Annotated in this window: 107 protein-coding genes, 2 tRNA genes and 5 pseudogenes (2 of these 114 cut by a window edge); 53 read left to right on the top strand and 61 right to left on the bottom strand. The window is 61.0% G+C overall.

From position 1 onward, the window contains the following. The 4 genes from EFB14_RS12050 to EFB14_RS12035 all read right to left on the bottom strand — a co-directional run. Positions 1-646 carry the 5' portion of a thermonuclease family protein gene (locus EFB14_RS12050; protein ID WP_126825554.1) on the bottom strand. It extends 107 nt beyond the left edge of the window, so 646 of the gene's 753 nt are visible here — the first part of the coding sequence; the start codon lies at positions 644-646; its stop codon lies off the left edge, out of view. Between the two features lie 11 nt (positions 647-657). Beyond that, complete coding sequence (locus EFB14_RS12045; protein ID WP_126825551.1) at positions 658-1,323, bottom strand: S24 family peptidase; 666 nt, start codon at positions 1,321-1,323, stop codon at positions 658-660. A 120-nt stretch (positions 1,324-1,443) separates the two neighbouring features. Further along, positions 1,444-2,091, bottom strand: a complete 648-nt coding sequence (locus EFB14_RS12040) for a response regulator (RefSeq protein WP_125842249.1) — start codon at positions 2,089-2,091, stop codon at positions 1,444-1,446. 90 nt (positions 2,092-2,181) lie between these two features. Beyond that, on the bottom strand, positions 2,182-2,577 hold the full coding sequence (locus EFB14_RS12035) for a hypothetical protein (RefSeq protein WP_125842251.1): 396 nt from the start codon (positions 2,575-2,577) through the stop codon (positions 2,182-2,184). Between the two features lie 118 nt (positions 2,578-2,695). Between EFB14_RS12035 and EFB14_RS12030 the strand changes: the two genes are divergently transcribed. After that, positions 2,696-3,049 (top strand): DUF952 domain-containing protein, encoded by a 354-nt coding sequence (locus tag EFB14_RS12030; RefSeq protein ID WP_125842253.1) that lies wholly within the window; start codon positions 2,696-2,698, stop codon positions 3,047-3,049. Further along, entirely contained in the window at positions 3,046-4,134 is a 1,089-nt protein-coding gene (locus tag EFB14_RS12025; RefSeq protein ID WP_126825549.1) for a quinone-dependent dihydroorotate dehydrogenase, read from the top strand. The genes EFB14_RS12030 and EFB14_RS12025 overlap by 4 nt, the downstream gene beginning before the upstream one ends. Here EFB14_RS12025 and EFB14_RS12020 read toward each other — a convergent pair. The 3 genes from EFB14_RS12020 to EFB14_RS12010 are packed head-to-tail and all read right to left on the bottom strand — an operon-like array spanning position 4,110 to position 6,250. Beyond that, positions 4,110-5,456: an MATE family efflux transporter gene (locus tag EFB14_RS12020; RefSeq protein ID WP_126825546.1), complete on the bottom strand. Its 1,347-nt coding sequence runs from the start codon at positions 5,454-5,456 to the stop codon at positions 4,110-4,112. The genes EFB14_RS12025 and EFB14_RS12020 overlap by 25 nt on opposite strands. Positions 5,457-5,463: 7 nt before the next feature. Further along, entirely contained in the window at positions 5,464-5,982 is a 519-nt protein-coding gene (locus tag EFB14_RS12015) for a CAP domain-containing protein (RefSeq protein ID WP_126825543.1), read from the bottom strand. 1 nt (position 5,983) lies between these two features. Then, the gene (locus tag EFB14_RS12010) at positions 5,984-6,250 is read right to left on the bottom strand and encodes a DUF6460 domain-containing protein (protein ID WP_125842259.1); all 267 of its coding nucleotides are present in this window, start codon (positions 6,248-6,250) and stop codon (positions 5,984-5,986) included. Positions 6,251-6,391: 141 nt separating this feature from the next. Between EFB14_RS12010 and EFB14_RS12005 the strand changes: the two genes are divergently transcribed. Beyond that, a complete protein-coding gene (locus EFB14_RS12005; RefSeq protein ID WP_126825540.1) occupies positions 6,392-7,324 on the top strand; it encodes a class I SAM-dependent DNA methyltransferase in 933 nt (310 codons plus the stop codon). 205 nt (positions 7,325-7,529) lie between these two features. Further along, on the top strand, positions 7,530-8,165 hold the full coding sequence (locus EFB14_RS12000; protein WP_126825537.1) for a YitT family protein: 636 nt from the start codon (positions 7,530-7,532) through the stop codon (positions 8,163-8,165). Between the two features lie 341 nt (positions 8,166-8,506). Here the strand turns inward: EFB14_RS12000 and EFB14_RS11995 are convergent, their stop codons facing one another. Both EFB14_RS11995 and EFB14_RS11990 read right to left on the bottom strand, forming a co-directional pair. After that, positions 8,507-8,968, bottom strand: a complete 462-nt coding sequence (locus EFB14_RS11995) for a carboxymuconolactone decarboxylase family protein (protein WP_126825534.1) — start codon at positions 8,966-8,968, stop codon at positions 8,507-8,509. A 22-nt stretch (positions 8,969-8,990) separates the two neighbouring features. Further along, on the bottom strand, positions 8,991-9,491 hold the full coding sequence (locus EFB14_RS11990) for an RrF2 family transcriptional regulator (protein ID WP_125842267.1): 501 nt from the start codon (positions 9,489-9,491) through the stop codon (positions 8,991-8,993). Between the two features lie 134 nt (positions 9,492-9,625). On the opposite strand from EFB14_RS11990, the gene EFB14_RS11985 reads away from it, so the two are divergent. From EFB14_RS11985 to pdeM, 3 genes are read left to right on the top strand one after another with little or no spacing between them, the layout of a single operon-like run. Next, positions 9,626-10,258, top strand: a complete 633-nt coding sequence (locus tag EFB14_RS11985) for a YitT family protein (protein WP_125842269.1) — start codon at positions 9,626-9,628, stop codon at positions 10,256-10,258. A gap of 48 nt (positions 10,259-10,306) precedes the next feature. Further along, a complete protein-coding gene (locus EFB14_RS11980) occupies positions 10,307-12,817 on the top strand; it encodes a ligase-associated DNA damage response DEXH box helicase (protein ID WP_126825531.1) in 2,511 nt (836 codons plus the stop codon). Between the two features lie 25 nt (positions 12,818-12,842). Continuing rightward, the gene (pdeM, locus tag EFB14_RS11975) at positions 12,843-13,568 is read left to right on the top strand and encodes a ligase-associated DNA damage response endonuclease PdeM (protein ID WP_126825931.1); all 726 of its coding nucleotides are present in this window, start codon (positions 12,843-12,845) and stop codon (positions 13,566-13,568) included. A gap of 46 nt (positions 13,569-13,614) precedes the next feature. Here pdeM and EFB14_RS11970 read toward each other — a convergent pair whose 3' ends face one another. From EFB14_RS11970 to EFB14_RS11940, 7 genes are all read right to left on the bottom strand, one after another. Next, positions 13,615-14,196: a transglycosylase SLT domain-containing protein gene (locus EFB14_RS11970; protein WP_125842274.1), complete on the bottom strand. Its 582-nt coding sequence runs from the start codon at positions 14,194-14,196 to the stop codon at positions 13,615-13,617. 221 nt (positions 14,197-14,417) lie between these two features. Continuing rightward, entirely contained in the window at positions 14,418-15,218 is an 801-nt protein-coding gene (locus tag EFB14_RS11965; protein WP_125842276.1) for a TIGR02186 family protein, read from the bottom strand. Further along, positions 15,218-16,141: a sulfite exporter TauE/SafE family protein gene (locus tag EFB14_RS11960; RefSeq protein ID WP_125842278.1), complete on the bottom strand. Its 924-nt coding sequence runs from the start codon at positions 16,139-16,141 to the stop codon at positions 15,218-15,220. Before EFB14_RS11960 ends, EFB14_RS11965 begins: the two co-directional genes overlap by 1 nt. Positions 16,142-16,387: 246 nt before the next feature. Next, positions 16,388-20,173, bottom strand: a complete 3,786-nt coding sequence (locus EFB14_RS11955) for a peptidoglycan-binding protein (protein ID WP_126825528.1) — start codon at positions 20,171-20,173, stop codon at positions 16,388-16,390. Positions 20,174-20,483: 310 nt separating this feature from the next. Continuing rightward, positions 20,484-20,849 carry a VOC family protein gene (locus tag EFB14_RS11950; protein ID WP_125842282.1) on the bottom strand — a complete coding sequence of 122 codons (366 nt, stop codon included), beginning with the start codon at positions 20,847-20,849 and terminating at the stop codon, positions 20,484-20,486. A gap of 78 nt (positions 20,850-20,927) precedes the next feature. Further along, positions 20,928-21,629 (bottom strand): SDR family NAD(P)-dependent oxidoreductase, encoded by a 702-nt coding sequence (locus tag EFB14_RS11945; protein WP_125842284.1) that lies wholly within the window; start codon positions 21,627-21,629, stop codon positions 20,928-20,930. A 72-nt stretch (positions 21,630-21,701) separates the two neighbouring features. Beyond that, positions 21,702-22,385, bottom strand: a complete 684-nt coding sequence (locus tag EFB14_RS11940) for a DNA-3-methyladenine glycosylase I (protein ID WP_126825525.1) — start codon at positions 22,383-22,385, stop codon at positions 21,702-21,704. Between the two features lie 251 nt (positions 22,386-22,636). On the opposite strand from EFB14_RS11940, the gene EFB14_RS11935 reads away from it, so the two are divergent. From EFB14_RS11935 to EFB14_RS11915, 5 genes are all read left to right on the top strand, one after another. Further along, positions 22,637-24,433 carry an acyl-CoA dehydrogenase C-terminal domain-containing protein gene (locus EFB14_RS11935; protein ID WP_125842288.1) on the top strand — a complete coding sequence of 599 codons (1,797 nt, stop codon included), beginning with the start codon at positions 22,637-22,639 and terminating at the stop codon, positions 24,431-24,433. Between the two features lie 205 nt (positions 24,434-24,638). Beyond that, entirely contained in the window at positions 24,639-25,847 is a 1,209-nt protein-coding gene (locus EFB14_RS11930; protein WP_126825521.1) for an acetyl-CoA C-acetyltransferase, read from the top strand. Positions 25,848-25,849: 2 nt separating this feature from the next. Beyond that, the gene (locus EFB14_RS11925) at positions 25,850-26,233 is read left to right on the top strand and encodes a cupin domain-containing protein (protein ID WP_125842292.1); all 384 of its coding nucleotides are present in this window, start codon (positions 25,850-25,852) and stop codon (positions 26,231-26,233) included. A 16-nt stretch (positions 26,234-26,249) separates the two neighbouring features. Continuing rightward, entirely contained in the window at positions 26,250-28,460 is a 2,211-nt protein-coding gene (locus EFB14_RS11920) for a 3-hydroxyacyl-CoA dehydrogenase NAD-binding domain-containing protein (protein ID WP_126825518.1), read from the top strand. 281 nt (positions 28,461-28,741) lie between these two features. Beyond that, entirely contained in the window at positions 28,742-28,951 is a 210-nt protein-coding gene (locus EFB14_RS11915; RefSeq protein WP_003545273.1) for a cold-shock protein, read from the top strand. Positions 28,952-29,104: 153 nt separating this feature from the next. On the opposite strand, the gene EFB14_RS11910 is transcribed toward EFB14_RS11915, so the two are convergent. Then, positions 29,105-29,605, bottom strand: a complete 501-nt coding sequence (locus EFB14_RS11910) for a MarR family winged helix-turn-helix transcriptional regulator (protein ID WP_125842296.1) — start codon at positions 29,603-29,605, stop codon at positions 29,105-29,107. Between the two features lie 58 nt (positions 29,606-29,663). Here EFB14_RS11910 and EFB14_RS11905 point away from each other — a divergent pair, with 58 nt between their 5' ends. Next, positions 29,664-30,068, top strand: a complete 405-nt coding sequence (locus EFB14_RS11905; protein WP_126825515.1) for a GFA family protein — start codon at positions 29,664-29,666, stop codon at positions 30,066-30,068. A 121-nt stretch (positions 30,069-30,189) separates the two neighbouring features. Then, complete coding sequence (locus EFB14_RS11900; RefSeq protein ID WP_126825513.1) at positions 30,190-30,633, top strand: YybH family protein; 444 nt, start codon at positions 30,190-30,192, stop codon at positions 30,631-30,633. A 13-nt stretch (positions 30,634-30,646) separates the two neighbouring features. Here the strand turns inward: EFB14_RS11900 and EFB14_RS11895 are convergent, their stop codons facing one another. Then, complete coding sequence (locus EFB14_RS11895) at positions 30,647-31,849, bottom strand: MFS transporter (protein ID WP_126825510.1); 1,203 nt, start codon at positions 31,847-31,849, stop codon at positions 30,647-30,649. Between the two features lie 252 nt (positions 31,850-32,101). Here EFB14_RS11895 and EFB14_RS11890 point away from each other — a divergent pair, with 252 nt between their 5' ends. After that, the gene (locus EFB14_RS11890; RefSeq protein ID WP_125842304.1) at positions 32,102-32,659 is read left to right on the top strand and encodes a TetR/AcrR family transcriptional regulator; all 558 of its coding nucleotides are present in this window, start codon (positions 32,102-32,104) and stop codon (positions 32,657-32,659) included. A 9-nt stretch (positions 32,660-32,668) separates the two neighbouring features. Here EFB14_RS11890 and EFB14_RS11885 read toward each other — a convergent pair whose 3' ends face one another. Next, positions 32,669-36,187 carry a PAS domain-containing hybrid sensor histidine kinase/response regulator gene (locus tag EFB14_RS11885; RefSeq protein WP_126825507.1) on the bottom strand — a complete coding sequence of 1,173 codons (3,519 nt, stop codon included), beginning with the start codon at positions 36,185-36,187 and terminating at the stop codon, positions 32,669-32,671. A 218-nt stretch (positions 36,188-36,405) separates the two neighbouring features. On the opposite strand from EFB14_RS11885, the gene mscL reads away from it, so the two are divergent. The 5 genes from mscL (at position 36,406) to EFB14_RS11860 (ending at position 42,589) form a co-directional block, all read left to right on the top strand. After that, the gene (mscL, locus tag EFB14_RS11880; RefSeq protein ID WP_125842309.1) at positions 36,406-36,843 is read left to right on the top strand and encodes a large conductance mechanosensitive channel protein MscL; all 438 of its coding nucleotides are present in this window, start codon (positions 36,406-36,408) and stop codon (positions 36,841-36,843) included. A gap of 97 nt (positions 36,844-36,940) precedes the next feature. Next, the gene (locus EFB14_RS11875) at positions 36,941-38,107 is read left to right on the top strand and encodes a pyridoxal phosphate-dependent aminotransferase (RefSeq protein WP_126825504.1); all 1,167 of its coding nucleotides are present in this window, start codon (positions 36,941-36,943) and stop codon (positions 38,105-38,107) included. Positions 38,108-38,326: 219 nt separating this feature from the next. After that, positions 38,327-39,361 (top strand): UDP-glucose 4-epimerase GalE, encoded by a 1,035-nt coding sequence (galE, locus tag EFB14_RS11870; RefSeq protein WP_126825501.1) that lies wholly within the window; start codon positions 38,327-38,329, stop codon positions 39,359-39,361. A gap of 119 nt (positions 39,362-39,480) precedes the next feature. Next, positions 39,481-41,442, top strand: coding sequence for a putative bifunctional diguanylate cyclase/phosphodiesterase (locus tag EFB14_RS11865; protein WP_126825498.1), 1,962 nt, complete (start codon positions 39,481-39,483; stop codon positions 41,440-41,442). A gap of 82 nt (positions 41,443-41,524) precedes the next feature. Continuing rightward, positions 41,525-42,589 carry an enoyl-CoA hydratase/isomerase family protein gene (locus tag EFB14_RS11860; protein WP_126825495.1) on the top strand — a complete coding sequence of 355 codons (1,065 nt, stop codon included), beginning with the start codon at positions 41,525-41,527 and terminating at the stop codon, positions 42,587-42,589. Positions 42,590-42,600: 11 nt separating this feature from the next. Here the strand turns inward: EFB14_RS11860 and EFB14_RS11855 are convergent, their stop codons facing one another. Together EFB14_RS11855 and EFB14_RS11850 are read right to left on the bottom strand one after the other, a co-directional pair. Further along, the gene (locus EFB14_RS11855) at positions 42,601-44,661 is read right to left on the bottom strand and encodes an ATP-dependent helicase (RefSeq protein ID WP_125842319.1); all 2,061 of its coding nucleotides are present in this window, start codon (positions 44,659-44,661) and stop codon (positions 42,601-42,603) included. Between the two features lie 97 nt (positions 44,662-44,758). Continuing rightward, positions 44,759-45,025, bottom strand: a complete 267-nt coding sequence (locus EFB14_RS11850) for a hypothetical protein (RefSeq protein ID WP_125842321.1) — start codon at positions 45,023-45,025, stop codon at positions 44,759-44,761. 133 nt (positions 45,026-45,158) lie between these two features. Between EFB14_RS11850 and EFB14_RS11845 the strand changes: the two genes are divergently transcribed. Next, a complete protein-coding gene (locus EFB14_RS11845; RefSeq protein WP_126825928.1) occupies positions 45,159-45,419 on the top strand; it encodes a BON domain-containing protein in 261 nt (86 codons plus the stop codon). Between the two features lie 113 nt (positions 45,420-45,532). Continuing rightward, positions 45,533-45,796: a hypothetical protein gene (locus EFB14_RS11840; protein WP_125842323.1), complete on the top strand. Its 264-nt coding sequence runs from the start codon at positions 45,533-45,535 to the stop codon at positions 45,794-45,796. A 240-nt stretch (positions 45,797-46,036) separates the two neighbouring features. Here the strand turns inward: EFB14_RS11840 and EFB14_RS11835 are convergent, their stop codons facing one another. The 3 genes from EFB14_RS11835 to EFB14_RS11825 form a co-directional block, all read right to left on the bottom strand. Then, positions 46,037-46,279, bottom strand: a complete 243-nt coding sequence (locus EFB14_RS11835) for a DUF982 domain-containing protein (RefSeq protein ID WP_125842325.1) — start codon at positions 46,277-46,279, stop codon at positions 46,037-46,039. A 243-nt stretch (positions 46,280-46,522) separates the two neighbouring features. Further along, positions 46,523-47,620, bottom strand: a complete 1,098-nt coding sequence (locus EFB14_RS11830; protein WP_125842327.1) for an acyltransferase family protein — start codon at positions 47,618-47,620, stop codon at positions 46,523-46,525. A gap of 229 nt (positions 47,621-47,849) precedes the next feature. Then, positions 47,850-47,924, bottom strand: a tRNA-Thr gene (locus EFB14_RS11825). Positions 47,925-48,079: 155 nt separating this feature from the next. Here EFB14_RS11825 and EFB14_RS11820 point away from each other — a divergent pair. The 13 genes from EFB14_RS11820 to EFB14_RS11760 all read left to right on the top strand — a co-directional run bounded on the left by EFB14_RS11820 (position 48,080) and on the right by EFB14_RS11760 (position 56,955). After that, positions 48,080-48,274, top strand: a complete 195-nt coding sequence (locus EFB14_RS11820; RefSeq protein ID WP_125842329.1) for a hypothetical protein — start codon at positions 48,080-48,082, stop codon at positions 48,272-48,274. Positions 48,275-48,381: 107 nt separating this feature from the next. Then, entirely contained in the window at positions 48,382-49,674 is a 1,293-nt protein-coding gene (gene murA / locus EFB14_RS11815) for a UDP-N-acetylglucosamine 1-carboxyvinyltransferase (protein WP_125842331.1), read from the top strand. Positions 49,675-49,783: 109 nt separating this feature from the next. After that, positions 49,784-50,215: a DUF2948 family protein gene (locus EFB14_RS11810; RefSeq protein WP_125842333.1), complete on the top strand. Its 432-nt coding sequence runs from the start codon at positions 49,784-49,786 to the stop codon at positions 50,213-50,215. A gap of 59 nt (positions 50,216-50,274) precedes the next feature. Next, positions 50,275-51,573, top strand: coding sequence for a histidinol dehydrogenase (gene hisD, locus EFB14_RS11805; protein WP_126825492.1), 1,299 nt, complete (start codon positions 50,275-50,277; stop codon positions 51,571-51,573). A gap of 4 nt (positions 51,574-51,577) precedes the next feature. Continuing rightward, positions 51,578-52,051: a UPF0262 family protein gene (locus tag EFB14_RS11800; protein WP_125842337.1), complete on the top strand. Its 474-nt coding sequence runs from the start codon at positions 51,578-51,580 to the stop codon at positions 52,049-52,051. 5 nt (positions 52,052-52,056) lie between these two features. After that, a complete protein-coding gene (locus EFB14_RS11795) occupies positions 52,057-52,533 on the top strand; it encodes an arsenate-mycothiol transferase ArsC (protein WP_125842339.1) in 477 nt (158 codons plus the stop codon). Between the two features lie 124 nt (positions 52,534-52,657). Next, the gene (gene infA / locus EFB14_RS11790; protein ID WP_003545338.1) at positions 52,658-52,876 is read left to right on the top strand and encodes a translation initiation factor IF-1; all 219 of its coding nucleotides are present in this window, start codon (positions 52,658-52,660) and stop codon (positions 52,874-52,876) included. A gap of 55 nt (positions 52,877-52,931) precedes the next feature. Then, positions 52,932-53,552, top strand: a complete 621-nt coding sequence (locus EFB14_RS11785; RefSeq protein WP_125842341.1) for a Maf-like protein — start codon at positions 52,932-52,934, stop codon at positions 53,550-53,552. 31 nt (positions 53,553-53,583) lie between these two features. Then, positions 53,584-53,796 carry a DNA gyrase inhibitor YacG gene (yacG, locus tag EFB14_RS11780; protein WP_125842343.1) on the top strand — a complete coding sequence of 71 codons (213 nt, stop codon included), beginning with the start codon at positions 53,584-53,586 and terminating at the stop codon, positions 53,794-53,796. Between the two features lie 281 nt (positions 53,797-54,077). Then, a tRNA-Phe gene (locus EFB14_RS11775) sits at positions 54,078-54,153 on the top strand. A gap of 737 nt (positions 54,154-54,890) precedes the next feature. After that, entirely contained in the window at positions 54,891-55,892 is a 1,002-nt protein-coding gene (nuoH, locus tag EFB14_RS11770) for an NADH-quinone oxidoreductase subunit NuoH (RefSeq protein WP_126825489.1), read from the top strand. A gap of 10 nt (positions 55,893-55,902) precedes the next feature. Continuing rightward, on the top strand, positions 55,903-56,469 hold the full coding sequence (locus EFB14_RS11765; RefSeq protein WP_125842347.1) for an NADH-quinone oxidoreductase subunit I: 567 nt from the start codon (positions 55,903-55,905) through the stop codon (positions 56,467-56,469). 45 nt (positions 56,470-56,514) lie between these two features. Continuing rightward, entirely contained in the window at positions 56,515-56,955 is a 441-nt protein-coding gene (locus EFB14_RS11760) for a CBS domain-containing protein (RefSeq protein WP_125842349.1), read from the top strand. A 72-nt stretch (positions 56,956-57,027) separates the two neighbouring features. On the opposite strand, the gene nuoG is transcribed toward EFB14_RS11760, so the two are convergent. The 15 genes and pseudogenes from nuoG to EFB14_RS11685 all read right to left on the bottom strand — a co-directional run. Continuing rightward, positions 57,028-59,607 carry an NADH-quinone oxidoreductase subunit NuoG gene (nuoG, locus tag EFB14_RS11755; protein ID WP_125842351.1) on the bottom strand — a complete coding sequence of 860 codons (2,580 nt, stop codon included), beginning with the start codon at positions 59,605-59,607 and terminating at the stop codon, positions 57,028-57,030. Between the two features lie 32 nt (positions 59,608-59,639). Then, positions 59,640-60,905 (bottom strand): NADH-quinone oxidoreductase subunit NuoF, encoded by a 1,266-nt coding sequence (gene nuoF / locus EFB14_RS11750; protein WP_125842353.1) that lies wholly within the window; start codon positions 60,903-60,905, stop codon positions 59,640-59,642. A 4-nt stretch (positions 60,906-60,909) separates the two neighbouring features. Continuing rightward, positions 60,910-61,419: an NADH-quinone oxidoreductase subunit NuoE gene (nuoE, locus tag EFB14_RS11745; protein ID WP_125842355.1), complete on the bottom strand. Its 510-nt coding sequence runs from the start codon at positions 61,417-61,419 to the stop codon at positions 60,910-60,912. Between the two features lie 16 nt (positions 61,420-61,435). After that, positions 61,436-62,650: an NADH dehydrogenase (quinone) subunit D gene (gene nuoD, locus EFB14_RS11740; protein ID WP_126825486.1), complete on the bottom strand. Its 1,215-nt coding sequence runs from the start codon at positions 62,648-62,650 to the stop codon at positions 61,436-61,438. Between the two features lie 29 nt (positions 62,651-62,679). Continuing rightward, positions 62,680-63,216, bottom strand: coding sequence for an NADH-quinone oxidoreductase subunit C (locus EFB14_RS11735; RefSeq protein ID WP_126825482.1), 537 nt, complete (start codon positions 63,214-63,216; stop codon positions 62,680-62,682). Next, on the bottom strand, positions 63,213-63,716 hold the full coding sequence (gene nuoB, locus EFB14_RS11730) for an NADH-quinone oxidoreductase subunit NuoB (protein WP_125842361.1): 504 nt from the start codon (positions 63,714-63,716) through the stop codon (positions 63,213-63,215). The genes EFB14_RS11735 and nuoB overlap by 4 nt, the downstream gene beginning before the upstream one ends. Continuing rightward, a complete protein-coding gene (locus EFB14_RS11725; RefSeq protein ID WP_125842694.1) occupies positions 63,704-64,069 on the bottom strand; it encodes an NADH-quinone oxidoreductase subunit A in 366 nt (121 codons plus the stop codon). The genes nuoB and EFB14_RS11725 overlap by 13 nt, the downstream gene beginning before the upstream one ends. Before the next feature lie 128 nt (positions 64,070-64,197). Then, positions 64,198-65,637 (bottom strand): NADH-quinone oxidoreductase subunit N, encoded by a 1,440-nt coding sequence (locus tag EFB14_RS11720; protein ID WP_126825479.1) that lies wholly within the window; start codon positions 65,635-65,637, stop codon positions 64,198-64,200. Next, entirely contained in the window at positions 65,634-67,109 is a 1,476-nt protein-coding gene (locus tag EFB14_RS11715) for an NADH-quinone oxidoreductase subunit M (RefSeq protein ID WP_126825476.1), read from the bottom strand. The genes EFB14_RS11720 and EFB14_RS11715 overlap by 4 nt, the downstream gene beginning before the upstream one ends. A gap of 9 nt (positions 67,110-67,118) precedes the next feature. Next, complete coding sequence (locus tag EFB14_RS11710) at positions 67,119-68,894, bottom strand: Na(+)/H(+) antiporter subunit D (protein ID WP_126825474.1); 1,776 nt, start codon at positions 68,892-68,894, stop codon at positions 67,119-67,121. Beyond that, positions 68,887-69,141, bottom strand: a complete 255-nt coding sequence (locus EFB14_RS11705; protein ID WP_126825471.1) for a hypothetical protein — start codon at positions 69,139-69,141, stop codon at positions 68,887-68,889. The genes EFB14_RS11710 and EFB14_RS11705 overlap by 8 nt, the downstream gene beginning before the upstream one ends. Beyond that, positions 69,138-70,601, bottom strand: coding sequence for a monovalent cation/H+ antiporter subunit D family protein (locus EFB14_RS11700; RefSeq protein WP_126825468.1), 1,464 nt, complete (start codon positions 70,599-70,601; stop codon positions 69,138-69,140). The genes EFB14_RS11705 and EFB14_RS11700 overlap by 4 nt, the downstream gene beginning before the upstream one ends. A gap of 5 nt (positions 70,602-70,606) precedes the next feature. After that, positions 70,607-70,909, bottom strand: coding sequence for an NADH-quinone oxidoreductase subunit NuoK (gene nuoK, locus EFB14_RS11695; protein ID WP_007819572.1), 303 nt, complete (start codon positions 70,907-70,909; stop codon positions 70,607-70,609). After that, positions 70,909-71,409, bottom strand: a complete 501-nt coding sequence (locus EFB14_RS11690) for an NADH-quinone oxidoreductase subunit J (RefSeq protein WP_125842373.1) — start codon at positions 71,407-71,409, stop codon at positions 70,909-70,911. The genes nuoK and EFB14_RS11690 overlap by 1 nt, the downstream gene beginning before the upstream one ends. Positions 71,410-71,594: 185 nt before the next feature. Further along, positions 71,595-71,843 (bottom strand): annotated as a pseudogene (locus EFB14_RS11685) (nucleotidyltransferase domain-containing protein); the annotation flags it as partial. Here EFB14_RS11685 and EFB14_RS11680 point away from each other — a divergent pair. Next, positions 71,844-72,405 (top strand): annotated as a pseudogene (locus EFB14_RS11680) (ATP-binding cassette domain-containing protein); the annotation flags it as partial. 51 nt (positions 72,406-72,456) lie between these two features. On the opposite strand, the gene EFB14_RS11675 reads toward EFB14_RS11680, so the two are convergent. Genes EFB14_RS11675 through EFB14_RS11640 form a run of 8 tightly spaced genes read right to left on the bottom strand, consistent with a single transcriptional unit; the run spans position 72,457 to position 79,964 of the window. After that, positions 72,457-72,810, bottom strand: coding sequence for a cupin domain-containing protein (locus EFB14_RS11675; RefSeq protein WP_126825465.1), 354 nt, complete (start codon positions 72,808-72,810; stop codon positions 72,457-72,459). Continuing rightward, entirely contained in the window at positions 72,803-73,471 is a 669-nt protein-coding gene (locus EFB14_RS11670; RefSeq protein WP_126825462.1) for a cysteine hydrolase family protein, read from the bottom strand. The genes EFB14_RS11675 and EFB14_RS11670 overlap by 8 nt, the downstream gene beginning before the upstream one ends. Next, positions 73,471-75,021 carry an ABC transporter ATP-binding protein gene (locus EFB14_RS11665; RefSeq protein WP_126825459.1) on the bottom strand — a complete coding sequence of 517 codons (1,551 nt, stop codon included), beginning with the start codon at positions 75,019-75,021 and terminating at the stop codon, positions 73,471-73,473. Before EFB14_RS11665 ends, EFB14_RS11670 begins: the two co-directional genes overlap by 1 nt. Further along, a complete protein-coding gene (biuH, locus tag EFB14_RS11660; protein ID WP_125842697.1) occupies positions 75,018-75,719 on the bottom strand; it encodes a biuret amidohydrolase in 702 nt (233 codons plus the stop codon). The genes EFB14_RS11665 and biuH overlap by 4 nt, the downstream gene beginning before the upstream one ends. Before the next feature lie 11 nt (positions 75,720-75,730). Then, entirely contained in the window at positions 75,731-76,747 is a 1,017-nt protein-coding gene (locus EFB14_RS11655; RefSeq protein WP_126825456.1) for a formamidase, read from the bottom strand. A 12-nt stretch (positions 76,748-76,759) separates the two neighbouring features. Continuing rightward, entirely contained in the window at positions 76,760-77,686 is a 927-nt protein-coding gene (locus EFB14_RS11650) for an ABC transporter permease (protein ID WP_125842384.1), read from the bottom strand. Further along, positions 77,686-78,816: an ABC transporter permease gene (locus EFB14_RS11645; RefSeq protein WP_126825453.1), complete on the bottom strand. Its 1,131-nt coding sequence runs from the start codon at positions 78,814-78,816 to the stop codon at positions 77,686-77,688. The genes EFB14_RS11650 and EFB14_RS11645 overlap by 1 nt, the downstream gene beginning before the upstream one ends. Before the next feature lie 20 nt (positions 78,817-78,836). Next, complete coding sequence (locus EFB14_RS11640) at positions 78,837-79,964, bottom strand: BMP family ABC transporter substrate-binding protein (protein WP_126825450.1); 1,128 nt, start codon at positions 79,962-79,964, stop codon at positions 78,837-78,839. 339 nt (positions 79,965-80,303) lie between these two features. Here EFB14_RS11640 and EFB14_RS11630 point away from each other — a divergent pair, with 339 nt between their 5' ends. Further along, entirely contained in the window at positions 80,304-80,978 is a 675-nt protein-coding gene (locus EFB14_RS11630; protein ID WP_125842390.1) for a GntR family transcriptional regulator, read from the top strand. A gap of 423 nt (positions 80,979-81,401) precedes the next feature. Here the strand turns inward: EFB14_RS11630 and EFB14_RS33390 are convergent, their stop codons facing one another. Next, a complete protein-coding gene (locus EFB14_RS33390; RefSeq protein WP_245438241.1) occupies positions 81,402-81,725 on the bottom strand; it encodes a hypothetical protein in 324 nt (107 codons plus the stop codon). On the opposite strand from EFB14_RS33390, the pseudogene EFB14_RS11625 reads away from it, so the two are divergent. Beyond that, positions 81,607-82,143, top strand: a pseudogene (locus EFB14_RS11625) (hypothetical protein). The gene EFB14_RS33390 and the pseudogene EFB14_RS11625 overlap by 119 nt on opposite strands. Before the next feature lie 83 nt (positions 82,144-82,226). Here the strand turns inward: EFB14_RS11625 and EFB14_RS11620 are convergent. From EFB14_RS11620 to EFB14_RS11590, 6 genes are all read right to left on the bottom strand, one after another. Then, entirely contained in the window at positions 82,227-83,000 is a 774-nt protein-coding gene (locus EFB14_RS11620; RefSeq protein ID WP_125842392.1) for a slipin family protein, read from the bottom strand. Then, positions 82,997-84,415: an NfeD family protein gene (locus tag EFB14_RS11615; protein ID WP_126825447.1), complete on the bottom strand. Its 1,419-nt coding sequence runs from the start codon at positions 84,413-84,415 to the stop codon at positions 82,997-82,999. The genes EFB14_RS11620 and EFB14_RS11615 overlap by 4 nt, the downstream gene beginning before the upstream one ends. A 251-nt stretch (positions 84,416-84,666) precedes the next feature. After that, positions 84,667-85,866, bottom strand: a complete 1,200-nt coding sequence (locus EFB14_RS11605; RefSeq protein ID WP_126825441.1) for a mandelate racemase/muconate lactonizing enzyme family protein — start codon at positions 85,864-85,866, stop codon at positions 84,667-84,669. A 17-nt stretch (positions 85,867-85,883) separates the two neighbouring features. Then, entirely contained in the window at positions 85,884-87,245 is a 1,362-nt protein-coding gene (locus EFB14_RS11600) for a mandelate racemase/muconate lactonizing enzyme family protein (RefSeq protein WP_126825438.1), read from the bottom strand. Between the two features lie 64 nt (positions 87,246-87,309). Beyond that, positions 87,310-88,476 carry a mandelate racemase/muconate lactonizing enzyme family protein gene (locus EFB14_RS11595; protein ID WP_125842397.1) on the bottom strand — a complete coding sequence of 389 codons (1,167 nt, stop codon included), beginning with the start codon at positions 88,474-88,476 and terminating at the stop codon, positions 87,310-87,312. Positions 88,477-88,529: 53 nt separating this feature from the next. Further along, complete coding sequence (locus EFB14_RS11590) at positions 88,530-89,240, bottom strand: GntR family transcriptional regulator (protein WP_125842399.1); 711 nt, start codon at positions 89,238-89,240, stop codon at positions 88,530-88,532. Positions 89,241-89,448: 208 nt separating this feature from the next. On the opposite strand from EFB14_RS11590, the gene EFB14_RS11585 reads away from it, so the two are divergent. The 6 genes from EFB14_RS11585 (at position 89,449) to EFB14_RS11560 (ending at position 95,923) form a co-directional block, all read left to right on the top strand. After that, the gene (locus EFB14_RS11585) at positions 89,449-90,927 is read left to right on the top strand and encodes an ABC transporter substrate-binding protein (RefSeq protein ID WP_125842401.1); all 1,479 of its coding nucleotides are present in this window, start codon (positions 89,449-89,451) and stop codon (positions 90,925-90,927) included. A 73-nt stretch (positions 90,928-91,000) separates the two neighbouring features. Further along, the gene (locus EFB14_RS11580) at positions 91,001-91,960 is read left to right on the top strand and encodes a carbohydrate ABC transporter permease (protein ID WP_126825435.1); all 960 of its coding nucleotides are present in this window, start codon (positions 91,001-91,003) and stop codon (positions 91,958-91,960) included. After that, a complete protein-coding gene (locus tag EFB14_RS11575; protein ID WP_125842405.1) occupies positions 91,957-92,847 on the top strand; it encodes a carbohydrate ABC transporter permease in 891 nt (296 codons plus the stop codon). Before EFB14_RS11580 ends, EFB14_RS11575 begins: the two co-directional genes overlap by 4 nt. 10 nt (positions 92,848-92,857) lie before the next feature. After that, on the top strand, positions 92,858-93,955 hold the full coding sequence (locus EFB14_RS11570) for an ABC transporter ATP-binding protein (RefSeq protein WP_125842406.1): 1,098 nt from the start codon (positions 92,858-92,860) through the stop codon (positions 93,953-93,955). 33 nt (positions 93,956-93,988) lie between these two features. Beyond that, positions 93,989-95,152 (top strand): mandelate racemase/muconate lactonizing enzyme family protein, encoded by a 1,164-nt coding sequence (locus EFB14_RS11565; protein WP_126825432.1) that lies wholly within the window; start codon positions 93,989-93,991, stop codon positions 95,150-95,152. 21 nt (positions 95,153-95,173) lie between these two features. Further along, positions 95,174-95,923 (top strand): ribonuclease activity regulator RraA, encoded by a 750-nt coding sequence (locus EFB14_RS11560; protein ID WP_125842410.1) that lies wholly within the window; start codon positions 95,174-95,176, stop codon positions 95,921-95,923. Positions 95,924-95,941: 18 nt separating this feature from the next. On the opposite strand, the gene EFB14_RS11555 is transcribed toward EFB14_RS11560, so the two are convergent. The 3 genes from EFB14_RS11555 to EFB14_RS11545 form a co-directional block, all read right to left on the bottom strand. Next, a complete protein-coding gene (locus tag EFB14_RS11555; RefSeq protein ID WP_126825429.1) occupies positions 95,942-97,936 on the bottom strand; it encodes a glycosyltransferase in 1,995 nt (664 codons plus the stop codon). After that, positions 97,918-99,150 carry an HlyD family secretion protein gene (locus EFB14_RS11550; protein WP_126825426.1) on the bottom strand — a complete coding sequence of 411 codons (1,233 nt, stop codon included), beginning with the start codon at positions 99,148-99,150 and terminating at the stop codon, positions 97,918-97,920. Before EFB14_RS11550 ends, EFB14_RS11555 begins: the two co-directional genes overlap by 19 nt. A 359-nt stretch (positions 99,151-99,509) precedes the next feature. Next, the gene (locus tag EFB14_RS11545; protein WP_245438236.1) at positions 99,510-99,878 is read right to left on the bottom strand and encodes a hypothetical protein; all 369 of its coding nucleotides are present in this window, start codon (positions 99,876-99,878) and stop codon (positions 99,510-99,512) included. 404 nt (positions 99,879-100,282) lie between these two features. Between EFB14_RS11545 and EFB14_RS11540 the strand changes: the two genes are divergently transcribed. Continuing rightward, on the top strand, positions 100,283-101,305 hold the full coding sequence (locus EFB14_RS11540; RefSeq protein ID WP_126825423.1) for a class I SAM-dependent methyltransferase: 1,023 nt from the start codon (positions 100,283-100,285) through the stop codon (positions 101,303-101,305). 58 nt (positions 101,306-101,363) lie between these two features. On the opposite strand, the gene EFB14_RS11535 is transcribed toward EFB14_RS11540, so the two are convergent. Next, positions 101,364-102,548 (bottom strand): MFS transporter, encoded by a 1,185-nt coding sequence (locus EFB14_RS11535; protein WP_126825420.1) that lies wholly within the window; start codon positions 102,546-102,548, stop codon positions 101,364-101,366. Between the two features lie 421 nt (positions 102,549-102,969). Here EFB14_RS11535 and EFB14_RS11530 point away from each other — a divergent pair, with 421 nt between their 5' ends. After that, positions 102,970-103,806 (top strand): alpha/beta fold hydrolase, encoded by an 837-nt coding sequence (locus EFB14_RS11530; protein WP_126825417.1) that lies wholly within the window; start codon positions 102,970-102,972, stop codon positions 103,804-103,806. 77 nt (positions 103,807-103,883) lie between these two features. Next, positions 103,884-104,600 (top strand): gamma-glutamylcyclotransferase, encoded by a 717-nt coding sequence (locus EFB14_RS11525; RefSeq protein ID WP_126825925.1) that lies wholly within the window; start codon positions 103,884-103,886, stop codon positions 104,598-104,600. 9 nt (positions 104,601-104,609) lie between these two features. Here EFB14_RS11525 and EFB14_RS11520 read toward each other — a convergent pair whose 3' ends face one another. Next, entirely contained in the window at positions 104,610-105,509 is a 900-nt protein-coding gene (locus tag EFB14_RS11520) for a LysR family transcriptional regulator (RefSeq protein ID WP_126825414.1), read from the bottom strand. A 114-nt stretch (positions 105,510-105,623) separates the two neighbouring features. Between EFB14_RS11520 and EFB14_RS11515 the strand changes: the two genes are divergently transcribed. Continuing rightward, on the top strand, positions 105,624-106,556 hold the full coding sequence (locus EFB14_RS11515; RefSeq protein WP_125842426.1) for a VOC family protein: 933 nt from the start codon (positions 105,624-105,626) through the stop codon (positions 106,554-106,556). Between the two features lie 95 nt (positions 106,557-106,651). Then, a pseudogene (locus tag EFB14_RS33385) lies at positions 106,652-106,810 on the top strand (4-aminobutyrate--2-oxoglutarate transaminase); the annotation flags it as partial. 28 nt (positions 106,811-106,838) lie between these two features. Here EFB14_RS33385 and EFB14_RS11505 read toward each other — a convergent pair. Beyond that, positions 106,839-107,735, bottom strand: a complete 897-nt coding sequence (locus tag EFB14_RS11505) for a LysR family transcriptional regulator (RefSeq protein ID WP_164737519.1) — start codon at positions 107,733-107,735, stop codon at positions 106,839-106,841. A 108-nt stretch (positions 107,736-107,843) separates the two neighbouring features. Between EFB14_RS11505 and EFB14_RS11500 the strand changes: the two genes are divergently transcribed. The 3 genes and pseudogenes from EFB14_RS11500 (at position 107,844) to EFB14_RS11490 (ending at position 111,297) form a co-directional block, all read left to right on the top strand. Continuing rightward, the gene (locus EFB14_RS11500) at positions 107,844-109,067 is read left to right on the top strand and encodes an acyl-CoA dehydrogenase (RefSeq protein ID WP_126825408.1); all 1,224 of its coding nucleotides are present in this window, start codon (positions 107,844-107,846) and stop codon (positions 109,065-109,067) included. Continuing rightward, positions 109,067-110,223: pseudogene (locus tag EFB14_RS11495) on the top strand (CaiB/BaiF CoA transferase family protein). Before EFB14_RS11500 ends, EFB14_RS11495 begins: the two are co-directional and overlap by 1 nt. Positions 110,224-110,319: 96 nt before the next feature. Further along, the gene (locus EFB14_RS11490; RefSeq protein WP_125842434.1) at positions 110,320-111,297 is read left to right on the top strand and encodes a phosphodiester glycosidase family protein; all 978 of its coding nucleotides are present in this window, start codon (positions 110,320-110,322) and stop codon (positions 111,295-111,297) included. 140 nt (positions 111,298-111,437) lie between these two features. Here EFB14_RS11490 and EFB14_RS11485 read toward each other — a convergent pair whose 3' ends face one another. Next, on the bottom strand, positions 111,438-112,712 hold the full coding sequence (locus tag EFB14_RS11485) for an epoxide hydrolase family protein (protein ID WP_245438237.1): 1,275 nt from the start codon (positions 112,710-112,712) through the stop codon (positions 111,438-111,440). Between the two features lie 463 nt (positions 112,713-113,175). Here EFB14_RS11485 and msuE point away from each other — a divergent pair, with 463 nt between their 5' ends. After that, positions 113,176-113,481, top strand: the 5' portion of a protein-coding gene (gene msuE, locus EFB14_RS11480) for an FMN reductase (RefSeq protein WP_125842436.1). The gene runs 279 nt beyond the window's last position; only the first 306 of its 585 coding nucleotides appear in the window; the start codon lies at positions 113,176-113,178; its stop codon lies beyond the right edge, outside the window.

Here is a 113,481-nt window from a genome sequence, read left to right as displayed (position 1 = left end):
CTGCAAGCGGCGAACCCGGTGCTGCTTCCGCCCAGCCGTTTTCGGCGAGCCATGAGCCGAGATCCTCTGTGCCGAGGCGGCAGGTAGCGATCGCCGTTCCCTGCCATTCCGCCGTCTCGAGATCGCAAGTGACGCTGCGATTGCGCAATAGCAGGCGCAACGCCGTTTTCGCCATCATGCCGCAGGGCCATTGCCGGCTTGCCGGTCCGCATATCTTGTCGACCGGTGTCGAGACGATGCCGGCAAGCTGAAGCCTGCGTTCGCCGAAGGAAAGAATGCCTGCATTTTCAACCACCGGCCGCAACAACTCCATCGCCTTCTTCGTGCCGGGACCGGCCGTGTCGTGCTGCATCGTCTGCGCTTGTTGTTTGACACCGGCGGCTTTGGGCGCAGCGCCGCCAGATGCGGCCGGGGAGGGCGGAACCGCCGGTTCGGCCGAGCGGGCGATCATTTCGGCGTGTTCGTCCGATATCGCCGCCGGCTGCCCGGCGGTCTCAGGAGCAGCATCCGCCGTTGCGGTCGTCATCTCTTCTGCAGGCGCGATTTCTTCTTGGCCCACGCCGCCGAGCTTTGCTTCGCCCGCCATCAGCAGGCCGGCCACCACCGCAATCCCTGTGATACCTGTGAACAAGGCTGCAGGGCGCATGGAATATCTTCCTATTGGCTGGCCCAGATGATGCGAGCGATCCAGTCGACGTCGGAAAGATCGAGGGTGCGGTTGGGATGTTCGGGATTGAGCGACATGAGCTCGATCGACCGCGGGCTCTGACGCAGCAGCACCTTGGCCATCACTTCGCCCTCGCGTGTCCGCACAACGACGCGGTCGTTGCGGCGCACCTGCGCCCCCGGCTCGACGATCAGCACGTCGCCGTCGCGGTAGAGCGGCATCATGCTCTCGCCCTGCACCTCCAGCGCATAGACGCCGGCCTTCTGTGATGGCGCTGCTGGAAATTCCACCACGTCCCAGCCCTGGCCGGCCGGAAAACCGCCATCGTCGAAAAAGCCGCCAGCGCCCGCCTGCGCAAAGCCGAGCAGGGGGATCGAGCTGCCCGGAGGCGCAAACGTCGCGTCCGGTAGCCCGGAAGGGTTGCCGCCCGGTCGCATGAAGGCGAGAAACTGCTCCATGCTCGCCCCCGTCGCATCGAGCACCTTGGCGATCGATTCCGTCGAGGGCCAGCGCAGCCGCCCGTCTGCGGAAAGCCGTTTCGATTTATTGAAGGATGTCGGGTCGAGCCCTGCGCGCCGCGCAAGACCAGACGGCGTCAGGTCGTGCCGTTCGGCAAGCCTGTCGATCGCTCCCCAGATCTGCTCGTGTGACAGCATGATGCGCCCGATCCCGTGCGGCTCATCCAATGCCGCGCTTCAACCGAGCGGAATATTAACCGACCGTTCCGCCCGAGTAAAGACAGGAAAGGAATAAAATCCTGTTTCGGACGGTTTGCTTCAGGCCACCATCGCCATATTGATCTTGCCGAGCTGGATGACCGCCTGTGTCCGGCTGTCGACATCGAGTTTCAGCAGGATCGCCGAGACATGCGCCTTAATCGTCGCCTCGGAGACGCCGAGTTCGTAAGCGATCTGCTTGTTCAGCAGCCCTTCGGCAAGCATGGTCAGCACCCGGCTCTGCTGCGGCGTCAGCGTATGGAGACGGTGGATCAGGTCGGCGACGTCGGGATCCTGTTCCTGTCCATCGCGGTAGCTCTCCGGCGTGGCGATATCGCCGGCAAGCACCGTCTGTATGCTGCGGCGAATGTCCTCGATGCCGGAGGATTTGGAGATGAAGCCGGAAGCGCCGAGTTCCAGCGCCCGACGGATCGTCGTTGCATCGTCTGTTGCCGAGACGATGATGATCGGCAGGCTAGCGAACTCGGAGCGCAATGCCATCAGGCCGGAAAAGCCGCTGACACCAGGCATCGCGAGGTCGAGAAGCATCAGGTCGGCGTCCGCATGGGCGCCTGCCGCCTTGCGCGCGGCGGCGAAATCACCGGCTTCGACGATCGACTGCCGGCCTTCCATGCCTATCACCGCCTGGCGCAGCGCATCCCGGAAAAGCGGATGATCGTCCGCAATGATGATGGTCTGTTCGTGCATCGAAAACTCCCTCCCAAGAGTCCGATCATGCCGCATGCGCCGCCATCCCCTCAGCGGTGCATGCATGCTCGCTGACGTGACTATATCAGATCACGTCTTCTGCGGAAGGGGATTGGCGTTTTCCTCGGCCTGGAACTCCTTCACCATCCCCATGAAACTCTTCATCATCCGCTCCATGATGCTGATCGAGCGGTCGACCTCTGCATCGCTCGGCAGTGCGCGCTGGGCGGTGTTTTGCTCCAGCGCCGTCACCCGTTTTGAAAGCCGGTCGAGCTCGTCTTCATAGGCCGCCCTCTCGTCGGCCGCCATGCGGCAGACGAGAGCGCCGTCCTTGTCCTGGCAGATCGACATCGCGCCGGTCTGCCGGTCGAGCCGGACGAAATGATCGCCGCTCCTTTCCAGCTGGAAGCGGCTGGCATCGGGTTCGGCCGCCATGGCCGCAAATGGCAGGAGACTAACGCCAAGCGTGAGAACCAATATTTTCATCGTCTCATCCTCCGGATTTTGCTTGTGGCGGCCCCGTTTTAAGCGCCGGGGCGTGGACATCGCCGCCTCTTTCCGGCAAAGCGCTCATGACTGAGGACCAGCGTATCGTGAGACCATGATGACCGTGACACCGACCCTTTACAAGATCGTGACGGAAGCGCTCTGGCAGGAAGCCAGACAAACCGGCATTTTTCATGGCGCCGGCATCGATCTCAAGGATGGCTTCATCCATTTCTCGACGGCAGGCCAGGTGAAGCAGACCGCGGCCCTGCATTTTGCCGGCCAGTCCGGCCTGCTGCTCATTGCGGTCAATGGCGAGGGTTTCGGCGATAAGCTCATTTTCGAGCCCTCGCGCGGTGGCGATCTCTTCCCGCATCTTTACGCCGATCTGCCGCTTGCGGCCGTGCTCTGGGAGGCGCCGCTGCCGCTCGATGAAGCAGGAGCCCACATCTTTCCGGAGCTGCAGCCATGATCGATCCTTTCAAGCGTTTCGCCCGCAAGGGTCTTTTCCTGTTCGATCCGGAAACGGCGCACGGCATGTCGATCGCCGCGCTGAAATCCGGTCTCGTGCCAGCCTGCCATGTCGCCCCCGATCCGCGCCTGCGCCAAACCGTCGCCGGGCTTGTCTTCGAAAACCCGATCGGCATGGCTGCAGGCTACGACAAGAATGCCGAAGTGCCGGAAGCGCTGCTGAAACTCGGTTTCGGTTTTACCGAAATCGGCACGGTGACGCCGAAACCGCAATCCGGCAATCCGCGTCCGCGCATCTTCCGCCTGGTGGAAGATGAAGGCGTCATCAATCGCCTCGGCTTCAACAATGAAGGCCATGATGCCGCATTCGGGCGCCTCGCCGCGCTGAAGGGCAATGGCATCATCGGCGTCAATATCGGCGCCAACAAGGACAGCGAGGATCGCATCGCCGACTACGTTGCCGGCATCCGCCGCTTCTATTCCGTCGCGCGCTATTTCACCGCCAACATCTCCTCGCCGAACACGCCTGGCCTGCGGGATCTGCAGGCGCGCGAAAGCCTTGCGGCGCTACTATCAGCCGTGCTGGCAGCCCGCGACGAGATGGCGGAGAAATCCGGCCGGAAGATCCCGGTCTTTCTGAAGATCGCCCCTGATTTGACTGAGGAAGGCATGGACGATATCGCCGCCGAGGCGCTGTCGCATGCGCTGGATGGCCTGATCGTCTCCAACACCACGCTGTCGCGCGATGGTCTCAAGGATGAGCGCCAGGCGAAGGAAGCGGGCGGCCTCTCCGGCGTGCCGCTTTTCGAAAGGTCGACTTCCGTGCTCGCCAGGATGCGCAAGCGCGTCGGCCCTGGTCTGCCGATCATCGGCGTCGGCGGCGTCTCCTCGGCCGAGACCGCGCTGGAAAAGATCAGGGCGGGCGCCGATCTCGTCCAGCTCTATTCCTGCATGGTCTATGAGGGCCCGGGCCTGCCCGGCGATATTGTCCGCGCCCTCTCCGCGCTCCTGGACCGTGAAAAGGCCGGCTCGATCCGCGAACTGCGCGACACCAGGCTGGATTACTGGGCGGCGCGGAAGGTCTGATCGGCTCGCGGCTGCACCAGCATGGCCAAGAAAAAGCCGCGGAAGAGCAGGAAGGCGTTCATCGCCAGCCAAAGGCCGTGATTGCCGAAGAGCGGCACGAAAACGGCGAGCATCAGGAGATAGCCGGCAAAGGACATGAGCATGCGGTTGCGCATATCGACCGACCATGTCGCGCCGATGAAAACTCCGTCCATCAAAAAGGCAAGCGCGCCCGTCAACCCCGTCACCGCTGCCCAGGGCAGATAGGTTTCGGCCGCGTGCTGCACCTCGGGCGATGTCGTCAGCACTGAGATCAGCCAGGGTCCGGCGAAAAAGAAGAAGGCGGAAGCAAGCGCCGCCAGTCCGAAGGACCAAACGATCGTAAGCTTCAGCCCTCGGTCGAAGGCCGGCCGGTATCGTGCGCCGACCGCCCGGCCGGTGATCTGCTCGGCGGCGTTGGCAAGCCCGTCGAGATAATAACCTGACAGCAGGAAGAAATTCATCAGCACGGCATTGGCGGCAAGCGTCACCGCACCGAAGCTGGTGCCGATCCGCGTCATGATCGTGAAGGCGCCGATCAGCACGAAAGTGCGGATAAGGATGTCGCGGTTGAGGGCAAAAAGCTCGGCCAGCCGATGCCTGGAAAAGATCTCCGCCCGTGCCGGCCGCTCTGCCTTGCCGAAGCCGCGCAGCACGATGAAGAGTCCGGCCAGTGCGCCGGCCGTTTCGCCGGCCATCGTTCCCCAGGCAACCCCTGCGACACCCCAGCCGAGCGACAGGCCGAGATAGATGGAAAGCAGGATGTTGATGCCGTTGATGATCGCCTGCAGCAGGAGGCCCACATTGCCCTGTCCGCGCCCGAGCACGAAGCCTAGGACGGCATAGTTCGCCAGCGCCGCCGGTGCGGCGAGAATGCGGATGGAGAAATAGGTGCTGGTCGCCTCGGCGATTGCTCCTTCCGCGCCCATCAGCCTCAACCCCGCTGCAATCAGCAGCGGTGAGAGAAAGAGTAGCGCCAGCCCGCAGCCGAGCGCTGATATGAGCGCCCGCCAGAAGACCGCCTGCTGTTCGTGCTGGTCCCGCCGGCCATAGGCCTGCGCCGTCAATCCTGTCGTCGAGGCGCGCAGGAAGTTGAAGCTCCCCATGATGAGATCGAAGAGCATCGCGCCGATCGCAAGCCCTGCGAGTGCTTCGGGATCGCCCATATGGCCGACGACGGCGGTGTTCGTCAGCCCAAGCAGCGGCGTCGTCATGAAGCCGAGCGTCATCGGAATGGCGATTGAGAGCACCAGCCGGTGCGTTACGTCGAATGCCAGCGTGTGGTTATTGCTGCGCGTGTCCATGCCTGCCTCATATCGAGGCGGAATCGCCTCGGCTGGAAAGCACCATGGCCCAATAGGGCAGGTTCCGGGAAGATGTATTATGAGCGACGGCGACGCCGAGGCCGTCATAACGTCCGAGCATATTCTCCAGGTGATGGGGCGAGTTGATCCAGGCCGTCACCACCGCATCGACGCTCTGCTGGCCGGAGGCGATATTCTCTGCCGCCGGCAGTCGGACACCACTTGCTTTCACACGTGCGCCAAAACTGTCGGATATGCCCATCAGATGCGCCATCTTACCGGCGCTCGCCATGCGTTTCGCCTGGAAGAGGGCGGCGGTCTGCGCCGCCGGATCGGCGGCAAGCGGCGGCAGGCCGTTCTTCGCCCTCAACTGGTTGACGAGCGGCAATACGCTCGACGTTTCGTCCTCGCCGTCAGACGGCGTGCCGGCGATCCGCGGGGTTGTCGTGCAGCCGGCAATGCCGGCGGCGAACGCGAGTCCGGAAAGACGCAACAGGCTGCGCCTGGAAAAAGCGATGGATGTCATATTACCTGTGATAGCTGAAAAGGCGAAGGATGACGAAGAGCGGGATGACGATCGTTGCGCCGAGGATGAGATAGTCGCCGACGCGTCCGAGTGCGGAGAAGCCCCGATGCCAGATCTCCAGGATGAAGTCGCGGACCCCATCGATGATGCTCCACGGCGTCAGGCCGAAAACGGTCATGACGAAACCGACGATCAGCGACACCACGATAAGTTTTACCAATGTGCGGCCGAGTGAATCGCCGAGGAACTTGTTCACCTGATCGGACATGCGCCATCTCCTGTTTGCCCTTGGAATAAGGTTGCGGCGCGCCGCCCGCAAGCCCTTTCCGGGATTGGCTGCTTCGCCACTGAAATAGGACTTGAGTTTTTTTGTGGCCGCAGCCAAATGCGGGCGAACCAAGGTCAACTTATGCAGCCCCACCAGCTTTCCTCAGGCGACGTCATCGCCGACCGCCGCGCCGATTATGCCAGGATGCTCGAAGAAGGCGGCGAGCCGGAAGCGGCCGCCGAGCTGATGGAGCAGGCGCTCGAACTCGCGCCCGCCTGGGCCGCCGGCTGGTTTCGCCTGGCCACCTATCGCGAAAAGGCGGGCGGGGGTGAAGCCGCAATCGAGGCCTATCGCAGGACGCTTGCCCTCGACCCCGACGACATTTTCGGCGCCGCCCTCAAGCTCGCGCTTCTCGGCGACGGTGCGATACCCGACCGGCCGCCGAGCCGCTATGTCGAGCGTCTTTTCGACGACTATGCCGATCGTTTCGAATCAGCCCTTGTCGAAAAACTCGACTACAGCGTCCCGCAGAAGCTCGCAGCGCTCGTCGCCTCCACCGGCAGACATTACGAATGCGCCGTCGATCTCGGCTGCGGCACCGGCCTGCTCGGCCCGGAAATCCGCGCCGATGTCGGTCGTCTCGAAGGCTTCGACCTCTCGCAGAACATGCTGGCGAAGGCCGCCGAGAAACAGGTCTATGACAGTCTCGCCCAGGCCGATCTTTCGCTTACGCCCGATCTCTCCGGCGTCTTTGCCGATGCGGCGCGGCATCGCGCCGATCTCGTGACGGCAGCTGACGTGCTGATGTATCTCGGCAATCTCGAGAGCGTCTTTGCCATCCTCGGAGAACTCGCTGCATCAGGCGCCGACATCGCCTTTTCCGTCGAGGATGCAGGGGAGAGCGAAGGCTTCCATCTCGCTCCTTCGCTGCGTTATGCCCATTCGGAGGCCTATGTGAGGATGCTGCTCGCCCGGCACGGCCTGGAAGTCCTCAAGATCGTCAAGACGATCATTCGCAAAGATGGCGGAAAACCGGTTTCCGGTATTCTGTTCCTTGCGCGCAAGCCGGCATGAGCGAATATTTCTTGCGTTTTTTGAATAGGTCAACATTGCTTACCTATTCCGCTTGATCGAAATACGAAAAGACTGATATTGCACAGATATCTGCAGCGAGCGCGGCGATACGCCGGTGCTCCAACTCATTTCATGATGAAAATTTCCATCGCGCCGGACCTTCGCCGGACGCTCCCGAATTCGTCTGCCGTTGGAGACTGGCGACATGACACAGCTCATCAATGCCCTTGGCGTCTGGAACACAAGCGCGACGCGCCACTCCACCGTTGAGGATGTGCAGGGGATATTTTCCGGCAGCCTCGTCGCAGCCCTCGGCCTCTACGTGCTTGCCAGCGCCGGTCTGCTGACCGGCAGCACGGCCGGTGTGGCCTTCCTCCTGCATTATGCCTTCGGCGTCAATTTCGGCCTCGCTTTCTTCCTGCTCAACCTGCCGTTCTTCTATCTCTCGTGGAAGCGTCTCGGCATGGCCTTCACGGTCAAGACCTTCATTGCGATCGGCCTGACGTCGGTGATTGCCGATGTGCAGTCACGCTTCTTTTCCATTTCGAGCATCCATCCGGCCTGGGCGGCCCTTCTTGGCGGCTTGCTGCTCGGCTTCGGCCTGCTGGCGCTCTATCGCCACCGCGCGAGCCTCGGCGGCGTCGGCATTCTCGGCATCTACCTGCAGGAACGTTTCGGCATCCGCGCCGGCCTCGTCCAGCTCATCATCGATTTATGCGTGCTTGCCGTGGCCGTCTTTGTCGCCACGCCGCCTGTCGTCTTCTATTCGGTGCTCGGCGCCGTCGTTCTCAACCTCTTCGTCGCCATCAACCATCGCGCCGACCGCTACATCGCGCTTTAGCCCTAACCTTACAGAACGGTAAGCCATTCTAAACAAAACGTAACTTGCCTGTGACGCTTCTCGGCGCGACACTTCCTCTCGCGCCGGATTTGATGAGGTGAGTTATGTCAGATTTGGAAAAGCTTGTGAGACGCCGCATGCAGGAAGAATACGCCAAAGGCGCTTCCGCGGAGGAAGTCGCGAAAGTCGTCCGCGACCTATTCAACAGCATCGACCTCTCAAGCAATAGGTTTGACGCCGTCGCCGTGCGAGCCACGACCGATCGCGAATGACCAAATATCAACCGACCCGAGATTTTTCGGGTCGGTCTTCGGGATGAATTCTCTGCAAGCAGATATCTATCACGCAGCCTTCGTGACCTTGTCGATGGGATGCTGCGAGCGGAAGCCGACCGCGAGCCGGTTCCAGACATTGATCGCACCGATTGCCACCGTGATCTTGGTCATCTCCTCCTCGGAGAAATGCGCCTTCAACTCCTCGTAGTCGGCATCCGGCGCGCCTGTCTTGGCGATGTTCGTGACAGCGTCGACCCAGGCGAGCAGCGCGCGTTCGCGGGCATCATAGATCGGCGATTCCCGCCAGACGCACATCAGGTTGATCCATTGCTCGCTGAGCCCATCATGGCGGGCTTCCTTCACATGCATATCGACGCAATAGGCGCAGCCGTTGATCTGCGAGGCGCGCAGCTTGATCAGGTGGATGAAGCGGCGCTCCAGTCCGGAAGACTGGACATATTGCTCGAGCGCGGCAACGGCCTTGTAGGCGTCGGGAGCGGCTTTTGCGAAGTTGAAACGCGGTTGCATGGTCTTTCTCCTTGGTTAGGGCTCAGCGAGCCGTCTTGCGTTCGTGGATTTCAAGGAAGGCGCAGCCTCGGGCTGCGATCGATCCGTCGTCGAGAGCATTCAATTCGATGCCAAGATCGGCAATGCTCGTCTTGGCAAGTTCCGCCCGGTAGACCCGTTCGGCTCGCAGCATCGCCGCACTGATGTTGCAGGGCTTGGCGAAGAAGCGATCGGAGACCGGGTGCGGTCCACGCTGGCGGATTTCGGCGCAGCGGAAGGCCGGTGCCGGCCCTTCGACTGCGAGCAGGATGTCGAGCAGCGAAATCTCCTCCGGCGCCTTGCCCAGCCGATATCCGCCCTTTGGCCCCGGCACGGTATCGAGGATGCCGGCGCCCGACAGCGCCTGCAGATGCTTCAAGAGATAACTTGTCGAAACGCCGTGGAATTCTGCCAGCGCAGCCGCCGAAAGCACCCCGCCTTCGGAAAGGCCGGAAAGCATTGCAACGCTGTGAATGGCTTGCTCGACGCCATCGCTCATCTTCATGAAAGCGGCTCCTCAGTTCGTGGATAAAAAATATCCACGATTATCCCGGATGTCAAGAGGGGCATCCTCCATGCTTACCGCTTGCCTTTATTCCCGCGCGGGATAGAAGGCGGAAAAGCCGACAGGGGAACATCATGGCATCCACCATCTTCGCAGATCTTCTGAATTCCAGCGCCGATCGTCACTCGCCCTTGGACGACGCCCAGGGCATTGTCGCCGGAAGCATGCTCGCCGTGCTCGGCGTATCGCTTCTCTCCGGCGCCGGGCTGCTAGCCGGCGGCACGGCGGGCCTTGCCTTCCTCGCCCATTATGCGACGGGCTTCAGCTTCGGCCTCTGCTTCTTCGCCGTGAACCTGCCCTTCTATTATTTTGCTTTCCGCCGTTTAGGCCTTGCCTTCACCATCAAGACCTTTGCGGCAATCGCGCTTACGTCGGCCCTGTCCGAATTTGTCTCCGGCTTCATCACCATTGCGCATGTCGATCCGGTCGCCGGTGCGCTGTTCGGTGGCCTCGTTATCGCCGCCGGCATGTTGGCGCTCTTCCGTCACCGCGCCAGCCTCGGCGGTATCGGCATCCTTGCCCTCTATCTGCAGGATCGCTTCGGCTGGCGCGCCGGCCTCGTCCAGCTCGGCTTCGACGGCATCGTCCTGGCGCTCTCCTTTTTCGTCGCCAGCCCTTTCATCATTGCCTGCTCTGTGCTCGGCGCGCTGGTTCTCAACCTCACGCTCGCGATCAACCACCGCAAGGACCGCTATATCGCTATGTGAACGGCAGGACGCTCTTCTTTTTCCCCGGCTTTTCACTACCTTCAGGGCGTGGACCAGATCGATTCCGAAGCCCGCGCCTCACTTCCTGCCGCCTTTACCCGCTGGTTTGCGGAAAAGGGCTGGCGTCCGCGCGCCCATCAGCTGGAACTGCTTGCCCGCGCCGAGGCCGGCGAAAGCACCTTGCTGATTGCCCCGACCGGCGCCGGCAAGACGCTCGCCGGTTTTCTGCCCTCGCTCACCGATCTCACCCGCCGCGGCAGGATCCCGCCCGGCTCCGCCTTTACCGGCATCCATACGCTTTATGTCTCGCCGCTGAAGGCGCTTGCCATCGATATCGAGCGCAACCTGATGAAGCCGGTCGAGGAGATGGGTCTGCCCGTCACCGTCGAAAACCGCACCGGCGACACACCGAATGCCAAGCGCCAGCGCCAGAAGCTCAACCCTCCTGATATTCTGCTGACGACGCCGGAACAGGTCGCCCTGCTTCTGGCGAACAGGGAGGCCGAACGTTTCTTCAAGGACCTGAAATATGTCGTCCTCGACGAGCTGCATTCGCTAGTCACCTCCAAGCGCGGCCACATGCTTTCGCTCGGCCTCGCCCGCCTGCGCCGCCTTGCTCCCGGCCTGAAGACCATCGGCCTGTCAGCAACCGTCGCCGAACCGATGGACCTGCAGAAATGGCTGGTCGGACAGGAGGAGGGGAGCGAGCATCACGCTGGCCTCGTCGTCGTCGAAGGGGGCGCCAAGCCCGATATCTCGATCCTTTCGACCGAGGAGCATATCCCCTGGTCCGGCCATTCCGCCCGATACGCCATCCCCGATGTCTACAAGCAGCTTGTCGAACACCAAACGACGCTGCTCTTCGTCAATACCCGCAGCCAGGCTGAAATGCTCTTCCAGGCGCTCTGGACGATCAATGACGACAACCTGCCGATCGCGCTTCACCACGGCTCGCTCGATGTCGCTCAGCGCCGCAAGGTCGAGGCGGCCATGGCGGAAAACCGACTGCGCGCCGTTGTCGCCACCTCCACCCTCGATCTCGGCATCGACTGGGGCGATGTCGATCTCGTCATTCATGTCGGCGCCCCGAAAGGCGCCTCGCGTCTCGCCCAGCGCATCGGCCGTGCCAATCACCGCATGGACGAGCCCTCGAAGGCGATCCTCGTGCCTGCCAACCGTTTCGAGGTCATGGAGTGTCAGGCCGCACTCGACGCCAATTATATCGGCGCACAGGATACCCCGCCCGTCGGCCGCGGCGCGCTCGACGTGCTCGCCCAGCACGTGCTCGGCATGGCCTGCGCCGAGCCCTTCGACATGCTGGAACTCTATGATGAGGTCACCAGTGCCTCGCCCTATGCCGATCTGACGTGGGAAACCTTCGAGCGCATCGTCGATTTCGTCGCGACCGGCGGCTACGCGCTCAGAACCTACGAGCGATACGCCCGCATCCGCAAGACCAAGGAGGGGCGCTGGCGCGTCTCCAATCCTGCCGTCGCCCAGCAATATCGCCTCAACCTCGGCACCATCGTCGAAAGCCCGATGCTGAACATCCGCATGGTCAAGCGCGGGGAGGGCGGCAGGATCGGCCGCGGCGGAGCTACCCTCGGCAAGGTCGAGGAATATTTCCTCGAGCAGATGTCGCAGGGCGATACCTTCATCTTCTCAGGCAAGGTGCTGCGCTTCGAGGGGATTCGCGAAAACGAATGCCTGGCGTCGCAGGCCTTCTCGCTCGATCCGAAGATCCCGTCCTACAATGGCGGCAAGTTTCCGCTGTCGACCTATCTCGCCGAGCAGGTCCGGGCGATGATCGCCGATCCCGACCGCTGGAGGCGCCTGCCGGATCAGGTGCGCGACTGGCTGTCGCTGCAAAAGGACAAGTCGATGCTGCCGAAGCGCGACGAGTTCCTGATCGAGACGTTCCCGCGCGGCAGCCGCGGCTATATGGTCGCCTATCCCTTCGAAGGCCGTCTCGCCCACCAGACGCTCGGCATGCTGCTGACCCGCCGGCTGGAGCGGGCCGGCGCCAAGCCGCTCGGCTTCGTCGCCACCGATTATTCCCTTGCGATCTGGGGTCTCGAGGATATGGGGCTGATGATCCGCAATGGCCGGCTCAGCCTCTCCGACCTCTTCGACGAGGATATGCTCGGCGATGATCTGGAGGCCTGGCTCGACGAATCCTTCCTACTGAAGCGCACCTTCCGCAATTGCGCCGTGATTGCAGGCTTGATCGAGCGCCGTCATCCGGGCAAGGAAAAGAGCGGCCGCCAGATCACCGTCTCCGCCGATCTGATCTACGATGTGCTGCGCAGCCACGAGCCGGATCATATCCTGCTGCAGGCAACGCGCCAGGATGCGGCGACGGGACTTTTGGATATTGGCCGTCTTGGCGATATGCTGAGACGAATCAGGGGCCACATCACCCACCGCGCCCTCGACCATATTTCCCCGCTCGCCGTGCCGGTGATGCTGGAGATCGGACGAGAAGCGGTGCCGGGCGAGGCCCACGACGCGCTGCTGGCCGAAGCGGCGGACGATCTGATCGCCGAAGCTCTGGCCTGACGATGATTTGGAAACGACGAGAGTGATGAACCGCCTGGCGCTGGCGCGCGACATATCGGGACTGGCCGCGATACCGGGCGTCGAGACATCGGTGAACGGCACCGCCGCGGTCTGCGATCCACTCGGCGCCCTCTATCTGCCGGATGCCGGCCTGCTCGTCGTCTCCGACCTGCATCTCGAAAAAGGGGCGGCCTTCGCGCGCCGCGGCATGATGCTGCCGCCTTACGATACGCTGGCGACGCTGACCGTGCTTGCCGCCGTTATCTCGCGTTATGATCCGAAGCTCGTGGTCTCGCTCGGCGACAATTTCCACGACCGCATCGGCTCAAGGCATCTGCCCGAAAATTTCCGCGCGTCGATCGTCGAGATGGCGCGCGGTCGTGAATGGATCTGGATCAATGGCAATCATGATCCTGACGGCATCGTCGATCTGCCGGGCGTTTCCTCCGACGAGATCCATTATGCCGGCCTGACTTTCCGGCATGAGCCGAAGAACGGCCTGCAAAAGGGCGAAATATCAGGACACCTGCACCCGTCGGCGACCGTGCGCCGGCGCGAAAGATCCATCCGTCGCCCCTGCTTTGCCACCGACGGCGCCCGCCTCCTCATGCCGGCCTTCGGTGTCATGAGCGGCGGTCTCGACCTTCGCCACAAGGCGATGCACGGCCTGTTCGACAAAGGCGCGCTGATAGCCCATCTGCTCGGCAGGGACCGGATCTACTCGGTGAGATTCTCAAGCCTGCTCGGCTGATCGCACCGCCTTGCCCTTCAAGGCCTTTCGGGCACGTTAGGAAGCGTCAATTGCACCCTTGCAACTGCTGCTGATAGGTCCCGGCCATCCGCGCGAACCGTTGCGCCGTCTGCTGCAATTGCCCGTTCGAGCGCCAGTCGCCGCGCTTGTAGCCTGTCGGTCCGGAATAATAGGCGAGATAGAGATTATAGGCATCGTTCAGCGGAATGCCGGTATCGACGCTGTTCTGGTAGTGATACCAGCCGATGAAATCGATCGCGTCGGAAAAGTTCGTTCGCCGCGCCGCCCAGTTCCCCGTTTGTGACTGATAATGATCCCATGTCCCGTCAAGCGCTTGTGAATAGCCGTAGGCGGTCGATGGCCGGGTCCAGGGAATGAAGCCGAACAGTCTGGTGCGCGGCGGCCGCGCATAGGGCTGGAAGCCGGATTCGGTGTACATCGTCGCCATCAGGATCGGCACGGGTACGCCATATTTCTTCTCCGTCCGCTCGGCCGCACTCTGCCAGCTGGAAAAGAGCCCCTCACGCTGGTCGAAGACCGCACAGATGTTTCTCGTCTGCTTCGGCGCCGTCGCGCAGCCGGCAAGGAGCGCAAGGCACACGGCCGTCAGAACGATACGAGTACGCATGACAAAACCTCTCGTTTCCGAGAGATTACTAACTCGTAAATGTTAAAAACCGGTTTTTAGTCGAATTCGAACTTCTCAGGATGTTTCTTGGCCGGATCCGAGGCGAAGATGCGGGGGCGGCCGTGGACGCGACCGCCGATCATCCCATGATCTCAGACGTTATGTCCCGCTCGGGACTGTTGTCGGAAAGAAAATCCGCCCAGGCCGCCCTTGCGGGCGGATCAGTCCTTGCGGAAAATCAGGCTGGCGCCCCAGCCGGTGATGACGGCGAGAGCCACGGCGGCGCAGCCGTAAAGGATCGGCTGCCCGTGAGCCGCATCGGTGATCGTCTGTTCGATGCCGGTTTTGATAACGCGTAGCGGCAGCGATTTTTCGGTGACGAAATTGCCGCTTTTGAAGAGATAGGCGCGCACCGTGTGTACGCCGTTCGGAATGTTCGCCGGCAGGCGCAGGCTCGCCTTGAAGAGGTTGGAGGAAACGAACCGCACTCCGCTCGTGTTGCGGTCGTAAAGCGCGCCTGCCTGCTGCAGCCGCAGGAAAGCCTGGCGGAATTCGCTGAGATTGCTGCCGTCGCCGACGAAGCCGACAGGCGTCAGCGGAATGTGATCAATGCCGATCCCCCGATCGGTCAGGTCAAGCGGGGTCGTCAGGTCTTCGATCCCGCGCGAACTCGACATCGAATAGGAATGCGGCACCGCTTCGAAGGTCATCGAGCGCCTGTTCACCCAGATGCCGAAGACGCGTTCCTTCTTGCGCACCGTCGCATCCTCGCGCGGCCCTTCCAGCACCACGACTACATCATATTGGCCGATGGCGAGCAGCAGCTGGTCGGTATTCGACAAGGCCCCGAAGATCGTCAGGTCCGCGCCGCGGAAATCGGATGTAATGGCGATTTCGCTGGTCGACGTGCCGATCTCCAATCCTTCGCGCACCGTTTCCGTCGCCTGTCCGGGCAGCCACTGCGCTCCGGCAGCGACCGGCAGCAGGCAAAGGAATGCAATGACGGCGGCGAGCAGGCGCATCAGTTGCCCGCTCCCATCACCACCGAATAGACGTCGGCCGGCGTCACCACCAGCGCGATGGCAAGGCGCAGGCCGACGGCAAGCACCAGCAGCCCGAGCAGCGCGCGCAGCTGTTCGCCGCGCAGCTTCTGCCCGACGCGCACGCCGTATTGTGCCCCGATCACGCCCGCCACCATCAGGATGAAGGCGAGCACGATATCGACGGAAAAATTCGTCGCCGCCTGCACGATCGTCGTATAGGCGGTCACGAAGATGATCTGGAACAGCGAGGTGCCGACGACGACATTGGTCGGTATGCGCAGGAGGTAGATCATCGCCGGCACCATGATGAAGCCGCCGCCCACGCCCATGATCGAGGTGAGGATGCCGATTGCAAAGCCCAGCGCGACGATCGGGATGACGCTGAGATAGATCTTCGATTTCTTGAAGCGCACCTTGAGCGGCAGCTTGTGCACCCAGTGCTGGTGGCCCGGCTTGCGCGGCGCCGGCGGTTCGTTGCGCGCCGCCCGCCGCATGGCGTTGATGCTTTCGAGCAGCATCAGCCCGCCGACGGTGCCGAGGAAAATGACATACATCAGCGAGATGATGAGATCGAGCTGACCGACCCGGCGCAAAAGCGAGAAGATCCAGATACCGACCGTGGCGCCGGAGAGACCGCCGACGAGCAGCACGGTCCCGAGCTTGACGTCGAGCGTGCCGCGCCGGAAATGGGTGATCGCGCCCGATATCGACGACGCCACAACCTGGTTGGCGCCGGTCGCGACCGCGACGACGGGCGGGATGTTGTAGAAGATCAGCAGGGGGGTGATGAGAAAGCCGCCGCCAACGCCGAACATTCCAGACAGGAATCCGACGGCCGCTCCCATGCCGAGAATGATGAAGATGTTCACCGACAATTCTGCGATGGGCAGATAGATTGTCACAACCGACCCCGAATGATGACCGCGCCTGTCGGCCGGTTTCCGTCACGTCCCCGTTCGAATGCGCACCATACCGTGAAATCGTTGCCAGAGGCTTTCGATCGGCCCCTGATGAGCGATGGAGATTCCGGCAGAGGATTCGCCGGATGCGCGGATCGATATGTCCCGCATAATCCGGCTTTTTTCAGGTATTGTGACAGGCGGCGGCAAAATTGAAAAAAGGCCGCAGCATAGCCGCTGCGGTGCTTCCTAGATTGCCTTGGTGCCCTGTTTATTGCGTTCGAGCAATGCCTTCACGGTCGCGTCGGTCACCTTGCCGTCCGGATCCTGGCCGACCGATTTCTGGAAGCTCTTGATCGCGGCAACGGTCTTCGCGCCCATCTCGCCGTCCGGCACTCCGGCGTCGAAGCCGTTGTTGTTGAGGATCGCCTGGATGTTGCGGATCGCCTTCTTCATGTCGACGGTCGCCGTCTTTGCGCCCGTGCCCGCCCATTCGTCGGGAATGTCGATACCGTTCGTGCGGTTGTCGAGCGGTTCCGGCTTCCAGAGATCGGCCTTGGCGCGCGCCCGTTCGAGCTGGTCGGGTTTCATGGCGTTGGCCACTTCGTCGCGCTTCTGCGCTGCGTCCTTGTCGCCGGCCTTGGCGGCGATCGCGAACCACTTGTAGGATTCTTCGAGATCTGCCGGAACCCCGTTGCCGCGCGCGCAGAGGATCGCCAGGTTGAACTGGCTGTCGGTGATGCCGAGGTTCGCGGCTTTTGTGAACCACGAGGCAGCGGTTGCATAATCCTGCTGACCGAGGGCACCGGAGGCGTAGAGAACGGCGAGATTGTGCATCGCGCTGGCATTGCCCTGGTTCGCCGCCTGTTCGTAGAAGCCCTTCGCCTTGTTGATGTCGCGTTCGACGCCGTTGCCCTTCTCGTACATGCTGCCGAGCCGGTATTGGGCCGGTGCAAAGCCCTTGTCAGCCGAAAGCTGATACCAGCTTGCCGCCTGCTTCTGGTCGACCGCCACGCCGTTTCGGCCGTCCGAATAGCGCGCACCGATCTCGAACAGCGCCAGCGCATCGCCGCTGCGCGCAGCATCGGCGAGCGATTTCGGCTGCACAGCATCGGGAATGGTGATTGCGGCCTGGGGCTGAGGTGCGTCCGTGGCCGGGGCGTTCGGAACGAAGCCCGATGTCTCCTGCGTTGCGCCAGCCGAACCGGACGGGGCAAATGTCGCGGCACCCTCACCGTCGAGCGGGATCGCATCGGTCAGGTGATCGCCGGCGACCGGCGAGGCTGCGCCCGGCTGCCCCTGCTCGGCGGCGGGAGGTGTTGCCTCTGCTGCGGGCGCAGTCGTCTTCGCAGCGCCAGCGTCCGGCTGCGCGGGCGCTGCTTCAGGCACGGCCGGTGCAGGGTTTTCCGTCGCTCCCGTCAGCGCCGAGATTTCCGCCGGCGGTTGCGGCGCGCGCTCGCCCCTCGTCAGCGTGCGGGCGAGCGGAAAGGCCATGATGGCGAGCAGCACGGCGCCGACCGCCAGAAGGATGGGCCGGCGGTAGCGCGAAAAGGCGCTGGTCTTGCCCGTCTTGTCAGAAGCCCTGCCAGCCTTGTCGATGTTGACGTTCTTCTTCTCAGGCTTGACAGTCGCCTGCTTCGGATTGGCGTCCACCTCCATGGCGGCCGCCTGTGCCGCGCGGCGGGCGGCGGCGATGTAGTCGGCGCGATCGGTTTCACCGGCAGGTTTGCCCCGCGCCGCGCTCTGACTTGCGCGTACCCGCTCGAGGATCTTCTTCACGTCAGGCGTGCCGGAACCCGGCTCGAGCAGTTCGTTTGCTGCATCCGTCGGCACCACGTCTGTGGGATCGATCGACGGCGCCGGGTCGATGACCGCGCGTTCGGTCGCCTTGGCTTCTGCTTTCTTGCCGGGCAGCAGCCGTTTGCCGAGGCTGACGAGCAGACCGGCCTTTGCCGGCGCCTGCACTGCGGCCTCCGGTGACCGGGTTGCGGCTTCGATGGCGATCGCGCTCGCTCCGCTCATGGCCGTGGCCTGCGTCGGGACGGCGGGGTCCGCAGCGACCTCAGCCGTGCGAATGACGGGAGAGGCCTTTGCGGCTGGGGCAGCGGCGGGTGCCCGGCCCGCTTCGGCTTCGGTCACCATCAGCGCGTAGGGATCGACATCGAAATCGACGTCGGCCACCGGCATCTGGGTGATCGGCCGCCCGCGCTCTTCCATGCCGTCGAGGCGGTCGGCAATATGCACCAGCGTCTCGTGCAGCGCCTTGAAGGTCTTGTGCGTGCGCTCCTCGCTGTCGCGGCTGATATCTTCGAGATGGCGCAGATCTTCGGCCAGTGCCGTCAGCGCCGACATGTCGGCGGCGGGCACGGCGCCCTGCAGGCTGCCATGGCGCGAATAGGCTTCGACGACGGCTTCCGCCGCCTGGCGAGCCGCCTCGATGATATATTCGTCGCTCGTCGCCATGTAATCTTCGATCGCGCCCATGCGACGGTCGAATTCGGAGGGTATCGCGGCGCTTTCGCGCGGCTCGTTCATCAGCGCCGAAAGATTGGCGATCTGGTCTTCGAGGTTCTTCAGGGCGCGGGCATCGGTCGGCGGCGCCGATGTGCTCTCTTCCAGCCGGGCGGCGATGTCGCTCAGCCGTCCTTCGAGACGCCGGAAGGCGCCGTCGTCGACCACGGCGGCGGGCGCCGGCACTTGCTGCTGATGCGCCATCTCGTCGATGCGCCGGGCGAGATAGTCGAGCCGCTGTGCCAGCACGTCGTTGACGGCGCCATTCTCAAGCGCGTCGATCTTGCGGGAAATGTCGGAAAGCGCGCCGGTGAGGTCGGGCTGGGGTGCTGCCTTCTGCGTGCGCTCCAACAGGAAGGAAAGATGCTCCAGCCGTTCGTCGAGCCGCGACGTCGCTTCCGCCTTGGTCAGTTCCTCGACGCGTCCCGTCAGCGCCTCCAGGCGTATCGCCAGCTCGTCGGCTGGGTTCACGCGGTTCGCCGCGTCATGGCTCATCAGGTCGATCTGGTCGGCAAGCGCCGAAAGCCGGTTTTCCAGCCGCTGCATCAGCGCCGGATCACTGGTGGCAGCGGCGCGTCCACTGGCCGCGATCGCCCGGCTGATCTCGTCGAGCCGCATGTCCATGGCGGCGAACTGTTCGGACATGACGCGGTCGTGCGGCTGGATCATGTTGCCGAAATGCTCCATCGCCGTGGCAATGGAGATGAGCTTGTCTTCCAGCGCCCGAACGGCCGGGCTTTCGCCCATGCCGCCGATATGGCGCTTGATGTCGTCGAGCCGGTAGGCGAGCGAAACGAGCTCTTCCTGCAGCCCCTCGGTATCGAGCGCCGCAAGCCGGTTCTCGAATCCGTCCCAGCGGTTTTCCATATGGCGCAGCGAATCCTCGCGCGCCAGTCCATCCATCAGCGAGCGCAGTTCCTCGAAGTCCTCGCGCAGGCCTGCGGCCTCCGGCGCGGCGGAGCGGCCGGTCAGCTGTGTGATGCTCTGGGCAAGGCGGCCCATGTCGGCGCGCATGTCGTCGGCGAAACGGCCGTCTCCGGCATTGGCCTTGATCTCGCGCAGTTCGGCGCGCAGTGCGTTCATCTCGCGGGTGACGCCCTCGGAAATGTCGCGCTTCAGGTCCTGGCGCAGGTTGACCAGCGCCTGGGCAATTTCCGTCATCGTGTCGTCGCCTGCCCGGAAGGCGGGTGTTGTGGGCGGCACGACGGCGCGGGGCGCAGGCTCGCGCAAATGTGGGGCCTGCTCGCGCGCATAGGGACGCTCGCGGCCGGCTTCGAGCGTGCGTTGGCGCTGGCGGATTTCAGCGAGCGGATCCGGCCGCGGCTCGAGCGGTGCTCTTGCGGGACGGGAAGCATTGGAGGCCGCGTAGGGGTCGCGCTCGGGCATTGCCGTGCGGGGCCGCTGTTCGCGCCCGCCGCCCATCAGCCCTTCGATACGCGCCTCCAGCCCTTCGATCGTGCGGTTCAGCGCATCGAGCGAGGTCCTGTCGGACTGTCGGGAAGGATTTGATCGCGATCCGTTCATCTTCTTGCTCGCTTCGACTGCTCGATCTCTCGCCAGAGCTCGATTCTTGGCTTTTCCGTCTGCTGCCGCGCCTTCGCGCGGACCGGAGCGCACCATTCGTAAGAAGATAGTCAATTAGACTTTCCTCAAGCTGGAACGGTGTAGCGGCATCCTTGGGAAACGCGAGACTGGGAAAAGGAATGCGGATCACTACTGCTCAATCCGCACCTTTCACGAAACGTGGTAAACAAGCCGTTAATGTTGATGAGAATTTTTTAACGTTTGTGTTCCAAAAGCCGTTTTTGACAGTAATTGCCGTTGAATTCGTCACTCAGGCCGGCCGCGGATATTGCAGCTCGATCTTCACGCCCTCCGGGCCGTAGACAAAAATCTGGCCGAGATCCGTGTCGGGAATATCGTAATATTCGTAGCGATAGCCGCTCGCCTTGATACGCTCCAACGCCGGCTCGAATTCGTAGAGGCTGAAGGCGAAATGATTGACGATGCCGGGCGGAAAATCGGTGCTGCGCGACGTCAGGCTGAGATGGATGACCGGCCGCTCGTCGAGATAGAGCCAGTGGCCGCGCGAGGCGAAGGGCGGCCGATAGCCTTCCTTGACGCCGAGAAGGGCTTCCAGGAAGCGGATCATGCCAGGGGCATCGCGTGTTTCGATGGTGACGTGGTCCAGTCGCGGCATCGGTTTCCTCCCAGCCAGTTTGGGCGAAGAAACATAGTCCGTTTGACGCGGCTGCGAAAGTTGCCGCCCCGCTGAGGCTCAAAAACTCTCGGTCCATGGCCGGACCTCGACCTCCAGCGACCATGCGCTGCGGTGCTGGCGAAGCACGTCGATATAGGTCTGGGCGATCGCATCCGGTGAGAGCGTGCCGTCAGGCTTCTCCGCCTGATCTGGTCGGGTCTGCGAACGCACAGCGCCGTCGATGACAAAATGCGCGACATGGATGCCCATCGGCCCGAGCTCGCGGGCAGCACTCTGGGCAAGGCCACGCAGTGCGAACTTGCCCATCGCGAACGGCGCCGATTGCGCAAAGCCTTTCACGCTTGCCGAGGCGCCGGTGATGAGGATGGCGCCGTGGCCGCGCGGGATCATCCGCCGCGCCGCCTGCTGCACCACCAGGAAGCCGCCGAAAGCGGTGGTCGCGATCGCCTTCTCCACTTCGGCCGGATTGAGTTCGGTGAGCGGTCCTCGCAAGCGGGCGCTGGCATTGAAGATGACCACATCAGGTCCGCCGATCACGGCGGCAGCCTCTTCGAACAGCGCGGCAACGCTCGCAGGCTGCGAGACGTCAGTCGTAAAGGCACTGGCGCCTGTTTCTTCGACCAGCGTCTGCAGCTTTTCGATATTACGGGCGGCGAGCCCGACCCTGACGCCCTGCGCCGACAATTGCCGAGCGAGCGATGCGCTGATGCCGGAGCCTGCGCCGACGATGAGGGCACTCTCATAGGGAAAATCGCTCATGATATCGTCCTCGATGGGTTGTCCTGGTGACGTAGGAAGCGGCAACGGCTTGCGCCACTGCCCGGCCGAATTTCAGTGCGCCGCATCGATCGAATAGGCGCTGATGCGCGAGAGATGGATGAACGAGAGGCCTGTCTCTTCGGCCCATTCATTGAAGGCCTGCTGGATCATCTGCTGGTCCTTCTTCGTCGTGCCGGAGGAGGAGAGCGGCACGCCGGCCGATCTGAGGCAGGCGAGGACATCAATCGTTCCGACGAAGCTGTCGCGGCCGATGCCCCTCAGGAAATACTGGCCGGTCATGCCGCCGAGCCGGCTGCCGCGTTTGCTCAACATGTCGAGAAGGCCGATCTGGTCATCCCGCGGCCAGTCGGCGAAGAAGGCGCCCGCGCTGCCATGTTCCTTCGCCAGCTCCCTGACGAAGGCGGCATTGGTCCGAACCGACATGATCTTTGCGCCGTTCCGGATGATCCGCTCATCCGACGTCAGTTCATGCCAATAGTCGTCCGGCGCAATGTTCAGCGTTGCCGTATCGAAACCGGAAAACGCCGCCTCGAAACCCGGCCATTTGTTGTCGATCACTTTCTGGACGAAACCGCTGTAGAAGACGCGGCGGGTCATATCGGCCAGGACGCGGTCGTCGGGCATGGCGCGCAGCCGGTCGTGATCCGGCCGGTATTTCTCCAGCAATGCCTGCAGTGCGGCCGGCCCGCCTTTTCGTTCCTCCGCACGCTGCCTTATCACTGCGAAACTGATCATGCCGGAGGCCCTCTTGAATTGCCCAATTGCGGCTTGGAAGACGCTTCCGTTTATACGCTCTTCCAAGATGGACAAGGAAGATGAGATGGCGTCTCCTCTCGGCGTTTTCCGGCCCGGGATTCGGGCTTTCGAAATTTTTCACGAAACCGACCGCAAGCGCAGAATTTGACGTTTACGCAAACGTCAATATTTTGTAAGACAGTGCGCGAGGCCGGCGCGATCCGGTCAGCCGAATGGGAGGAATTCGAGAGATGCCAGTCTACAAGGCCCCGGTGAACGATACGCTCTTCGTCCTGAACGACGTGCTGGGCCTCGAACGCTACAACAATCTGCCGGGTTTTGTCGATGCGACGCCCGACATGATCGAAGCGATCCTCGGCGAGGCGGCCAAGGTCGCCGAAGAAGTGCTCTTTCCGGTGAACTATTCCGGCGATCAGGAAGGCTGCGCTCGCCACGACGATGCTAGCGTCTCAACGCCGAAGGGCTTCAAGGAAGCTTATAAAGCCTATCGCGAAGGTGGCTGGATCGGTCTTGCGGTGCCGGAGGAATTCGGCGGGCAGGGGCTTCCCTATACGTTGCATACCGCCGTCGGCGAATATACCTCCGCCGCCAACATGTCGCTGATGATGTATCCCGGCCTGACGCAGGGCGCGATCGCCGCGATCCTCGTCCACGGCACACAGGAGCAGAAGGACACTTATCTCCCGAAGATGGTGGACGGCAGCTGGTCCGGCACCATGAACCTCACCGAGCCGCATTGCGGCACCGATCTCGGCATGCTGCGCACCAAGGCGGTGCCGCAGGCTGACGGCAGCTACAAAATCTCGGGTCAAAAGATCTTTATCTCTGCCGGCGAACACGACCTGACCGACAATATCGTCCATCTGGTGCTGGCCCGCATCGAAGGCGCTCCGGAGGGCACCAAGGGCATCTCGCTCTTCATCGTCCCAAAATTCCTGGTCGGCCAGGACGGCACGCTCGGCGCCCGCAACGCTGTCTCCTGCGGTGCGATCGAGCACAAGATGGGCATTCACGGCAACGCCACCTGCGTGATGAATTACGACGAGGCGACCGGCTTCCTGATCGGCGCCGAAAACCGCGGCCTCAACGCCATGTTCGTGATGATGAACGAGGCCCGCCTGATGGTCGGCCTGCAGGGCATCGCCATTTCCGAGATCGCCTATCAGAATGCCGCGAGCTACGCCCGCGACCGCATCCAGGGCCGCTCGCTCTCCGGCCCCAAGGCGCCTGACAAGAAGGCCGATCCGATCATCGTCCATCCCGATATCCGCCGCTCGCTGATGACCATCCGCGCCTTCAACGAGGCCGGCCGTGCCTTCCTGCTGTGGACCGCGCTCAAGTCTGATATCGCTCACCGCTCCACCGACGAGAAGGAGCGCCAGACGGCCGACGATATTCTCGGCCTCGTCACCCCGATCCTCAAGGGCGTGATGACCGACAAGGGCTTCGATCACACCGTCATGGCCCAGCAGGTCTTCGGCGGCCACGGCTATATCGAAGAGCACGGCATGAGCCAGTATGTGCGCGATGCCCGCATCGCCATGATCTATGAAGGCGCCAACGGCATTCAGGCGCTCGATCTCGTCGGCCGCAAGCTCGCTTTGAACGGCGGCCGCGCCGCGATGGCTCTCTTCAAGGAGATCGGCGATTTCTGCGAGGAGAACCGCAACAACGAAAAACTCTCCTTCTTCACCAAGCATCTGAAGAAGGGCTTGAACGACGTCCAGGGTGCGACCATGTGGTTCATGCAGAATGCCATGGCCAAGCCCGACAATGCCGGCGCCGGCTCGACTGATTATATGCATCTCTTCGGCCTCGTCGTTCTTGGTTACATGTGGGCGAAGATGGCGAAAGCCGCCGAGGATGGCCTTGCTTCGGGCGATGCGGCCCGCCAGGATTACCTGAAGAACAAGCTGATCACGGCGAAATTCTTCATGGAGCGGATCATGCCCGAAACCGCGCTTCGCAAGGCCCGCATCGAAACCGGCGCCGACACGATGATGGAGCTGGCTGCGGAAGCGTTTTGAGACGAATTCCCTCTTCTCCCCAGCGGGGAGAAGATGCCCGTTAGGGCAGATGAGGGGGTGAGCGACAAAGGAGCGAACGACCGCGCGCAAGCAAGGTCGAGTTTGCCGCAAGCGCCCCCTCATCCGACCTTCGGCCGCCTTCTCCCCGCTGGGGAGAAGGGGAGTTGAAATTCACCGGCCTCAGCGCCGCCAGGGAGATGAAACAATGACCGAGGTTTTCATTTACGATCACGTCCGCACGCCACGCGGCCGCGGCAAGAAGGACGGGGCCCTGCATGAGGTGCCCTCCGTCCGTCTAGCGGCAAAGACGCTGGAAGCGATCCGTGACCGCAACGGGCTCGATACGGAAACGGTCGACGACATCATTATGGGCTGCGTCGATCCCGTGATGGATGCCGGCGCGGTCATTCCCAAGGCGGCAGCCTTCGAAGCTGGCTATTCCACCCGCGCGCCGGGCATGCAGATCTCCCGTTTCTGTGCTTCCGGCCTCGATGCCGTCAATTTCGCCGCCGGCAAGATCGCGCAAGGGGCCGACGACATCGTCATCGCAGGCGGTGTGGAAAGCATGTCCCGCGTCGGCCTCGGCATGTCGGGCGGCGCCTGGTTCATGGACCCTTCGGTGAACTTCCCGGCCTATTTCATGCCGCAGGGCGTCTCGGCCGATCTCATCGCCACTAAATACGGCTTCAGCAGAACCGATGTCGACGCTTACGCGGTCGAGAGTCAGAAGCGTGCCGCCTATGCCTGGGAGCAGGGCTGGTTCGACAAGTCGGTCATTCCGGTCAAGGACCAGAACGGCCTGACGATCCTTGATAAGGACGAGCACATGCGCCCCGGCACGGATATGCAGGCGCTTGCCTCTCTCAATCCTTCCTTCCAGATGCCCGGCGAGATGGGCGGCTTCGAGGCGGTCGGCATCCAGGCCCATCCTGAGATCGAGCGCATCAACTATGTCCATCATGCCGGCAACTCCTCCGGCATAGTCGATGGCGCCGGTGCCGTCCTGCTCGGCTCCGAGGCCGGAGGTCAGAGCATGGGGCTGAAGCCGCGCGCCCGCATAAAAGCCTTCGCCAATATCGGCTCCGATCCGGCCCTGATGCTGACCGGCCCCGTCGATGTCACTGAGAAGCTGTTGAAGCGCACGGGGATGAGCCTTTCCGATATCGACCTCTTCGAGCTCAATGAAGCCTTCGCCGCCGTGGTGTTGCGCTACATGCAGGCCTTCGACATCGACCACGCCAGAATCAACGTCAATGGCGGGGCCATCGCCATGGGCCATCCGCTCGGCGCCACCGGCGCGATGATCCTCGGCACCGTGCTGGACGAGTTGGAGCGCCGCGACCTCAACACCGCGCTGGTGACGCTCTGCATCGGCGCCGGCATGGGCACGGCAACGGTTATCGAAAGGGTCTGACAATGGGCTTCAACACCGGCACCATCGAAACCGAGTATGCCGAAGTGACCGAGCACTGGTCGCCCCGCGTCATCGCCGATCTCAACGGCCAGAGCGTCAAGCTCGCCAAGGTCCAGGGGCAGCTCGCCTGGCATTCTCACCGAGACGAGGACGAGCTTTTTCTGATCTGGAAGGGAGCGCTTACCATCGAATATCGCGACCGTCCGCATGTGCATCTGAAGGCCGGTGATTTTCATGTCGTGCCGAGGGGTGTCGAGCATAACCCGGTGGCGGCGGAGGAATGCTGGATCGTGCTTTTCGAGCCGTCGCAGACCAAGCATACCGGCGATGTCCTCACCGAAAAGACGAAGACCGTAGACGCGCAACGCAGCCATTTGCCGGCTTGATCGGGGAGGAAACCTAATGACCTACACCAATTTCACGCTCGAAACCGACGCCGACGGTATCGCTCTCGTCACCTGGGACATGCCCGGCAAATCGATGAACGTTTTCACCGCCGAGGTGATGGCCGAACTCGACTCCATCATCGATGTCACGACCGCCGACGCTGCTGTGAAGGGTGTCGTCTTTACCTCCGGCAAATCCTCCTTCTCCGGCGGCGCCGATCTGTCGATGATCAAATCGATGTTCAGTTCCTATCAGGAGGAGAAGGCAAAGAGCCCGGAGACGGCCGTGCAGACCCTCTTCGGCCTGGTCGGGCGCATGAGCGGCCTGTTCCGTAAGCTCGAAACATCGGGCAAGCCCTGGGTGTCCGCCATCAACGGCACCTGCATGGGCGGCGCCTTCGAACTGTCGCTCGCCTGCCACGGCCGCGTTGCCTCCAATGCCAAGAGCGTGAAGATCGCGCTGCCCGAGGTGAAGGTCGGTATCTTCCCCGGCGCCGGCGGCACGCAGCGTGTGCCGCGGTTGGCGAACGCCCAGGATGCGCTGCAGATGATGACGACGGGCCAGTCGTTAACCGGTTCTCGCGCCAAGGCGATGAACCTCGTGCATCAGGTGGTCGAGCCGGATCAGCTCATTCCCGCCGCCAAGCAGATGATCAAGGATGGCCTGAAGCCGGTCGCCCCCTGGGACGAGAAGGGCTTCAAGGCGCCCGGCGGCGGCATCTGGACGCCGGCTTCGGCCCAACTCTGGCCGGCAGCGCCTGCAATCCTGCGCAGGGAAACATCGGGCAATTATCCGGCAGCGCTTGCCATCCTGAAATGCGTCTACGAAGGCTTGCAGGTGCCGTTCGACACGGGCCTGAAGATCGAGCAGCGTTATTTCACCGAGGTGCTGCAGACCCGCGAAGCCTTCTCGATGATCCGCTCGCTGTTCATCTCCATGCAGGAACTCGGCAAGGGCGCCCGCCGCCCGGCCGGCATCCCCAAGACCGAGCTGAAACATGTCGGCGTCGTCGGTGCCGGTTTCATGGGCGCCTCGATCGCCTATGTCACGGCTTCCGCCGGCATCCCGGTTACGCTGATCGATCGCGATATCGAAGCGGCGACCAAGGGCAAGACCGTCTCGGAAGGGCTCGTCAAGGATTCTATCGGTAAGGGACGTCTTACGCATGATGACGGAGCCGCGCTGCTCTCCCGCATCACGCCCTCGGCCGACTATGCCGATCTCGCCAATGCCGACCTCGTCATCGAGGCGGTATTCGAGGATCGCGAGGTGAAGAAAGCGGTCATCGAGGCCGTCGAAGCCGTGCTGCCGGAAGGCGCGATCTTCGCCTCCAATACCTCGACCCTGCCGATCTCGGGACTCGCGAAGAATTCGAAGCGGCCTACCGATTTCATCGGCATCCACTTCTTCTCGCCCGTCGAAAAGATGATGCTGACCGAGGTTATCCTCGGAGTCGAAACCGGCGACAAGGCGTTGGCCGTTGCTTTGGATTATGTCGCCGCCATCAAGAAGACGCCGATCGTCGTCAACGACACCCGTGGCTTCTTCGTCAATCGCTGCGTGCTGCGCTACATGTCGGAAAGCTATGACATGCTGATCGAAGGCGTGCCGCCCGCCATGATCGAGAATGCCGCCAAGATGGCCGGCATGCCGGTCGGCCCCTTGGCGCTCAACGACGAGGTCGCCATCGACCTCTCGCTGAAGATCCTCAAGGCCACCGTCGCTGATCTCGGTGAAAAGGCCATCGATCCCAGGCACATGGAGCTCATCTCGCGCATGGTCGAAAAGGAGGGCCGCTTCGGCCGCAAGAATTCCAAGGGTTTTTACGATTACCCGCCGAAACCGGCCAAGAAGTCGCTCTGGCCTGACCTCAAGACCCTCTACCCGCAGAAGCCGGCGGATGAGGTCGACGTCAACGTCCTGAAGCAACGCTTCCTCGTCACCGTCGCGCTGGAGGCCGCCCGCACCGTGGAAGAAGGCATCGTCACCGATCCACGTGAGGCGGATGTCGGCTCGATTCTCGGCTTCGGCTTCGCGCCTTATACCGGCGGGGCACTGAGTTATATTGACGGTATGGGCGCGAAGGCTTTCGTGGAACTGGCTGAGAAGTTAGCTACCGCTTACGGGGATCATTTCAAACCGACGCCACTTTTGAAGGACATGGCCGCCAAGGGCGAGACCTTCTACGGGCGGTTTGATCCCTATGCGCGGGCGAAGGCGGCGTAGGTCGTCTCTGCCGTACCGCAGCGCCCCTTGGCCGGCAGGCCAGAGGGCGCTGCGGCAGGACGTAAAGAACACCCAGCCAAGTTGAATTCGACTTTTCCTTGCGGACGCCTTGCCACGGACACAATTTCCGCTTACATATCTGCGCATCGATCTTGCTAGATGAACTTTGAAACGGCGCTCGCGTCGTTCCTGGCGAACTTCCTCCAAAATCGGTTTTCATCGCCGCTCGGGCCTCTGCCCGCGCTGCAATCTTCTATGAGCGATTCGAAAAGGATATCGTCATGAGCACAGGTACCGTAAAGTGGTTCAACGCAACCAAGGGCTTCGGCTTCATTCAGCCGGATGACGGCGCAGCCGACGTTTTCGTCCACATCTCCGCCGTCGAACGCGCTGGCATGCGCGATCTCAAGGATGGCCAGAAGCTGTCCTACGAACTCGTGCGCGACAACAAGTCGGGCAAGATGTCGGCAGACCGCCTCCAGGCGGCCTGAGCCTTTAAGGCTTGAAAATCATCTCCCGATCGTGACCACGGATGTACTGGCACGGTCCGTCGAGATGGCAGGGAAGGTCGGGTTAGCCCCGGCCTTTTTCGTTTCTGGCCGGCTGATGCCGTGCCCTTTCCATTTGTTCCCCAAGCACTGCGCTTAGTCGACCGGCACCTCGTCGGCCTCCAGCATTTCCATGACCCGCGCCATCACAACGCGTGCCGCGTCAAGCTCGGCTGACGTGAACGCGGCGCCCAATTCGTTCGCCCACCCCGCCTGGGCGATCTCGATCGCCCCGAGCCGTGCCGCCCCTTCCGCCGTCAGTCGCACCAACTTGGCGCGCTGGTGCTGTGGGTTGTCGGCATAGGCGATCAGCCCTTCGCGCTCCAGCACGTCGGCAAGCCGCTGCACGCCTTGGCGGGCGAGGCCGAGCGCGCGGGCGATCTGTGCCACAGACATGTCGCTGCGTCGCGCGGCGGCCAGCACCTGCCAGCGCGCGCTCGTTTGCCCTTCGGGCTTCGCCAGCCGGTCTCCGGCCGCCGTCAGATGGCCGGCGAGGCGTAGCGCCGTAATCGCGAAACTGGAAAAGACATCACCCTCCATTGTCCGTTCCGGCCGATTTAGTTTGACAACATGTTGTCGATTGTGTATCTCATCCATCGTGACAACATATTGTCATATTCAAGCACCTGATGCAACGCCGAAGGAGGAGAGCACCATGAAGAAGACCTACAGGGGAAGCTGCCATTGCGGCAATGTTCGTTACGAGGTTGATGTGGACCTCGAAGAAGGCACCGGTCGCTGCAATTGTTCGATCTGCTCCAAGCGACGCTATTGGGGCGCCAACGTCAAGCCGGCCGATTTCCGGCTGATGTGCGATGAGGCGGAAACGACCGACTACCAGTTCAACACGATGAGCGGCCATCACCGCTTTTGCCGCACCTGTGGCGTGGCCGCTTACGGCAATGGTTATGTCGAAGCGATCGGCGGCGCCTATGTTTCGATCAATATCGCCTGCCTCGACGATATCACCCCTGAGGAACTGGCGGCCTTGCCTGTCCGTTATTACGACGGGAGGCACGATGCCTGGTGGAACGAGCCTGAAGTGACGAGTTATCTCTGAAGCAATTCCAGCAAGAGTCCGCAGCAGTTTTGCCTCCGGAATTGCGCAAACGGAAATGCATCATTGTCGGATCGTCCTCCTTCCGTTCGTCCTCAGTTTGTAACAGCAAAGGAGAACGGCCGTGAATAACGAAGCGAATGCCAAGCTCGAGGAAGAGGCGATCATCGCCATGCTGATGATGCGGGCCAGGGCGCTGGGGGAAAAGAACGCCGAGGACGCGCTTTCCTACGAGGCCGAGGATTCGGTCGAGTTTTCACTGGCGCCGCCGCTCGTCAGCAACGGCAAGGACGGGGCGAGCCTTCAGGCCTGGTTCGACACTTGGGAAGGCCCCATCGGCAGCGAAGTGCGCGATGCCAAACTGACAGTTGGCGAGGACGTCGCCTTCTGGAGCGGCCTCACGCGCATGACGGGAACCAAGACCGATGGCGCCGAGGTCGATCTCTGGTTCCGCCAGACCCTCGGTCTCGTAAAGCGAGGCGGTCGATGGCTGGTGGCCCATCAGCATGCCTCCGTACCCTTTTCCATGGATGGCAGCACCCGCGCGCTGGTCGATCTCCAGCCATGAACTCCCTCGGATGTCAGGCCGCATTCTCCGCCGTCTTCCCCCTGCCGTCGCGAACAGCCATGATCCCGACGCCCATCAAAAGCAGGATCGCCGTTGCGAAAATATCCGTCGTCAGCGCATAGCCGGCCGATTTTGCCAGGAATCCGGCAAGGATCGCCGGCAGGCTGAAGGCGAGGTAGCTCTGGGTGTAGAAGGCGGACAGCAGCCCGGCGCGCTCGTCTGGCTTGGCGAGTGGCATGATCGTGCCGATCGAACCGAGGAAATTGGTGCCGAAGCCGGCGCCGGTGAAGACGGTGCCGATGAGAAGCAACGGCACATTGGCGAGATGAACGCCGGCAACGACCGTCAGAATGCCGAGCGTCTTGGCCAATACGCCAAAGCCGAGATTGGCCGTTACCGTCTTGTTGCGCCTGAGGTAGACGGCGATCGCTCCGCTCGCGGTCAGCGCCGCCACGACGGCTCCGCCCGTCATCGGGGCTCCGCTGCCCGTCGTGCTGGCGACCAATGAAGGCACCAGCGAAAGATAAAAACCGCCGAGCGTCCAGTTGGCGATATTGATCGGTGTTACCAGCGCGAGCGGTCGCTTTGCCTGCGGCGGAATAGCGACCCGCGGCACCAGCGAGCCCAGCGCTCCGTGCCGCCTGCTGCCGGTCTCGCGCGTCAGCCAGATGGCGGCTGCCAGCAGCGAGAAGGCGACGAGTAGCAGCGCATAGACCAGATGCATCGGGAAGGGGGCGTATTGAATCAGTGCACTGGTGCCGACCGCGCCCACCGCCATGCCGGTAAGCGGTGCGATCGAATTGACGATCTGCCCCTTCGCCCGGTCGATATCGACGAGAGCCGCTCCGAGTGAGGCGCCGGCGATCCCGGTGGCAAGACCCTGCACGATCCGCGCCGCGATCAGCCAGCCGGGACCGCTTGCGACGACGAAGAGGCCCATGGCGACGATTTCGACGATGAGAGCGAAAAAGATCACCGGCTTGCGGCCGAGATGATCGGAGATCGAACCGGCGGTCAGCAGGGCCGCCAGCAGTGCGAAGGCATAGACTGCAAAGATGACGGTGATCAGCACCGGCGAGATGGAAAAATTCTCCTGATAGATCCGGTAGAGCGGCGTTGGTACCGAGGAGGCTCCAAAAAAGGTGGCGAGCGTCAGCGCATGGAAGCCGGTCGAGGGGCGCGGCGAATTCGCTGTGGATTTGGCTGCGGCAAACATGTATAAGCCCTCTTAAAGCTAAGTCGTTGCGTTAGCTGTATGTAGAGCGGGCATTCTATAAAAGCAAATTATTTGCATTAATGGGTCTGTCAAAGATTTTGAACCATTGGAGCAATTCCAGCAAAAGTGTGTAACGGTTTTGCCAGGCAAAGCGTGAAACGCTTTTGCCGAGAATTGCGTGAAAGCAAAGAGATAGAGCATTTCCGCGATTCGGAGAAAAGCGGAAATGCTCTAGGGCGAAGGTTGGGTCGCATGGCAGTAAAAGAGAATCTCCGTCCGGGCGGCAGAAGCGCCCGGGTTCAGGCATCGGTTCATAAGGCGGTTCGCGAGCTACTGGCCGCGATGAACCGGGCCGAGGTCACCATCCCGATGATCGCCGGCAAGGCGGGGGTGACGCCATCGACGATTTATCGCCGCTGGGGCGACCTGCAGGAGCTTCTCGCCGATGTCGCCGTCGAGCGGTTGCGGCCGGATATGCAGCCTGTCGATACAGGCAACGGCCAGGCCGATCTTCAAGCCTGGGCCGAGCAATATGCCGAGGAAATGTCTTCCGGCCCCGGCCGCGAGATGATCCGCGACGTGCTGGCGGCACAGGCGGGCGTGAATGCCTGCAAATGCGCCGAATATACGCGCCAGCAGATCGACGTCATTGCCGGGAGGGCAAAGGCGCGCGGTGCAGCCTTTCCTGATGTCGATCTCGTCATGGACCAGGTCGTGGCACCGATCATGTACCGCATCCTGTTCGGCGATGTGCCCGACACCACGCGTGTACGCGACCTTGTTACGCGCGTCATGAGCACGACCGACTGAGCTTGCTTCCTACTCTGCGGCAGCGCGCTTGAGGCCGGAAATCTGGGTGATATAGGCACGCAGCGCCGCCGGCCGCACCGGCTTGTGCTGGACGGCGATGCCGTGCCGCTCGGCCTCGCTGCGCACCTCCGGCGTGCGGTCGGCCGTGACCAGCAAAGCCGGGATATCGGCGCCGATCTGCCGGCGCAGATGCAGGATCGCGGCAATGCCGGTGCCGTCGCCAAGATGATAATCGGCGATGATGAGATCCGGCAGCCCGCCGTGCCCGTCGATAGCCATGACGTCGGCGAGGCGATCCAGCGCCTCCACCTCGCAGCCCCAGCCGCTGATCAGAAGCCGCATGCCTTCGAGGATATTCGGCTCGTTGTCGATGCAGAGGATCTTCAGCCCTTTCAGCGGTTGTCCCGGCCGGTCGGCGGGCGCGATCGCCGCTGCTGTCCCGGCGGGGCGGGAAACTTCGAGGGGCATGGTGATGCGGAACTCCGTGCCCCTGCCATGCGTCGAGTGCAGTTCGACCGGATGGTTCAGCACGCGGGCGATGCGATCGACGATCGACAGGCCAAGCCCGAGGCCGGAAGCAGTTTTCGCCCCTTCGTCCAGCCGCGCGAATTCCTTGAACACGGTGCGGAATTTCGATGGCGGAATGCCGATGCCCGAATCCATCACCTGGATGATCACCTGATTACCGCGTCGCCGCGCGCCAACCAGCACCTTGCCGGTGATCGTGTATTTGATGGCGTTGGAAACGAGGTTCTGCACTAGTCGTCGCAGAAGGTTGGGATCGGAGCGCACGCGCAGCGACGTCGGCATGACCACCAGCTTCAGCTGCTTTTCGCGGGCGATCGGCGCGAAATCGGTCTCGATGCGCTCCAACAGGTCGGAGAGCGCGACGGCGGCAAGCCGCGGCCGCATGGCGCCGGTATCGAGGCGGGAAATATCGAGCACCGCCCCGAGAATAGTCTCGACCGATTCCAGTGCGGAATCGATGTTGCGCACGATCGGGCTGTTGTCGGATTGCGCCATGCGCTCGACCAATGCGGAGGAATAGAGCCTGGCGGCGTTGAGCGGCTGCAGAATATCGTGGCCGGCGGCGGCGAAAAAGCGCGTCTTGCCGATGTTCGCCTCGTCGGCGGCAGCGCGCGCTTCGGCAAGCTCATGGTTGACGCGGGTCAGTTCGGCCGTCCGTTCGGCCACACGCTGCTCCAGCGTCTCATTTGCCTGTTTCAGCGCCTGGTCGGCGCTCACGCGCTGCGTAATGTCGGTGAAAGTCGCGACGATGCCCTTGTCCGGCATGGCGTTGGAGCGCACCTCGATGATCCGCTCTCCGCCGCCGAGCACCAGCGCGAAGGGTTTGTCGAGCGTCAGGAAATGCCGCACCGTCTGATTGAGGTCGCCGGGCGCAATGTCGCCGCGCCGGCTGAGGATGGTGACGATGTCGGACAAGGGAAAACCGACCTGGCCGGCATTTTCCGGCAGGTCCAGCAATTGCCGGAAGCGCCGGTTCCAGATCGTCAGCCGGTTGGAACTGTCGAAGACCGCAATGCCCTGGTCCATCTGCGAAAGGGCGGTCTGCAGCATGTCCTGGTTATATTGCAGCGCTTCGCTCGCCTGGTCGAGCAGCCAGGCGGTATCGGAAGAGGCATCCTCGATCTTCTGCAGGATCAAGGAGAGCACGAGCCTGGCCGAGGAGGAGCCGATGGCACTGCCGAGCAACTGCTCGCTGAAATGGATGAGCGCCATGTCGGCCGGCTGCTCGTCCTCCAGCTTGCGGCCGTAGCTTTGCTCGTAGGTCGTCAGCGAGCGTTGCATGCGCTCTTCCCCGAGATAGCGCGAGATCGCCGCCTTGAGATCGCCGACGCTGATGCGGGTCTTCCAGCCGCGCGTAGCGAATTGCGAGCGCGAATGCCGCTTGACGAAGATGCCGGCCTGGATGCGTTCCAGCGGTCTGGCATTGCGGGTGAGCGAGCCGACGACGAAGAAGGCTGTGTTGACGAGCAGGCTCATGACCGTCGCATTGACCAGCGGATCGGCGTCGGGCGCAGTGAACATTGTCGAGCCGGGAAAGATGAAACCGAGCACAGCACTTGCCACATGCGAATAATCGGGGCCGCCGAGCGAGGGCAGGAACAGCAGATAGATCCAGGTGACGAAGCCGGTGGTCAGCCCGAGGATCGCGCCGCGCGCATTCGCGCGCCGCCAGATCAGCCCGCCGATCAGGGCAGGGGCGATCTGCGCGATCGCGGCGAAGGAAAGAAGGCCGATCGAGGCAAGGCCGGCGGTGCTGTCCGTCGAGCGATAATAAGCATAGCCGAAAAGCAGCACGGCGAAGATGGCGCTGCGGCGGATGTTGAGCAGGGTCTTGGCGAAATCGTCGCGCTGGCTGGCGCGGCCGGCGAGTTTGCGCCTGAGGAAGATCGGCATGATGATGTCGTTCGACACCATGATCGACAGCGCCACGGAATCGACGATGACCATCGCCGTTGCAGCGGAGAAGCCACCGATGAAGGTGATCAGGGAAACCACGGGCATCTGGCCGGCAAGTGGCAGCGACAGCATATAGAAATCGGCATTGCCGGTGCCGCCGAAGGTCAGGAGGCCGCCGATCGCCACCGGCAGCACGAAGAGATTGATTGATATGAGGTAGGTGGGAAAGAGAAAACCCGCGAGCTTCAGCTGTTTCGGCGTCCGGTTTTCGACGACCGTGACGTGGAATTGCCGTGGCAGCATGATGATTGCGAAGGCCGACAGGACGATCAGGGTGATCCAGCGGCTGATCGGCGTGTGGTAGTTCAGAGCTGACATGACCAGCTCGTTGTCGACGGTCTTCTGCCAGAGATCGGTCGGGCCGTCGAAGAGAAACCAGATGACGCAGATGCCGGCCGTCAGGAAGGCGACGAGCTTGACCACAGATTCCATCGAGACGGCGAGGATGAGGCCGTCCTGATGCTCCGTTGCATCCGTATGCCGCGTGCCGAACATGATGGCGAAGCAGGCGAGCACCAGCGTCGCGACGAGCGGCAGGTCGAGAAAATAGAGATTGCCGCTGCCGATGCCGTAATCGGAGGGGTTGACCATGGCGCTGACGGTGCTCGAGATCGCCTTGAGCTGCAGCGCGATATAAGGAATGGTGCCGATCAGCGAAATCAGCGCCACGATCGTCGCGACCGTCGGGTTCTTGCCGTAGCGCGCGGCGACGAAATCGGCGACCGAGGTGAGTTTTTCGGCCTTGGCGAGCTCGATGATGCGGCGAAGCAGCGGCATGCCGAGCGTGAAGACAAGGATGGGACCGATATAGATGCCGGCAAATTCCAGGCCGCGCTGCGCGGCAAGCCCGACGCTGCCGAAATAGGTCCAGGAGGTGCAGTAGATCGCAAGGCTCAGCGCATAGACCACCGGCCATCCGCCTTCCAGCCTGCCCGGGCCGAGAGTGCCCCGCCTGCGGTTCTTGCGGTCGCCATAGCTTGCCACGGCGAAAAGCAGGAGCAGATAGCCGAAGGCAGACGCGAATATAACCCAGCCTGGAAGCATTGACCCTCCGCCGGCGGAAACCCGCCGGGATCTCCCGCAAGTGGATCAGCTTAAGTTATTTCAGGCGCTTTGAAAATTCCTGGCCGTCTAGGCCTTAAGTCAAAGACCGCGGGGGTATCGTCGATTAATTGCGATTGCCGATTGATTAATTGCAATGAAGATGTAGCTAATAAAATCAGTTGCATAACTTTGAAGTGCATCGAAGGGAGACGGATCCGATGCTCAACGAGTTCAAGGCCTTTATCGCCCGCGGCAATGTCATGGATCTTGCAGTCGGCGTCATCATCGGCGGCGCCTTTGGCGGCATCGTCAAATCGCTGGTCGACGACATCATTATGCCGATCGTCGGCGCCGTCTTCGGCGGCTTCGATTTCTCGAATTATTTCATTCCGCTGTCGTCGAAGGTCACCGAGACGTCGCTCGCCGCCGCCCGTGCGCAGGGAGCGGTGTTTGCCTATGGCAGCTTCCTCACCGTTCTGATCAACTTCCTCATTCTCGCCTGGATCATCTTCCTGATGGTCAAGGGTGTGAATACGCTGCGCGAGCAGGTCGAGCGCAAGGAAAAGGCCGCACCGGAAGAGCTGCCTCCGCCGCCGGCAGACGTTCAGCTGCTGACCGAGATCCGCGATCTTCTCGCCAAGCGCCCGACGGCTTGAGCCGGGCTCATTCATCACGAAAATCGATATGCCATCACTGGATATCATGGGATTTGCCGGCGCAAATCCTCTATGAAGGCGGAAACCGGAGATATGCATGTCGATCGTCACCAGCCTTAGCCCGCGCGCCTTGGCGGCGCCCGAAAGCGGGATTGTCGAAGTCGTAAATTATGCTCGTGGCCGTGACGGCCTATTACCGCTCTGGGTGGGGGAAGGCGATCTGCCGACGCCCGATTTCATCAGCAGGGCGGCGATGGGCGCGCTTGCGGCCGGCGAGACCTTCTACACCTGGCAGCGTGGCATTCCCGAGCTTCGCCGGGCGCTTTCGGATTATTACGCCAGGCATTTCGCCGTCCGGCTGCCGGTCGAGCATTTCTATGTCGCCGGCTCCGGCATGCAGGCGATCCAGATCGCAGTACAGGCGCTGACCTCGCCGGGCGACGAATTCGTCTTCCTCACGCCCGCCTGGCCGAATATCGCCGCGGCCCTCGAAATAGCGGGCGCGCGCTCCGTCGGCGTCGAGCTGCAGTTCGAAGGCGGTCGATGGACGGTCGATCTCGACCGCATCGAAGCCGCGATCACGCAAAAGACCAGGGGCATCTTCATCAATACGCCGTCGAACCCGACGGGTTGGACGGCGACGAAGAAGGATCTCGCCGACATCCTGGCGCTCGCCCGCAAGTACGACCTCTGGATCATGGCGGATGAAATCTACGCCCTCTATTATTTTGCCGGCGGCCGCGCGCCCTCCTTCCTCAACGTAATGGAACCGGATGACAAGATCATCTTCGTCAATTCCTTCTCGAAGAACTGGTCGATGACCGGCTGGCGCGTCGGCTGGATCGTAGCACCCCCGGAAATGGGGCAGGTGCTCGAAAACCTCATTCAGTATTCGACGTCGGGCGTGGCGCAGTTCATGCAGAAGGGCGCCGTCGCGGCCCTCGATGACGGCGATGATTTTGTGCGCGCCAATATCGCCAAGGCCGCCCGCTCGCGCGATATTCTCTGCGATGCGCTGATCGCCACCAATCGTGTCGAGACGCTGAAGCCGGACGGCGCGCTCTATGCTTTCCTGAAGATCGACGGCGTCACCGATAGCCGTAGCGCTGCCATCGATATCGTCGACAAGACAGGTGTCGGACTTGCTCCCGGAACCGCCTTCGGTGCCGGCGGCGAACTCTTCCTGCGCGCCTGTTTCCTGCGCGACCCGGCCCAGGTGGCAATCGCCGCTGAACGTCTCTGCGATTATATCCTCAAGCTCTGAGAACCTCGGCGGCAAGACGCGTGGCGGCTCCCAGCCCGGCCGATTTTGTGCGAAATCGCAAGATCGATAAAACTCTAGCAAAGCCCGAAATCGGCCTCTAACCACGACTCCAAACATACCCGTTCAAAGGCTGCCAAACGGCCATCCGATAAGAAGATTGGAAAGAAAAACCGGCGCCTGATGCCCCTGCCTATAAAAACGAAAGCAGGGATGCGTGACATGGCGGTTTTGGTGACGGGCGGGGCCGGATATATCGGCAGTCACATGGTTTGGTTGTTGCTCGATTCAGGCGAGGATGTGGTCGTGCTCGACCGCCTCTCCACGGGTTTTCGATGGGCCGTGGCGCCGGCGGCGCGTTTCTATCTCGGCGACATTGCCGACCCCGATATATTGAAGAAGATCTTCATCGAGAACGACATCGAGACGATCATCCATTTCGCCGGGTCCGCCGTCGTCCCGGTCTCGGTCGCTGATCCGCTTTCCTATTACGACAACAATTCCGGTAAGACCCGCGCGCTTCTGAGCGCTTCGATCAAGGCTGGCATCCGCAATTTCGTCTTCTCCTCGACGGCAGCCGTCTACGGTCAGCAGAAGACGGACCTGCCCGTGAAGGAGACAGCTTCCCTCAACCCGGAAAATCCTTACGGCCAATCCAAGCTGATGACCGAACTCATGCTGCGCGATGCCGCAGCCGCCTATGACTTCAACTATGTCGCGCTTCGCTATTTCAACGTCGCCGGCGCCGACCCGCACCACCGCACCGGCCAGTCGACTTCAGGCGCCACGCATCTCATCAAGGTTGCCTGCGAGGCCGCACTCGGCACGCGCGACGGCGTGCATGTCTATGGCATCGACTATCCCACGCATGACGGCACCGGCGTGCGGGACTACATCCACGTCACGGATCTTGTCGATGCACACCTGAAAGCGCTGCAGCACCTGCGCAAGGACAAGGGCTCGCTCGTTGCCAATTGCGGCTATGGCAGCGGCTATTCCGTGCTCGACGTGCTGAACATGGTCACCCGCCTCCACGGACATTCATTCAAGATCCACATGGCGCCGCGCCGCGCCGGGGATTCGGCAAGCGTCGTCGCAGACGCTTCGCTCGCCCGGCAGGTGCTCGACTGGAAACCTCGCTACGATTCGCTGGAAACCATCGTCCAGAGCTCGCTCGATTGGGAACTCTTCCTGTCGAACAAGAACGTCGACGATCTGCACAGCATCCATCGGGCGCTCGCCGCCGCTTCTTTCTGAACGGCGTTTCGACGCAACGGCCTTTTTACCATCCCCGTCCCGGCGGGGTCCGCATGACATGACTGGAATAAGGAAACATCAAGCTTTCTCTGGTGGCTCGGGGCCGACGGAAAAGAGACATGAAGAACTTTCTGGCCGCGCTGCGGCTGCAAAAAGACAACCCGACGTTTCTGGTGGCGCAGTTCCAGGCCCTGTCGTCCCAGATCCCTATTCTTTATGTCCTCCTGATCATCAACGCCCTTGCGGTGGCGGTTACGCACGTTAAATCCGCTCCTCTCTGGCTCGCGCTCTATATCCCTGTCGGTCTCAGCATCGTCTGCGTGTTCCGCCTCTGCTGGTGGGCGACCAGGGGCAAGGAAAACGTCACCGCCGAGCGGGCTTACCGGCTGATGAAGGTCACCATATCAGGCGCCTGCATCCTGGCCGCCGCCTTCGGCGGCTGGGCGATCGCGCTTTATCAGTACGGCGATGCCTCCCAGCAGGGCCAGATCGCCTATTTCCTCGTCGTGACGGGCATTTCCTGCATCTTCTGCCTGATGCATCTGCCGATGGCGGCGGCGATCACCACTGTCATCACCTTCTCGGCCATGATCGCGACCTTCATGTTCTCGGGCAATCCCGTTTTCGTGGCGACCGCCGTCAGCGGCCTTTTCCTGATTCTGCCCTTTTTGAGGGTAATCAACAGCTATTTCCAGAATTTCGTCGGCCTTGTGCAATTGACCGAGGAATTGAAGCAGAAGCAGGCGGAGGCTGAGGAGCTCAATCTCGTCAACAGCCGCAACGCCATGCAGGACCAATTGACCAGCCTTGCCAACCGCCGCAGCTTCTTTCTCTCGCTGGAAAAACGGCTGCGGGAGAAACCATCCTCGCCGCCCGTCCTCGGCATTATCGATCTCGACGGGTTCAAGCCCGTCAACGACGTCTTCGGCCATGCCGCGGGCGATCTCGTGCTCAAGGAGACGGCCCGCCGCTTCACCGCGCTGGTCGGCAACGAGGGCATCGTCTCCCGCCTCGGCGGCGATGAATTCGGCATCATCTTCCCCTGTTCGATGACGCGCAACGCGATCGCCGATCTCGGCCAGGCGCTCTGCGCGGCCGTCCGCGAGCCCTATGAAATCCCCGACGGCTCGGTTCGTGTTTTCGGTTCCTGCGGCATCGTCTATCCCGATATCGGCCAATACACGGCCGAGGATCTCTACGAGAAGGCGGATTTCGCCCTCTACCAGGTCAAGAGCAAGCGCAGCAGCGGCGTCGAATTCTTCTCAGCCGACCACGAAAAAATCCTGACGCAGCGCCACCTGATCGAACTCGAACTGCAGGCGAACGACTTCGCCCAGGAATTGAAGCTCGATTATCAGCCGATCGTCGAATTGAAGAGCGGCCGCGTCGTCGGTTACGAGGCGCTCGCCCGCTGGGACAGCGCCCGCTTCGGCCGCATCAGCCCTGAGGCCTTCATCCCCGCCGCCGAACGCACGGCCGTCATCGGCCGAATGACGCGCATCCTCTTTGCCCAGGCGCTCGAAGCGCTGGCGATCATGCCGAAACATCTCAGGCTATCCTTCAACCTCTCGGCCCGCGATATTTGCGATCACGAGACCTCGATGGCCCTGCTCGCCATGATCACCCGCTCCGGCGTCGATCCGAAGCGCATCGAATTCGAGATTACCGAAACGGCGCTGCTTTCCGATTTCGACGCTGCCGACCGGGTGATATCAATGCTGCGCGCCGCCGGCATATCAATCGCGCTGGACGATTTCGGCACCGGCTTTTCGAGCCTCAGCCATATCCATCGTCTCGCCTTCGACAAGCTGAAGATCGACAAGGGTTTCGTGATGAATTTCGATCGCGACGCCCGCTGCATGAACATCACCCGCTCGGTCGCCAATCTCTGCCAGAATCTCGGCATCGCCTCCGTTGCCGAAGGCGTCGAAAGCGAGCAGATCGCCGAGGGATTGAAAGCAATGGGCGTCCGTCTGGCCCAAGGCTATTATTTCTCGCGGCCGCTGCCGCTGGAACTTGCCATCGAATATGCGGCCAGATGCGACGGCGCCGTTTCCGCCCGCAATTCGCTCTCTGCCTGACAATCGATCGCGGCCGGCCGCAAATCGACTGGAGCGACGCCGCCTCGTCGTCTATTCATGGTCGCAACAGTGGAGGTGAAGCATGCAGGACGGCGAACGGCCAAGCGAAGTCATCATCGAGCGGCGAGGCACTGCCGGCATTATCCGGCTCAACCGGCCGCGGGCGCTGAACAGCCTGACGCTGCCGATGATCCGCGCGATCACCGAGGCCCTCGACGCTTTCGCCGGTGATGCCGCGGTGGCGAGCGTCGTGGTGACGGGGGAGGGTGAGCGCGGCTTCTGCGCCGGAGGCGATATCCGCGCCTTGCATGAGAGCGCCCGCGCCGGCGACGGCCTTGCGGGCGCCTTCTGGCGCGAGGAATTCCGCCTCAACCATATGATCGCCTTCTATCCCAAACCCTATGTCGCGCTCATGGATGGCATCACCATGGGCGGCGGCGTCGGCCTGTCGTCGCACGGTCGCCATCGCATCGTCACCGAGCGCACGCGCCTTGCCATGCCCGAAACCGGCATCGGCTATGTCCCGGATATCGGCGCCACCTGGCTGTTGCCACACGCCCCCGGCGAGGCGGGAACATGGCTCGGCCTAACAGGGCTCGATATTGGTGCCGCCGACGCGATCCACGCCCGCCTTGCCGATCTTCAAATCGCTTCGTCGCGGCTTGGAGAGGTGATCGAGGTTTTGTCGATCTTGCCGCTCGGCAGCGCGCCAAGCGATGTCGATGCCGTGTTGCAGGCGCTTTCCGAGCCTCCGGCAGAAGGCCAGCTGCAGCGGAACGCGGCAACGATTGATCGCGCATTTCGGTTTGACAGCGTCGAGGCGATCCTGGCCGCTCTCGCAGTGGAGGAGGGCGACTTCCCCGCCGAGACGCGCCGGGTATTGCTGACGCGTTCGCCAACCAGTCTGAAGCTCGCCTTGCGGCTGCTCAGGGCCGGCCGCCGCAGCATCTCGCTCGCCGAATGCCTTCGCCGCGAACTCGGCGCCTGCCTGCAGATGTTGCACAATCCCGATTTTTTCGAGGGCATCCGCGCCGCCGTCATCGACAAGGACCGCAATCCGAAATGGTCGCCCTCATCAGTCGAAGCCGTGGAGGCGGCATCGGTCGAACATTTCCTGAAACCGGCCGAACCGCCGCTTTTGCTCTAAACCGTCCCGGCCTATCGCCACATGCCGCGCATGCGGGCGCCGACATCGATGCGCACCTGCCGGGCCTGCGCTTGGGCGGCGGCGTCCGATTTCACCTGCGGCCAGCTGCACGCCTCGAAGAACTGCAGCAGCGTCGCAGGGATGAAACGGCTGCGCGAGGCATAGACGTGGCGGTCGCCCTGCGAATTCTGCCCATAAGTAAAGAAGCGTTGCGGCACGACGAGGTCGAGACCGTCTCTTGCGCGCGTCATCGCCACGTAGAGCAGGCGACGTTCCTCTTCGATTTCGGCCGTGGTGCCGACGGCGAGATCGTTCGGAATGCAGCCGTCGACGACATTCAGTATGAAAACCCTCGTCCACTCCTGGCCCTTTGCGGAATGGATGGTCGACAGGATGAGATAGTCGTCGTCGAGAAGCGGCACGCCCGCCTGGTCGCTGGTCGCATCCGGCGGATCGAGGGTAAGCTCGGTGAGGAAGCGCTCGCGTGAGGCATAACCGCTGGCGATCTGTTCGAGCTGCAGCAGGTCGGCCTGCCGGGTCGCGGCGTCCTCATGCAGCCGTTCCAGATGCGGCGCATACCATTCTCGCACCAGCCCGATTTCCGCCGGCCAGCCGGCCTTCCCGGACTTCATCTCCTGCAGCATCGAAACGAAGGATGTCCAGTCTTCGCCCGAGCGCGGCGGCGCCGGCATGGCGGCAAGGGCAGACAGCGGGCTCACATCCTCCGCCATCAGGTCGAGCGCCTTCTGCGCTGTCGAGGGGCCGACACCCGGCAGGATCTGCATCAGCCGGAACCCCGCCACGCGGTCGCGCGGGTTCTGCGCGAAGCGAAGGGTGGCCAGCATGTCCTTCACATGCGCGCTGTCGAGAAACTTCAGCCCGCCGAACTTGACGAAGGGAATGTTGCGCCGGGTCAATTCGACCTCCAGCGGCCCGCTGTGATGCGAGGCGCGGAAGAGCACGGCCTGCTGCTTGAGCTTGAGGCCTTCCTCGCGATTGTCGAGCACCTTGTCGGCGATGTAGCGCGCCTGTTCGGCCTCATCTCGAACCGTGACGAGACGCGGCCGCTCAGAGGATTGCCGCTCGGTCCAGAGGTTCTTGGTGAAGCGCTCCGAGGCGAGATCGATGACGGCGTTGGCCGCTGCCAGGATCGGCTGCGTCGAGCGGTAATTGCGGTCGAGTGTCACGATGTTGGCCGCCGGGCTGAAGGCGGCGGGAAAGTCGAGGATATTGCGCACCGTCGCGGCGCGGAAGGAATAGATCGACTGCGCATCGTCGCCGACGACGGTCAGCCCCCGGCCTTCGGGTTTTAGTGCGAGCAGGATCGAAGCCTGCAGCCGGTTGGTGTCCTGATATTCGTCGACGAGCACATGGTCGAAGCGGCTGCCGATGTCCTCGGCAATGACAGCCTCGCCGACCATCTGCGCCCAATAGAGCAGCAGATCGTCATAATCGAGCACATTCTGGGTCTGCTTCGCCTCCACATAGCAGGCGAAAAGTTCGCGCAGCTGTTTCTCCCATGTCGCGCACCAGGGAAAGGCGTCGCGCAGCACGAGGTCGAGCGCGGTTTCCGAATTCACCGCTCGGGAATAGATGGCAAGGCAGGTGCCCTTTGTGGGGAAGCGGCTTTCCGTCTTTGAGAAGCCTAGGTCATGCCGGATCAGGTTCATCAGATCGGCGCTGTCTTCGCGGTCGTGGATGGTGAAGTCAGGATCGAGACCGATCTGCTGGGCGTAATCTCGCAGTAGCCGCGCGCCGATGCCGTGGAAGGTGCCGGACCAGGAAAGCGCGTCCGCCATGACGCCGGCATTGGCGCCAAGCACATCGCGGCAGATGCGCTCGACGCGCCGCGCCATCTCGGCCGCCGCCCGGCGCGAGAAGGTCATCAGCAGTATGCGGCGGGGGTCGGCGCCCTTGACGATGAGATGGGCGACCCGATGCGCCAAGGTATTCGTCTTGCCGGAGCCGGCGCCGGCAATGACCAGCAGCGGCCCGGCAATATGATTGCCGTCGGTGAGCGTGCCGTGCTCGACGGCCATGCGCTGCTGTGGATTGAGCTTTTCGAGGTACATCCAGCCGTCCGGTCGGGCTCCCGCAGAATCACCGCGGAGAGATTAGATGTTCCTTGAATGTTCGCGATTGCCGCCTCTGTCAAGCGGCGCGAGAACCTCAGTCGGGGAAATCCGGGCCGACCACACGCCGTACCAGTTTCAGGCTGCGGTCCGGCTGAAGAATATAGGTCTCCTCCACCCGTTGGCCCGTCTGATTGTAGAACTGGTTGTAAACAGCGCTGCCGACCGGCGACTTGGTGAGCTTCGTTCGCGGCTGGCCGCCATAGGTGATGCTGCCCGGAATGGGTTCCAGCGCCGGCCCATCGGCTGAGGAGCAGCCGGCCAGCAATGCCCCGGCAAACAATGCGGGCAGAAACGCTTTCATCGTCGTCATCCTTCTTCCGTTGCCGGCAGATATGGAAATCGCCGCGTCTTTCGCCAAGGGCTGGCCGCCTGCAGCAACGAAACGCCTCGCTCCGGCGTTTATCAAGATCAGTCAACATCAAGGGACGGTCACGATGCCCGGCTTTCTGACATTCACGGGCCATGAGGAAATCGGCCGACAGGGACACCGCGATGCGGCGACGCGCGCTTCGGTGGAGAGCGCCCTTCATGCTGCCGATAATATCGAAGCCGGGGAGGTCATCGTCAGCATGCTGGGCTCATACGTGATCCTGGAAGGTTTCGTGCGCCGGCGGGGTGACGTCGAGCGAGCGGTCGAGATCGCCGAGAGCATTGTCGGTCGAGGCTACGTGCGCAGCCGGATGCTGCACCGCTGAGGTGCGGCGAATGGGGCGCCGCGTCGGCCACGCGCTCCTATCCCGGTGTTGAGCAGCGGAACCAAAGGCCATCCCGGGTGTTGAAATGCCGGATCTAAAAGCTGGAGACCATCATGCAGTTGCTTTCTCGCCTCTGGGCAGCGACCCTGATTTCGGGTTGGGGCGTCTTTGCCGGCTCCGCCCATGCCTCGCTCGAAACCGGCACGAACTATTCCGCTCTGCCGAAGGACCAGATCGCCCTCAACGAATATACGGGAACTGCCGCTTGCACGCTGGCGGAACCCCGGTATCTCCCCTCTTTCATCCGCACGGCGGACGGCACGATCATCGGCGTCGGTTATGTCGAGGTGGAGAGTGAAGGGGGCGCAGCCTGCTGAAAACATCCGGGCTTGCTCGGACGAGGCTCGCCTGCGTTCCCGCAGAGGTGACGAGCCTCTGACCATCATCATGATGGCTGAGCATCTTCTATTGATGCACCTGTCCTGGGCGCAACGCCTCTTGCGTCAAAACCCGGCACAAGCTCGATGCAGGGTTAAGTGAAAATCAAGCATTGTACCGTTCCGACACGCTTCCTTCGGCAAAAAGCCGGCAAACGGCCCAAAAACCTTACCGAACTGCTAATGCAGCTTCAGCTTTGCCTCTTCGGCCGCTGCCAGGAACTCGGCTCTTGCTTCTTCCACGCTCTTGCGCCCGTCGAGCGCTGCCCGGCAGGTGCTGCGAGCCTTGATGTAATGAAGCCCGCGCGAACTCGGCCACAGATCCGCCAGGCATTTCAGCGCATCGAACGGACCATTGACCGTTCGCGCGTCGGCGCCTTCGAAACCGACCGTGACCGGGCTGTTCCATCGTTCAGTTGCCATCGATGCTCCTCCAGGGTTTTCGATTGACCAGATGTAACATCTCCCAATTCCTCCGGGAGACTCCGCGATAGTTAATATTCTAGCGCGATTTTCGCGGGCAGCAATGGTGGATGGATTCCGGCTGGTGAGGCGGAATGAGCTCAGGCGTTCGCTCTGCCTAAAGGTCCTTCAACCGGGAACGAGGGCAAGTTCGACGATGAATGCCATGGCGACGGTTCCGCCACAGCTAAACTGGCAGGGATTTCATTCAGCTGCTTGGGGCCGTGTCGCGAGATTTCGACCCAGCCGCTGAAATGGAACTTCGATGAAATTATAGGAGGCTATCGATATGGCGAGCGTGCCAGCCAATGTCATGATCAGCAACAGGGCGGCATGAAGATAGGGCGATGTGATCCCGGCTTTTTCAAGAGCCAGCATCCCCAAGACGAGCACAGCCATGTGCGAGAGATAAACGGAATAGGACATCTGCCCCAGCGCCTGGATGGGCTTCCATCTGAGGAGTCCGCCAACTGCTGAAAGACCAAATTGGCTTGGGGCCAGAACAGCAGCGGTGGCGACAATCCAGATCGAGACGGGCAGCACTGACGGCAATTCAAACAATATCAATGCCGTAACTATGAGCAGCGCAATTGGCGCTATGGCAATCCTGCGGTGAGCCAAGAGAGGGATGCCAACATTTAGCAGGAAGTATGTCGCAATGCCGATCGCAAAGAACGCGGAATATCGGCCGATGAAGCTATAGGGGAACCGAGGGCTGACATACGAAAGCACAAACAGCCCGATAACGAGGATTAGGCAAGCTTTGAAATTGCCTGCGGCGCGCACGCCCAAGGCGATCACCAATGGTGCAATCAGATAAAACTGCCATTCGAGCGAAATGCTCCATGCCTGCCCGAGAAAAGCATACTCTCCATTCGGGACCATGTTTCTTGGGACGACACCATGCAAGGCGACGATGTGGCTGACGACGTTCGGCCAAAAATTATCGAGCGCGGCAAGTGAGATCTGCAGTCGATTGGGCGTTGCCTCGCCGCCTGCTGCATTGGTCCATACGTCGACGCTAACCCACGCCAAGGCAATGGAGATCGCGAGATAGAACCAGTACACAGGAAATATCCGCAATACTCGACGAATGATGTAAATGCCGTAAGTCTCTCGCTTCCGCTCGACGAGCGTTGCAATAGCAAATCCGCTCAAGATTACAAAAACATCGACGGCGTAGGCATTTCCCAAGTTCGCGGGCCACGGAAACTGCATATAGATTGTCGCGGCCCAATGTCCGATAAGCACCCAGAGGGCCATCAGTCCTCGCAAGCCGTCATATTCTTTGATGTGGCGCAAGATCTATTCCCTGGCTGGAGTTTGGCCCAAATATCACTACCGGTCGTGGGTTGTAAGTTAGGGTGCAGCTCAGGTCAACTTCAGCGATAGGGAAACCTACGGCCAATAGCCGCCTGGGGCGGCGTTTGATATTTAGCAATCGGGAAAGATGATGAGCCTCACCCGGGGCGGTTTCGCGTGTGATCCTGCGCGCTGCCTGATTTTCAATAGTAGTTTTTTGAGAGAAAACTGGTGCTGCCGAGTGGGATTGAACCACCGACCTCACCCTTACCAAGGGTGTGCTCTACCACTGAGCTACGGCAGCAGGACCAGTACCCGTGCGAGCCGGGGGCTCAATTGCGGGAACGGGGCGGCTATTGCCACAGCTTGGCGACAAGCGCAAGCAGCAAATTCCAACTTCGCGTGGATTGGGATGCAAGGGACTTTTGGATCGGCGCAAATTCGGCTAATCCTGTTCACATGAACGACAAGACCGAAACCGGCCAAAAGAGCCGCAAAGAGGCGATCGAGGCCCAGGCGAAACTGCGCCGCGAGCGCGCCGCCGAAAAGCTCAGGGAAAATCTAGGGCGACGCAAACAGCAGGTGCGCGCCCGCCGTTCGGGCCAGGCCGACGAGACAGATGGACTGCCCGCCGCAAAAATGGACGAATCGTAATGTTCCGTCCGTGACGAATTGAAGCGTCCCGAGAAATCCCCTAAACACTCCACTCCTTATTCCAAGGCAGAACTTTCAGGAAAGGCGGGCGCGGCCCGTAAGCGCACATGGATCGTATCAGAATCGTCGGCGGTAATGAGCTGAATGGCATCATTCCGATTTCCGGCGCCAAGAATGCCGCACTGCCGCTGATGATCGCCTCGCTTCTGACCAGCGATACGCTGACGCTCGAAAACGTGCCGCATCTGGCCGACGTCGAGCTGCTGATGCGCATCCTCGGCAATCACGGCGTCGACGTCGCCGTCAACGGCCGCCGCGAGCGCCAGGAAGATTCCTATGCGCGCACGATCCATTTCACCTGCCGCACCATCGTCGACACCACTGCATCTTACGAACTGGTCTCCAAGATGCGCGCCTCCTTCTGGGTTATCGGACCGCTTTTGGCACGCGAAGGCCATTGCAGGGTTTCGCTGCCGGGAGGCTGCGCCATCGGCACGCGCCCTGTCGATCTCTTCATCGAGGGCCTGACGGCGCTCGGCGCGACTATGGAGATCGATGCCGGATACATCAACGCCAAGGCGCCTGCCGGCGGCCTGATCGGAGCACGCTACACCTTCCCGAAGGTCTCCGTCGGCGCCACCCATGTGATGATGATGGCGGCAACGCTTGCCCGCGGCACGACTGTCATCGGCAATGCCGCCCGCGAGCCTGAGGTCGTCGACCTCGCCAACTGCCTGAACGCCATGGGCGCCAAGATCACTGGCGCCGGCACGGCAACGATCACCATCGAAGGCGTTACCTCGCTCTCCGGCGCCCGCCACCGCGTCCTGCCGGATCGCATCGAGACCGGCACCTACGCCATGGCCGTCGCCATGGCCGGCGGCGACGTCGTGCTCGAGAATACCGATACGTCGCTGCTCGAAACCGCGCTGGAAACGCTGCGTCGGGCCGGCGCGGAAATCTCGTCGACCAACAACGGCATGCGCATCAGGCGCAACGGCGCCGGCATCAAGCCGGTCGATATCGTCACCGATCCTTTCCCGGGCTTCCCCACGGACCTGCAGGCGCAGTTCATGGCGCTGATGACCCGCTCTTCGGGCATTTCGCATGTCACCGAGACCATCTTCGAAAACCGTTTCATGCATGTGCAGGAGCTTGCCCGCCTCGGCGCTAGGATCTCGCTCTCCGGCCAGACGGCGAAGATCGAGGGTGTCGAGCGCCTGCGCGGCGCCCCCGTCATGGCGACCGATCTGCGCGCCTCCGTTTCGCTCGTCATCGCCGGCCTCGCCGCCGAGGGCGAAACCACGGTGTCCCGCGTCTATCACCTCGACCGCGGTTTCGAGCGGCTTGAGGAGAAGCTGACCCGCTGCGGCGCAGTGGTCGAGCGCATCAGCGAGTAAAGCGACCTTCACCCCGGTTGCGTAATTGGCCGCAGCATCTTATTTCCCTTGTCTGACGCATCGCCATTCCGGCGGTGCCCGGCACCTGAAGTAATGGGATTGAGGCTGAATGACCGACCTGAAGCTTGTTGCGCTCGATGACGAGGATCTTGCGATCATTTCCGCGCATATGCAGGACAGCGTCTTCAAGGTCGGCGATATCGACTGGTCGCCGCGCGACGCGCAGTTCGCCCTTGCCGTCAATCGTTTCGTCTGGGAAAGTGCCGCGCGCAAGCGTAGGGGTTTTGAGCGCCGCCGTGCGGCGCTGGTCTTCAAGCGTGTGCTTGCCGTCCGTTCGCTCGGCATCGACCGTGGGAAGCGCGACGAGGTGCTGTCGCTGCTTGCACTGCGCTTCGAGAAGAAGGGCGAGGGGCCGGACGGTACGATCGAACTGTCGCTGTCAGGCACAGCCTCGATCGCGCTCGATGTTGAATGCATCGAGATCCAGCTGGCCGATATCGGCGGTGCCTGGGAGGCGGCTTCAAAGCCTCGCCATCCCTGAAACGCCTGTCGCGTGAACGTTTGAACATCGCGGTTTCGAGTTGAGAAGGAATATCGGTCTTGGCAATCTGGCTGGATCAGGCATCGGAAGGTTTCGAGCAGCATTTTGCCGCCTTTCTGACGACGAAGCGTGAAGTCTCCGAAGATGTGAACGTCGTGGTTCGCGCCATCATTGATGACGTGCGCGCCCGCGGCGACGCAGCGCTGGCCGAATATTCGCTGAAGTTCGACGGCATCGATTTCGCCACCGTCCCGATGCGCGTCACATCAGAGGAGATCGACGCCGCCGTCGAGGCGGTGCCATCGGAAGTGCTGGGCGCGCTGAAGCTTGCGACACTGCGCATCGAATCCCACCATCGCCGGCAACTGCCGAAGGACGATATCTACGAGGACGACATGGGCGTCGGTCTCGGCTCGCGCTGGACAGCGATCGAGGCGGTCGGGCTCTATGTTCCGGGTGGCACGGCCAGCTATCCGAGTTCGGTGCTGATGAATGCCGTGCCGGCCAAGGTCGCCGGCGTTGATCGCATCGTCATCGCCGTTCCCGCCACAGGCGGCGCTGTCAATCCGGCGGTGCTTGCCGCCGCCAAGCTTGTGGGCGTCACGGAGATTTATCGTCTCGGCGGCGCCCAGGCGATCGCGGCACTCGCCTACGGCACTGAGACGATCGCCCCGGTTGCCAAGATCACTGGCCCCGGCAATGCCTATGTCGCTGCCGCCAAACGCCATGTCTTCGGCACCGTCGGCATCGACATGATCGCCGGCCCCTCCGAAGTGCTCGTCATCGCAGACAAGGACAACAATCCCGATTGGATCGCTGCCGACCTGCTGGCACAGGCCGAGCACGATGTCAGCGCCCAGGCGATCCTGATCACCGACGATGCCGAATTCGGCAAGGCGGTGGAGCAGGCGGTCGAACGCCAGCTGAAGACGCTGAACCGCGCCGAGACGGCTGCGGCCAGCTGGCGCGATTTCGGCGCAATCATCCTGGTTGCCGATCTGAAACAGGCCATTCCCCTGGCAAACCGTATCGCCGCCGAGCATCTGGAACTTGCGGTCGTCAATCCGGACCGGCTGCTCGACGGCATCCGCAATGCTGGAGCGATTTTCATCGGCTCCCACACACCCGAGGTGATCGGCGATTATGTCGGCGGTTCGAACCATGTGCTGCCGACGGCGCGTTCGGCGCGCTTCTCATCGGGTCTTTCAGTCCTCGATTTCGTCAAGCGCACCTCGATCCTGCGCCTCGGTCCGCAGCAGCTGCGTACCCTCGGCCCGGCGGCGATCGCGCTTGCCGTTTCCGAGGGCCTCGATGCCCATGCGCGATCGGTCGCGATCCGCCTCAACCTCGAAAGGTGAGGGCATGGCGAAGGGCGATTTTCGGCTTTGCGACGTCGTCCTTGACGATACGATCGGCCGTTCGACGCCAGATGTCGAGCACGAACGCGCCGTCGCCATCTTCGATCTCATCGAGGAGAACAGCTTCGAGCCGCTCGGCCATGCCGGCGGGCCTTACCGGCTGAACATCTCCCTGGTCGATTCGAAGCTGGTCTTCGCCATCACCACGGAAGAAGGCCGCGACGTCGCCACCCATATCCTGTCGCTGACGCCCTTTCGACGGATCGTGAAGGATTACTTCATGATCTGCGAGAGCTATTACGAAGCGATCCGGTCGGCGACGCCGAGCCGCATCGAGGCGATAGACATGGGGCGGCGCGGTATTCACAATGAAGGTTCGCAGACGCTGAAAGACAGGCTGGCCGGCAAGATCGAGGTCGATTTCGACACCGCCCGGCGCCTTTTCACGCTGGTCTGCGTGCTCTACTGGCGTGGGTGACGGCCATGGAGCTCGCCGCCGATGCCGAGGAAGGAAAGAGGCCGGGCGCCATTCTCTTCATGTGCGGGCTGAATGCCATCCGCTCGCCGATGGCGGAAATGATTGCCCGTAGCATTCTGCCGTCCAATACTTATATACGCTCCGCCGGGGTTCGCGCCGGCGAGCGCGATCCCTTCGTAGATGTCGTGCTCGAAGAGATCGGGCTTTCACTCGGGCGCCGCCAGCCGCAGACGCTGGAGGAGCTGGAGGATGATTATTTCGATCTGATCATCACCCTTTCGCCGCAGGCTCACCACGCGGCGCTTGAGCTCACCCGGTCAAGTGCGGTCGATGTCGTCTATTGGCCGACGATGGATCCGACGGTCGTCAGCGGAACGCGCGAGCAGATTCTGGAGAGCTACCGCGAGGTCCGCAATCACCTGATCAGTCTCATCGAAAGCCGGCTACTCAAAAGGAAAGGCGTTGCCGCGCAATCGGCATGAAAACAAATAAAAGAAAGCCCGATCAACAAGGTTCACAAACCTGCGTTGATTGTGTAGTTTCCGCCCAAATTTTTAAAGGCGCGCGCTGCGCTGCCTATTCAACCCACAGGAAGAAAACCACTATATGCCGAAAGAAGAAGTCCTCGAATTCCCCGGAATCGTCACCGAACTTCTGCCGAATGCGACGTTCCGCGTGAAGCTCGAAAACGAACACGAGATCATTGCCCACACCGCCGGCCGCATGCGCAAGAATCGCATCCGCGTTCTCGCAGGCGACAAGGTGCTTGTGGAAATGACGCCCTACGATCTGACCAAGGGCCGCATCACCTACCGTTTCAAGTAAGCCTGCCCAAGGTCCTGCAAGGGTTTTTCTCCTGCCTGCCGATGCTCGAGGTTCCATGGCGCTGAAATACAAGCTCATTCTGGCCTCGGGCTCGCCCCGCCGCGTCGACCTGCTCAACCAGGCCGGCATCGAGCCCTCGCGCCTGATGCCGATGGATATCGACGAGGCGCCGAAGAAGTCGGAGCATCCGCGTTCGCTCGCCCGGAGGCTTTCGGCGGAAAAGGCGGAAGCTGCCCTTGCCGCCATCAAGAGCGATATCACCTGGAAGGGCAGCTATATCCTCTCTGCCGATACGGTGGTCGCTGTCGGCCGGCGCATTCTCGGCAAGGCTGAGTTCGCCGACGAGGCGTTGAGCTCGCTGCATCTCCTGTCGGGGCGCAACCATATGGTCTACACCGGCGTTTGCCTGGTGACGCCGGATCGCAAGATCCGTCAGAAGATCGTCGAAACCAAGGTGCGCTTCAAGCGTCTTTCAGGCTTCGAGATCGAGAACTATCTGGCCTCCGGCCAGTGGCGCGGCAAGGCGGGTGCCTACGGCATCCAGGGCCTTGCCGGCACTTTCGTGCAGAAAATGGTGGGCTCCTACACGAATGTAGTCGGCCTGCCGCTTTATGAAACCGTTCTGCTTTTGACCGGCGAAGGCTTCGACGTGCATAGCCGGTGGCCCGAGGGCTGAGCCCGACGGCCGATCGATAGGACGAACCGATATGCCTGAAGAAAAGAAAGCAGCCGCCAAGGTCGAGCCGCTGCGCAAGACGCGCCCTTGCCCCGAATGCGGCAAACCTTCCCACCGCGAACATTACCCCTTCTGCTCCAACCGCTGCCGCGAGGTCGATCTCTCCCGCTGGCTGACCGGCGCCTACGCCATTCCCGTTGCCGACGACGAGACCAAGGCCGAATATCCGGATGACGAAAACTAATGCCTGTCGCCCAAAAGTGTGCAGCGGTTTTGGGATGACGACATGCATGGAAATCAAGACCTGAAGCACGAGCAGCAATCTGAAGGATTGTGACGCGCTTCAGAGAGTTCCACCCGCGAAGCTCTTATTTTTCCTCATGAATCCGGAAAACTGGTAAGACCGTCAAAAAAGAGTCATTTGACGCTTGCCATGGGCGAACAAGATGCTATAACCCCGCTCGCTTCCGGGGCGAACCAAGGCCCCGAGGTGCTTTCTTCGAAAGCGCCAGTGGAAGCAGGTTAGCCCAGGTAGCTCAGTTGGTAGAGCAGCGGATTGAAAATCCGCGTGTCACTGGTTCGATTCCGGTCCTGGGCACCATTCAGTTTACCCAAATTAATCTCATATGTGTGTTGTTGGAATTGCTGCGTAAATTCATAGGCTTACCGGATGCTTGTGCCCCGCTCGACTCTATTTTTTTAGGTCTTTGCACCCCTTTCGTATGCATTACAGCTGCCCGTCTCAGAAGCCTTTTCCCGGCAGCCAATAGATTTTGAGTATTGGCCGACGTTTTCCCGAGGCCGGTTCGCAGCCTCGTCGAGTGCACGGCGCATGCATTCATTCGCCGGAGTAAGCTACAGGCCCGCTTCGATCCGCGGGCTGTTGTGCTTGGCTGATGATCTGTGACGGCTGTCAGTGATGAGGGCGCATCAGAAGGTCATGTTGCTCTATCCACAGCGCGGGAAGATCGACAACCCGCTTGAGCTTCGCGATGGCGAAATCGGTGGCTGCTGCCCTGTGAGGATCGCTTCGGTGATTCTCGGCGATAGAAACGCCATAGGCAAGATGCGGTTGATGTCAGCAAGCGTCGGATGGTTCACAAACAACCACCGCTTTGTCCGCAAATGGCGCAAAGCCAGAGACGCGCATCAAACCACTTGTCTCAAACATCCTGAGCCGGACACATCATAGCCAGCGACGACATAACTGTGATGGCATTGTATGAGGTGCGTCGCCGTTGTACCATGTAGCCTGACGGTTGCGCAAAGTGCCAGGTCTATAGCCGGAGCCAAAGTCCGGTCGCACGTCTCAACCCGATGAATAAGTGACCGTGGATCATGGAACTTGTCGTCGCCCTTGGCCTGATTGTCTTAAAGGTCGCGTTTCTGATCGCGATCCTGCTGCTGCTGCCGTTGCCGCTGACCTGGCTGGAACGCAAGATCGCCGGGCACATCCAGCAGCGGATGGGGCCGATGCGTGTCGGGTGGCACGGGCTGCTGCAGCCGGTGGCGGACGGAATAAAGCTCTTAACCAAAGAGGACCACATCCCGGCCGAGGCCGATCGTTTCCTGTTCAAACTGGCGCCAATCCTGGCGCTCACCCCGCCCTTTGTGGTGTTCGTCGCGATCCCCTTCGGCGAAAGCATCTCGGTACTCGGCGCCGATATCACGCTCCACGTCTCCAACATGAATGTGGCGTTACTCTTCGTCTTTGCGGTGATCGGGATCGAGGTCTATGGCGTCATCTTCGGTGGCTGGGCCGCCAACAGCAAATACGCGGTCCTCGGCAGCCTCAGGACCTGTGCGCAGATGATCAGCTACGAGATTCCGATGGGGTTCGCGGTGATCGGGGTGGTCATGTTGGCGCAATCCATGAGCCTGCTCGACATCGTGCGGGCCCAAACCGACGTCTGGAACATCGTCTACCAACCGGTCGGCTTCTTCGTGTTCTTCGTCGCTGGATTGGCCGAAGCGCAGCGTATTCCCTTCGATCTTTCGGAAGCGGAAGGCGATCTGGGTGCCGGCTTCCATACCGAATACAGCGGTATCCGCTTTGCGTTTTTCATGGTCAGCGAATATGCCATCGTGTTGCTGGTGTCGGTCCTGGTGGTGATCCTGTTTTTCGGCGGCTGGAACGGTGTACTAATCCCCTTGCCACCACTCCTCTGGTTTGTGCTCAAGGTCGCATTCTTCGTCTATGTGTTTATCTGGTTCCGCTTCACTTTCCCCCGCTACCGCTACGACCAACTGATGGCGATCGGATGGAAAGTCTTGCTTCCTCTGTCGATGGCGAACATAATTATAACCGGTGTACTTTTAGGGGCCGTGGCGGCTCCGTAGCGAGGCGGCGATGTCGCGCGCGCAGGACAGAGTTGGAACATGGATTGGCTGGGCGTTCTTCGCCGACCTGGCGAGTGCGTTGGCTCTGACCTTCGGTTACTTGTTCTCCAGAACCGTAACCATGCAGTATCCGGACAAGGAAAAATGGCTACCCTACTCACGCTATCGCGGGCATCACTTCCTGACGCGTGATGAAGAGGGCGAGATCAAGTGCGTGGCCTGCGAACTCTGCGCGCGGATCTGCCCCTGCGACTGCATCGAAGTCGTCCCCTACGAGGACGAGAAGGGCAACCGGCACCCGGCCAAATTCGAGATCGACACGGCTCGCTGCCTGTTCTGCGGGCTGTGCGAGGACGCCTGCCCAGCGGATGCAATCGCGCTCGGCCAGCAGTACGAATTTTCGAGTTTTTCCTCGCGTGACCTGGTGATCGGGCGCGACGACCTGCTCGCCAAGCCGGGCAAGGCGGCAACCGGCGGCGGCGTGGTCGCCGCGCGCCTGAATACGCAGAAGGACGTGCTCGTCGAGACGAAAGAGATGCAGGGCTACAACTGGTGGCGGAATATCCGGCGAACGTGAACGCGCGCCATCCGTCAAGCCGGAGCGCGCAGACAGGAGGCTCAGATGCTTGTCGGCGAAATCATGAAGAACAAGGGTGTCGGTGTCATCGCGGTCACTCCCGATCAGACGATGGTGGAAGTCTTGAGGCTGTTTCGCGACAACAATATCGGCTTCGTCGTCGTCGGCCAATCGAACGACGAATACCTGGGTTCGCTATCGGAGCGGGATTGCTGCAATGCGGTGGCGGAATACGGGGCCGAGGCGGCGATGATGCGGGTCGCGGATATCATGAACCGCAATGTGGCGACCTGTTCGACACGGGACTTGCTACCCGTAGCGATGGGGATCATGACCCAGCGGCGTACGCGTCATGTGCTTGTCATGGATGGAGGCGACGTTGTCGGCGTGGTCAGTATCGGCGACGTGGTTAAACACAGGCTCGACGAAGCGCAGCGCACAGAGCAGGATCTGCAGGATTACATCTGCGGGACCAGGTATCACTGAAGTCGCCAGCTTGATGTGAAGACGCTGGGGCAGGGCAGCTTGCCCGGCCCGCGGCGCCCTGATCCCAAATCTTCAGACCCCACGCCAGATCCGGCCCGTCCGGTCGACCTCAAGAATGGCATGCACCTTGTGGACCTCCACCGGGCATGGGTATTCGCCCCGTCGCATCAAGCCGTTGAGACGCAAGGCTCTATAGTTTTCCGGGACGAAGACGAGGCCCTTGGGAAACCGCCTGTCGACCTTGAGTTGCGCCATCAGTTCGCCCTGGGCGGAACGCACAATGACCTGATCGCCATCCGACAGGCCAAGCTGTGCGGTATCGTGCGCGCTCATCGCGACATAGGGATCATTGGCGACCGTGTTCAGGACGTCCGACCGTTCGGAAAGATATCCGTTGTGGAACAGGCAGTCGCCGGTGATCAGCATGAGCCGGTCGGCTGCTGCCGGGACGGGCGGTGGCGCAAAGAACCTGGCCACAGGTGGCGTCGGCACCGCCTTGGTAAATGCGCCGTCGGCGCCAAGTCCGCCCAGCGTCAACCCCTGATAGGCTGGAACCAGCCGCGCAATCTCGTCGAAAATTTCACCTTGCGTCGACGGCCGCAGTGCCTGGTTGCGGAGCGCCGCGACGAAGTCGAAGATCGCCAGATTGCTCCGCGCCTCGAAGGCGGGTTCGCGGAATTTGCGGACCGTCTGGGTTCGGCCCTCGTTGTTGGTGAACGTGCCGGTTTCCTCGCCGTAACCTGCCGCGGGCAGAACGACCTCGGCAAGGCCTGCCGTATCCGTGAGGAAGGCGTCCTGCACGATCAGGAGATCGGCGGCGCCAAGCGCCCGCGTCACGAAATCCCTGTCGGGATAGGCGATCAGGGGGTCGGTTCCGACGATGTAGAGAGCGCCCATCCGCCCGCCGACGCAGAGCTCCAGAATGGCGTCGAGACTCGCGCCGGGTTCAGACGGAATTTCGGCGCCCCAGTCCCGCGCAAGACTCGTGCGCGCCACATCGTCGGCGACCGCCCGCAGTCCCGGCAGAGCGGCCGGCAGAACTCCCATGTCCCAGGCGCCCATCTGGTTGGCACGGTCGAAGAGGAACTGCATCGCCGGGCCCTTGCCGAGCAGGCGCAGAACTTGCAGCAGGTTATTGATCTGCTGCAGCGTCGCGCGCGCTTCGAGTGATCTCAGGAGGTCGACGCTGACAAGCACGGTGACTCTGCGGCCCTCCTTGAGTGCCGCGGCCAGACGATCCGGCCCGTCAGTGCCGGTTTCCGCCGCCGGCTTGCCGATTGTCGCGGCGATGCCTGCAAGAACGTCGTCCGGCAAGGCCTGACCAGCTGCCGATACGAGACCGGCCACCACGGCCGCAAGGCTCGCCGCTTCTCCGCCCGGCAGCACGCGAACCACCACCCTGGCATCGGCATCCAGACGGGATGGCCGCGCCGAGAGCATGAGCAATCCGGTCTGCCGCCGCCGCACGCCATCCCGCAGCAGGTATTCGGTGACCGGGTTCTCCTCGGTGACGTTGCCGCCGACGACGAGCACGCAGTCGTTGCCGATCACGTCGTCCAGCGGTGCGCGGCTGTTGAAGGCTGCCAGTAGCGGGCCGAGCGTGTCGAAGGGCGTGCACCAGCGTGACGAGCAATCAATGTTGTTGGTCCGGAAAGCCGTCCGCATCAGCTTCTGAAACTGATAGAGCGTCTCGTTGGGGAGGCGAGGCGAGGCCAGTCCGCCGGCAGCCTTGCCCTCGACGGCCGATAGCCGCCGGCGCAGATAGTCCCCAGCCTCATCCCAGGAAACCGGAACCAGGGCGCCATCACGACGGATCATCGGTCGCTTGATCCGGTCCCGGCTCGCGACGAAATCGAGACCGAAGCGTCCCCGAACGCAGAGCGTTTCGCGGTTGACCCCCTCGTCCCACTTCGAGCGCACCCGCATGAACTCGCCCTTACGTGTGCCCACCGTCAGCTGGCAACCGGTGCCACAATGCGGGCAGACCGTGTCAGTCTCGGTGAGATCCCAGGGCCGCGCCTTGTAGCGATAGGGGAAACTCATCAGCGCGCCGACCGGGCAGACCTCGACGCAATTGCCGCACTGGTCACAAGCCGCGAGACTGCCCTCGAAGCCGGTGACGGCGGTATCCATGCCTTTTTCGATGGTGCCGAGGGCGACCGCGCCGACGACCTCCTCACACATCCGGACACAGCGCTGGCACTGGATGCAGCGGTTGACGTTCATGATGATGACCGGGCTCAGACGAATGTCCTCGGAGTGGAACACACGCTTGTCATCGCGGAATCTGCTCTCGCGGGGCCCGTAGGCCATCACCATGTTCTGAAGCTCGCATTCGCCGCCCTTGTCGCAGATCGGACAATCGAGGGGGTGGTTGGCGAGCAGCATATCGAGCATGGAAGAGCGCGTTTCCTCGATCAGAGCTGTGTTCGCCCGCACCACCATACCCTCGGTGACAGCAGTGGCGCAGGACGGCTGCAGCCGCCGCTGCCCCTCGATCTCCACCAGGCACATGCGGCAGGAGGCCAGCGGCGGCAGACGCTTCAGATAGCAGAAGGTCGGGATCTCGATACCCAAACGCTGGGCGGCCTGCAGCACTGTCGAGCCAGCCTCAACTTCCAGCGTTTGTCCATCGATCGTAATGCTAACCATACTTCCTCGCAGTCCTGTCGCAGCGCACGCCTTCAGTGAAAGGGACACCCGCGGTCCTCGATATGGGCAACGAACTCATTGCGAAAATGGCCGAGTGCCGCCCGCAACCCCATCGCCGCCCCGTCACCCAAGGCACAAAACGTATTGCCGAAAATGCCTTTGCAGAGCATCTCCAGCTGCTCCAGATCGCCGGCAGCACCTTCGCCGGCCTCGATCCGGCGCAGGACCTTCACGACCCAGTTCAGTCCCTCCCGGCATGGCGTGCACTTGCCGCAGGACTCATGATGGAAGAACTCGATGATCCGGGTGGCGACCTTGACCATACAGGTCGAGTCGTCGATCACGATAACGCCAGCCGAACCGAGCATCGAGCCGGCGGCAGCCAGCGAGTCGAAATCCATCCTCACCTCCAGCCCGTGCTCCGGTATGACCGGCGCTGAGACCCCGCCGGGGATCACCGCCTTGATTCTGCGTCCCGGCAGCGCGCCGCCGGCGTGGTTCTCGACCAGTTCGCGCAGCGGTATGCCCATCGGCAACTCATAGAGACCGGGTTTGCGCACCTGCCCACTGAGGCAGTAGAGCTTCGGACCGGGGCTCTTGTCCGGGCCGATGCCCCGAAACCAGTCCGCCCCCCGCACGACGATATGCGGCACGCAAGCGAGCGTCTCGACATTGTTGATCACTGTCGGGCTGGCGTAGAGCCCGGCCACGGCCGGAAATGGTGGCTTCAATCGCGGCTGCGCCCGCTTGCCCTCGAGCGACTCGAGCATCGCAGTCTCCTCGCCGCAGATATAGGCGCCGGCGCCGCAGTGGATGTGTACGGCGAAATTGAAATCCGAGCCCAGAATGCGCTTTCCGAGATAGCCCTTTGCGTGGGCCTCGGCGATCGCCTGCTCCAGACGACGGATCGCCGTCACATATTCTCCGCGAATGTAGACATAGGCGGTTTCGGCCCCGATCGCGTATGCACTGACCGCCAGCCCCTCGATCAGTTGATGCGGGTGGCGCTCCATGATGATCCGGTCCTTGAACGTGCCCGGTTCGCCCTCATCGGCGTTGCAGCACAGATATGTCGGCTTGCCAGTGCGCTTCGGCACGAAACCCCATTTCATGCCCGTCGGGAATCCGGCACCGCCGCGACCGCGCAGGTTGGATCGTTTGACGAGGTCGATAACCTCGTCGGGCGTGTACTCGCGCAGCGCCTTCGCCAGCGCCTGGTAGCCGCCGCCAGCCTCGTAAGTTGACACCAAGTGACCGTCCGCCACATCGACATTTTTGAGAAGAACCGGCTCGAACATGGCGCTACTCCCCCGGCAGCCGCCCAGAGGCGTGCTCGAAGCTCGCGGCTCCCACTGTCGCCCGCAGTCTGTCCAGCAGTGCGTTTATCCGCGCCACATCAAGGTCGCCGTGGTAATCGTCGCCGACCTGCATCACCGGAGCCATCTCGCAGGCGCCGAGGCATTCGACGGTCGAAAGCGTGAACAGCCCGTCCGGGGTGGTGTCGCCTTTCCCGATCCCCAGCGCCGTTTCCAGATGGTTTAGCAGGTCCTCTGATCCGCACAGCATGCAGGAAACATTGTCACAGAGTTGCAGGTGGAACATCCCCACCGGCTCGGTGTGGAAGAGGGTGTAGAAAGTCGCCAACTCGTAGACCCGGATCCGCTCGACTCCGAGAATGTCGGCGACCTCTTCCAACACCGGCCCGGGCAGATGGCCATGTTCTTTCTGCGCAATGAGGAGCGCAGGCATGATCGCAGAGCGCTGGTCGGGATACCGCGCCGCCGCCTCTTCGATCTTTTCGCGCATGGTCATCGCATTCAAATCCTTGCTACTTGTCCACCTCCGCCATCACAGGGTCGAGGCTGCCGAGCACGGCGATCATGTCCGCCAGATAGCGGGCGTTGGTGACCCCGAAGAGGGCCTGAAGATTGACGAACGAGGGTGCCCGCACCTTCATTCGGAACGGTTTTGGCGACCCGTCGCTGATGATGTAGAAGCCAAGCTCGCCCTTTGGCGCCTCGATCGCCGAATAGACCTCGCCCTTCGGCACCTTGAAGCCGTAGGCCGACAGGTCGAAATGCTGGATCAGCGTCTCCATCGAGCAGTGCACCCGATCCTTGTTGAGCGGGAAGGCGATTGTCGGATTGTCGATCTGGAACGGGCCCTCTGGTATCTGGTCGATGCATTGTTCGATGATCCTCATGCTTTCGCGCATCTCGTCGACGCGGCATCGCCAGCGTGCATAGCAATCGCCCTCATTACGGGTGATGACGTTGAAATCGAGCCGGTCGTAGATCTCGTAGGGCTCATCGCGCCGGATGTCCCAGTCGACACCGGAAGCACGCAGGTTCGGGCCGCTGAGGCCGAGATCGACGGCATCCTCGGCGGAGATCACGCCGATCCCCTTCGTGCGATTGAGAAACACCCGGTTATCTTCGAGCAGTCGCTCATAGTCTCGGATCCGGTTCGGGAAGATGTCGCAAAACTCCCTGATCTTGGGGAAGAACCCGTCAGGCAGGTCCTCGCGCACCCCGCCGACCCTGCAGAAGGATGTGTGCATGCGCGCACCGGTGATCATTTCCAGGAGGTCCATGATCATTTCGCGCTCGCGCATGACGTAAAGCAGCGCGGTCATGGCGCCGAGATCCATCGGCAGCGCGCCGGTGATCAGGAGGTGACCGGAGATCCGTGCCAGCTCGGCCATCATCACGCGGATATATTGCGCCCGGATCGGTGCTTCTATGCCGAGGTGTTTCTCCACCGCCAGCGCGAAGGCGAGGTTGTTCGAGGGCGGACAGAGATAGTCGAGCCGGTCCGTCAGCGGGAAAATCTGCGTATAGGTGAAACTCTCCGCCAGTTTTTCGGTGCCGCGATGGAGGTAGCCAATATGCGGATCGATGCGCTCGACGAACTCGCCGTCCAGTTCGAGGACGAGCCGAAGAACCCCATGCGTGCTGGGGTGCTGCGGACCGAGGTTGAGAAGCACTTCCCTGGTATTGAGCGCTTCACCCTCAGGCCTGCTGAGCTCGGTGACTTCGGTCATCTCAACGTTCCGGCGTAGAACGGCCTCCCTTACGGAATGTCCCTGGTGGCAAGGTCGGGCTGCGTTGGCGGCGGACCTTCGGCACCGAAGGGATTCAACTTGTCCTTATAGCCCCTGAGAGGGAAATCCTTGCGCTGGGGAAAGCCCTCGAAGCCTTCCCACATGTAGATCCGGCGCAGATCGGGATGCCCCTCGAACCGGATGCCATACATGTCCCAGGCCTCACGCTCATGCCAATTGGCGGTGCGCCAGACTCCCGTGACCGAAGCCACTTCAGGAGGATCACCAAGCCGGCATTTGATGCGGACCCGCCATCTGTTGGGCAGTGAATAAAGATGGTAGACCGCCTCGAACCGAGGCATTTCGGGATAGTGATCAACCCCGCAAATGTCCGAGAGGAAGTTGAATTGCAGCGCCGGATGCTCTTTCAGGAACCGGCAGAACTCGACGATCCTCTCAGGCGGAACGGCAAAGGCGTCGATACCGTGCGCGATGCCGAGGTCCTCGATTGTTTCTCCGAAGCGCTCCATGATCGGAGCGCGATTGAGGGAGGGCTGCGTACTCATGACGCTATAACCCTTTCCAGGGGGGTGCCGGCGAGCGCCCGCGACCTCTTGATCTTTTCTTGAAGTAGGAGGAAGCCGTGCATCAGCGCCTCGGGCCGGGGCGGACAGCCGGGCACATGCACATCGACGGGCACGAAGGTTTCCGATCCCTGCACCACGGCATAGGTGTTGTAGACCCCGCCCGAAATAGCACAGGTGCCCATGGCGATCACCCAGCGCGGTTCCGGCATCTGGTCATAGAGCCGCCGCACGACGGGCGCGAATTTCCGGGTCACGGTGCCGGCGATGATCATGACGTCGGATTGTCTCGGCGAAGGGCGGAACACCACACCGAACCGGTCGAGATCGTAGCGGGCGCAACCGGCCGAGATCATCTCGATGGCGCAGCAGGCAATGCCGAAGGTCTCCGGCCACAGCGCCGACCTCCGGCTCCAACTGATGATGCTGTCGGCCGTGGTGAACAGCACGCTGTCGCGGATCGCGTTGTTTACGTCTCCCATTCCAGCGCTCCTTTCAGCCAGGCGTAGGCGAAGCCCACGAGAAGCAGCACCATGAAGATGAACATCTCGATATAGCCGACCAGCCCGATCTCTTTCAGGACGACGGCCCAGGGAAAGAGGAACATCGCTTCGACATCGAAAACGACCAGCAGGATCGCGAGGATAAAGAACGGCACTCTGAAGCGGCCCGCCGCCGCTTCGCCCGCTGCATCCATGCCGCATTCATAGGGCATGTTCTTGGCGGGATAGGGATTGGATGGGCGCAGCAGCGAGGAAACGAACAACGTCACCCCCACCACCAGAACGACTCCGGCGATCATGAAAAGAACGGGCAAGAATTCCATTGCAGTCATATCACTGCACCGGTTGCCCACCGACCTCGTCGCGAACCGATAAATCGGTGCGCCGCGGCGCGACTTGGGCAATCCTTTCTCCGGTTTCAAGTCTATTCCGTCGGTGTGATCATTGCAAATCCAATCGCTCACCCGCCAAAGACCGAATCCTGGGCAAGCTTAAGAAACCACGACGGAAATAGGCCGATGCCGATGGTGCCGGCGGCGGTGACGACCAGCGTGGCGCGCACCAGGGGCGTCAGCGCCGGGGCGAACGCCCTCTTCGGCTCGCGCATGTACATCACCATGACGATGCGGATGTAGAAATAGGCGGCGACTGCGCTGAGCAGCACTGCAATTACCGCCAGCATGACGAAACCACGCTCGACGAGAGCGACCAGCACGTAAAACTTGGCGAAGAACCCGGCCGTCGGCGGAATGCCGGCCAGCGAGAAGAGAAAGAGCAGCATCAGAAGCGCCAGCCCCGGATGTGACTTGGCGAAACCCGCATAGTCTTCGATAACCTCGCCTGAGAAATCGCCGTTCCGCATCATGATGACGGCGGCGAAAATGCCGAGATTCGTGAAAGCGTAGATCAGTAGGTAAAGCATCACGCTGGCGATCCCATCAGCACCGCCAGCGGCCACGCCGAAAATGGCGAAGCCGGCGTGGGCGATGCTGGAATAGGCCAGGAGACGCTTGAAATTATCCTGGACCAGCGCCACGAAACTGCCGAGTGCCATCGTCACCACCGCAATGACGGCGAGGATGATCCAGACGTCCGAGGCTGCAACCAGAGGGTTGAGGAACACCCGCAGGATCACCGCGAACCCCGCCGCCTTGGGGCCAACCGACATGAAGGCGGTGATCGTCGTCGGCGCGCCTTCATAGACGTCCGGCAGCCACATATGGAAGGGAACCGCGCCGACCTTGAAGACCAGCCCCGCGACGATGAAGACCACCGCCAGCAACAATCCGGAATCGAGCGGATCGCCGGTCACCGCCGCAGCCATCCCGTCCAGTTGCGTCGTGCCGGTAAGCCCGTAGATCAACGACACGCCGTAAAGGAAAATTCCGGTCGAGACCGCGCCAAGGATCACGTATTTCAGTGCTGCTTCGTTCGACCGTCGCTCACGCCGCAGGAAGCCGGTCAGCACATAGGTGCAAATCACCATCAGTTCGAGGCCCACATAGATCGACAGGAGATCGGTCGCCGAGGCCATGATCATCATGCCCAAAAGCGCGAAGAGCAGCAGGACATAGTATTCGCTGCTCCCGATCCCTTCGATATCGGCATATTTTCGCGATAGGAGGAATGTCAGAACGGTGGCCAAGTAGAAAATGAACTTGAAGAAGACCGCGAAGCGGTCGGCGATGAACATGCCCGTGTAGACCGGCCGGACCTCGCTCGCCAGCATGAGTGTCGCCAAGGCGGCAATCAACACGACCGCCACCGACGCCCAGACAAGGAAATGTTCCTGTCCCTTTCGCACAAACTGTCCCAGGATCAGCAGAATGCAGGCGCCTGTGATCACCACGATCTCGGGCAGGCTCGCTAGCGCCGACTGGAAAAGCGTGGCGGCGGTCATGGGCCGCTCTCCTTACTTTGCACCTGCGTCAGCAGATGCTTCACCGAGGCATCGATGATGTTGAGAAAGGGTTTTGGATAGAACCCAACCCAGAGCACGAAGACGGCCAGCGGCAGGATCGCAGCCATCTCGCGGGCGTTCAGATCGCGTATCTTCAACTGGACGCCGACGCTGGCCGGGCCGAGCGCGACTTTCCCATACATGCCAAGCAGATAGGCAGCCCCCAGCAATGCGCCCAAAACGGCGGCCGAGCCGGCGACCAGATTGGCCGCAAACCCGCCTGACAGCACCAGCAACTCGCCGACGAACGAATTCGTTCCCGGCAGCGCCATCGACGACAGGGTAAACAGTGCCAGAAACGTGGTGTAGACCGGCGCCACCTTCATCAACCCGCCATAGTCGGCGATGCTGCGGGTATGGGTCCGCTCGTAAATCAGCCCGACGAACAGGAACAGGGCGCCTGTCGTCACGCCATGATTGAACATCTGCAGGATACCGCCCTCGAGCCCGCGGAGGTTCAGCGCAAAAATCCCCAGCGTCACGATGCCCATGTGGCTGATGCTGGAATAGGCCACCAGCTTCTTCAGATCGTCCTGCGCCAGCGCGAGTAACCCGCCATAGACGATCGCAAGCACCGAAAGCGCCAGCATCAGCGTCGAATAGTGCATCGATGCCTCCGGCAGCATCGGCAGCGAGAACCGTAGGAATCCGTAGGCGCCCATCTTCAGGAGCACGCCGGCGAGGATAATGCTGCCCGCCGTCGGCGCCTGCACATGGGCGTCCGGCAGCCAGGTATGAACCGGCACCATCGGCACCTTGACCGCAAAAGCGATCAGGAAGGCGAAGAACAGCCAAGACTGGATCCGGAACGGCAAGTCCTGCTCTGTCAAAGCGAGGATATCGAAGCTCCTGCCACCGTAGAAATAGAGCACGATGACACCGATCAGGAACAGGAGGCTGCCAGCAAGCGTGTAGAGGAAAAACTTGATCGCCGCATAGACCCGACCCTCGCCGCCCCAGACGCCGATGATGAGGTACATCGGGATCAGCATCGCCTCCCAAAAGACGTAGAAGAGGAACAGATCGAGCGCGCAGAAGACCCCGAGCATCAGCGCCTGCATCGAGAGCAGGCAGATCATGAATTCCTTCACCTTGCGGTCGATCGCAACCCAAGAGGCGAGCACACAGATCGACCCCAACAATGCGGTCAGGAACACGAAGAGCGCGCTGATTCCGTCGATGCCGAGCGCATAATTGATCCCGAGCGCGGGCACCCACGAGCGCATCTCGGTGAACTGCATGGCATGGGTCGTGGTGTCGAAGCCGACCAGCATGGCGATGCAGAGAGCAAGGTCGAGGACGGTGAAAGAGAGCGCAGTCCACCGCGCCGCATCGTCACCGCGCAGGAGCATCAGAACCGCGGCACCGGCGACGGGTGTGAATATGATGAAGCTGAGCAGCGGGATGCCCATGGCGCGCCTCTACCGCCACGCCACGACGAAGACGACGGTGGCTGCGATCAGACCGACGACCATCGCCAGCACGTAATGGGTCACAACACCCGTCTGGAGCCGCCTGAGCCGCCCGCCGCTGTGCAGGATCGAGTGGGCAATGCCATTCACGACGGCATCCACGCCGGCAAGATCGAGCCGGAGTCCTGCCCGCGCCGCGCCGTGCAGCAAGGGCAGCGCCGCGGTCTCGGAGACGTTGCTCACCGCCTGCTCATAGCGCGCCAGCGGCCTTTCGGCGAGCCACATGAAGGCCCGCGCACCCTTGCGATAAAACCAGTCGGTGTCGAGGCTGATCGTCTGCTCGGGATCGAGCGCCCAGAGGAACAGCACGAACCCCAAGGCGGTGAACATCAGCAGCCCGAGGCTCTCCATGACATGCAGGCCCGTATAGGGTTCGAAATCCACCGGATAGGGCAGAAGCGCATAAAGCGGCTGGGGGAACACCCCGATCGCAATGCAGAGCGCCGCCGCCATGCCCATGGCAATCAGCATGTTGCGCGGCGGCTCCCGCGCCTCCAGTTTCCGGTCCGTCCCGAAGAACATGTAATAGGGAAGCTTGAGGCCAGTGTGCAGGAACGTCCCGGACGATGCCATCGTCAGCGCCAGCACCACCAGCGCGCGGTGATCCGCTCCTGCGGCCGCTATCACCATCGATTTGGTAACGAAACCCGAGAAGAACGGGAACGCCGAGATCGCCAAGGCGCCAACCATGTAAAGCGCCACGGTCAGTGGCATGGTCTTGTAAAGCCCACCGAGCTCGGTGAGTTTGCGTCGGCCGGTGACGTAGATGACCGCCCCGGCACCCATGAACAGCAGCGCCTTGTAGAGGATATGCGCGAAGGCGTGGCTGGCGGCTCCGTTCACCGCCATCTCGGTCCCGATGCCGATACCCGCGATCATATAACCCACCTGGCTGACGATGTGATAGGCGAGAAGCCGTCGGCAATCGTTCTCCAGCACCGCGTAGATGACGCCGTAGAGCGCCATGATGGTGCCGAGCCAGACCAGGAGTTCGGTCCCCGGAAACGCTCGCGCCAGCACATAGACGGCAGTCTTGGTGGTAAACGCGCTCATGAACACCGCCCCGGTGACGGTCGCCTCCGGATAGGCATCGGTCAGCCAGGCATTGAGCGGCGGCACGGCCGCGTTGAGGATGAAGCCGGCGAGGATCAGGTAGTCGCCGACCCCCATTCCCCCGTTGGTGAGCCCCCCCGCGATCGGGCCGAAAAGCAGTGAACCGGTGGCGAGCCCGTGGGAAATGATGCCGCCGAGCAGGACCACGCCGCCGGTGATATGGACCATGAGATAGCGGAAGCCCGCCCGGATCGCCGGCCCGCCACGCTGCGCGAAGACCAGATAGGCGGAAGCGAATGCCATGCCCTCCCAGAACAGGAAGAGGGTCAGGTAGTCACCGGCAAACACCACGCCAAGCGCGCTGCCGACATAGACGAATGCCGCCATGTGCTGGCCGGCATCCGTCAGATGCAGCGCGTAGACCATGCCGATCAGCGCCATGATGGTGAAAACGGTGGCGAAGACGATGCTGAGCTTGTCCACCTTCGCTATCAGGATCTCCTGCCCGATGAACCGCGCTTCGCCATAGCTGCCCGGCTCCATCGCAAGCACGGCAAGGATCGCCAGCGCAGGGATCAGAAGCAGATAGGCCTTGCGGACCGACCCGCTGAGGAACGGGATCGGTAGGGCGCCAAGAATAAAGAGCAGAGCCGGATGGATGAAGTCAGTCATAATAGTCCTCGCGCCGCATCAGCCTGACCCGATGGCCGAGAAACTTGGAAACGAAGGTAAGCAGGACGCAGGAGACGAAGCCGTAGACGGCGGACCAGCCCGGCAGGCTGTCCCACAGATATTCGGCGTGTTCGCGAGAAACCAGAAAGTCGGCGACGACGATCAGGACGAGCACAAGGTAGAATAGTCGGCGGCGCGGCCTCGCATATTGCTCGTCACCAAAGAAGTGGACGATAGGCTTGATCATCGGATCACTCCGTCTGCCAGGGTGAGAAAATAGCCCGGGAAAATGCCCATCAGCACCGACAGGATCGCCGTCGCGACCAGCGGAATCGTGACCAACGGAATTTCACGGACCGTCGTCCGGCTCTCCTGCCTCTCAGCCTGGAAGAAGGCGGCATAGCTGATCGGCAGGAAATAGGCGGCGTTCAGGATCGAGCTCACCAGGAGCACGACCAGGAACACGGTCTCTCTCGCCGCCACGGCGCCCTCCGCCAGATACCACTTGCTGACGAAGCCCGCGGTTGGCGGTATCCCGATCATACTGAGCGAGGCGACGAAGAATGCCCCCATCGTCCAGGGCAGCCTGCGGCCGATACCGGCCATGTCGCTGATGTTACGCTTGCCGGACGCGCAATAGATCGACCCGGCACAGAAAAAGAGCGTGATCTTGGAGAATGCGTGCGCTGCGATGTGGATGATCCCGCCGACCATAGCGACCGGCGACAACAGAGCCGCGCCCAGCACGATGTAGGAGAGCTGGCTGACCGTCGAATAGGCGAGCCTGGCCTTCAGGTCGTCCCGCGTCAGGGCGTAAACCGACGCCATCAGGATCGTGAACGAAGCCAGATAGGCCGTGGCGATGCCGAGGCCCAGCCCGCCCACTAGCCCCGTGCCGAAGACTTGGAACACCACCCGCAGGACGCAGAACACGCCCATCTTGACCACTGCCACTGCATGCAAAAGCGCGCTGACCGGTGTCGGCGCGACCATCGCGGCGGGCAGCCAGGCGTGCATCGGCATCACAGCGGCCTTGGCGAAGCCGAAAAGATAGCAGAAATAGACGACCGTCAGCAGCGCCGCCGAGGTGTCGCTCCCGGCCAGCAGTCCTCCCGTGACAAAGTCGAGCGACCCCGCAATATGGTAGGTCAGCGCCAGTGCGGCGAGCAGCGCGCTTTTCGACGCGCCCATCAGATAGACGAGGTACTTGTGGCTGCCCCTCCATCCCGCTTCGTCTTCGTGGTGGTAGACGAGCGGATAGGTAACGAGGCTGAGCACTTCGTAGAAGATCACCAGCGTAAATAGATTGGCGGCGAAGGCGCCCCCGGCTGCCGCCGCAAGACTGCTGGCGAAGCAGGCGAAGAACCGGGTCTGCGCATGCTCGTTCAAATGCCGCATGTAGCCGATGGAATAGATAGCCGCCACGATCCACAGCAGCGACGAAACGGTGGCAAACACCATGCCGAGCGCATCGACCCGGAAAGCAAAGTCAATCCCCGGCAGAATCTCGAACAGACGCAATTCGACCGTCCCGCCCGCCAGCACCGTGGGCGCCATCGACACGACAATCGCGAACATGGCGATCGCGGCCAACGGCGAGACCAAATCGCGAAGTCTCGCGCGGTTGTGCAAAAGGAGAACTGCAAGGGCCGCCAGACCGGCGACGGTGATGGCAAGCAACGGCCGGATCGATACAACCGGGTCCAAAGCCGCTATCCTTTCATCACCGTCACGTCGTCGACCTTGAGGGTGGATTTGTTCCTCACGAGGGCGACCAGGATACCGAGGGCGACGGCAACCTCTGCCGCGGTGATTGCGATGACGAAGATCGCGAAGATCTGCCCGCGGAAATCGGCGTGGTAACGCCCGAAAGCGATAAAATTGATGTTGACCGAGTTGAGCAGCAGCTCCAGCGACATCAGGACGACGAGAATATTGCGCCTGAGCAGCACGCCCGCCGCTCCGATCACGAAGAGGACCACGCCGAGCACAATATACCACCAGAGCGGAACCATCACCCCTGCTCCTTCCGCGCCAGCATGATGGCACCGACCAAGGCCGCCAGCAGGATTACGGAGGCGGTTTCAAACGGCAGGAGATAGTCGGCAAAAAGTGCTGTGCCAAGCTGCCTGACGTCATCGCCGCCGCCCATGGCGACGGGCTCCATGACCGAAAAACGGTCGCTCCAGAGCACCAGCACGAGCATCTCGACCCCGAGCAGGACGAGCAGTACCAGTGCCGGGAGGTTTCCGCCCGGCAAGAACCGCTGCAACACCGCTTCGCGCACATCGATCATCATGATCACGAACAGGAACAGGACCATGATCGCGCCGACATAAACGAAGATCTGGATGACCGCGAGCAACGGTGCCTCGAGCAAGACGAAGATTGCCGAGACCTGCAGGAAACACGCCATCAGCGCCAATGCGCTGTGAACCGGATTGCGCACCAGGACCATCGTCAGGGCCGTGATCACGGATACCGTAGCGAACAGAAGAAAGAACCCCTGATCCATCGACGCCGACCCTCCGGCGCGAACTGTCACTCGGCGCGAGATGGCCGGATTTGAGATTGCGCCGCAACTTCAGATGCCTTCGCAAATTGTGCCCTAGTATCGGATTTTACACAAGATTATTGTCATCGGCGGAGCAAAATCAGGCCAGTCCGGATGTGGCGAAGGCCGCTGGAAGGGATAGGCAAGAGCTTGCGGTTGTTGACGATGATCAAGAGATCGAAATCGGAGCGATATCCCTTCATCGTGAAGGGTTCATCGACCCACCCACCCTTGGCGTAGGAGCCGAACAGGATGATCTTCAAGATCCTGCCGCGCTTCTTGAATTCTGCCGTACCATCCTTCAACGCGTCCTCGAATTCCTCGTGGAGAATTTCCAGAACGCGGCCAATCTCGCGCCGCTTGCGAAGTGGCATATGGTTGAGGGATGATTTCATACCGTCAACGGCGAGGTGCTTGGCTTTGCGGAAAACGCTAAGGTCGCACGTGAGCGGATGCCGGCGGCTGTGAACCGGCAGATCGGGATGATGTTTCAGCAGTTCAATCTCTGGTCACACATGACGGCGCTGGGCAATGTCAGCGAAGCGCTGAAGACGGTTCTCACAAGATGAACCGTAGGGATGCAGAGGAGCGGTCAATGGCCCGGCTCGCCAAGGTCGGTCTCGAGGGCAGGGCACTATCCCTCGCAGCTTTCGGGAGGGCAGCAGCAGCGCGTTGCCATCGTCCGCGCCCTTGCCCTCAACTCGAAGATCATGCTCTTTGACGAATTGACTTAGTCACTGATCCCGAGTTGACCGGCGAGGTGCTGAACGTCATGCGATGGCCGACGCCTCCGACGAGATCGGATTTGCCGCGACAGTCGGCCAGCAGATCATCTTTCTCGATCACGGCAAGGTGCTGTTCACCGGCCCACCGAAGGATGTCTTCAAGCGGCCGAGAAACCTCCGGCTCGAACAATTCCTGGACACCTATATCGATCGCGGCGCCTCGATGCTGCTCCGACGCTCATGTCCTTCCGGATCATCGGGCAGACCTCGGGAGATATCGGGTTCAGGCAATTTCGCCTTCGAGTATTTTCACGGGCCGGTCCCACTGGATGAGCACGACACAGCCGGTATCGCTCCAGACCGAGTGTTCGCTGCCCGGCGCATTGACGATATAACTGCCGCTGCTGTAATCGCCCGTCTCGTCGGATTGAACGCCATCGAGCACCAGAATGGTCTCGAGTCCTTCGTGGCGATGGCGGGGAACGGAGGCGCCGGGCTCATATCTCAACAGCGCCACACCCGGCTGATCGCCCTCGAATGGGCGGATCCAGTGAATGGTGACAGCGTCGCGAAAAGGGCCGAATTCCAGCGCCTTCCAGCCGCCTGGGCTCAGCAGTTCGCGGGTCGTTTCAGGCATGGGCGATGCTTTCCAGAATGTCGTCGACATGAGCGGTCCAGCCGACGATCGCGCCCTGAGCGCGGATCATGGCGATGGCTGCGGCTTTGAATTCCGGGAAATAGCTTTCCGTCGCCTCCTCGGCAAGCAGGCACTCATAGCCGCGGTCGTTTGCTTCGCGCATCGTCGTCTGCACACAGACTTCGGTGGTGACGCCGGCAAAGACGAGCTGACTGATACCCTTCTCCTGCAACACCCTGCCGAGGTCTGTGGCGTAGAAGGCACCCTTGCCGGGTTTTTCGATGACGACTTCGCCCTTCACAGGAGCGAGTTCCGGCAGGATTGCCGTGCCGGGTTCGCCGGAGATCAGAATGCGGCCCATCGGGCCTTCGTCGCCGATCCTGAGCGAAGGATTGCCGCGGTCGCGTTTTGCCGGTGGCAGGTCAGAAAGGTCCGGCCGATGGCACTCCATCGTATGGATCACAGGCAGACCGGCATTGCGGAAGCCTTGGATGAGGCGTTTGACATCAGGCACGATCCTGGTGATGCGGCTGACATCATTGCCGAGGCTTGCACCGAAGCCGCCGGGCTCGGCGAAATCGCGCTGCATGTCGATGACGATGAGGGCAAGTTCATCATGCTTCACCGGAAAGGCGAAAGGTTCGGCTTTGATCTTCGCCATCAATGATGTCCCGCCATGTGGGCGCCGATCACGCCGATATCGGCCGAGCGTGCCGGTGTCTCGTAAACTAGCTTGCCTTCCGAAATGACCATGATGCGGTCGGACATCTCGAGCAGTTCGTCGAGGTCTTCCGACAGCAGCAACACGGCGGCACCCAAATTGCGCGCCTTCATGATACGGGCACGGATTTCGGCAACGGCCGAGAAATCGAGACCGAAACAGGGGTTCGATACGATCAGCAGATCGACATCGCCGGTCAGTTCGCGGGCGAGCACCGCCCGCTGCACGTTGCCGCCCGAAAGCGCTGCGATCGGCGAGGAGGAAGAGGCGGTCTTGACCTTGAAGTCGGAGATCAGCGCCGAGGCACGCTTCTTCATACTGCCCTTGTTCAGCCAGATCGCGTCCTTGCCGTCCGACTTCAAGTCGAAGGTGCGGAACGCAAGGTTCTCGCTCACGGTCATCTTGGGTGCGCAGGCGTTCTGCAACGGCTCTTCCGGGATGAAACGCACCTTGTTCTTGCGCGTCTCATCGCGGGTGGCGCCGTAAGCCTCGCCATTGACCATGATCTTACCGGCATCGGTCGGGCGCTGGCCGGCGAGAATCTCCGTCAGCTCCTTCTGGCCGTTGCCCGATATGCCGGCGATGCCGACGATCTCGCCGGAGCGGACTGTCAGCGCGTCGATCTCGATCGTCTTCAGGCCGGAGCGATCGGGGGCCTTTACTTGGCTTACGGTCAACACCGGTCTTGCCGCTTCGGCCACCGGCAGACGGCTGTCGAGCTCGGCGAGCTTGACGTCGCCGATCATCATCGCCGCCATCTCGACAGTGGAGAGTTCGCCAACCTTGCCGGTACCGACCAGCTTGCCGCGCCGCAGGATCGAGACGGCATCGGCGAACTTCGTCACCTCATGGAACTTGTGGGAAATCATCAGCACGGTGAGTTCGCCGCGCTCGGTCATTCCGCGCACGATGCCGAGCATCTCGTCGGCTTCGGCCGGCGTCAGCACCGAGGTCGGCTCGTCGAGCACGAGGAAGGAGCGGCCGAGATAGAGCTGCTTGACGATTTCGAGCTTCTGCTTTTCGCCGGCGGCAAGCTCGCTTACCGGCCTGTCGAGCGGGATCTTGAACGGCATGCGCTCCATGAAATCCGCTAGATCCTTGCGTTCCCTGGCCCAGTTGATCACCGCGCGGACCTCGGTGCGGCTGATGACCAGGTTTTCCGCACCGGTTAGAGAGGGAACCAGGGTGAAATGCTGGTAGACCATGCCGAGCCCATAGGTGGCGGCGTCCTTGGGGGAGGCGACCGCCACCTCGCGGCCGTCGACCGACAGCGAGCCTGACGTGGCGTGATAGAAGCCCATGATGCATTTGACGAGCGTCGACTTGCCGGCGCCGTTTTCGCCGAGAAGCGCGTGAAAGGAGCCGGCCGGAACGGCAAGCGAGACGTTGTCGAGCGCAGTGAACGAGCCGAAGCGCATGGTCATCCCGAGCGTATCGATGCCGACCGCCTTGCCGGTCTTGGGGAGGGGCGTGTCGCGAACGGTACTCATGGCAACTGGCTCACAAAGGTTTCGGAATTGGAGACGGAACCGAATACGCCACCCTGCATCTTCACCATCTTGATGGCGGCGAGGTGGTTTCCGTAGTCGGTCGCACCGCAGCAGTCCTCCAGAAGCAGGCATTCGTAGCCGCGGTCGTTTGCCTCGCGCATCGTCGTCGAAACGCAGACATCGGTGGTGATCCCGGTGAGGATGATGTTCTCGATGCGCTTCTGGTTGAGGATGAGTTCGAAGTCGGTGGCACAGAACGAACCCTTGCCGGGCTTGTCGATGATCGTCTCGCCTTCGATCGGGTAGAGTTCGGGGATGATGTCCCAGCCAGGTTCGCCCCGCGTCAGGATGCGACCGCAGGGGCCGGGATCGCCGATGCCGGCGCCGATCCGCTGCGAGCGCCAGCGTTTGTTGGCCGGCAGATCGGCAAGATCGGGGCGATGGCCCTCGCGGGTGTGGATGATGTGGTAGCCCTTGGCCCGCATGGCGGCAAGCACACGTTTGATGGGTTCGATCGGCGCCTGCACCAGCGACAGGTCGTAGCCCATATGGTCGACATAACCGCCCTTGCCGCAGAAATCGGTCTGCATGTCGATGATGATGAGGGCGGTATTGTCCGGTCTCAGAGCGCCGTTATAGGGCCACGGATAGGGATCGGCGTCGATAAAATGCCCTTCGCTTTCGACCATCGCGTCCATCATTCTCTCTCCTATTCCGCGGCAGGTTTGAGGGGTTCGCCGTAACGGCGCATTGGCTTGTCAAATCCGCAGGACGTGCCGTCCTTGACCTTTATCTCGTCTTCCCAAGGCAGGCGGTATTTGCCGGCGACGAGGTCGTGCATGTAGGTGTAGGGCGCATCCTGCGCGCCGCCGGCGACGGCGACATAGCCGCGATGGCCGAACTGATAGATATTGTTCTCCACGCCCCAGCCGAGCCGGGCCTCGCGCACTAAGTCGGGACGCACCTCGGCGGTGATGATCTCGTTGACGCGGCCGGAGGTGCCGTGGGCGATGATCGTGCCGTCGAAATTGCAGATCATGCCTTCACCCATGGAATCGAACGTTCCGTCCGAGCCGCACATGCAAACGTTGGCCGTGACCATCAGATTACAGAAGGCATTGGCCTGGTTGGTAAAACGCCAGGCATCGCGGATCGGCGCCGTGTAGCCGGCTGTACGAATCATGATTTCGGCGCCCTTATAGGCGCATTCGCGCGCCATCTCCGGGAACATGCCGTCATGGCAGATGATCAGTGCGAGCTTGGCGCCTCGCGGGCCTTCGATGACAGGGATGCCAAGATCGCCGGGCTCCCAGGGCTCGACGGGGATCCAGGGATGCATCTTGCGATAATAGAGCTTCAACTCGCCTTGGTCGTCGATGACGATGCCGGAATTGTAGGGCATGCCGCCAGGGTTCAGCTCCATGATCGAGAAGCAGCCCCAGATCGCGTTGTCCCTGCAGGCCCTCCTGAAGGCCGCGACCTCCGGCCCGTCGAGCTTGCACATGATCTCCGGATTGATGTCCATGGAGAGGCCGTGCAGCGCATACTCGGGAAAGACGACCAGGTCCATGCCCGGCTGGTTGCGCCGTGCTTTGGCCACCAGATCGACGATCACATGCGTCTGTTTTGCCAGATCCGCTTTGGTGAGGGTCACCGGCAGTTGGAGCTGTACCAGGCCGATGCCGACGCCATGTTCGGATTTGTTGAGACCGCCAAGTCCATTCATCGGCAAGCTCCGTTACTTCGTGAGCGACAGGGCACCCGGCGCACCGGCGAGCGAGCGGGTGGGCGAGGACGTGGCGATCAGGATGACGAGGGTGAGGACGTAAGGAGCGGCGTAGAAGAGGTAGTAGCCTTGCGTGACGCCGACCGACTGCAGCGCCGGGCCGAGCGCGCCGGCACCGCCGAAAAGCAGGGCAGCGAGAAAGCAGCCGATCGGGTTCCAGCGAGCGAAGATCACGAGAGCCACGGCCATCAGGCCCTGGCCCGACGAGATGCCTTCGTTCCACGAGCCCGGATAGTAGAGCGAGAGGTAAGCGCCGCCGATCGCCGCCAGCGAGCCGCCGGCGGCCGTCGCCAGCAGGCGAACCCGGTCCGGGTGGACGCCCATGGCCCGGGCCGCGTCGGTACTGTCGCCGACAACGCGCAGGATCAGGCCGATGCGGGTGTTCTTGAAGGCCCAGAACAGGAAGAGGGCAAGGGCTGCGCCGATGAAGAACAGCACGTTGATATTCAGCGCCGCCTGGATCTGCGGAGTGCTCGACCAGCCACCGAGCGGGATCGAGGGCAGTTTCGGCGCCACCGGCTGGATGAAGGATTTGCCGAGGAAAAACGCCATGCCGAGACCGAACTGCATCATGGCGATGCCGATGGCGATGTCGTTGACCTTGGGGAATTTGCAGATCCAGCCGTGGATGAGGCCGAAGACTGCGCCGGCCATCATGGCAGCCAGCACGCCGAGGGTCGGCGAGCCGGTCATGACGGCCACCGCATAGGCCGTCATGGCGCCGAAGACCAGCGTGCCTTCCAGGCCGAGATTGATTCGACCGGAGCGTTCGGTGATCGTCTCGCCGAGGCTGACGAAGATGAATGGGGTGGAAACGCGGATGGCGCCCGCGAAGATCGCCAGCGGCACGCCCCAGATGCCGATGCCTGTCTCTTCCATCAGAGGCTCCTTTTCCAGAGGTCGGGATTGAAGATCTTGAAGCGGCCGTAGAAGGTCTCGCAGAACAGAATGACGATGAAAAGCGTCCCCTGCAGCACCAGAACGGTCGCATCCGGCAGGCCCATGCGCCGCTGGATGAGGCCGCCCGAGGCGTCGATGCCACCGAGCAGGATCGCGACCGGAATGATCGCCAGCGGATTGTGCCTGGCGAGGAAGGCGACGAGGATGCCGGTATAACCGTAGCCGGCGGCAAGCGAGGCATTTGCGCTTCCCTGCACCGCCGCCACTTCAATCATGCCCGCCAGACCGGCAAAGCTGCCGGCGAGTGCCGTAAATCCCGCGATCAGTTTTCCCACAGGCAGTCCCTGGATCTGGGCGGCGCGCACGTTGCCGCCGGCAATGCGGGCGGCAAAACCGTAGCTCGTCGCCTCCATCACGATCCAGGACACAATGCAGGCGAGGATGCCGATGACGAGACCCCAATGCACGTCCATGCCGGGAATCTTGCCGAGCATATATTCCGCCGGCAGCGGCCTGGTCGACGGCTTGTTGAGGCTTGCAGGATCGCGGAGCATCCCTTCGACGAACTGGTTCATCAGGGCAATGGCGATATAGGAGAGCAGCAGCGATGATATGGTTTCGTTGACGCCGCGATAGTGGCGCAGGAAGCCGGCAAGGCCGATCCAGATGCCGCCGACCGCCATGGCAGCGATCGCCATCAGAATGAGGGTGAGGAAAACGGGCGCAGTGCCGGCGAGCGGCAGAGCCATGGCTGCGGCAGCAACGCCGCCCAGCACGACCGCTCCTTCCCCGCCGATGATGACGAGGCCGAGACGGGCGGGCAGGGCGACGCAGAGCGCCGTCAGGAGAAGGGGTGCGGCGCGGCTTAAGCTGTTCTGCACCGAAAACCAGCTGCCGAAGCCGCCGGTATACATCAGTTGGAAGAGGGCGACCGGCGACTTACCGACCGCCAGGATGAAGAGGGAGAAGAGCGCAAGACCGATCAGGATGGCCGCAAGGGCGATGACAACAGGTTCGGCGCGCCGCGCGATCCATTCGAGGATGGGACGTAGCGAAGTAGGCTTTTCCGAAGCGATCGATAGTGCGGGATCATTGGCCTCGATGGTCATGGCGCTTCTCCCTTCGCGGTTTACGCCGTGGACCCGACGACGCCCTCAACCAGATAATTCATGCTTTCGAGCTCGATCGCGTCTTCGGCGTAGCTCTTGTCGGCGGCAACGACAGTGTCGCCCTTATTGTCCTTCAACGGTCCCTTGAAGACCGAGAAGCCGCCCTTCATCATCTCCGCCTGCGTGACTTCGAAAGCCTTGCGGCCCTCGGCGGACACGGCGGGGCCAAGCGTGCTCATCTTGACGAAGCCGTCCTTCAGGCCGCCGCGCACGAAGTTGCCGAGCTTTTCGCCGGCCTGCGCCTTCTTGACGAAGTCGCTGTAGACGTTGCCCCAGGCCCATTCGGCGCCGGTGAGGTACTTTTCGGGAGCAAGCGGGCTCTGGTTGGCGTGATAACCGCAGACGAAGGCGCCGCGGCCGGCCGCCGTCTCGACGACCACTTTGGGACTATCGACGTGGCAGGTGATGACGTCGGCGCCCTGGTCGACCAGCGCGTTGGTGGCTTCGGCCTCCTTGACGGCGAGCGACCATTCACCGGTGAAGATCACCTGGCAGGTGATACCAGGATCCACTGTGCGCGCTCCAAGCAGGAAGGCGTTGATGTTCTGCAGAACTTGCGGGATCGGCTTGGCGGCGACGAAGCCGATCTTCTTGCTCTTCGTCGCATGACCAGCGGCGATGCCGTTCAGATACTGGCCCTGGAAGATATAGCCGAAATAGGACCCAGTATTGGCGGGATTCTTGCCTTCCTGCCAGAGGCCGCCGCAATGGCGGAACTGGATATCGGGATATTTGGCGGCCATGGCCAGCATGTGGGGATCGAAATAGCCGAAGGAGGTCGGAAACAGCAGGGTCGCGCCATCGAGATTGATCATCGACTCCATCGTCTTCTGGACATCGACGGTTTCAGGAACATTCTCTTCTTCGACCAGGGTCACGCCCGGCAGCGCCTTGACCACGGCGGCACCTTCCGCATGCGCTTGGTTGTAGCCGTAGTCGTCCTTGGGGCCGACATAGATGAAGCCGACGGTCAGCGCGGTCTGGGCTGCAGCGGGAGAGCCGATAAGGCCCGGCATGGCGCCGGCGAGCGCACCGGCAGCGGAAGCCTGGAGGAAATTGCGGCGGTTCATGGAAAGGAGTTTGGTCATCGGAATGCTCCTTGCGGCGTTGGGACGGTTGCGAACGAGTACAGAAAAGTGCATGCAATGAGCGTGCCATAAATCAATCTATTGTTTTTTATTATTTATTTTATTTGCAAAACTCGCGCACTGCAAAAGTGCATGCAGATTGTCTGATCAGTTGAGTAAAAAGTAAGCAACAGGTATTTTTTGCTCATATTGTCCGCGTAATTGCTGCTACACTGTGCTACTAAAGCTCCCTTATTCATCAGAAAGCGGAAATTTAACAACAGCTTCACTGCCATATTTGACTTATCGGACCTCGAGCTGCATCTGTATGCAGAGTGTTGATGTGAGCAGATTCGTATTGTGAAGCAGACCAGACGCAGAGAAGTGATCCGCACCGGAACCACCGTCGAACAGATGGTGCGGGCGATTTCCGACATGATCGTCACAGGCGAGATCCTGCCGGGCGCGAAGCTGGACGAGGTATCGCTTGCGGTTCGTTTCGACGTTTCGCGCACGCCGGTACGCGAGGCCTTGCGTGAGCTGGGCGCCATGGGATTGGTCGTGCGTGAGCCAAACCGCAGTGCCCTCGTTACCAATGTCACCGAGTCCTACCTGCATTCGATGTTTGAGGCGATGGCGGAGCTTGAAGCAATCTGCGCCAGGCTCTCGGCCGAGCGCATGACGGTCGACGAGCGGCGCGCGCTGGAGTTGGAGCATCGGGCATCGATGAGGCTGGTGCATGCCGGGGCCGAAGAGGAATACTCTGCTCACAATACCGAATTCCACACCCGGCTTTATCGCGGCGCGCATAATGATCATGTATTCGAGATGGTGATGCAGACGCGGGCGCGACTGGCACCTTTTCGGCGGGCACAATTCCGTTTGCCCGGGCGTCTGGCAAAATCCTATGAGGAGCACGGCCGGATCGTGACTGCGATCATGCGCGCGGACGCCGCGGCCGCGGGGCAGGCGGCATATTCTCATGTGGAAATTGTCAGCGATGCCAGCGCGGTATTTGCAACGGCCGGAGAGTAGAGGGATGCGAGACGCCTAAAATCAGGCCCCACTAGCCCTCTTACGGAGAACGCCCCGTCGTTTCGCGTCGGAACTGCTCACCTCGACGGCGCCCTCCGTGGTGGTGACGGTCACCTTGGGATGCAAATAGGAGAAGCGCGCTACGCCTCATCGAGGTAGGGCCGGAAGATCAGCGCGATGTCCAGGTTCACGTGTGTCATTATAGTGGCCTTCCTTTTCTTCCGGAGAAAATCAAAGAAAAGCAGCGTTTAGCCGGATCCAAGCTGGAGACAAACCGGGCCGGCCAGTTGATGGCGGCCGCACCCCACATTGAAAATTCGAAGACGGATAGCTGCGAGAATTCGTCGTGTTGGCGGCCTTTCCCTTAGTCCCCCGACGCTCTGAAGGGAGAGGAATAGGGTCGCGGAGGAATTCTCGGTCTTGTCACGCCTGTTGGCAACGTCGGTCACGCCAACGGAATTCCAGCCATACCAAAATGGAGGATCCCGTGCCCCGTCGCCTCGGATAGGTTCTGGGCTTCGAGTCGGGAAACCGATAGGGTCCAATGATCAGGACGGATGCTTCAAACTCGTTTGGAAAAGCAAAAATGGTTTGACCGATCCGTGCGATCATCATTGCAGTGCTCCTGTTGCTTGTCGCCTTTGCATTGGCCTGGTCGTCGCTCGCGCTTTGGTACCGCTTGCCGTTGCCCGAGATCGGCAGGCACGCCAGCGCCATCTTGTTCGGGCTTTTTGGCGCCTGGGTCATCGTGGCCCTCTTTGGCAGAAGGCGCTTTCGTGCAGTCCTCGCGTTTGCGGCCGCGTTCGTCCTTGTCCTCGTCTGGTGGAGCACGATCGAACCGCCGGCAAATGGCGCGTGGGCTCCGGACGTCGCTCGTCAGCGGCCACGCCCGTCTTCTACAATTCGCTGACGACCAACTCCACGATGACCATCGTCAAGATGATGCGCGTCGCAGGCGACGCCGTGCCGACAGACTGGCGCCTCGTCGTCAACGGATACCTGCCGGAATACACCTATGACCCGGGGCGCGCTGGATATCTCGGTTCCCCTGTCGCAACTGCGCTCAGCCGCACACATCGCTGCAAGGGCGCACGACGACGGTCTTTCGCCGAATTTCTCGCGGGCCATTCGCGTCGATGTCCCGTCACCGCAGGACGCGTTGTGAATCTTCGCCGAAGCGTTTGAGCAAGTAAACGGCTAGGCAGGCAACACAATGCCTCCGGCTTGTCGCCGAGGACATGCCGTTGCTCATTCAGTTGGCTTGTCTGCTTTGCCGCCCAGGAGATGGATGAGTTCCATGGGGAACGGGAATATGATCGTCGAACTGTTTTCCCCGGCAATAACGTTCAGCGTGCTCAGGTAGCGCAGTTGCATTGACAACGGTTGTCTGGCCAGCATTTCAGCCGCTTCCACCAGCTTTGCCGCAGCCTGCTGCTCGCCCTCGGCGTTTATGATTTTTGCACGCCGCTCGCGTTCTGCCTCAGCTTGCCTTGCAATCGCACGGATCATCGACTCGTTGATGTCAACATGCTTGATCTCAACATTGGCCACTTTGATGCCCCACGCATCCGTTTGGGCGTCGAGCATTCTCTGGATATCTTCGTTGAGCCTGTCGCGTTCCGCGAGCATCTCGTCGAGATCGTGCTTGCCGAGCACCGAGCGCAGCGTCGTTTGGGCAAGCTGGCTCGTGGCTGCCATGAAATCCTCGACCTGAATCACTGACTTCTCCGGATCGATGACCCTGAAGTAAATCACCGCGCTGACTCGAACCGAAACGTTGTCATGGGAGATGACGTCCTGGCTGGGTACGTCGAGCACGCGCGTGCGCAGGTCGACCCGCACCATTTGTTGTACGTAGGGAACAAGCAGGATCAATCCGGGGCCTTTCACGCCGGTAAATCGGCCAAGTGTAAAGACGACGGCCCGCTGATACTCGCGCAAGATCTTGATCGCGCTCGCCAGGGTGATCAGCAACAGGACGACTGCGACGATATAGAAGATGAAACCTCCAATCATGGTCATCTGCGCTTCTCCTTGCTTTCTTGAGGTCCCCTATTCTTGTGGGGATCACGGGTGACCTCGAGGGTTAACCCATCTCTCGCAATGACCGTCACGTCGTCTCCGTCCGTGAGCGGTTCGGCGGAGGCGGCGCTCCAGCGCTCTCCATGCGTGACAATGTAGCCGGTCGTGCCCGTCCAACTGGAGACTTTCCCCGAAATGCCGATCATCTGCTCCGCACCGGTCGCCACGGCACGCCGGCGCGCGCCGAATGCAAGGCGAACGACAATGAGGCTGAAGGCGAGGGCCGAAACACCGATACCAACCAGGACCTGCCGGCTCACTTCCAGATCGGGCACATCCGTATCGAAGAGAATGGTTGCGCCCAGGACGAGGGCGACCGCACCGCTAAGGCCGAGGATGCCGAATGTCGGTGCATGCGCCTCCACGACAAAGAGAGCAACCGCAAGCACGATAAGGCCGACGCCGGCATAGCTGACCGGTAGCAGTGCCAGGGCGTAGAGACCGAGCAGCAGGCATATGCCGCCGACTGTTCCCGGGATAACCGCTCCGGGCGTGAGAAACTCGAATATCAGGCCGTAAATGCCGATGACCATCAGCATGAGAGCGACATTCGGGTCGGCGATGACCGAAAGCAGGCGTGTTCTCCAGTCAGGCTCGATGCTCTGGACAGCGAGGCCCGTCGTATCAAGCCGGATGTCCACTCCTCCTGCCCGTACCGTGCGACCATTGGCTTTCGCCATCAGCTCGTCGACGGAGAGCGCGACGAAATCGATGACCTTTTCGCGTTCGGCCGCAGTCGATGAGAGGCTGGCTGCGTCCCGTACCGCCTTTTCCGCCCAGTCGGCGTTGCGATTGCGTAACTCGGCCAGCCCCCGAAGATAGGCAGCCGCGTCGTTCACTGCCTTTGCCTCTGCAGCGTTGGGCGACTGTCGCTCCTTGCTGTCGCCGTTCTGGCCGTTGTCTTGTCCGCTCCCACCGAGAGCAATGGGCGTTGCGGCGCCCAGATTAGTCCCCGGCGCCATGGCGGCGATATGACTGGCATAGAGGATGTATGTGCCGGCGCTGGCCGCACGGGCGCCGCTTGGAGCCACGTAGCTCGCGACCGGCACAGACGAGGCAAGGATTGCGCGAACGATGTCCCGCATCGACGTATCGAGACCGCCGGGCGTATCCATTTGCAGGACGACCAACGCCACTTTACGATCGTTGGCAAGCTGGATGCCGCGTATCAGATAGTCGGCGGACGCCGGGCTGACGGCGCCATTCAATCGCAGCAGTAAAGCGACGCGTTCCGAGCCCGCTGTCGGGGCGACGGAAAACAGGAATGCTGAACCCCAGACCAATGCCAAAGCGAAAATACGGATTGCCTCTCGGCAATACCTCCGGGGCCGCACGGTCACCCGATCTATATTCATACACTCAAATATACGCCAGATTTGCCAAAAGATAAGGCAGAAGTTTCGAGCAGCGCCTGGTCGCGATCGATCCGAAATGGATACCGCTCCGCCTGGCGCTTCGTTTCCATGGGGTTGGCAGGACCCGCGTCGCCCGCGTATCTTGGATCGCGCAGCTCGCCTGTTCATACGAACCGGTCTGCTTCGGAATGTGGGTGGCAAGGACATTGCGGACATCATGCGGCCCGTGGGGCAATAGCCCCTTAATGGGTTCAGTCGAAGAAGCCCGCATCCTCTTCCCTGAGATATCGCCTGGCCGCTGCGGTGTCGATATCGAGGCCGAGCCCCGGCGCTTCCAGCAGGTCCACCATACTGTCCTTCACGATCTGCGGCGGCAAGCCGACTACCAGATCCTCCCACCAGGGGTCGGAGGCGCTCGGATATTCGAACGCGATGTAATTTGCAGGCAAGGTGGCGCAGACATTGATCAACGCGCCGAGGCCTAGCAGGCCGTTGGCGGTCCCGTGCGGCGCCATCAGGATCGAGTGCATGTAGGCGTGCTCGGAGACCCATTTGAGTTCGGCAATACCGCCAATATCGGCCGGATCGGGGCCGATGACGCGCACCGCCTGCGTCTCGATCAGTTCCTTGAAATTGTGCCGCAGGTAGATCTGCTCGCCAGTGTGGATTGGCGTGGACGTGGACATGGTCAGTTCCCGATAGGCCTGCGGATTGACCCACGGCACGTAGTCGCCAGTCAGCATGTCCTCGAGCCACATCAAATTGTACTTCTCGACCGCGCGAGCGAACTTGATCGCATCGGGCAGCATCCAGCCCGGGCCGCAGTCGAGCGCCAGGCTGACTTTGTCGCCCAGCACTTCCTTCATCGCGATCACGCAGTCGAGCATGTGATTGAAACCGCGCTCGCTGATCACGCCCTGATCCATAGCGCCGTGATAGCCGGCCTTCTTCTGCGTCACGCCGTAGTGGAAGTCCTCGATGGTGTCCTTCATGTTGGAGTGGAACGAGATTCCTTGCTTGACCATGAAGAAGTTCTGCGGCTGCTCCATCATCCATTTGGCGTCAGCCGCGTAATCTTCCGGCCGGTCGCCCGTGCGTTTCCGGCGGATCGAGCCGTTGTAGACCCGCACCTTATCCCGCACCTTCCCGCCGAGCAGCTTATAGACGGGCACGCCCGCGGCCTTGCCGGCAATATCCCACAGCGCATGCTCAATAGCGCTCACTGCCGCGCCGTACGGCTTGAAAGAGCCGCGTTGGCGGATCTTCAGCATGACTCTCTCGACGTCGGTCGGGTCTTCGCCGATCAGCGCCTCGCGGAAATGCAGCACAAAGGGCTTGAGGTAGGACTTGGTGAACTCGACTTCGCCCAAGCCATAGAGGCCCTCGTCCGTGACGATGCGCACGATCGGGTGTTTGCCGATAACGGCGCAGCGCAGATCGGTGATCTTCATCTTTGTTCCTTTTCGCCTCAGCTCCAGGTGCGATCCCAGGAATATTCATCGTCCCAGTGATCCGTGGGGCGCCAGATGCCGGTGACACCCGGCTGCAGATGTTGCGCGATCACCTCGTCGACGACGTCGTCAATCCCCAGGCCAGGCTTGTCCGGAACAGTGATGAAGCCGTCCTTCACCAGCGGCTTGGGAAGGCCGGTGACGATATCGTCCCACCAGTCGACATCGGCGGAATGGTATTCGAGCGCCATGAAATTTTCGGTCGCGGTCGCCAAGTGTGCGGCGGCCATTGCGGCGATTGGACTTTCTGCCATGTGGATGGCCATGGCGACACCATGGTCCTGCGCCATATCGCCGATCTTCTTGGTCTCGAGGATGCCCCCGCTGGTAAGCAGGTCCGGATGGATAACCGAGACGCCGCCACTCTTCAGCAGAGGCTCGAAGCCCTCCTTGAGGTATATGTCCTCGCCAGTGCAGATCGGCACCGTGGTGGCGTCCTGCAGTTGTCGGTACTGCTCGGTATACTGCCAGGGGATCACATCCTCGAGCCAGGCCGGGACGTATTTTTCAATTCGCCTGGCAAGGCGAATGCCGTTCTGCATGGAGATATGGCCGATATGGTCGATCGCCAGCGGCACATCCATGCCGATGACCTCACGAACCTCGGCGATGTATTGCTCAAGCAGGTCGAGGCCCTTGTCGGAAAAGTGCAGGCCGGTAAACGGGTGCGGGACATTATGCAAATCGTAGGCAGCGTTGCGGACGCGCCGCTCTTCAAGGGTCTTCAGCGGTCCGCGGCCCGGACTGTCCCGGTACCCTTCCAGTGAGCCGGCAGGAAACACGACCGCGCCGGGCACATCCGCGATCTGCATCAATCCCAGATCCATCTTGAGGAAGGTGAATCCTAGCTCCATGCGCTGCTTGAGGCGCTTGCCGGTCTCGGTACCGCTCGGCACGGTGGCGTCGGTATCACAGTAGACGCGCACTTTCTCCCGAAACCGGCCGCCGAGCATCTGGTAGATAGGGACACCATAGGCCTTGCCGGCAAGATCCCACAACGCGATTTCGACCGCCGATACGCCGCCGCCTTGCCGGCCGTGCCCGCCGAACTGCTTGATCCGGCGAAATAGTCGATCGATGTTGCAAGGGTTCTCGCCGAGCAACCGACTTTTCAGCATTAGCGCGTAGGTGGCGCTGGCGCCGTCGCGCACCTCGCCAAGTCCGACGATGCCCTGGTTCGTGTAAATCTTGAGCAGCACCGAGGTGAACGGCGCGCCGACAATTTCGGCGACCCGCATGTCGGTAATGCGAAGGTCGGACGGCTTGGAATGCGTGTTCACCCGATTGAGCGCCTCGTCGGCTTCATCTGCTTCTGGCATGATTTATCCTCGTTCTGTCGGCGGGGTTCGTCGCCGCGCACGGCTGCGGCGGCATGGAGCGTTGCTAGTCCAACTCTATCTCGTGGCTTTGAAGGTAGTCGCGGTTCATTTCGACGCCCAGACCAGGCTTGGGCGTAAGCTTGAGGCTGCCGTTCGAAACATCGAGCGGCCTGTCGATGAGGTGATCGTATTTGCCCAGGTTCCACTCTGACGTTTCGAGTTTGTAGAAGTTAGGAACGGTCATCATCACCTGCGCTCCCGCAACCACGTTGATCGGTCCTGCGGCGTCGTGCGGCGAGACCGGGATGTAGTAGGCTTCGCATAAGGCGGAAATCTTCTTGAGTTCGGTAATGCCGCCGGTCCAGGTGACATCAGGCATGATGTAGTCGGCGAGCCTGTTTTCGAGCACCGGCACGAAATCCCACTTCGTGTGGCCACGCTCGCCCCATGAGATCGCGGCGCTGACCTTCTCACGGACCTGTCTGAGAGCGCTGAGGCTCTCCGGTGGACAGGGCTCCTCGAACCAGTCGATCTGACCAGCCTCCTCGAGGCTTCGACAAAGGCGAATGGCAGTGGGAACGTCAAACCGGCCATGCGCATCGATGAGGATGTCGACATCAGGGCCTGCCGTTTCGCGGATCAGAGCCGTCAGTTCGGCAGCTTCGCGCTCATCCTTGCGGCTCATGCTGCCATCGAGGTAACCGTCCCGCTGTTCGCGAGGTTGACCATCCGCGGTGTGGCCTTGGTAGGGGAAAGGATCGAACTTGAGCGCAGTGTGGCCTGACTCGACGATGTCTCGAATTTCCCGGACCACAGCCTCCTTGCTGGTAAACTTGGCCTGGTTGGGGTGGGTGTAGAGCGCAATTTCATCGCGTACCGGTCCACCCAACAGCTCGTAAATTGGCTTGCCAAGGACTTTGCCTCGGATGTCCCAAAGGGCTATGTCGATGGCGCTCACGCATTCGACTGCGGCGCCGCGACTGCCCATGTAGGTGAAGCTGCGGAATATCTTGTGCCACAGATACTCGATACGCGCCGGGTCCTCGCCTGTCACAGCGGCACCGATCTGCCGCAGGATCGTGCAGAGCGCGCGATTGGCGAGCCTTGTCGTGGTGGTGATCTCTCCCCAGCCGCTCAGCCCCTCGTCGGTTGTCACCTCAACGAACAGATACTCTCCCCAATAAGAAGCATCGGATTTGATGAGCCACGGCCGAACGCTGGTGATTTTCATCTCAACTGCCTTATCTGAAGTGGTCGGGATAACGGTATTCCAGGTCCTGTATTCTATCCTGCCCGAGCGGCGTTACGCGCACGCATGTGTTCGAGGATGTGCCGGCCGGAGCCTTCGACATGGCGTGCAATGAGTTCGGCAGCCTCGTTCGCATTTCCAGCTTTTACATGCGCGATGAGCTCGCGATGCTCGCTCAGGATCGCGGCACGCCGGGCGAGCGTGAAGTTGAAGCGCCGGCTCACGGCTCGAAGCACTTCGCGATGCTTCCACCAAAGCTCGGCGGCATGGCGGTTGTAGTGCTTTTGATACATGACGGTGTGAAAGGCGGTGTCCAGCTCGCTGTGCCTCAACGTGTCGACGAAGTCGTTCTCTTCAATCAGGCCTTGGATGCGTTCGAGTTCAGCAATGTCCTCGACGGTGGCCATATTCACGAACCATCGGGTCAGTGCCGGCTCGATCAAGACTCCGATCTCGTAGATGTCCCGAACGAAATCCTGATCGATTGGCCGGACGCGCGCTCCGCGGTTGGGAACGAGGGTGACAAAGCCCTCCCCGCGCAACAGTTGCAGAGCCTCGCGCACGGGGTTGGTCGAAGTGCCATGGCGCCGGGCGAGATCGGTGACCACAAGCCGTTCGTTGGCAGCGAGCCGCCCTTCAATGATGTCTTCCCTGATCAGTTGATAAAGCGAGGCACCCTCGCTGGAGGCCCCGATAGCGTCGATCCCTTCGGGTGGCTGTGCTTTAAAATCGCTTGTTTCGGCCAAGGCTGTCCCCATGAATACACATATTGCTCGGATATCACGCGATGTTGCTACAAACAATGTACGATTTTGCTAGTTGACAGGCAATCTCTGATCTGAAAACGTATGATGAGCTCGAAAAAATACATTTGGCTGGAAACGTCCCGCGGCCACGAGCAAAGACCGCTCGCCTCGACGCAGAGCGGCATGGGAGAGAACCTGGAGGATACCTATGACGAGGATTTCACTCGGTGGTGCCGTCCTGCGCGGCACTGTCTCCACTGTTTTGATGGTATCGTTGATGTCCGCGTCTGCGCTGGGTGCGCCGGTCGACTTGAGCAAGTGGTCGCCGCAATATGTGCGCTCCATTGCCGGCACACAGGATTTTGACACCGCGGCCGATTGCGCCAAGGTCACGCCGCTCGACTACAAGGGGCGACTGACTTTCTGGTATCAGGGCGTGTTCGAGGGCGACCCCGACCTCCTGCGCCAATATTACAAGGAGTTCTTCGAGACCTTCCGCAAAACCTATCCAAACATCCAGCTTGAGGAACAAGCCCTCACCTATAACGACCTGCTGGATAAGTTCCGGACCGCACTCCTTGGCAATGCAGCGCCCATGGCGGTCCGCCTGCAGATCCTGGGCGGCACCGAGTTCGCCTCAAAGGGCTATTTGCAGCCGCTCAAACCCGAGGATGTAGGGTATTCGACCGAGGATTTCTGGCCCGGCGCAATGAAGGCTGTAACCTGGGAGGGGGTGACCTACGGCATTCCCACCAACAATGAGACGATGGCGTTTATCTGGAACGCCGACATCTTTAAGCGTGCAGGCCTCGATCCGGAAAAGGCTCCGGCAACCTGGGACGACGTCGTCAAGTATTCCAAGCAGATCCACGACAAACTCGGCATTGCCGGTTACGGCCTCGTGGCTCGCAAGAATGCCGGCAATACGCCGTACCGCTTCATGCCGCAGCTGTGGGCCTATGGCGGCGGCGTCTTCGATGAAGCCACCGCCAACCCGACCTATAAGAAGGTCGAGCTCAATAGCCCGCAGAGCAAGGCGGCATTGCAAGCCTCCTACGATATGTATGTTCGCGACAAGTCGGTTCCCGTTTCGGCGCTCACCAACCAGCAGGCCGACAACCAGCCCCTCTTCCTCGCTGGCCAGCTCGGCATGATGATCTCGCACCCGTCCGACTACAACGTCATGCTCGACCTCCAGAAGAAGACGACGGGCAGCGACAAGGACAAGGCGCAGACCGTCATCGACAACATGCGCTACGGTCTGATTCCGACCGGCCCCGACGGCAAACGTGCCGTCGTGTTTGGCGGCTCCAACATTCACATCCTGAAGCCCGAATATGTGGAGGGCGGCAAGGTAGACGAGCCGGCTGCAAAGGCTATCATCTGCATGTGGACGAGCCCCGAATGGTCGCTGAAGATGGCCTATGCCGGCTCGAACCCGGGAAACCTTAACGGCTTCAAGACCAAATGGATGAAGGAACGTCTTGATAACATCAAGTTCCTTGATGTCACGACCTCGATGCTGCCGTACGGCATCCCGTTCCCGGCGCTGCCACAGGCGCCCGAGATCATGAACATCATCGTCCCCGACATGCTGCAGAATGCCCTGACTGGAGCCATGACCGTCGACCAAGCAGCGGACGACGCAGCCAAGAAGGTAAAAGACCTGACGGACGGCGGACTCTAGTCCAAGCCTGCCGATCTGACCGGCTGCGCCTCGATTGCAGCCGGTTTCTCCCGAAGAATAAGGGCAGGGCACAGTGACAATCTTGAGTGGCAAGGCCGAGGCACGCCGAAGACTGCAACCCGATAGGTCCGGCGTGCTGCGAAAGATTTGGGAGCATCGCGCTGACTACGCATACGTGCTTCCTGCGATCGCCGTGATGCTCATCGTCATTGCCTATCCGATCTACTACACGATCGAGCTGTCGTTCTTTAATACACCGCCTGGCCTACAACTCCGGGACAAGATTTTCGTCGGCCTCGACAACTACATCGCCATCCTCACAAGTCCGGTGTTCTGGAAGGTCACCTCGAATACTCTTATCTGGACACTGGCATCCACTTTTGTCTCATTTGTCCTGGGATTTGCCTGCGCCTTGGCGCTCCATCGAGACTTTATCGGCCGCGGCATCCTGCGGGCCATCCTTATCGTTCCCTGGGTCATCAGCGCGGTCGCCGCGTCTTATATCTGGAAGTGGATCTACCATTCGGACTTTGGGATCATCGGCGCGGTGTTGGTCGGCCTCGGATTGGCCGACCGGCCGCCGAATTTCATCGACAGCGTCAGCACGGTGCTGCCCTCGCTGATCGTCGTCAATATTTGGCGAGAGTTTCCGTTTGCCATGATCATGATGATGGCTGGGCTGCAAACGGTTCCCGATCAGTTGCTGCGCGCCGCAAAGGTCGACGGAGCCAATGCATGGCAGCGGTTCTGGCACGTCACCTTTCCGCACTTGAGAAACGTCTCGACGGTGACGATCCTTCTGCTGGCAGTGGCAAACTTCAATTCTTTCATCATCCCCTGGATCATGACCGGCGGCGGGCCGTCGAACGCATCGCATATCTGGATCACCCACATTTATGAACTCGCCTTCGGCCGCCAGCGCTGGGGCGTGGCATCAGCCTATTCGGTGCTGCTGTTCCTGATCCTGATGTCGCTCGGCTATTTCTACGTCCGTGCGTTGAGCGGCAATGAACGGAAGGATGGAAACGAATGAGCGCGATTGCCGAGACTGCTCGTCGAAGCCAAGCGCGTCGCCGTACCCGCATCGATGGATGGCGGTGGGGTGGACGCATCTTCCTTGTGTTCATGCTGCTTTACACCGCATTACCGATGATCTGGATGCTGATCACCTCGATCAAGTCCGGCTTCGCGGCCATGCAATTCCCACCGCAATGGTGGCCGGACCAACCCACCCTCGCCAGTTACCAGAAGCTGCTCGATCCGCAAAACAGCGTCGGTCAGGACTTCCTGCGCTTCTTCTGGAACAGCCTTTTCGTCTCCACTGCCACCACCATCCTTTCGGTGATCGTGGCAGTTCCTGCGGCCTACGCGTTTTCGCGCTTCACCTTCCCGGGCCGTAACTTTCTGTTCTTTGCCGTCCTGCTTCGCAACATGTTCCCGGCGGTGATCTTTCTCGTGCCGCTCTTCATCCTGATGCGCGCGATCGGGCTGGTGAACACGCATGGGTCGCTCGTCCTCACCTACCTCACATTCGGCCTGCCGCTGGCAATCTGGCTGCTCAAGGGCTTCTACGACAACATCCCGGTGCAACTCGAGCAGGCCGCACGCATCGACGGAGCAACACGGTTCCAGGCCTTTATCCTGATCGTAATGCCGCTCTCGGCGCCAGGGATCATCGCCACGGCGATCTATTCCTTCATCGGCGCGTGGAACGAGTACATCTATGCCTACACCTTCCTCTCCAAGAACGAGCAGTTGACGCTGCCGGTCGGCATCCAGCGCTTCTTCTCGGAAAACACGACGGACTTTCCAGGGCTGATGGCGGCGAGCTTCATGATGAGTGTGCCCGTCGTGGTCCTGTTCCTCGTCCTGCAACGATACTTCGTACGCGCCCTTACGGAAGGCGCAGTCAAGCACTAGGGAGCTGCCGGTGGCCCACGTGGTCCTCAAAGATCTGGTCAAGACCTATGGCAGCTTCAAAGCTGTCAACAATGTTTCGCTGACGGTCAACGACGGCGAATTCGTTGCACTCGTCGGCCCTTCAGGCTGCGGCAAGACAACCACGCTCAATCTAGTGGCCGGGCTCATCCCCATCACATCTGGCGACATCGTCATCGGCGACAGGGTGGTCAACGACCTCGACCCCAAGGACCGGGACATCGCAATGGTGTTCCAGAACTACGCGCTCTATCCGCAGAAATCGGTCTACAAAAATCTGGCGTTCCCGCTGCAGATGCGCAAACTGCCAAGGGACGAGATCGACAGGAAGGTCAAGGAAGCAGCGCGCGTGCTCGACATGACGCAGCTGCTCGAGCGCAAGCCGCGTGAACTTTCGGGCGGGCAACAGCAGCGCGTGGCGCTGGGCCGTGCCCTCGTTCGAGATCCGGCGGTCTTCCTGATGGATGAACCACTCTCCAACCTCGACGCAAAGCTGCGCGTGCAGATGCGGTCGGAGATCAAGCGTTTCCACCAGGACCTCAACGCGACGATCATCTACGTGACGCACGACCAGCTCGAAGCGGTAACCATGGCCGACAGGATGGCGGTGATGAACGGCGGCTACCTGCAGCAATACGATACGCCGGCGCAGGTCTTTGCCCATCCTGTGAACATGTTCGTCGCCAGCTTCGTCGGCAGCCCGGCGATGAGCCTTGTTCCGCTGGAGGCATCAACGGCAAACGGCAGCACTGTGTTGACGAGCGCGGAGGGCTGGCGCCTCGAACTCTCGCCAGAAAACGCTCAGAAGGTCTCGAGGGCAACAACCAGGAAAGTCGTGCTCGGCGCACGACACTCGACGATCAGGCTGCATAAGAGTGCGATACCTGGAAGCGTCCCTGCCAAGGCCTACACGGTGGAGCCGACCGGAGACGTCACTTTCGTGCAGGCGTTCCTGTCAGGCGCCATCGTCAATGTCAGCGTGCCGCCGACCATTGCCGTGGCGCCCGACGAACAAATTTGGCTCGAGTTCGATCAGGAGCGGATGCATCTGTTCGACGGCGAAACAGAAATGGCACTCAAGGCCAACTAAGACCAGGCGGATGCGTGTGAAACGAGGGCGTGGATGACTGCAAAGCTTAAGATCACGGCGATCAAGCCCTATCCAGTATGGGTAGGAACCCGCAACCAGATGCTGGTCAAGGTCGAGACCGACGATGGCATCTTCGGCTGGGGTGAGAGCGGCTTGAGCGGGCGCGAGAAGGCCGTGGCGGGCGCGATCGAGCACTATCGCGAATTTCTCATCGGCCGCGACCCGATGCAGATTGGTCGGATCTGGCAAGAAGTTTATCGCAGCCAATACTTCGAAGGCGGGCGCGTTCTGCAGGCGGCGATTTCCGCGATCGACATTGCCCTTCACGACATCAAGGGCAAGGCGCTGGGGGTGCCGGCCTACGATCTGTTGGGCGGCAAGCAGCGCGACCGCATTCCGACCTTCGCCTCGACCGGTGACGAGGCCGAGGGCGATGTTGCCATCGAACGGGCCCGCGAACTACGCGCACAAGGGTGGCAGGCGATCCGCTTCTTCCCCATCGGGCAAAACAGCAGGGATATCTTTGAGCCGCGGGAATCGATCGGGCCGACCGCACGAATGCTGAACAAGGCGCGTGAAGCGCTGGACGACGACGTCGTCCTCGGCATCGACTATCATCATCGGCTGTCGGTGGCAGAGGCGGCGAGCTTCTGCAACAAGCTCGGCCGTGGCGTGCTTGATTTCCTCGAGGAGCCGATACGAGACGAGACACCCGAGGCCTACGAATCCCTGCGAACGATGACCGACATCCCGTTCGCGATCGGCGAGGAATTTGCCAGCAAATGGCAGTTCCTGCCCTACATCGAGCGCGGCATCCATCAGTTCAACCGGCTCGATGTTTGCAATGTTGGCGGGCTCACTGAAGCGATGAAGGTGGCTGGCTGGAGCGAGGCGCATTATGTGGACCTGATGCCGCACAATCCCCTCGGCCCAGTCTGCACGGCCGCGACCATCCATCTCGCCGCGGCGGTGCCGAATTTCGCTTGGCTCGAGACAAGGGCGCCCGAAGCAAAGCTGGGCTTCGATAATTCCGACTTCTTCCCCGTACAACCACGGCTCGACGGTCCCGACTATCCGGTCAGCGATCTGCCGGGGCTCGGCGTCGAGGTCAACGAAGAGGCGGTTAAGGCGGAGAGCTTTCGTTTCTGGGAAGCGCCTCACCTGAAGCGCCGCGACGGTTCTGTCACAAACTGGTAGTTTCATTCACCGGAGCCTAAAATGACGCACACGCCCGACATTACGCGACCGCCCAAAGAGCTGATCGACGCACTGAAGGAAATCGGCGCCGCTACGGTTTCCGGCACACTTGGCCACATGGGCTTCCGCAATCCGCACATGGTCGGTCCCGTGGCGCAGAATCGTGGGAAATCGATCGTCGGGCCGGCGCTGACGCTTCAATTCCTGCCGCAGCGGCCGGATCTCTTCACCGAGGGAGAATATGCTGATCCGGAGACGCAGTTGCACCGGCACGTGCTCTATCACGCGCAGGAGGGCGATGTGGTCGTGGTCGACGCGCGCGGCGACATGAGCTCGGGCGTCTTCGGCGATATGATGTCGACCTATTTCAAAGGCAGAGGCGGCGCTGGCATCGTAGTCGACGGGTGCATGCGCGATCGGCCCAATGTCGAGAAGCTAGATCTCCCCTTATGGCTGCGTGGCTGGACGCCCAACTACCATGTGCAGACCAGCATCTATCCCAATGCCGTCAACGTTCCGATTGCCTGCGGCGGTGTCACGGTAATCCCCGGCGACATCATCGTCGCCGACGACGACGGGGTGGTGGTGCTTCCAGTCGCAATGGCCTCAAAGGTAATCGAAGAGTCGCAAAAGCATCACGATTGGGAGGAGTTCTCGCGAGCGAAGCTTATGGAGGGCGGGTCGTTGCAGCGCTACTATCCGCTGCATGACGATGCCCGCGGAGAGTACGAAGAGTGGCGCAAAACAAACCGCTTGGGGAACCGAAGTTAGCCTATGGGTTACCCGAGGCTACAACGTGCGTGTCCGCCCGAACGACCGCAGAAGAAGATTAAGAGAGACCGCGACTTTATCGATGTCGCGAATGTCCTGCGAATATTGACCTGTGTAGAGTTTCACAATCATGCTGTCGCGAGCGGAGCCACTGAGTTCGAAATACAGATGCAGGTAGTAAGATTGCTTGTCACCGCCGCGACTTATGCTCCTGCGTCGTTGGGTGACCTGTCTTAGCTCTGATTTGAACGGAGCAAAGCCGGGCAGTTTAAGCACGACGGATTTGGATTGAAATCGGGCCATGGTGGGGACTGCAACGACCGCCTTGTCCAGTGCCAAACTTACGATTTGGCCAGGGACATCGTCTACGATTGCGGGTTCATCGAGCTTGAACGCATGAAACAGGCGCCGGGGTTTCTCAAAGCAGATGAGTGACGCGATGAGCAAGACGACGATATTGATACCTGACCACCAGGCCGCGACCGGTGAAAACTGGCCTTGTACGTGCGACGTTTCCGGCACGATGTTGACCAGCAGACCAAGGACGGTGACCGCAATCATGCTTGCGATCCAGGCTAAGCTGTAACGGTCGAACTGGTTCGACTCGTTGCCACTGCCCTTTGGCGTCACCCTGAACGGCTTGCCAAATGGCCGCACGAGGCTGGAGACCACAGTAGGCAACATGCGAAATGTCGCAAAGGTCCCGACTGCACTGGAAATCACAGGCAGATAGCGCGTCGGGGTGATCCACAGCATAAGCAGAAAATACGCCGCCAGCAGCGGCACCTGATGGGCCACATAATCGGCTATATCGGTGAAATAAAGCGGGATCAGCCCGAGCCAGAGATAGACGATGGGAACGAGCAATATCATGAAGCGGACCAGATATTGCACCAGCCATGATGCTGGCAGGAACATGATCCGTTGAAAGAGCGTCAATCCCGGGCCGCGCAGCGGGCCATTATAAAGGTAAAGGGTTTGAATTCCTCCCTGACACCACCGTTCGCGCTGCACAAAATAACCGGTCAGGTTTTCGGCAGCCAATCCCATCGACAGCCGTTCGTTCAGGTAGCGCGTTTTGTAGCCTTTGTTGAGCATTGAAAGAGTTGTCAGCAGGTCTTCCGTGATCGACTCCGTCGGAAACCCTCCTATCGCGTCAACGGCCTTGCGGCGGGCAATCGAGCATGACCCGCAGCAGAAGCTGACGTCCCAGGCGTCTCTGCTGGGCGCGATCTCGTCGAAGAACAAGCGCTGTTCGTCCGGCCAGATATTCTCCAAACCCAGGTTCGATTGCACCGGATCGACATTGAAGAAATGTTGAGGTGTCTGGACGATGCCGATGCTTTCATCGCTGAAGAAGGGCAGAGTCCGGCGAAGGAAATGTCGATAGGGAACGAAATCGGCGTCGAAGACTGCAACAAACTCGCCCGAACTGACCTGCAGCCCATTGTTCATATTGCCTGCTTTGGCGTGTTTGTTGTCGCCGCGAGTGACGTGGATGGCGTTCTTCTCTTCGCAATAGGCCTTCAGCCAGTCTCGGCGTTGATCGTCGAGCACATACACCTTCAACTTGTCGGAAGGATAATCCAGCGAGAGCGCGCCGATGATGGTTCGCTCGAGCACGTCGAGCGGCTCATTATAGGTGGGAATGAAAACATCGACAGTCGGAAGTTCAGACTGCTCTTGCGCAAAGAAAACGCGAGCCAGCCTGTCCGCTTCTGCGCTCCGGTCGACGTAGCGGCTCATCAATACCAGAAAAAGGATGACCTCGAAGCACGCCAGAATCTCCACGACGAAGAGGATCCAAACCCAGTAGAAACTCGCACCGTCGTTGGGATAGGGGAGCACTGTCTCCGTCAAGCGCCAGAACATGTATCGCAATGCGACTACTGCGACAAACGCGCAGGTCACCGCCCGTGTCCAGGTGTGCTGGCGCGACCAATTGAATGGCCCCAGGAAAAAGAAGGCTAAAACGAGGAAAGTCGGAACCAGCGCTACAAGATACTGAACCACAGGCTTTTGACCCAGTTGGACACGTCGATCCCATGCTTCGAGAACCGTACCTGCACTGTACGCCCCACTTGGCAGGAATTCGCAAAATCGTCGTTCATGACGGATGGATCAAGGCGAACCCGAATACGGGCATTGCGCTGTGTCGACGGCGGCAAACTGGCGGCAAAGGAATCGGTCTCGACCGAAGCCGAACTGCCTCTGACAGAAGTGACCGTGCCCTTGAAGACATCGCTGCGGCCGAACAAGCGCACCTGCGCGACAAGCCCAGGATAGATCTCGTCATAATTGACCTCGGGAACAAGGATATCCACAAACAGCTCTCGACAGTCGAGGAGGCGCATCAGCTCGTCGTTCAGCACGACGTTCGAACCGTGGACGATACTCCTGCTCCAAACAACGCCGTCGAACGGCGCTATCGCAGTTGCGGATTCAAGGCTGCCGACACGGTTTCCCTCTTCGACCAACTGCTTTTGAACTTCAGTAGCTTTTGTCTCATTTTCCGCTATGCGTGAGTTCAAGTCGTTGATGCGAACGACAACCTCGTCCTCGCGCTGTCGCGAATAAGGCACGTCATTCTGTCCGTCGCCGAAGACAAAAATTCCCTGGCGGACCGCATTGAGCCTTTGTTGCAATTGATCGACGGTTAGATTGCTGATTTCGACTTCGCCGCCGGTCGCAGCTCCCGCGGCGCGCGCGGCCTCAACCAGCTTCTGCGTAAGTATGCCTTTTGACTCGAGCTCCATCCGACGGTTCAGGTCGACCTGTGCGACCAGATCCTGCGCTTGCGACACCTCGACTTTCTTCCGCAGGATTTCGACTTCGCGTTCGAGATTGGCAATGGTCGTCTGCTTGTAGACTTCCAATCTGGCAGATAATTCTTCGCGAAGCGCGGAAAGCTCCTCCCGTTCCTTTTTAAGTGCCGCGACGCGGTCGAGCGCCGTGTTGCGATCTGCCTCGAGCGAAGCGAGAATTGCGCGATTAACGCGCGTATTTCTGATTTCCGCGAGGGATTGTCCCTCTCTGACCGGGCTACCGACCTTGAGGGGTTCTTCCGCAATCGTGCCGTCGATAGGAGCATTAACAATAGCGAACCGCGCATTGACGATGCCATCAAGGCTCGTAAAGCCGGTTATCGCTGGCAATGAGACGACAGCGATGATTGCCAGCAGCAGCAGACCAACGGTGATGCGTGTGATGCGATGGTTCCAGATCATGGTGTCATCCGAAGGTATCGCTTTAGCGTCCATTGACCTGTCGATCTGGTACAATGAATGCAACTAAATATTGCATAATCTAATGCAGCAAAAACTAATAGACAAGTGATGGTCGTATACGTTCGGGAGAAACAGGTCAGCCCTGGACGAAGCTCCGCTTTGAAGGCCTACAGCGCCTGTTCGATCAGGGGCTTGTTCCGGCCAACAGAGTGTATGCCTTGCAGCGGGAGGCTACGAACCTGACGGGGGGGGCGGCTCAGAACGTGATCCCGCCTGCGACAATCATTCACCTCAAAATCGATCCTGGCTGCCGGCTGGTCTTTCTAACCGAAGCAAAGCGACCGTTGCTTCGGTCGCAATCAACGATTACGCCGCATGACGAACGGTCGCTGCAGCAACAGGGCCGGCTCGGGAAGATCGGTGTCTGGGGATGTTGCCATTCCACCAAGCAGGTTGCGGAAATCTGCCACCATTTTGTTGGGCACGATGCCAATCGCCAGGCCGCCGGCGATTGCCAGCAGGTGAAACGCTGGGACTGGCAAGGCGCCAGCTGCCGGCGCCATCAGCAGTTCCTGTACAAAGCGATGCAGCAGGTAGATGGGGAAGGCAGAGACTGCGATCATTGTTACCAAACGGCCTAGCCATACGGGCAAGCGAATCCGCGGCAAATAAAGAAGGGCAAGAAGTGGGCGAAGATCGTCAGATATTTGATCGTCGTTCCAATCCAAACCGTTTCCCAGAAGGCGAGATAACTAAGCACAGCCGCAGCAATCGTCGTCAGAGCGATCCGCCGCGCCGCATTATCGGCAAGGCCCGCGCACCAGCATAGTCAACTAACTGGCGGCGTCACCCGTCGGTTTTTGAAATCCAATGGGCGGGTTTCCTTCCAAAATCGCCGCAAGGCGAGACCATCCCGTAGGATAACGCCGAGAGGGCGGTTCGATCTGCAGTCTGCCGGCGAGGTGGAACAACTCGAATTGCGTCGGCGGCGGGCGGCAGGACAGCGCGCGGGCATTGAGGCGAGGCATCCGATAGGGTTAGCGCGGTGCGTATTGTAGGATATGCGAATATAGAATAATTTCCGCGTCTGGCGCTGCCCGGCAAAAACGGCCGAGAGCTCCCGGGGGATACCATGGAAACAATCGTCGAGGACGCTCCTGCCGGCGTCGTGTCACCCGAACTCGTGGTCGATGCACTGTTTGCATGCCGAAAGACGGCGGCAATCAGGGCGGCCATCGAGCTTGATCTCTTTACTCACATCGGCGACGGCGAAACGGCAACATTGCTGGCGTCGGCAACACGCGCCTCGGAGCGAGGGGTGCGCATCCTTTGCGACTACCTCGTGGTCCATGGTTTCCTGACAAAGGAGAGTGGACGGTACCGAATGACGCCCTCGACCAGAATGTTCCTCGATCGCAATTCGCCGGCCTATATGGGCTCTGCCGTCGAGTTCGTCGCCGCACCCGAGATATTGGGTAATTTTCTGCGTGATCCGGCCGCCATCGTGCGAAACGGCGGCTCGGCCGGGCTTGCCAACATGTCTGCAGACAATCCCGTCTGGTTGAAATTTGCCCGCGGCATGGGCTCCTTTACTGGGCTCAGTGCCAAGATACTGGCCGGCGAGATCTCCGGCTGGCCGAGGTCTCCCAAAAGGGTCTTGGACATCGCTGCAGGTCCAGGCGTTTTCGGGATCGAAATTGCGAAGGCCCTTCCGTTGGCGGAGATCGTCGCCGTCGACTGGGCCGCCGTATTGGAGCTATCGAGGCAGAATGCGGAAAAAGCCGGCGTGGTTGACCGGTACCGGACGATCGCCGGTAGTGCCTTTGATGTGGATTGGGGCACGGGTTATGATCTCGTGCTGCTTCCGAATTTTCTGCACCACTTCGATTTGCCGACATGTGCCCAGCTGTTACGAAAGATCATCGCGAGCCTTGCAAAGGATGGTCGGATCGTCGCGGTCGATTTCGTGCCGGACGAAGATGGCGTGTCGCCACCTTTTCCCGCGGCCTTCTCCTGGGAGATGCTCGCCAGCACGCCGGCGGGACAGGCTTATACCCAAAGTGAGTTGACTGAGATGGCAAGACTGGCTGGCCTTTCCGGCGTCATGGTCAAACCGATGCCGCCAACTCCGGCAAGCCTCATTGTCTTTGAATAGCCGACCGGCCGTCGCTGCGTCGCCTGGCTGACACCGGGTTGGTTAGACCATCAAGCCGTCATCCGTTGACGCTCCGAACAGTTGCAACGCTACCGCCGCCGGCAGCCCGGCGCGTGGCGAGCGCCTTGACCGAAAAGAGCGCGTAGATAATCAGCGGAAGGCAGGCGAGATAGGATGTCCTGATGCCTGCATGTTCGGCAATTAAACCGAGTAGCGGCGGCGCCAGGAAGAAGACGACGAAGGTCATCTGGCCGAGAGCGGCGACGTTGAGATACGCCGCGCGATCAGTGCGCTGGGCTGCTGCCGAGACGGCGAGAGGATAGACCGCGCTGCAGCCGGCGCCCATCAAGGCGAAGCCGGCCAGTGCGACATAGGCATGCGGTGCGCCCCAGACGGCGCAGATGCCGATTGCCGAAAGCACAAGCAGCATCGTGGCGACGGCCCGCGCGCCAAACCGATCGACCAACGGATCGACGAACAGGCGCGCCAGCGCCATGCAAAAGGTAAAGAATGTCAATCCGAGTCCGCCGATGAAGGGCTCGACTGAAAACACGTCGCGCATATAGATCGCCGACCAATCGATCCCGGCACCTTCGACGAGAAAGGCGGCGATGCCGATTACGCAGAGCGGCATTAGCCCCCAGGTAGGAAGCGCTATCGGCGGCGCCTTGCCTTCATCCAACGTGATCCGCGCCGGCGCATCGCGCATGCCGGCGATCGCCCAGATGCCGATGACAAGGACCGCGACAAAGGTCGCGGCGAGATGTAGCTGCATCGAAATACCGGCTTGGCGGACGACCGAGGAGACAAGCGCCGTGACGAAGAAGCCGAGGCTCCAGAAACCATGGGCCCTGTTCATCACGCCGCGTCCCAGTTGCGCTTCGATGCGGTCAATCTCGACGTTGAGATTGATCTCCAGCGCCCCGGCGAGCAGCCCCTCGGCGAAAAACAAACAGAATACGAACGGCGCAGCACCGATCCATGGCACCAGCGACAGCAGCGCAGATGTGCCGAGAACTGTAATGAACGCCGTCGTCCGCGCGCCGAGCCGGGCGATCAAGGGCGAAGACAAAGTCAACGAAATCAAGGCGCCGATCGCAGACCCTATCAACGTCAACCCAAGCTCGGACTTATCGACGCCAAGCGCAACCTGCAAATCCGGCATCCTCGACAACAGCGCCCCCAGCGACACGGCGAAGAGAAAGAAGCAGACATAGATCCGCTGCTGCGGTGCAATTTTCATGATGCAACTCCGGGGATTGACGCGTCGAAGCAGAACACGCGCTTTTGGATCTGTGATGAATACCTCACGGGGACGGAGATCAAAACCTGTTTCTGAGGGCGGGCTTGTTCCAACTGCCCGCCACCAGACCCATATCACACGTCATTGCGCATTATTGCGAAAAGAGCAATTAAATCGAAATAATTGATGCAATTGTTGCCGCGACCGAGTGATGGCAATTTCTCTACATCAGACGAACACAGCGTCGGCTGAAGACGAAACAACGAAGGTCGCAGGACGCGAACATGACCAATTCTCTCTTTTTGACACGCCGCGCCGCTGCCCTCCGGAGCCGCCGTCGCAACGATGGCGCTCTCTACCCCTTTTGAGCTTTGCAGCTAACTCCTCTTCCACCGCCAATTCAATCAAAGGAAACAAGACTATGAATATCGTCACCACCAAGGACGGCGTCGAAATCTTCTACAAGGATTGGGGTCCGAAAGACGCCCAGCCGATCGTCTTCCACCACGGCTGGCCACTGTCTTCGGACGACTGGGACGCGCAGATGCTTTTCTTCATGTCCAAGGGCTATCGCGTCGTCGCCCATGACCGCCGTGGCCATGGCCGGTCCGCCCAGGTCGCAGACGGTCATGATATGGATCATTACGCTGCCGACGCCTTCGCCGTCGTCGAACACCTCGACCTGAAGAACGCCATCCATATCGGCCACTCCACCGGCGGCGGTGAAGTCGCTCGCTATGTGGCCAAGTATGGCCAGCCGGCCGGCCGCGTCGCCAAGGCCGTTCTCGTTTCCGCCGTCCCGCCGCTGATGCTGAAAACAGATAGCAACCCGGAAGGCCTGCCGATCGGCGTCTTCGATGGTTTCCGTTCTGCGCTTGCCGCCAACCGCGCACAGTTCTTCCGCGATGTTCCGGCCGGTCCGTTTTACGGCTTCAACCGCGACGGTGCCAAGGCTCAGGAAGGCGTGATCCAGAATTGGTGGCGCCAGGGCATGATGGGCGGCGCCAAGGCTCATTACGACGGTATCAAGGCTTTCTCTGAAACCGACCAGACGGAAGACCTGCAGGCAATCACCGTTCCGACGCTGGTTCTGCACGGCGAAGACGACCAGATCGTGCCGATCGCTGACTCGGCGCTGAAGTCGGTCAAGCTCTTGAAGAACGGCTCGCTGAAGACCTATCCCGGCTTCTCGCACGGCATGCTGACTGTCAATGCCGACGTGCTGAACGCCGACCTTCTCGCATTCGTTCAGTCCTGACGCAAATGGGTGGCCGCGGCGGAAACCCGCCGTGGCCGCTCGGCCAAATCCTTGACGAAACACTGATTGAGACGATGATGCTGTTAACGCCCGAACTTGTTGCCCTGACCATCAGAAACGTCTGCGACGACGGCCCGGAGCCGGGCTGGACGCCGCTTTCGGAAGCAGAGCTCGATCGTCTCGTCGACAGGATCGAAAGCGATGCGGGCAGCGATCCCGTTTTTGTCTTTGCCTACGGGTCCCTGATCTGGAATCCGGAATTTCAACCAGTCAGCCGCCAGCGTGCCACCGCTCACGGTTGGCACAGGTCCTTTTCCCTGAAAATCAAGCGTTGGCGGGCCACCAGCGACCAGCCGGGTCTGATGATGGCCCTTGAGCGGGGTGGCCAGTGCGACGGTATTGTTTTCGAGCTATCGGCCGATCGGCGGCGTCAAGATCTTCGCGCCCTCGTTGCTCGCGAGATCAAGTATCGCGAGGTCATCGACATGGCGCGGTGGCTTCCCGTGCGAACCCAAAACGGTGCTCGAAAGGCTCTGACATTTTGGGCAAGTACCAAGCGGTCTGGGCTCACGACACCACTGCCCGCCGAGCAGGCATCTTCGCTGATCGCAGGCGCCTGTGGCCAAGGCGGATCCTGCGCCGAGTATCTGCACAATACGATCGTCGATCTGGACGCGGAGGGTATCCGTGACCGCAATTTGTGGCGTTTGCAGGCTCTGGTTGCTGCAGAAATCATCGGCCGCCAGAACATGCCGGGCGGCACGCTGGCGAGCACTCCGCCCGCCGATCAGTGAATTTGGTACTCAGTCGAGCATCACCATATGGGACACGACCTGCTCTTCGAAGAATTTCGAGAACGAAGCTATGCGGGGTGGCAGGGTCTGATAGGGCGGGTAATAGAGCGTCAGCCAGAGGTCCGGCGGCGACCATCCCCGGAGGACGTGGACGAGGCGTCCGGCTCTCAAATGTTCTGCGATATGAAATCCAGGCAGCATCGCAACGCCGGCGCCATCGGCGGCCATGTCGGCAAGCACTTCGCCATTGTTGGCGCTGAACGCCCGGCCGGCCGAGATCGTCATGCTCGATCCACCATCCGACAGCAGCCAGTTCTCCCGTCGGCTTTCGCCGCTATAGGCAAGGCAATCGTCGGGTGTGAGCTCGCTCGGGTGCTGCATCTCGGCGAACCGGCTGCCGGGTGCCGCGACGAGAATGCGCGGAACGACTTGGATCTTGCGCCAGATCGTGAACTTGTCCGATGGTTGGGACGAGATGCGTATGGCAAGGTCGTAATCGTCATCGACGATATTCACGAGTCCGTCTGAGAGCGAGATCTCGAAGCTCATCTTCGGATAGAGTTCCCGGAAGCCCGAAAGGATTGGCGGCAGGACTGCCTTGCCGAACCAGGTCGGCGCACTAATCCTCAGGCGTCCCTGATCGGCCTTATGTGCGTTCCGGACATCCTTGCGGGCATTTTCGAGTGCATCGACGGCCGGCTGTATCTGTGCGGCAAAGACCGCACCATCGGTCGTCAGCGACACCTGGCGCGTCGTGCGCACGAACAGCTGAACCCCGAGATCGTCTTCAAGGGCCGCAATCGCTCTCGTTACAGCAGCCGGGGTCATGTCGAGCTCGCGCGCGACCTGGGCGAAATTCCGCTTCTCGGCCGCCAGCAGGAAGGTTTTCAGGGCTTTATAGTCATTCATCTCGATTATTTCAAAAACGGCAATTCATTCGAAAGAAATATTGCAATTCCGCGATGCAATCAACCCGGTTAAATCGAACGTAACGAACAAGGCCAGAGCAGAAAGGCACAGGTCATGATTAAGGATATCAAGGGACTGCATCACGTCACCTCCATGGCGTCGGATGCAAAGCAGAACAACAGGTTCTTCACCGACACGCTCGGCCTGCGCCGCGTCAAGAAGACCGTCAACTTCGATGACCCGAGCGTCTACCACCTCTACTACGGCGATGAAAACGGCACGCCTGGCACCGTCATGACCTACTTCCCCTTTCCCAACATGATGCTTGGCCGCCCGGGCGTCGGTGAAGTCGGCGAAACCCAGTTCGCCATTCCCAAGGGCGCGCTTTCTTTTTGGAAGGACCGCTTCGCTATACAGGGCGTCGGCGGGGTAGAAGCCGACACGGTATTCGGCGCTAAACGCCTGCGCTTCATCGGTCCTGACGGCGATGGTTTCGCATTGGTCGAGACCGCCGATGATAACCGCGCGGCCTGGATCGGCGAGGGTATGTCAGAAGATGTTGCCATCCGCGGCTTTTCGGGAGCGCGCTTCAACCTTCATGACACAGCAGCCACCGAAGAACTCCTTCGCTTCATGGGCTATGAACGCGCAGAGGCCGAAGGCGACGTCACCCGGTTCATCATTCCAGGTGGCAATGGCGCCGACACGATCGATCTGGCTTTGCTCCCGAAGACGCCGTTTGCCCGCCAGGGTGCCGGGTCTGTCCATCACATCGCCTTTGCCGTAGAAAACCGCGAAAAACAGCTCGAGGTGCGCAAGGCGCTGATGGATACCGGCTATCAGGTCACCCCGGTCATCGACCGCGATTATTTCTGGGCGATCTACTTCCGCACGCCGGGCGGGATCCTGTTCGAAATCGCCACCAACGAGCCAGGTTTCGATCGGGACGAGGATACCGCTCACCTCGGCGAAGCACTCAAGTTGCCGAGCCGCTACGAAAACTTCCGCGAACAGATCGAGGCCAATCTCGAGTCGCTCGCAGCCTAAGATTGAGGTTTCTAACCTCATCACCAGATCAAACACGTCCTTGCCTTTCGACACGGCTGCCTGATGCAGGCAGCCGTGTCGCCGAAGCCGAGGCGCGCGGCCTCATCCTTCTCTCATGTGGCACGCGCCTGAACGTGATCCGTCTGCTACCGCCCCTGACGATTGAATGGGACGTCCTCTCGGAAGGCCTGGATATCCTGGAGGCGGCCATCGAGGCGGCATTTTCCCTGCCGTCCGACACCGCGGCGGTATAGCTTCGCAAGCGAGAACTGTCCTGAGAACTCAGGAGACCCCGGAACGCAGTTCCGCGCCGAGCCAGGCGCGGAAAGCCTCGAGCGGCGGGTAATCGGCCCGCGATTGCGGCCAGACCAGCCAGTAGGATCCCGACCCCGGCACCGATCTCTTCAAGACCGGCACCAGCCGTCCTTCGGCGATTTCACTGTCGGCGAGATAATTCGGAAGAAGGGCGACGCCGAGCCCCGAAATCGCCGCCTGTGTCATCGTCGCGAACTGATCGAAGAGCATGCCCGTCACAATTGCTGGTTCCGAGCCTTGGGCGGCAAACCACAGTCTCCACGCATTCGGCCTGGTTTCCAGCTGCAGAAGGGGCAGGCCGGCCATGTCGCCGGCCGAAGCGATCGGATGTTCGGCAAGCAGCGCCGGTGAAATGCAGGCCGTCAGCCGTTCTTCGAACAGTCGCATGTGATCGGCATCGCGCCAATCGTCCGCACCGAAATGAATGGCGGCATCGAAACCCTCGGCCGCGAAATTGAAGCGCTTGAGCCGTGTTGCCAGGTTGATCGTGATGCCGGGATGTTTGACGAGAAATTCGCCCAGCCGCGGCGCCAGCCAACGCGTGCCGAAGGCCGGCAGGATCGCCAGCGACAGGGCACCGCCGCTCGGATTGGCGGAAAATTCCATGCTGCTGCGCTGAATGAGTTCGAGCGCCCGGCTGACATCCCGCCCGTAGGCATGGGCGGCTTGCGTGGGGATAAGCTTCTGCCTGTGCCGTTCGAAAAGCGGACGGCCGAGCTGTTGTTCCAGATTCTGGACCAAGCGGCTCACCGTGCTCTGGTTCAGGTCGAGTTCGCGCGCCGCCGCTGCGGTCGAACCCGTTCTGAGGAGGGCGTCGAAAGCCGATAGGAGACTTATCGAGGGCAAAAAGCGGCGCGGGCGCATACAGCCTATGCACTCCATGAATGAAGTTAGGCCTAAATAGGGTTTTTTCCCCCTTATCGCAATCGTTATCTACATAGGAAGCCGCTTCGCCATTTCGAGGGGAAATCCGTGACTGCCGATAGAAACGCAACCGCCTTCAAAGCTTCATCCCAAACGAGTGCCTTCGCCTGGGACGATCCCTTCCTTCTCGACGACCAGCTTTCCGAAGAGGAGCGCATGATCCGCGATGCGGCCAGGGCTTTTTCCGAAGCCGAATTGCTGCCGCGTGTTCAGGATGCCTACCTCGAGGAACACACCGATCCTGCGTTGTTCCGATTGATGGGCAAGGCCGGGCTCCTCGGCGTGACCTTGCCGGAGAAATATGGTGCTGCCGGCGCCAATTATGTTGCTTACGGTCTGGTCGCCCGGGAAGTCGAGCGCATCGATTCCGGCTATCGCTCGATGATGAGCGTGCAGTCCTCGCTGGTGATCTATCCGATCTATGCCTACGGATCCGAAGAGCAGCGGGACAAATACCTGCCGGGGCTCGTTTCCGGTGAATTGATCGGCTGCTTCGGCCTGACCGAGCCGGATGCCGGTTCCGATCCGGGCGGCATGAAGACCCGCGCAGAGAAGATCGACGGCGGCTACCGCTTGCGCGGCTCGAAGATGTGGATCTCCAATGCGCCGATCGCCGATGTCTTCGTCGTCTGGGCGAAATCGGAAGCGCATGATGGCCAGATTCGCGGCTTCATCCTCGAAAAGGGAATGAAAGGCCTGTCCGCGCCGAAGATCGGCGGCAAGTTGTCGCTGCGCGCTTCGATCACCGGCGAGATTGTGCTCGACGGCGTTGAGGTCGGCGAGGATACGCTGCTGCCTGGTGTTGCGGGCCTCAAGGGACCGTTCGGCTGCCTCAACCGCGCGCGCTACGGCATTTCCTGGGGCGTGCTCGGCGCCGCTGAGGATTGCTGGTTCCGCTCCCGGCAATATGGGCTCGATCGTATTCAGTTCGGCAAGCCGCTCGCCGGCACCCAGCTTTTCCAGAAGAAGCTCGCCGACATGCAGACGGAGATCGCGCTCGGGCTGCAAGGCAGCCTCCGCGTCGGCCGCCTGATGGATGCGGGCCGGTTCGCGCCTGAAATGGTTTCGATCGTCAAGCGCAACAATTGCGGCAAGGCGCTCGAGATCGCCAGGCACGCTCGCGACATGCACGGCGGCAATGGCATCCAGATCGAATATCATGTCATGCGCCATGCCCAGAACCTCGAAACGGTCAACACCTATGAGGGCACGCACGACGTCCATGCGCTGATCCTTGGCCGCGCCCAGACCGGAATCCAGGCGTTCTTCTGATGGCCGGCCTAAACAGCGCGCCGCTTGCCGGCCTGAAAGTGGTGGAACTCGCCCGCATTCTGGCAGGCCCCTGGATCGGCCAGACGCTTGCCGATCTCGGTGCCGAGGTCATCAAGATCGAAAGCCCGCAAGGCGACGATACCCGCAGCTGGGGTCCACCCTTCATCGAATGGCCAGACGGCAAAGGCGGTACCGAGAAGGTGGCAGCCTATTTTCACGCGGCAAATAGGGGCAAGACCTCAATCACCTGCGATTTCGCCGATCCGGAGGATCTTGCCCGCGTCAGGGCCCTGATCTGCCAAGCGGATGCGTGGTCGAAAACTTCAAAGTCGGCGGATTGAAGAAATTCGGGCTCGACCATGAAAGCGTCGCCGCGATCAATCCGCGCATTGTCTATGTATCCGTCACGGGCTTCGGCCAGACTGGTCCGCGCGCGCAACAGCCGGGCTACGATTTTCTGATACAGGGCATGTGCGGGATCATGGACTTGACCGGCGAGCCCGACGGCGAGCCGCAAAAAGTCGGTGTCGCTTGGATTGATGTCTTCACCGGGCTCTACGGTGTCATCGGCATTTAGGCCGCACTTGCAGAGCGCGAACGCTCCGGCCTCGGCCAGCAGGGCGATCTGGCGCTCTTCGACGTCGGCGTCGCTGTGCTGGCCAATCAGGCGATGAACTACCTCGCAGGCGGCAACGTACCTCGGCGCATGGGCAATGCGCATCCCAATATCGTGCCTTACCAGGTCTTTCCGGCCTCCGACGGCCATCTCATCATCGCCTGTGGCAACGACCGGCAATTCGTAGCTCTCTGCAGCCTGCTGGGCCTTCACGGGGTTGCGGACAACCCGGCCTTTGCCACCAATCCGGCACGGGTGGAGAACCGCGAGACGCTTTGCGCCTTGATAGCGGAAAAGACCAGCCTCAGGCCAAAGGCGGCGCTGATTGCCGACCTCGAGAGGGCAGGCGTTCCGGGCGGGCCGATCAACAGCGTGGCCGAGGCTATCGACGAGCCGCAGATCAAGGCACGCGGGCTGAGGATCGCGCCGGAAGGCCTGCCGGGTTTGAGAACGCCGATCGGCTTGTCGCGCAGCCCCCTGACGCTCGACAAAGCCTCACCGACATTGGGTGACGGACATTGGAGTTTTTCCTCAAGGTGACCGTCGTAGAAAAGCCTCACTTGAAATTGCATTTGCGCAGGGCGAGCGCATCGCGCGGCATACCGAACCTAGCTATTTTCTTTTAGAGATTTTTTGATGTCAGTAGTTCGCAAGCTCCTACTCGGGCTGACTGCAGCGTTGGTCATTGTGATTGTTGCAGGCGCTGGTTGGCTCTGGCAAGTCGCGGGCGCCTATGGGTTCAACTCGATATTGCGTCGCGGCGGAACCTATTGGATCACCGTGAAGCCTGACGACGAGCGGCTATCCGACTCGATGCAATTGGCGTTGAAGAGCCCTGTCCCGTCCGTGCAGCCGGGGCCGCTGGCATGGCAACAGCCGGAGCCTGGCTTCGAGGTGGCGGAGCTGCCGGTGCTAGCCGATGGTCGCGAAGTCGATCGCATTTTTCTGAGCAGGATTGATCCGGCGCGCTTCCGCTTCGTCGTCCATAATGCACCCAAGGGTGATACGGGTATTGACGAGTGGGAATATGCCTTGCCCAAGGCTGTGCTGATCGTCAACGGCAGCTATTACGATACGCATGGTCGGCCCGACACGCCCTTCATCAGTGAGGGCATTGCGCTGGGTCCCCAGCAGTATGATGCGAAGGCCGGGGCCTTCATTGCGGATGCAAACTCTGCCGACATACGTGACCTGACCCATCAAGATTGGCAGAGCGCCTTTGCCGCTTCGACGAATGCCATGGTTTCCTATCCGCTCCTGATCGGTGACGATGGCAAAACCCATGTGAACGTGAAAAGTCGCTGGCTGGCCAATCGCACCTTTGTTGCCAAGGACGGTTCCGGCCGTATTGTAATCGGCACCACAAAGGAAGCGTTCTTTTCCCTCGATCGGTTGGCGGAGTTTCTCAAGGCGTCTCCGCTGGATCTCAAGGTTGCCCTCAACCTCGACGGCGGACCCATCGCATGCCGCAGCGTCCGACTGAACGGATATAGTCAAAAGTTCTATGCTCGATGGGAGGCGCAGGTCGACGACGACAACGTCAAATTGCTGCGCTGGCCGATTCCACAGGCCACCTGGGCCATGCCAATGGTTTTGACGGTCGAGCATAGATAGCGAAAGGAACAGCAAGTCAGAGATGAGAGAACTCCGCCGGCATTCTGGTCGCGAGTGTCAAGTTCGAATCCTTTCGAGGCGTTCTCAATGGCGGGCCGGCGTTCACCACGCCGCCCCGCCGATTCATGCATTCGTTTTCATCAGCGGACAGATTTGAAAGCCGCACGAAGCTCTTCGGTGAAAAGCTGAGGCTGTTCCCATGCCGCAAAGTGGCCGCCTCTCGCGACTTGATTATAGTAGAACAGGCTCGGATAGGCCTGCTTGCTCCAGCTTTCGGGCGCTTGATAAATCTCCTTTGGGAATACGGAGATGGCGACGGGGACCTTGATGTCTTTGGTGTGCTGCGTCTCGGCACTGAAATTGTTGTTGTTGTTTTCCCAATAGAAACGCGAGGACGATGCTCCCGTGTTCGTCAGCCAGTAGAGTGTGATGTCGTTGAGCATTTCGTCTCTGGAGAGAACGCGCTCGGGGACGCCATCGCTGTCGCTCCACTGCGCGAACTTTTCGTACATCCATGCCGCAAGACCGGCCGGCGAATCAGATAGCGAATAACCGATCGTCTGCGGTCGCGTCACCATCAGGGCGCCGTAGGCGGCATTTCGTCCGAAAAACGTGCTGAGCGACTGGAAGGCTTGCCGCTCGGGAGGCGTCAGGTTTGACGGCGCGGGGTCGCCGCTGTTGATGGCCTTGGTCAAGTCGCCGGGGATTGTCGCCGGCATATTGAGATGTATTGCCAGAAGCCCCTTTGGTGCCTGGCGAGCAAGCGCATCGGAGATGACCGAGCCGTGATCCCCGCCCTGTGAAACATAGTGCTGATATCCAAGGCGTTTCATCAGGGTGTCCCACGCCCGCGCCGTGCGCTCAGGCCCCCAGCCGAGATCCGTGGGCTTCCCCGAAAAGCCGTAGCCGGGGATGGAAGGGACGACGACATCGAATGCATCCTCAGCCCGCCCGCCGTAAGCCGTGGGGTCGGTAAGAGGCCCGATCGTCTTGAGGAACTCGAATGTCGAGCCGGGCCAGCCGTGTGTCAGGATGATGGGGAGAGCATCGGGGTGGCGAGAGCGAACGTGGATGAACTGGATATCGACGCCGTCGATCGTCGTGATGAATTCCGGCAGCGCATTGAGTTGCGTCTCGGCCTTTCGCCAATCGTAATCGGTTCCCCAATAGCGGACCAACTCCTGGACTTGCGCCAGTTGAATGCCCTGGGATGAATCGCCAACGGTTTCCTTATCGGGCCAGCGCGTCTCCGCAATGCGCCCGCGCAGATCGTCTAGCTGAGATTGTGGCACGTGAACCTGGAACGGGCGGATGCTCTCGTCGCGATCGGTCGTATTCAACGATGGGGCCGAAACGACGTCGGCGGCGTTTGCCTGAACGACATATCCGCCGGGAGCGAGGGTAATGGCGACCATCGTCACGGCGATGAAGCGGCCGTATTTCTGCGGGGAAGCCTTTGCGGTCTCAGTCATAGGTACTCTCCTTTGCTTACGCTCTGTTTGCGCAAAGGAGGTTATGGCGGCGATGTATCTGAGATGTTTGGAGAATTGCCGGAAGTGTATCAAAACGTAGGAGGGTATTAGCAGGCTCGCTTTGCCGGTCATTGACTCCAGCGGGCGCACGGTGGAGCGTCCGCCAGTGCGGCGATCGATTTGGCGATTGCGCCTGTGGAGCCGGATTGGGGCGTCGAGGTAGCGCGATCTGTGGCGCGCAAGCTTTCGGCGATGACCTGAGCAGCATCTGTTCGGGCGGATGAAAATATTTTCTAAAATGGGTGTTCTTTGGAATTTGATGTTCCATTCATGGGTCAAATCGGACGGCGCGCTCATTGCATGTAATCTACTTAATTTATAGGGTTTATATAAATTGGAGGAGCCCATGCAGGAACTGCGTGTCATTGGAATATCTGGAAACGTGAAGGCTCCGTCCCGAACATCGGCGCTGGTCGCGTCCGTCCTTCGCCGTATCGAGTCCGAGCTTGGCTTGCCCGGGCGGCACATCGATTTGGCTGTATCTGCACCGGCGCTCTTTCGAGCCTTGCGGGCCGACCAGCTGGATGAGGAAGGCGCGGAGATCGTGCGCTCGGTAGAGAGCGCGGATGTCCTGGTCGTCGGTTCCCCGGTTTATCGCGCTTCGTATAGCGGAGCACTCAAGCACCTGTTCGACCTGGTTCACTACGAGTCA

Origin of the sequence: Rhizobium fabae (assembly GCF_003985135.1) — a bacterium.
Taxonomy (GTDB): Bacteria; Pseudomonadota; Alphaproteobacteria; order Rhizobiales; family Rhizobiaceae; genus Rhizobium; species Rhizobium pisi.
The sequence above is the reverse complement of the archived record's forward strand: the minus strand, read 5'-3'. Positions and strand labels throughout refer to the sequence as shown.

Coding starts and splice junctions, on each gene's coding strand:
- EFB14_RS12045 (WP_126825551.1), bottom strand. CDS start 1,323: ATGCTGTCACACGAGCAGATCTGGGGAGCGATCGACAGGCTTGCCGAA.
- EFB14_RS12040 (WP_125842249.1), bottom strand. CDS start 2,091: ATGCACGAACAGACCATCATCATTGCGGACGATCATCCGCTTTTCCGG.
- EFB14_RS12035 (WP_125842251.1), bottom strand. CDS start 2,577: ATGAAAATATTGGTTCTCACGCTTGGCGTTAGTCTCCTGCCATTTGCG.
- EFB14_RS12030 (WP_125842253.1), top strand. CDS start 2,696: ATGACCGTGACACCGACCCTTTACAAGATCGTGACGGAAGCGCTCTGG.
- EFB14_RS12025 (WP_126825549.1), top strand. CDS start 3,046: ATGATCGATCCTTTCAAGCGTTTCGCCCGCAAGGGTCTTTTCCTGTTC.
- EFB14_RS12020 (WP_126825546.1), bottom strand. CDS start 5,456: ATGGACACGCGCAGCAATAACCACACGCTGGCATTCGACGTAACGCAC.
- EFB14_RS12015 (WP_126825543.1), bottom strand. CDS start 5,982: ATGACATCCATCGCTTTTTCCAGGCGCAGCCTGTTGCGTCTTTCCGGA.
- EFB14_RS12010 (WP_125842259.1), bottom strand. CDS start 6,250: ATGTCCGATCAGGTGAACAAGTTCCTCGGCGATTCACTCGGCCGCACA.
- EFB14_RS12005 (WP_126825540.1), top strand. CDS start 6,392: ATGCAGCCCCACCAGCTTTCCTCAGGCGACGTCATCGCCGACCGCCGC.
- EFB14_RS12000 (WP_126825537.1), top strand. CDS start 7,530: ATGACACAGCTCATCAATGCCCTTGGCGTCTGGAACACAAGCGCGACG.
- EFB14_RS11995 (WP_126825534.1), bottom strand. CDS start 8,968: ATGCAACCGCGTTTCAACTTCGCAAAAGCCGCTCCCGACGCCTACAAG.
- EFB14_RS11990 (WP_125842267.1), bottom strand. CDS start 9,491: ATGAAGATGAGCGATGGCGTCGAGCAAGCCATTCACAGCGTTGCAATG.
- EFB14_RS11985 (WP_125842269.1), top strand. CDS start 9,626: ATGGCATCCACCATCTTCGCAGATCTTCTGAATTCCAGCGCCGATCGT.
- pdeM (WP_126825931.1), top strand. CDS start 12,843: ATGAACCGCCTGGCGCTGGCGCGCGACATATCGGGACTGGCCGCGATA.
- EFB14_RS11970 (WP_125842274.1), bottom strand. CDS start 14,196: ATGCGTACTCGTATCGTTCTGACGGCCGTGTGCCTTGCGCTCCTTGCC.
- EFB14_RS11965 (WP_125842276.1), bottom strand. CDS start 15,218: ATGCGCCTGCTCGCCGCCGTCATTGCATTCCTTTGCCTGCTGCCGGTC.
- EFB14_RS11955 (WP_126825528.1), bottom strand. CDS start 20,173: ATGAACGGATCGCGATCAAATCCTTCCCGACAGTCCGACAGGACCTCG.
- EFB14_RS11950 (WP_125842282.1), bottom strand. CDS start 20,849: ATGCCGCGACTGGACCACGTCACCATCGAAACACGCGATGCCCCTGGC.
- EFB14_RS11945 (WP_125842284.1), bottom strand. CDS start 21,629: ATGAGCGATTTTCCCTATGAGAGTGCCCTCATCGTCGGCGCAGGCTCC.
- EFB14_RS11940 (WP_126825525.1), bottom strand. CDS start 22,385: ATGATCAGTTTCGCAGTGATAAGGCAGCGTGCGGAGGAACGAAAAGGC.
- EFB14_RS11935 (WP_125842288.1), top strand. CDS start 22,637: ATGCCAGTCTACAAGGCCCCGGTGAACGATACGCTCTTCGTCCTGAAC.
- EFB14_RS11930 (WP_126825521.1), top strand. CDS start 24,639: ATGACCGAGGTTTTCATTTACGATCACGTCCGCACGCCACGCGGCCGC.
- EFB14_RS11925 (WP_125842292.1), top strand. CDS start 25,850: ATGGGCTTCAACACCGGCACCATCGAAACCGAGTATGCCGAAGTGACC.
- EFB14_RS11920 (WP_126825518.1), top strand. CDS start 26,250: ATGACCTACACCAATTTCACGCTCGAAACCGACGCCGACGGTATCGCT.
- EFB14_RS11915 (WP_003545273.1), top strand. CDS start 28,742: ATGAGCACAGGTACCGTAAAGTGGTTCAACGCAACCAAGGGCTTCGGC.
- EFB14_RS11910 (WP_125842296.1), bottom strand. CDS start 29,605: ATGGATGAGATACACAATCGACAACATGTTGTCAAACTAAATCGGCCG.
- EFB14_RS11905 (WP_126825515.1), top strand. CDS start 29,664: ATGAAGAAGACCTACAGGGGAAGCTGCCATTGCGGCAATGTTCGTTAC.
- EFB14_RS11895 (WP_126825510.1), bottom strand. CDS start 31,849: ATGTTTGCCGCAGCCAAATCCACAGCGAATTCGCCGCGCCCCTCGACC.
- EFB14_RS11890 (WP_125842304.1), top strand. CDS start 32,102: ATGGCAGTAAAAGAGAATCTCCGTCCGGGCGGCAGAAGCGCCCGGGTT.
- EFB14_RS11885 (WP_126825507.1), bottom strand. CDS start 36,187: ATGCTTCCAGGCTGGGTTATATTCGCGTCTGCCTTCGGCTATCTGCTC.
- mscL (WP_125842309.1), top strand. CDS start 36,406: ATGCTCAACGAGTTCAAGGCCTTTATCGCCCGCGGCAATGTCATGGAT.
- EFB14_RS11875 (WP_126825504.1), top strand. CDS start 36,941: ATGTCGATCGTCACCAGCCTTAGCCCGCGCGCCTTGGCGGCGCCCGAA.
- galE (WP_126825501.1), top strand. CDS start 38,327: ATGGCGGTTTTGGTGACGGGCGGGGCCGGATATATCGGCAGTCACATG.
- EFB14_RS11865 (WP_126825498.1), top strand. CDS start 39,481: ATGAAGAACTTTCTGGCCGCGCTGCGGCTGCAAAAAGACAACCCGACG.
- EFB14_RS11860 (WP_126825495.1), top strand. CDS start 41,525: ATGCAGGACGGCGAACGGCCAAGCGAAGTCATCATCGAGCGGCGAGGC.
- EFB14_RS11855 (WP_125842319.1), bottom strand. CDS start 44,661: ATGTACCTCGAAAAGCTCAATCCACAGCAGCGCATGGCCGTCGAGCAC.
- EFB14_RS11850 (WP_125842321.1), bottom strand. CDS start 45,025: ATGAAAGCGTTTCTGCCCGCATTGTTTGCCGGGGCATTGCTGGCCGGC.
- EFB14_RS11845 (WP_126825928.1), top strand. CDS start 45,159: ATGCCCGGCTTTCTGACATTCACGGGCCATGAGGAAATCGGCCGACAG.
- EFB14_RS11840 (WP_125842323.1), top strand. CDS start 45,533: ATGCAGTTGCTTTCTCGCCTCTGGGCAGCGACCCTGATTTCGGGTTGG.
- EFB14_RS11835 (WP_125842325.1), bottom strand. CDS start 46,279: ATGGCAACTGAACGATGGAACAGCCCGGTCACGGTCGGTTTCGAAGGC.
- EFB14_RS11820 (WP_125842329.1), top strand. CDS start 48,080: ATGAACGACAAGACCGAAACCGGCCAAAAGAGCCGCAAAGAGGCGATC.
- murA (WP_125842331.1), top strand. CDS start 48,382: ATGGATCGTATCAGAATCGTCGGCGGTAATGAGCTGAATGGCATCATT.
- EFB14_RS11810 (WP_125842333.1), top strand. CDS start 49,784: ATGACCGACCTGAAGCTTGTTGCGCTCGATGACGAGGATCTTGCGATC.
- EFB14_RS11800 (WP_125842337.1), top strand. CDS start 51,578: ATGGCGAAGGGCGATTTTCGGCTTTGCGACGTCGTCCTTGACGATACG.
- EFB14_RS11795 (WP_125842339.1), top strand. CDS start 52,057: ATGGAGCTCGCCGCCGATGCCGAGGAAGGAAAGAGGCCGGGCGCCATT.
- infA (WP_003545338.1), top strand. CDS start 52,658: ATGCCGAAAGAAGAAGTCCTCGAATTCCCCGGAATCGTCACCGAACTT.
- EFB14_RS11785 (WP_125842341.1), top strand. CDS start 52,932: ATGGCGCTGAAATACAAGCTCATTCTGGCCTCGGGCTCGCCCCGCCGC.
- yacG (WP_125842343.1), top strand. CDS start 53,584: ATGCCTGAAGAAAAGAAAGCAGCCGCCAAGGTCGAGCCGCTGCGCAAG.
- nuoH (WP_126825489.1), top strand. CDS start 54,891: ATGGAACTTGTCGTCGCCCTTGGCCTGATTGTCTTAAAGGTCGCGTTT.
- EFB14_RS11765 (WP_125842347.1), top strand. CDS start 55,903: ATGTCGCGCGCGCAGGACAGAGTTGGAACATGGATTGGCTGGGCGTTC.
- EFB14_RS11760 (WP_125842349.1), top strand. CDS start 56,515: ATGCTTGTCGGCGAAATCATGAAGAACAAGGGTGTCGGTGTCATCGCG.
- nuoG (WP_125842351.1), bottom strand. CDS start 59,607: ATGGTTAGCATTACGATCGATGGACAAACGCTGGAAGTTGAGGCTGGC.
- nuoF (WP_125842353.1), bottom strand. CDS start 60,905: ATGTTCGAGCCGGTTCTTCTCAAAAATGTCGATGTGGCGGACGGTCAC.
- nuoE (WP_125842355.1), bottom strand. CDS start 61,419: ATGACCATGCGCGAAAAGATCGAAGAGGCGGCGGCGCGGTATCCCGAC.
- nuoD (WP_126825486.1), bottom strand. CDS start 62,650: ATGACCGAAGTCACCGAGCTCAGCAGGCCTGAGGGTGAAGCGCTCAAT.
- EFB14_RS11735 (WP_126825482.1), bottom strand. CDS start 63,216: ATGAGTACGCAGCCCTCCCTCAATCGCGCTCCGATCATGGAGCGCTTC.
- nuoB (WP_125842361.1), bottom strand. CDS start 63,716: ATGGGAGACGTAAACAACGCGATCCGCGACAGCGTGCTGTTCACCACG.
- EFB14_RS11725 (WP_125842694.1), bottom strand. CDS start 64,069: ATGACTGCAATGGAATTCTTGCCCGTTCTTTTCATGATCGCCGGAGTC.
- EFB14_RS11720 (WP_126825479.1), bottom strand. CDS start 65,637: ATGACCGCCGCCACGCTTTTCCAGTCGGCGCTAGCGAGCCTGCCCGAG.
- EFB14_RS11715 (WP_126825476.1), bottom strand. CDS start 67,109: ATGGGCATCCCGCTGCTCAGCTTCATCATATTCACACCCGTCGCCGGT.
- EFB14_RS11710 (WP_126825474.1), bottom strand. CDS start 68,894: ATGACTGACTTCATCCATCCGGCTCTGCTCTTTATTCTTGGCGCCCTA.
- EFB14_RS11705 (WP_126825471.1), bottom strand. CDS start 69,141: ATGATCAAGCCTATCGTCCACTTCTTTGGTGACGAGCAATATGCGAGG.
- nuoK (WP_007819572.1), bottom strand. CDS start 70,909: ATGGTTCCGCTCTGGTGGTATATTGTGCTCGGCGTGGTCCTCTTCGTG.
- EFB14_RS11690 (WP_125842373.1), bottom strand. CDS start 71,409: ATGGATCAGGGGTTCTTTCTTCTGTTCGCTACGGTATCCGTGATCACG.
- EFB14_RS11675 (WP_126825465.1), bottom strand. CDS start 72,810: ATGCCTGAAACGACCCGCGAACTGCTGAGCCCAGGCGGCTGGAAGGCG.
- EFB14_RS11670 (WP_126825462.1), bottom strand. CDS start 73,471: ATGGCGAAGATCAAAGCCGAACCTTTCGCCTTTCCGGTGAAGCATGAT.
- EFB14_RS11665 (WP_126825459.1), bottom strand. CDS start 75,021: ATGAGTACCGTTCGCGACACGCCCCTCCCCAAGACCGGCAAGGCGGTC.
- biuH (WP_125842697.1), bottom strand. CDS start 75,719: ATGGACGCGATGGTCGAAAGCGAAGGGCATTTTATCGACGCCGATCCC.
- EFB14_RS11655 (WP_126825456.1), bottom strand. CDS start 76,747: ATGAATGGACTTGGCGGTCTCAACAAATCCGAACATGGCGTCGGCATC.
- EFB14_RS11650 (WP_125842384.1), bottom strand. CDS start 77,686: ATGGAAGAGACAGGCATCGGCATCTGGGGCGTGCCGCTGGCGATCTTC.
- EFB14_RS11645 (WP_126825453.1), bottom strand. CDS start 78,816: ATGACCATCGAGGCCAATGATCCCGCACTATCGATCGCTTCGGAAAAG.
- EFB14_RS11640 (WP_126825450.1), bottom strand. CDS start 79,964: ATGACCAAACTCCTTTCCATGAACCGCCGCAATTTCCTCCAGGCTTCC.
- EFB14_RS33390 (WP_245438241.1), bottom strand. CDS start 81,725: ATGACCCAGGCGCCAAAAAGCCCGAACAAGATGGCGCTGGCGTGCCTG.
- EFB14_RS11620 (WP_125842392.1), bottom strand. CDS start 83,000: ATGACCATGATTGGAGGTTTCATCTTCTATATCGTCGCAGTCGTCCTG.
- EFB14_RS11615 (WP_126825447.1), bottom strand. CDS start 84,415: ATGAATATAGATCGGGTGACCGTGCGGCCCCGGAGGTATTGCCGAGAG.
- EFB14_RS11605 (WP_126825441.1), bottom strand. CDS start 85,866: ATGAAGATCACCGATCTGCGCTGCGCCGTTATCGGCAAACACCCGATC.
- EFB14_RS11600 (WP_126825438.1), bottom strand. CDS start 87,245: ATGCCAGAAGCAGATGAAGCCGACGAGGCGCTCAATCGGGTGAACACG.
- EFB14_RS11595 (WP_125842397.1), bottom strand. CDS start 88,476: ATGAAAATCACCAGCGTTCGGCCGTGGCTCATCAAATCCGATGCTTCT.
- EFB14_RS11585 (WP_125842401.1), top strand. CDS start 89,449: ATGACGAGGATTTCACTCGGTGGTGCCGTCCTGCGCGGCACTGTCTCC.
- EFB14_RS11575 (WP_125842405.1), top strand. CDS start 91,957: ATGAGCGCGATTGCCGAGACTGCTCGTCGAAGCCAAGCGCGTCGCCGT.
- EFB14_RS11565 (WP_126825432.1), top strand. CDS start 93,989: ATGACTGCAAAGCTTAAGATCACGGCGATCAAGCCCTATCCAGTATGG.
- EFB14_RS11560 (WP_125842410.1), top strand. CDS start 95,174: ATGACGCACACGCCCGACATTACGCGACCGCCCAAAGAGCTGATCGAC.
- EFB14_RS11550 (WP_126825426.1), bottom strand. CDS start 99,150: ATGATCTGGAACCATCGCATCACACGCATCACCGTTGGTCTGCTGCTG.
- EFB14_RS11540 (WP_126825423.1), top strand. CDS start 100,283: ATGGAAACAATCGTCGAGGACGCTCCTGCCGGCGTCGTGTCACCCGAA.
- EFB14_RS11535 (WP_126825420.1), bottom strand. CDS start 102,548: ATGAAAATTGCACCGCAGCAGCGGATCTATGTCTGCTTCTTTCTCTTC.
- EFB14_RS11530 (WP_126825417.1), top strand. CDS start 102,970: ATGAATATCGTCACCACCAAGGACGGCGTCGAAATCTTCTACAAGGAT.
- EFB14_RS11525 (WP_126825925.1), top strand. CDS start 103,884: ATGCTGTTAACGCCCGAACTTGTTGCCCTGACCATCAGAAACGTCTGC.
- EFB14_RS11520 (WP_126825414.1), bottom strand. CDS start 105,509: ATGAATGACTATAAAGCCCTGAAAACCTTCCTGCTGGCGGCCGAGAAG.
- EFB14_RS11515 (WP_125842426.1), top strand. CDS start 105,624: ATGATTAAGGATATCAAGGGACTGCATCACGTCACCTCCATGGCGTCG.
- EFB14_RS11505 (WP_164737519.1), bottom strand. CDS start 107,735: ATGCGCCCGCGCCGCTTTTTGCCCTCGATAAGTCTCCTATCGGCTTTC.
- EFB14_RS11490 (WP_125842434.1), top strand. CDS start 110,320: ATGTCAGTAGTTCGCAAGCTCCTACTCGGGCTGACTGCAGCGTTGGTC.
- EFB14_RS11485 (WP_245438237.1), bottom strand. CDS start 112,712: ATGGTCGCCATTACCCTCGCTCCCGGCGGATATGTCGTTCAGGCAAAC.